99 protein-coding genes (1 of these 99 only partly in view) are annotated in these 114,235 nt (G+C 67.1%); 60 read left to right on the top strand and 39 right to left on the bottom strand.

Annotated elements, in window-relative coordinates; genetic code table 11:
- Positions 1-4 precede the first annotated feature (4 nt).
- From pyrH to lpxB, 13 genes are all read left to right on the top strand, one after another.
- Positions 5-727, top strand: coding sequence for a UMP kinase (gene pyrH, locus FBZ90_RS06025; RefSeq protein ID WP_276509086.1), 723 nt, complete (start codon positions 5-7; stop codon positions 725-727).
- Between the two features lie 17 nt (positions 728-744).
- Entirely contained in the window at positions 745-1,287 is a 543-nt protein-coding gene (frr, locus tag FBZ90_RS06030; RefSeq protein ID WP_145730452.1) for a ribosome recycling factor, read from the top strand.
- Between the two features lie 67 nt (positions 1,288-1,354).
- Entirely contained in the window at positions 1,355-2,092 is a 738-nt protein-coding gene (locus tag FBZ90_RS06035) for an isoprenyl transferase (RefSeq protein ID WP_145730121.1), read from the top strand.
- A complete protein-coding gene (locus tag FBZ90_RS06040) occupies positions 2,079-2,963 on the top strand; it encodes a phosphatidate cytidylyltransferase (protein WP_246130176.1) in 885 nt (294 codons plus the stop codon). Before FBZ90_RS06035 ends, FBZ90_RS06040 begins: the two co-directional genes overlap by 14 nt.
- Positions 2,954-4,183, top strand: coding sequence for a 1-deoxy-D-xylulose-5-phosphate reductoisomerase (locus FBZ90_RS06045; RefSeq protein ID WP_246130177.1), 1,230 nt, complete (start codon positions 2,954-2,956; stop codon positions 4,181-4,183). Before FBZ90_RS06040 ends, FBZ90_RS06045 begins: the two co-directional genes overlap by 10 nt.
- Positions 4,184-4,387: 204 nt before the next feature.
- Positions 4,388-5,530: an RIP metalloprotease RseP gene (gene rseP / locus FBZ90_RS06050; RefSeq protein WP_145730122.1), complete on the top strand. Its 1,143-nt coding sequence runs from the start codon at positions 4,388-4,390 to the stop codon at positions 5,528-5,530.
- A gap of 13 nt (positions 5,531-5,543) precedes the next feature.
- Positions 5,544-7,874, top strand: coding sequence for an outer membrane protein assembly factor BamA (bamA, locus tag FBZ90_RS06055; protein ID WP_145730123.1), 2,331 nt, complete (start codon positions 5,544-5,546; stop codon positions 7,872-7,874).
- Between the two features lie 17 nt (positions 7,875-7,891).
- The gene (locus FBZ90_RS06060) at positions 7,892-8,533 is read left to right on the top strand and encodes an OmpH/Skp family outer membrane protein (protein WP_145730124.1); all 642 of its coding nucleotides are present in this window, start codon (positions 7,892-7,894) and stop codon (positions 8,531-8,533) included.
- 73 nt (positions 8,534-8,606) lie between these two features.
- The gene (lpxD, locus tag FBZ90_RS06065) at positions 8,607-9,650 is read left to right on the top strand and encodes a UDP-3-O-(3-hydroxymyristoyl)glucosamine N-acyltransferase (RefSeq protein ID WP_145730125.1); all 1,044 of its coding nucleotides are present in this window, start codon (positions 8,607-8,609) and stop codon (positions 9,648-9,650) included.
- Positions 9,634-10,116, top strand: a complete 483-nt coding sequence (gene fabZ / locus FBZ90_RS06070; protein WP_145730126.1) for a 3-hydroxyacyl-ACP dehydratase FabZ — start codon at positions 9,634-9,636, stop codon at positions 10,114-10,116. The genes lpxD and fabZ overlap by 17 nt, the downstream gene beginning before the upstream one ends.
- A gap of 12 nt (positions 10,117-10,128) precedes the next feature.
- Positions 10,129-10,929 (top strand): acyl-ACP--UDP-N-acetylglucosamine O-acyltransferase, encoded by an 801-nt coding sequence (gene lpxA, locus FBZ90_RS06075; protein ID WP_145730127.1) that lies wholly within the window; start codon positions 10,129-10,131, stop codon positions 10,927-10,929.
- Positions 10,929-11,759 (top strand): LpxI family protein, encoded by an 831-nt coding sequence (locus FBZ90_RS06080; RefSeq protein ID WP_145730128.1) that lies wholly within the window; start codon positions 10,929-10,931, stop codon positions 11,757-11,759. Before lpxA ends, FBZ90_RS06080 begins: the two co-directional genes overlap by 1 nt.
- Positions 11,756-12,949 (top strand): lipid-A-disaccharide synthase, encoded by a 1,194-nt coding sequence (lpxB, locus tag FBZ90_RS06085; RefSeq protein ID WP_145730129.1) that lies wholly within the window; start codon positions 11,756-11,758, stop codon positions 12,947-12,949. The genes FBZ90_RS06080 and lpxB overlap by 4 nt, the downstream gene beginning before the upstream one ends.
- 38 nt (positions 12,950-12,987) lie before the next feature.
- On the opposite strand, the gene FBZ90_RS06090 is transcribed toward lpxB, so the two are convergent.
- Positions 12,988-13,914: a DMT family transporter gene (locus tag FBZ90_RS06090; protein ID WP_145730130.1), complete on the bottom strand. Its 927-nt coding sequence runs from the start codon at positions 13,912-13,914 to the stop codon at positions 12,988-12,990.
- A 101-nt stretch (positions 13,915-14,015) separates the two neighbouring features.
- Here FBZ90_RS06090 and FBZ90_RS06095 point away from each other — a divergent pair, with 101 nt between their 5' ends.
- On the top strand, positions 14,016-15,446 hold the full coding sequence (locus tag FBZ90_RS06095; protein ID WP_145730131.1) for an aminotransferase-like domain-containing protein: 1,431 nt from the start codon (positions 14,016-14,018) through the stop codon (positions 15,444-15,446).
- Here FBZ90_RS06095 and FBZ90_RS06100 read toward each other — a convergent pair.
- From FBZ90_RS06100 to gltX, 4 genes are all read right to left on the bottom strand, one after another.
- Entirely contained in the window at positions 15,434-16,141 is a 708-nt protein-coding gene (locus FBZ90_RS06100; protein WP_145730132.1) for a 2-phosphosulfolactate phosphatase, read from the bottom strand. The genes FBZ90_RS06095 and FBZ90_RS06100 overlap by 13 nt on opposite strands.
- 222 nt (positions 16,142-16,363) lie before the next feature.
- Entirely contained in the window at positions 16,364-16,588 is a 225-nt protein-coding gene (locus FBZ90_RS06105) for a hypothetical protein (protein WP_145730133.1), read from the bottom strand.
- Positions 16,589-16,607: 19 nt separating this feature from the next.
- Positions 16,608-17,927, bottom strand: coding sequence for a citrate synthase (gene gltA, locus FBZ90_RS06110; RefSeq protein ID WP_145730134.1), 1,320 nt, complete (start codon positions 17,925-17,927; stop codon positions 16,608-16,610).
- Between the two features lie 112 nt (positions 17,928-18,039).
- Positions 18,040-19,446: a glutamate--tRNA ligase gene (gene gltX / locus FBZ90_RS06115; RefSeq protein WP_145730135.1), complete on the bottom strand. Its 1,407-nt coding sequence runs from the start codon at positions 19,444-19,446 to the stop codon at positions 18,040-18,042.
- A 462-nt stretch (positions 19,447-19,908) separates the two neighbouring features.
- On the opposite strand from gltX, the gene FBZ90_RS06120 reads away from it, so the two are divergent.
- Positions 19,909-21,945 (top strand): ComEC/Rec2 family competence protein, encoded by a 2,037-nt coding sequence (locus tag FBZ90_RS06120; RefSeq protein ID WP_186455635.1) that lies wholly within the window; start codon positions 19,909-19,911, stop codon positions 21,943-21,945.
- Between the two features lie 150 nt (positions 21,946-22,095).
- Here the strand turns inward: FBZ90_RS06120 and lexA are convergent, their stop codons facing one another.
- The 6 genes from lexA to FBZ90_RS06150 all read right to left on the bottom strand — a co-directional run bounded on the left by lexA (position 22,096) and on the right by FBZ90_RS06150 (position 27,223).
- On the bottom strand, positions 22,096-22,809 hold the full coding sequence (gene lexA / locus FBZ90_RS06125; protein WP_145730137.1) for a transcriptional repressor LexA: 714 nt from the start codon (positions 22,807-22,809) through the stop codon (positions 22,096-22,098).
- A 152-nt stretch (positions 22,810-22,961) separates the two neighbouring features.
- Positions 22,962-24,161 (bottom strand): molybdopterin molybdotransferase MoeA, encoded by a 1,200-nt coding sequence (locus FBZ90_RS06130; protein WP_145730138.1) that lies wholly within the window; start codon positions 24,159-24,161, stop codon positions 22,962-22,964.
- A 30-nt stretch (positions 24,162-24,191) separates the two neighbouring features.
- Entirely contained in the window at positions 24,192-24,698 is a 507-nt protein-coding gene (gene moaC / locus FBZ90_RS06135) for a cyclic pyranopterin monophosphate synthase MoaC (protein ID WP_246130178.1), read from the bottom strand.
- A gap of 1 nt (position 24,699) precedes the next feature.
- A complete protein-coding gene (gene trpC / locus FBZ90_RS06140; RefSeq protein ID WP_145730139.1) occupies positions 24,700-25,506 on the bottom strand; it encodes an indole-3-glycerol phosphate synthase TrpC in 807 nt (268 codons plus the stop codon).
- Positions 25,506-26,591, bottom strand: coding sequence for an anthranilate phosphoribosyltransferase (gene trpD / locus FBZ90_RS06145; RefSeq protein ID WP_186455636.1), 1,086 nt, complete (start codon positions 26,589-26,591; stop codon positions 25,506-25,508). The genes trpC and trpD overlap by 1 nt, the downstream gene beginning before the upstream one ends.
- The gene (locus FBZ90_RS06150) at positions 26,588-27,223 is read right to left on the bottom strand and encodes an anthranilate synthase component II (protein ID WP_145730140.1); all 636 of its coding nucleotides are present in this window, start codon (positions 27,221-27,223) and stop codon (positions 26,588-26,590) included. Before FBZ90_RS06150 ends, trpD begins: the two co-directional genes overlap by 4 nt.
- Before the next feature lie 258 nt (positions 27,224-27,481).
- Here FBZ90_RS06150 and FBZ90_RS06155 point away from each other — a divergent pair, with 258 nt between their 5' ends.
- From FBZ90_RS06155 to FBZ90_RS06165, 3 genes are all read left to right on the top strand, one after another.
- Entirely contained in the window at positions 27,482-28,603 is a 1,122-nt protein-coding gene (locus FBZ90_RS06155) for a divergent polysaccharide deacetylase family protein (protein WP_145730141.1), read from the top strand.
- Between the two features lie 207 nt (positions 28,604-28,810).
- Entirely contained in the window at positions 28,811-29,995 is a 1,185-nt protein-coding gene (locus FBZ90_RS06160; RefSeq protein WP_145730142.1) for a hypothetical protein, read from the top strand.
- 175 nt (positions 29,996-30,170) lie between these two features.
- Entirely contained in the window at positions 30,171-30,374 is a 204-nt protein-coding gene (locus FBZ90_RS06165) for a heavy-metal-associated domain-containing protein (RefSeq protein ID WP_145730143.1), read from the top strand.
- A 121-nt stretch (positions 30,375-30,495) separates the two neighbouring features.
- Here FBZ90_RS06165 and trpE read toward each other — a convergent pair whose 3' ends face one another.
- Both trpE and FBZ90_RS06175 read right to left on the bottom strand, forming a co-directional pair.
- Positions 30,496-32,022: an anthranilate synthase component I gene (trpE, locus tag FBZ90_RS06170; RefSeq protein WP_145730144.1), complete on the bottom strand. Its 1,527-nt coding sequence runs from the start codon at positions 32,020-32,022 to the stop codon at positions 30,496-30,498.
- A 6-nt stretch (positions 32,023-32,028) separates the two neighbouring features.
- A complete protein-coding gene (locus FBZ90_RS06175; RefSeq protein WP_145730145.1) occupies positions 32,029-33,912 on the bottom strand; it encodes a peptidylprolyl isomerase in 1,884 nt (627 codons plus the stop codon).
- Positions 33,913-34,215: 303 nt separating this feature from the next.
- Between FBZ90_RS06175 and tpiA the strand changes: the two genes are divergently transcribed.
- The 4 genes from tpiA to kdsA all read left to right on the top strand — a co-directional run bounded on the left by tpiA (position 34,216) and on the right by kdsA (position 38,163).
- Complete coding sequence (gene tpiA / locus FBZ90_RS06180; RefSeq protein ID WP_145730146.1) at positions 34,216-34,965, top strand: triose-phosphate isomerase; 750 nt, start codon at positions 34,216-34,218, stop codon at positions 34,963-34,965.
- A 127-nt stretch (positions 34,966-35,092) separates the two neighbouring features.
- Positions 35,093-35,506: a preprotein translocase subunit SecG gene (gene secG / locus FBZ90_RS06185; protein WP_145730147.1), complete on the top strand. Its 414-nt coding sequence runs from the start codon at positions 35,093-35,095 to the stop codon at positions 35,504-35,506.
- Between the two features lie 108 nt (positions 35,507-35,614).
- Entirely contained in the window at positions 35,615-37,246 is a 1,632-nt protein-coding gene (locus FBZ90_RS06190) for a CTP synthase (RefSeq protein ID WP_145730148.1), read from the top strand.
- 77 nt (positions 37,247-37,323) lie between these two features.
- A complete protein-coding gene (kdsA, locus tag FBZ90_RS06195; RefSeq protein ID WP_145730149.1) occupies positions 37,324-38,163 on the top strand; it encodes a 3-deoxy-8-phosphooctulonate synthase in 840 nt (279 codons plus the stop codon).
- Between the two features lie 66 nt (positions 38,164-38,229).
- Here the strand turns inward: kdsA and FBZ90_RS06200 are convergent, their stop codons facing one another.
- Both FBZ90_RS06200 and FBZ90_RS06205 read right to left on the bottom strand, forming a co-directional pair.
- Positions 38,230-39,564 carry a DUF6438 domain-containing protein gene (locus FBZ90_RS06200; protein ID WP_145730150.1) on the bottom strand — a complete coding sequence of 445 codons (1,335 nt, stop codon included), beginning with the start codon at positions 39,562-39,564 and terminating at the stop codon, positions 38,230-38,232.
- Between the two features lie 23 nt (positions 39,565-39,587).
- Positions 39,588-41,246, bottom strand: a complete 1,659-nt coding sequence (locus FBZ90_RS06205) for a DUF6438 domain-containing protein (RefSeq protein ID WP_145730151.1) — start codon at positions 41,244-41,246, stop codon at positions 39,588-39,590.
- A gap of 249 nt (positions 41,247-41,495) precedes the next feature.
- Here FBZ90_RS06205 and eno point away from each other — a divergent pair, with 249 nt between their 5' ends.
- The 8 genes from eno (at position 41,496) to FBZ90_RS06245 (ending at position 50,670) form a co-directional block, all read left to right on the top strand.
- Positions 41,496-42,776: a phosphopyruvate hydratase gene (gene eno, locus FBZ90_RS06210; protein ID WP_145730152.1), complete on the top strand. Its 1,281-nt coding sequence runs from the start codon at positions 41,496-41,498 to the stop codon at positions 42,774-42,776.
- 196 nt (positions 42,777-42,972) lie between these two features.
- Positions 42,973-43,344 carry an FtsB family cell division protein gene (locus FBZ90_RS06215; RefSeq protein ID WP_145730153.1) on the top strand — a complete coding sequence of 124 codons (372 nt, stop codon included), beginning with the start codon at positions 42,973-42,975 and terminating at the stop codon, positions 43,342-43,344.
- 204 nt (positions 43,345-43,548) lie between these two features.
- Positions 43,549-44,562 carry a pyruvate dehydrogenase (acetyl-transferring) E1 component subunit alpha gene (pdhA, locus tag FBZ90_RS06220; RefSeq protein ID WP_145730154.1) on the top strand — a complete coding sequence of 338 codons (1,014 nt, stop codon included), beginning with the start codon at positions 43,549-43,551 and terminating at the stop codon, positions 44,560-44,562.
- A 22-nt stretch (positions 44,563-44,584) separates the two neighbouring features.
- Complete coding sequence (locus FBZ90_RS06225) at positions 44,585-45,970, top strand: pyruvate dehydrogenase complex E1 component subunit beta (RefSeq protein WP_145730155.1); 1,386 nt, start codon at positions 44,585-44,587, stop codon at positions 45,968-45,970.
- Between the two features lie 116 nt (positions 45,971-46,086).
- Positions 46,087-47,418: a pyruvate dehydrogenase complex dihydrolipoamide acetyltransferase gene (locus FBZ90_RS06230; protein WP_145730156.1), complete on the top strand. Its 1,332-nt coding sequence runs from the start codon at positions 46,087-46,089 to the stop codon at positions 47,416-47,418.
- Between the two features lie 133 nt (positions 47,419-47,551).
- Entirely contained in the window at positions 47,552-48,952 is a 1,401-nt protein-coding gene (gene lpdA / locus FBZ90_RS06235; RefSeq protein WP_145730157.1) for a dihydrolipoyl dehydrogenase, read from the top strand.
- Positions 48,953-49,219: 267 nt separating this feature from the next.
- On the top strand, positions 49,220-50,203 hold the full coding sequence (gene lipA / locus FBZ90_RS06240) for a lipoyl synthase (RefSeq protein WP_145730158.1): 984 nt from the start codon (positions 49,220-49,222) through the stop codon (positions 50,201-50,203).
- Between the two features lie 5 nt (positions 50,204-50,208).
- Positions 50,209-50,670: a type II toxin-antitoxin system RatA family toxin gene (locus tag FBZ90_RS06245; protein ID WP_145730159.1), complete on the top strand. Its 462-nt coding sequence runs from the start codon at positions 50,209-50,211 to the stop codon at positions 50,668-50,670.
- Here FBZ90_RS06245 and FBZ90_RS06250 read toward each other — a convergent pair.
- On the bottom strand, positions 50,667-51,431 hold the full coding sequence (locus FBZ90_RS06250; RefSeq protein ID WP_145730160.1) for a hypothetical protein: 765 nt from the start codon (positions 51,429-51,431) through the stop codon (positions 50,667-50,669). The genes FBZ90_RS06245 and FBZ90_RS06250 overlap by 4 nt on opposite strands.
- Positions 51,428-51,820 carry a hypothetical protein gene (locus FBZ90_RS06255; protein WP_145730161.1) on the bottom strand — a complete coding sequence of 131 codons (393 nt, stop codon included), beginning with the start codon at positions 51,818-51,820 and terminating at the stop codon, positions 51,428-51,430. Before FBZ90_RS06255 ends, FBZ90_RS06250 begins: the two co-directional genes overlap by 4 nt.
- Before the next feature lie 413 nt (positions 51,821-52,233).
- Here FBZ90_RS06255 and FBZ90_RS06260 point away from each other — a divergent pair, with 413 nt between their 5' ends.
- Positions 52,234-52,989, top strand: a complete 756-nt coding sequence (locus tag FBZ90_RS06260) for an SDR family NAD(P)-dependent oxidoreductase (protein ID WP_246130179.1) — start codon at positions 52,234-52,236, stop codon at positions 52,987-52,989.
- 12 nt (positions 52,990-53,001) lie between these two features.
- On the opposite strand, the gene FBZ90_RS06265 is transcribed toward FBZ90_RS06260, so the two are convergent.
- From FBZ90_RS06265 to FBZ90_RS06275, 3 genes are read right to left on the bottom strand one after another with little or no spacing between them, the layout of a single operon-like run.
- The gene (locus FBZ90_RS06265) at positions 53,002-53,679 is read right to left on the bottom strand and encodes a hypothetical protein (protein ID WP_145730162.1); all 678 of its coding nucleotides are present in this window, start codon (positions 53,677-53,679) and stop codon (positions 53,002-53,004) included.
- Positions 53,680-53,705: 26 nt separating this feature from the next.
- Positions 53,706-54,584, bottom strand: coding sequence for a restriction endonuclease (locus FBZ90_RS06270; RefSeq protein WP_211101919.1), 879 nt, complete (start codon positions 54,582-54,584; stop codon positions 53,706-53,708).
- A gap of 59 nt (positions 54,585-54,643) precedes the next feature.
- On the bottom strand, positions 54,644-55,645 hold the full coding sequence (locus tag FBZ90_RS06275) for an MBL fold metallo-hydrolase (RefSeq protein ID WP_145730163.1): 1,002 nt from the start codon (positions 55,643-55,645) through the stop codon (positions 54,644-54,646).
- Between the two features lie 179 nt (positions 55,646-55,824).
- On the opposite strand from FBZ90_RS06275, the gene FBZ90_RS06280 reads away from it, so the two are divergent.
- Positions 55,825-56,601 carry an alpha/beta hydrolase gene (locus FBZ90_RS06280; RefSeq protein WP_145730164.1) on the top strand — a complete coding sequence of 259 codons (777 nt, stop codon included), beginning with the start codon at positions 55,825-55,827 and terminating at the stop codon, positions 56,599-56,601.
- Between the two features lie 97 nt (positions 56,602-56,698).
- Positions 56,699-57,346, top strand: a complete 648-nt coding sequence (locus tag FBZ90_RS06285; protein ID WP_145730165.1) for an NMCC_0638 family (lipo)protein — start codon at positions 56,699-56,701, stop codon at positions 57,344-57,346.
- Between the two features lie 55 nt (positions 57,347-57,401).
- On the opposite strand, the gene FBZ90_RS06290 is transcribed toward FBZ90_RS06285, so the two are convergent.
- Both FBZ90_RS06290 and FBZ90_RS06295 read right to left on the bottom strand, forming a co-directional pair.
- A complete protein-coding gene (locus tag FBZ90_RS06290; protein WP_145730166.1) occupies positions 57,402-57,911 on the bottom strand; it encodes a CinA family protein in 510 nt (169 codons plus the stop codon).
- A 5-nt stretch (positions 57,912-57,916) separates the two neighbouring features.
- Positions 57,917-59,092, bottom strand: coding sequence for a bifunctional 2-C-methyl-D-erythritol 4-phosphate cytidylyltransferase/2-C-methyl-D-erythritol 2,4-cyclodiphosphate synthase (locus FBZ90_RS06295; protein WP_145730167.1), 1,176 nt, complete (start codon positions 59,090-59,092; stop codon positions 57,917-57,919).
- A 243-nt stretch (positions 59,093-59,335) separates the two neighbouring features.
- Between FBZ90_RS06295 and dusB the strand changes: the two genes are divergently transcribed.
- From dusB to FBZ90_RS06370, 15 genes are all read left to right on the top strand, one after another.
- Positions 59,336-60,436, top strand: a complete 1,101-nt coding sequence (dusB, locus tag FBZ90_RS06300; RefSeq protein ID WP_145730168.1) for a tRNA dihydrouridine synthase DusB — start codon at positions 59,336-59,338, stop codon at positions 60,434-60,436.
- Positions 60,436-61,560, top strand: coding sequence for a two-component system sensor histidine kinase NtrB (locus FBZ90_RS06305; RefSeq protein ID WP_145730169.1), 1,125 nt, complete (start codon positions 60,436-60,438; stop codon positions 61,558-61,560). The genes dusB and FBZ90_RS06305 overlap by 1 nt, the downstream gene beginning before the upstream one ends.
- A 3-nt stretch (positions 61,561-61,563) precedes the next feature.
- A complete protein-coding gene (gene ntrC, locus FBZ90_RS06310; RefSeq protein WP_145730170.1) occupies positions 61,564-63,018 on the top strand; it encodes a nitrogen regulation protein NR(I) in 1,455 nt (484 codons plus the stop codon).
- A gap of 296 nt (positions 63,019-63,314) precedes the next feature.
- Positions 63,315-65,645 carry a sensor histidine kinase NtrY-like gene (locus tag FBZ90_RS06315; protein ID WP_145730171.1) on the top strand — a complete coding sequence of 777 codons (2,331 nt, stop codon included), beginning with the start codon at positions 63,315-63,317 and terminating at the stop codon, positions 65,643-65,645.
- Between the two features lie 30 nt (positions 65,646-65,675).
- Entirely contained in the window at positions 65,676-67,079 is a 1,404-nt protein-coding gene (gene ntrX, locus FBZ90_RS06320) for a nitrogen assimilation response regulator NtrX (protein ID WP_145730172.1), read from the top strand.
- A 65-nt stretch (positions 67,080-67,144) separates the two neighbouring features.
- Entirely contained in the window at positions 67,145-68,017 is an 873-nt protein-coding gene (locus FBZ90_RS06325; RefSeq protein ID WP_145730173.1) for a D-amino-acid transaminase, read from the top strand.
- Positions 68,014-68,709 (top strand): HAD family hydrolase, encoded by a 696-nt coding sequence (locus FBZ90_RS06330; RefSeq protein ID WP_338121706.1) that lies wholly within the window; start codon positions 68,014-68,016, stop codon positions 68,707-68,709. Before FBZ90_RS06325 ends, FBZ90_RS06330 begins: the two co-directional genes overlap by 4 nt.
- Positions 68,710-68,857: 148 nt before the next feature.
- Complete coding sequence (hfq, locus tag FBZ90_RS06335) at positions 68,858-69,106, top strand: RNA chaperone Hfq (RefSeq protein ID WP_040843434.1); 249 nt, start codon at positions 68,858-68,860, stop codon at positions 69,104-69,106.
- A 70-nt stretch (positions 69,107-69,176) separates the two neighbouring features.
- On the top strand, positions 69,177-70,583 hold the full coding sequence (hflX, locus tag FBZ90_RS06340) for a GTPase HflX (protein ID WP_477529315.1): 1,407 nt from the start codon (positions 69,177-69,179) through the stop codon (positions 70,581-70,583).
- Between the two features lie 139 nt (positions 70,584-70,722).
- The gene (locus FBZ90_RS06345) at positions 70,723-71,010 is read left to right on the top strand and encodes a co-chaperone GroES (RefSeq protein WP_145616338.1); all 288 of its coding nucleotides are present in this window, start codon (positions 70,723-70,725) and stop codon (positions 71,008-71,010) included.
- 150 nt (positions 71,011-71,160) lie between these two features.
- Positions 71,161-72,819: a chaperonin GroEL gene (gene groL, locus FBZ90_RS06350; RefSeq protein WP_145730174.1), complete on the top strand. Its 1,659-nt coding sequence runs from the start codon at positions 71,161-71,163 to the stop codon at positions 72,817-72,819.
- A 163-nt stretch (positions 72,820-72,982) separates the two neighbouring features.
- Positions 72,983-73,837 (top strand): inositol monophosphatase family protein, encoded by an 855-nt coding sequence (locus FBZ90_RS06355; RefSeq protein ID WP_145730175.1) that lies wholly within the window; start codon positions 72,983-72,985, stop codon positions 73,835-73,837.
- A gap of 62 nt (positions 73,838-73,899) precedes the next feature.
- Positions 73,900-74,922, top strand: a complete 1,023-nt coding sequence (locus FBZ90_RS06360; protein WP_145730176.1) for a hypothetical protein — start codon at positions 73,900-73,902, stop codon at positions 74,920-74,922.
- A gap of 45 nt (positions 74,923-74,967) precedes the next feature.
- Positions 74,968-75,333, top strand: a complete 366-nt coding sequence (locus tag FBZ90_RS06365) for a cupin domain-containing protein (RefSeq protein ID WP_211101920.1) — start codon at positions 74,968-74,970, stop codon at positions 75,331-75,333.
- A gap of 101 nt (positions 75,334-75,434) precedes the next feature.
- Entirely contained in the window at positions 75,435-77,858 is a 2,424-nt protein-coding gene (locus FBZ90_RS06370) for a S9 family peptidase (protein WP_246130180.1), read from the top strand.
- Here the strand turns inward: FBZ90_RS06370 and FBZ90_RS06375 are convergent.
- The 5 genes from FBZ90_RS06375 to FBZ90_RS06395 form a co-directional block, all read right to left on the bottom strand.
- Positions 77,855-78,562 carry a glycosyltransferase family 32 protein gene (locus FBZ90_RS06375; protein ID WP_145730178.1) on the bottom strand — a complete coding sequence of 236 codons (708 nt, stop codon included), beginning with the start codon at positions 78,560-78,562 and terminating at the stop codon, positions 77,855-77,857. The genes FBZ90_RS06370 and FBZ90_RS06375 overlap by 4 nt on opposite strands.
- Positions 78,559-79,359, bottom strand: coding sequence for a glycosyltransferase family 2 protein (locus tag FBZ90_RS06380; protein ID WP_145730179.1), 801 nt, complete (start codon positions 79,357-79,359; stop codon positions 78,559-78,561). The genes FBZ90_RS06375 and FBZ90_RS06380 overlap by 4 nt, the downstream gene beginning before the upstream one ends.
- 113 nt (positions 79,360-79,472) lie before the next feature.
- Positions 79,473-80,252, bottom strand: a complete 780-nt coding sequence (locus FBZ90_RS06385; protein WP_145730180.1) for an SDR family NAD(P)-dependent oxidoreductase — start codon at positions 80,250-80,252, stop codon at positions 79,473-79,475.
- 21 nt (positions 80,253-80,273) lie between these two features.
- Positions 80,274-81,101: a nucleoside triphosphate pyrophosphohydrolase gene (gene mazG, locus FBZ90_RS06390; RefSeq protein ID WP_145730181.1), complete on the bottom strand. Its 828-nt coding sequence runs from the start codon at positions 81,099-81,101 to the stop codon at positions 80,274-80,276.
- Between the two features lie 93 nt (positions 81,102-81,194).
- Complete coding sequence (locus FBZ90_RS06395; RefSeq protein ID WP_145730182.1) at positions 81,195-82,034, bottom strand: isopenicillin N synthase family dioxygenase; 840 nt, start codon at positions 82,032-82,034, stop codon at positions 81,195-81,197.
- Positions 82,035-82,303: 269 nt separating this feature from the next.
- Between FBZ90_RS06395 and FBZ90_RS06400 the strand changes: the two genes are divergently transcribed.
- The gene (locus FBZ90_RS06400) at positions 82,304-82,741 is read left to right on the top strand and encodes an EamA family transporter (RefSeq protein ID WP_145730183.1); all 438 of its coding nucleotides are present in this window, start codon (positions 82,304-82,306) and stop codon (positions 82,739-82,741) included.
- A 94-nt stretch (positions 82,742-82,835) separates the two neighbouring features.
- Complete coding sequence (locus FBZ90_RS06405; protein WP_145730184.1) at positions 82,836-84,104, top strand: hypothetical protein; 1,269 nt, start codon at positions 82,836-82,838, stop codon at positions 84,102-84,104.
- Here FBZ90_RS06405 and FBZ90_RS06410 read toward each other — a convergent pair.
- The 6 genes from FBZ90_RS06410 to FBZ90_RS06435 all read right to left on the bottom strand — a co-directional run bounded on the left by FBZ90_RS06410 (position 84,101) and on the right by FBZ90_RS06435 (position 96,842).
- Entirely contained in the window at positions 84,101-84,694 is a 594-nt protein-coding gene (locus FBZ90_RS06410) for a YdeI/OmpD-associated family protein (protein WP_145730185.1), read from the bottom strand. The two genes, FBZ90_RS06405 and FBZ90_RS06410, sit on opposite strands and share 4 nt — an antisense overlap.
- A 78-nt stretch (positions 84,695-84,772) precedes the next feature.
- Entirely contained in the window at positions 84,773-85,819 is a 1,047-nt protein-coding gene (locus FBZ90_RS06415; protein ID WP_145730186.1) for a transglutaminase family protein, read from the bottom strand.
- Positions 85,797-88,343: a circularly permuted type 2 ATP-grasp protein gene (locus FBZ90_RS06420; protein WP_246130181.1), complete on the bottom strand. Its 2,547-nt coding sequence runs from the start codon at positions 88,341-88,343 to the stop codon at positions 85,797-85,799. Before FBZ90_RS06420 ends, FBZ90_RS06415 begins: the two co-directional genes overlap by 23 nt.
- Positions 88,344-88,350: 7 nt before the next feature.
- Positions 88,351-91,677 carry a transglutaminase family protein gene (locus FBZ90_RS06425; RefSeq protein WP_145730187.1) on the bottom strand — a complete coding sequence of 1,109 codons (3,327 nt, stop codon included), beginning with the start codon at positions 91,675-91,677 and terminating at the stop codon, positions 88,351-88,353.
- Positions 91,678-91,861: 184 nt separating this feature from the next.
- On the bottom strand, positions 91,862-93,766 hold the full coding sequence (locus FBZ90_RS06430) for a tetratricopeptide repeat protein (RefSeq protein WP_145730188.1): 1,905 nt from the start codon (positions 93,764-93,766) through the stop codon (positions 91,862-91,864).
- A 121-nt stretch (positions 93,767-93,887) separates the two neighbouring features.
- The gene (locus FBZ90_RS06435) at positions 93,888-96,842 is read right to left on the bottom strand and encodes a TonB-dependent receptor domain-containing protein (protein WP_246130182.1); all 2,955 of its coding nucleotides are present in this window, start codon (positions 96,840-96,842) and stop codon (positions 93,888-93,890) included.
- Between FBZ90_RS06435 and FBZ90_RS27785 the strand changes: the two genes are divergently transcribed.
- The gene (locus FBZ90_RS27785) at positions 96,841-97,038 is read left to right on the top strand and encodes a hypothetical protein (protein ID WP_186455656.1); all 198 of its coding nucleotides are present in this window, start codon (positions 96,841-96,843) and stop codon (positions 97,036-97,038) included. The two genes, FBZ90_RS06435 and FBZ90_RS27785, sit on opposite strands and share 2 nt — an antisense overlap.
- Positions 97,039-97,291: 253 nt before the next feature.
- Here the strand turns inward: FBZ90_RS27785 and FBZ90_RS06440 are convergent, their stop codons facing one another.
- Positions 97,292-97,744, bottom strand: a complete 453-nt coding sequence (locus FBZ90_RS06440; RefSeq protein ID WP_145730190.1) for an Lrp/AsnC family transcriptional regulator — start codon at positions 97,742-97,744, stop codon at positions 97,292-97,294.
- Positions 97,745-97,849: 105 nt separating this feature from the next.
- Here FBZ90_RS06440 and FBZ90_RS06445 point away from each other — a divergent pair, with 105 nt between their 5' ends.
- From FBZ90_RS06445 to FBZ90_RS06460, 4 genes are all read left to right on the top strand, one after another.
- The gene (locus tag FBZ90_RS06445; protein ID WP_145730191.1) at positions 97,850-98,962 is read left to right on the top strand and encodes a saccharopine dehydrogenase family protein; all 1,113 of its coding nucleotides are present in this window, start codon (positions 97,850-97,852) and stop codon (positions 98,960-98,962) included.
- Between the two features lie 42 nt (positions 98,963-99,004).
- Positions 99,005-100,528: an L-piperidine-6-carboxylate dehydrogenase gene (amaB, locus tag FBZ90_RS06450; RefSeq protein WP_211101921.1), complete on the top strand. Its 1,524-nt coding sequence runs from the start codon at positions 99,005-99,007 to the stop codon at positions 100,526-100,528.
- Between the two features lie 14 nt (positions 100,529-100,542).
- Complete coding sequence (locus tag FBZ90_RS06455) at positions 100,543-101,574, top strand: 2-oxoadipate dioxygenase/decarboxylase family protein (protein WP_145730193.1); 1,032 nt, start codon at positions 100,543-100,545, stop codon at positions 101,572-101,574.
- A 192-nt stretch (positions 101,575-101,766) separates the two neighbouring features.
- Positions 101,767-102,441: an invasion associated locus B family protein gene (locus FBZ90_RS06460; protein WP_145730194.1), complete on the top strand. Its 675-nt coding sequence runs from the start codon at positions 101,767-101,769 to the stop codon at positions 102,439-102,441.
- A gap of 66 nt (positions 102,442-102,507) precedes the next feature.
- On the opposite strand, the gene FBZ90_RS06465 is transcribed toward FBZ90_RS06460, so the two are convergent.
- Positions 102,508-103,845 (bottom strand): pectate lyase family protein, encoded by a 1,338-nt coding sequence (locus FBZ90_RS06465; RefSeq protein ID WP_145730195.1) that lies wholly within the window; start codon positions 103,843-103,845, stop codon positions 102,508-102,510.
- 290 nt (positions 103,846-104,135) lie between these two features.
- On the opposite strand from FBZ90_RS06465, the gene FBZ90_RS06470 reads away from it, so the two are divergent.
- From FBZ90_RS06470 to FBZ90_RS06490, 5 genes are all read left to right on the top strand, one after another.
- Positions 104,136-105,248 (top strand): LacI family DNA-binding transcriptional regulator, encoded by a 1,113-nt coding sequence (locus tag FBZ90_RS06470; protein ID WP_246130183.1) that lies wholly within the window; start codon positions 104,136-104,138, stop codon positions 105,246-105,248.
- Positions 105,249-105,412: 164 nt separating this feature from the next.
- Positions 105,413-106,831 (top strand): glucuronate isomerase, encoded by a 1,419-nt coding sequence (gene uxaC, locus FBZ90_RS06475; RefSeq protein ID WP_145730196.1) that lies wholly within the window; start codon positions 105,413-105,415, stop codon positions 106,829-106,831.
- An 84-nt stretch (positions 106,832-106,915) separates the two neighbouring features.
- Entirely contained in the window at positions 106,916-107,761 is an 846-nt protein-coding gene (gene kduI / locus FBZ90_RS06480) for a 5-dehydro-4-deoxy-D-glucuronate isomerase (RefSeq protein WP_145730197.1), read from the top strand.
- Positions 107,762-107,775: 14 nt separating this feature from the next.
- Complete coding sequence (gene kduD / locus FBZ90_RS06485; protein ID WP_145730198.1) at positions 107,776-108,549, top strand: 2-dehydro-3-deoxy-D-gluconate 5-dehydrogenase KduD; 774 nt, start codon at positions 107,776-107,778, stop codon at positions 108,547-108,549.
- A gap of 177 nt (positions 108,550-108,726) precedes the next feature.
- Positions 108,727-109,965 (top strand): hypothetical protein, encoded by a 1,239-nt coding sequence (locus FBZ90_RS06490; RefSeq protein WP_145730199.1) that lies wholly within the window; start codon positions 108,727-108,729, stop codon positions 109,963-109,965.
- Between the two features lie 23 nt (positions 109,966-109,988).
- On the opposite strand, the gene FBZ90_RS06495 is transcribed toward FBZ90_RS06490, so the two are convergent.
- The 4 genes from FBZ90_RS06495 to FBZ90_RS06510 form a co-directional block, all read right to left on the bottom strand.
- Entirely contained in the window at positions 109,989-111,320 is a 1,332-nt protein-coding gene (locus FBZ90_RS06495) for a carbohydrate porin (protein ID WP_145730200.1), read from the bottom strand.
- A gap of 196 nt (positions 111,321-111,516) precedes the next feature.
- Positions 111,517-112,797, bottom strand: coding sequence for a TRAP transporter large permease (locus tag FBZ90_RS06500; protein WP_145730201.1), 1,281 nt, complete (start codon positions 112,795-112,797; stop codon positions 111,517-111,519).
- Positions 112,798-112,801: 4 nt separating this feature from the next.
- Entirely contained in the window at positions 112,802-113,326 is a 525-nt protein-coding gene (locus FBZ90_RS06505) for a TRAP transporter small permease (protein ID WP_246130184.1), read from the bottom strand.
- A 3-nt stretch (positions 113,327-113,329) separates the two neighbouring features.
- Positions 113,330-114,235 carry the 3' portion of a TRAP transporter substrate-binding protein gene (locus tag FBZ90_RS06510; protein ID WP_186455639.1) on the bottom strand. Its footprint extends 90 nt past the window's final position, so 906 of the gene's 996 nt are visible here — the last part of the coding sequence; the start codon falls outside the window, past its right edge; its stop codon occupies positions 113,330-113,332.

Genomic DNA, 114,235 nt, shown 5'->3' on the forward strand with positions numbered 1-114,235 from the left:
CCCCGTGGCTGCCCGATACCAACGCGTACTTCTGAAAATCTCGGGCGAGGCGCTGATGGGGGACCGTGAATTCGGTCTCGACCAGAAGGTCGTCAATCGCGTCGCCGACGAGGTCAAGACCGTCATCGCGATGGGCGTCGAGGTTTGCCTGGTCATCGGCGGCGGCAACATCTTCCGCGGTGTTTCCGGCGCCGCGTCGGGCATGGAACGCGCCACGGCCGACAACATGGGCATGCTGGCCACCGTGATGAACGCGCTGGCCATGCAGAGCGCGCTGGAGCGCATCGGCGTTCCCACGCGCGTACAGTCCGCCATCCCCATGGCCAGCGTGTGCGAGCCCTTCATCCGCCGCCGCGCGGTGCGCCACATGGAAAAGGGCCGGGTGGTGATTTTCGCCGCCGGCACCGGCAACCCCTTCTTCACCACCGACACGGCCGCGGCGCTGCGCGCCTCGGAAATGGGCTGCGAGGCCCTGCTGAAGGGCACCAAGGTGGATGGCGTCTACACCGCCGATCCCAAGAAGGACCCCACGGCGGAGCGCCTGTCGTCGCTGAGCTATCTCCACGTCCTGTCGAACGACCTGCAGGTCATGGACGCGACGGCGATTTCGCTGGCGCGCGAGAACAACATTCCCATCCTCGTCTTTTCCATCCATGAGGAAGGCGCTTTCGCCGAGGTCATGGACGGACGGGGTCATTTCACGATCATTACGGAAGAAGAGGCTTGAACGTGGCCGCTCCCTCAATGGACGACATCACCCGGCGCATGGATGGCGCCGTCGAAAGCTTGCGCAAGGAATTCGCCGGCCTGCGCACCGGCCGCGCGTCGGCCAGCCTGCTGGAACCGGTGACGGTGGAGGCCTACGGGTCCCACATGCCTCTGACCCAGGTGGCCACCGTCAGCGTGCCGGAGCCGCGCCTGATCACCGTGCAGGTGTGGGACCGCACCATGGTCAAGGCGACCGAGAAGGCCATCCGCGAGGCCGGCCTGGGCCTGAACCCGCAGACGGATGGCCAGATCATCCGCGTGCCCATCCCCGACCTGAACCAGGAGCGCCGCCAGGAACTGGTGAAGGTGGCCAACAAGTACGCCGAGCAGGCCCGCGTGGCCGTGCGCAACGTGCGGCGCGACGGCATGGACATGCTGAAGAAGCTGCAGAAGGACGGCGACCTGTCCGAGGACGAGCACAAGACGTGGTCGGACAAGGTGCAGGCCCTGACCGACGCCCACATCAAAAAGATTGATGAGGCGTTCACCGCCAAGGAAAAGGACATCACGCAGATTTGATGTCCCGTTTCCCCGTCCGCGCCCCAGGCCGCGTCCCAGGCCGTCCCAGTTCCTGCCCGAGAGTCCCATGTCCGGTGCCGCAGTGCCCCTGAACGTCCGCCCCCCCGCCCATATCGCCATCATCATGGATGGCAATGGGCGCTGGGCGACGCGCCGCGGCCTGCCCCGTACCGCCGGCCACAAGAAGGGCGTGGAGGCGGTGCGCCGGGTGCTGGAGGCGGCGCGGGAAATGGGCGTCTCCTACCTCACGCTGTTCAGCTTCTCGTCCGAGAACTGGGGCCGGCCGGAGGGGGAGGTCAGCGAGCTGATGCACCTGCTGCGGTTCTATCTGCGGGGGGAGATCGCCACCCTGCACAAGAACGGCGTGCGGTTGCGCATCATCGGCGACCGGTCGCGCTTGGCGCCGGACATCATAACGCTGATCCAGAACGCCGAATCCCTCACGGCGAACAACACCGGCCTCACGCTGGTGATGGCGCTGAGCTACGGCTCGCGCCAGGAGATCGCCAACGCCGCCCGGCATCTGGCGGAAGAGGTGCGGGCCGGCCGCATGACGCCCGATCAGGTGACCGTGGAACGCCTGGGCGCATCCCTTTATACCCAGGACATCCCCGACCCGGATCTGTTGATCCGCACCAGCGGGGAAAAACGCATCAGCAACTTCCTGCTGTGGCAGATGGCCTATGCGGAGCTGGTGTTCGTGGAAACGCTGTGGCCGGACTTTGGTCGCCAGGAATTGGATGACGCCATCCAGGAATTCCATCGGCGCGATCGCCGGTATGGGGCAACGGTTGGAACGCGCTGAAGGGCTGTTGGCCAAGCTGCCGGGTGATCTGAAGACCCGTATCCTCTCCGCCTTGGTCCTGGGCCCGCCGGTATTGGCGGCCGTATGGCTGGGCGGCCTCGTCTTCCAGGCTGTCCTGGTGGCGGTGGCCGTCATCGCCGGTCTGGAATGGCTGCGCCTGGTGGTGCCAGGTCGCCAGCCCTGGGCCACGGCCATGGGCCTGATGACCATCCTGGTGACGCTCAGTGGCGAGTTCGTGGCCGGCCCGCTGTACGGCCTGGTCCTGCTGGCGGCGCAGACGGTGCTGCTGTGGTGGGCCGCCGCCGGCGGACGCCCCGGCGCGCCGCCCGTCGATGACACCCAGACGGGGCAGGGCGGACGCTTGCCGGCGCCGTTGTTTTTCGCGCTGATCGTCCCCTATGTGGGCGGTGGTTGCCTGGCGCTGGACTGGATACGCAACCGCGCCGGTCCCGAGGCCATCTGGCTGTTCCTGTTCCTGCTGCTGGCCATCTGGGCCACGGATATCGGCGCCTATGTCGCCGGCCGCGCCATCGGCGGCCCCAAGCTGGCGCCGCGCATCAGCCCGAAGAAGACCTGGGCGGGCCTTTTGGGCGGCATGGCGGCCGCGGCTTTGGTAGGGTTGGCGCTGTCGCCGCTGGCGACAGTATCGTCACCCGGTGCCGGCGCCCTGGTGGCGGCCGTGATCGCCGTGGTGGGACAGGCGGGCGACCTGTTCGAATCGTATATGAAGCGCCGCTGCGATGTGAAGGACAGCGGGTCGCTGATCCCCGGGCACGGCGGATTGTTGGATCGTATTGATGGGCTGGTCATGGCGGCGCCGGTGTTCGCGCTGTTCCACGCCCTCATTGGGGAGAATGGGTCATGGTGGTGAGTTCCCTGCAGGCCGTTGCGGCGGCCCAAGTGGCGGTACCCGAGGGGGCGGCCGTCCCCACGCCGGCCACGCGCACGGTGACCATCCTGGGCTCCACCGGCTCGGTGGGCTGCAACACGGTCGAACTGGTCGCCGCCGATCCGGAGCAGTACCAGGTCGAGGCGCTGGTGGCCCGCAAGAACGTGGACCTGCTGGCCCGCCAGGCCAAGGAATTGCGCGCCAAGGCCGCCGTGGTGGCCGATGAGGCCCACTACGCCGCCTTGAAGGACGCGCTGTCCGGCACCGGCATCGAGGTCGCGGCGGGCGCTCAGGCGGTGGTGGATGCCGCGGCGCGTCCGGCGGACTGGGTCATGGCCGCCATCGTGGGCGCCGCTGGCATGGAGCCGACGCTGGCCGCCGCCCGGCGGGGCGCCACCGTGGCCTTCGCCAACAAGGAGGTGCTGGTCTGCGCCGGCGCCCTGATGATGGCCGAGGTGAAGCGCCACGGCGCCACCCTGCTGCCCGTCGACAGCGAGCACAGCGCCATCTTCCAGGTCTTCGACTCCGAGCGGGTGGACGGTGTCAGCCGCCTGATCCTGACCGCCTCAGGCGGGCCGTTCCGCAACAAGAGCCGGGAAGACATGGCCCGCGCCACGGTCAAGGAAGCCGTTGCGCATCCCACCTGGGACATGGGCGCCAAGATCTCGGTCGACAGCGCCACCATGATGAACAAGGGCCTGGAGGTCATCGAGGCCCACCACCTGTTCGGCATGCCCGAGGACAAGATCGACGTCCTGGTCCATCCGCAGTCGGTGGTGCACAGCCTGGTGGAATATGTCGACGGCTCCGTCCTGGCGCAGTTGGGCACGCCGGACATGCGCACCCCCATCGCCGTGGCCCTGGGCTGGCCGCGCCGCATCGCCACCCCGGGTGAGCGGCTGAACCTGGTGACGTCCGGCCATCTGGAATTCTACGCCCCCGATCCGGAGAAGTTCCCGGCCTTGCGCCTGGCGCGCGAGGCCATGCGTGCCGGCGGCTGCGCCGCCTGTGTCATGAACGCCGCCAACGAGATCGCCGTGGCGGCCTTCCTCGACGGGCGCATCGGTTTCCTGGATATCGAGCGCATCGTCGAGCACACAATGACGACTGTGCCGCATTCGCGCCTTAATTCACTGGACGATGTGCGCGAAGTCGATACCGTGGCGCGGCGGATTGCGTCTGAAGCGATTCAGGCGCGATAGGAAACGGGGGTCCCGGCCGTTCAAGGATGACCGGGGCCTGCCAGTCAGGTTGCGATGCCTCCGTCGGTGACGTTTTGTTCACCAAGGGGGCGCACCATCGCGGCCAGGCGAATGGGCCCCTTCGTATGCGTGTCCCAGGTCCCCGGCCTTGCGGCGGGATGGCGGGAAGCCCGGAAGGAGGGGGTGTTATTGGAGTTTGGGACGATGCATCAGATCGTGAACTACGCCAGCACCTATGGTGGCACCTTCCTGGTGGTGTTGACCGTCCTCGTGTTCGTGCACGAGTTCGGCCACTACTACGTGGCCCGGCGCAACGGCGTGCGGGTGGAGGTGTTTTCCATCGGCTTCGGCCCGGAAATCTGGGGGTTCAACGACCGTGCGGGTACGCGCTGGAAGTTCAGCCTGATCCCGCTGGGCGGTTACGTGAAGATGTTCGGCGACGCCGACGCGGCCAGCCGGCCCGGCGCCGAAACCCGCGCCATGACGCCGGAAGAGCGTGCCGTGTCCTTTCACCATAAGCGGGTGGGCCAGCGCGCCGCCATCGTGGTGGCGGGCCCCATGGCCAACTTCCTGTTCGCCATCGTCGCCTTGTCCATGCTGTTCATGTTCTACGGCCAGCCCTTCACGCCGGCCGTCGTGCAGCAGGTGGAACCGGACAGCGCGGCCGCGGCCGCCGGCTTGCAGGCTGGTGACCGTGTGCTGGAACTGGGCGGCCACAAGATTGAGCGCTTCGAGGATCTGCAGCAGATCATCGCCGTCAATCCCGGCGTGACGCTGGATGTGACGGTGCAGCGCGGCGACGCGCAGCTGGGTCTGAAGGTCACGCCGCGCGCCGTGGAGTCGGAAGACCGCTTCGGCAACAAAAGCCGCATCGGACGCCTCGGCGTCGTTCGTGGCCAGGATGAATACCATCGCCGTGATCCGCTGAACGCGGTGTGGGCGGCGGCCAAGGCGACCTGGGCGCTGGTCGTCGGCACGCTGGACGCGGTGGGCCAAATGATCGCAGGCACCCATGGCACCGAAGATTTGGGCGGGCCGCTGCGTATCGTGCAAATGTCCGGTGAAATGGCGCAATTGGGCTTGGTCCAGGTCATCTGGTTCATGACCGTGCTGTCCGTCAACTTGGGCCTGATCAATCTCTTTCCCGTCCCCATGCTGGACGGCGGGCATCTTATGTACTATGGCCTGGAAGCTTTGCGGGGCCGTCCCCTGGGCGAGCGCGCTCAGGAATATGGTTTCCGGATCGGCCTGGCTTTGGTACTTAGTCTCATGATTTTCGCCACTTGGAACGATCTGATCCACTTCGGTGTGGGCAGCTTCGTTAAGTCTCTGATCTCCAAAGTTTGACCGGGGGAAATAATTGGGTTCGGTTTCGAGAGTAGCGGCGCTGTGCCTGGTTATCGCCGGCACCACCGCAACGTCAGCTGTCGCTCTTTCGTCCGGTGCCTGGGCTCAGGGGATCCTGTCCGGTGGCGTCATCAAGGACATTCGCGTCGAAGGCACGCAGCGTATCGAGCAGGCGACCGTCCGCTCCTACCTGGTGGTGTCGCAGGGCGACGCCTTCAATCCGGACAAGATCGATGAATCGCTGAAGGCCCTGTTCGCCACCCAGCTGTTCGCCGACGTGACCCTGCGTCGTGATGGTGACACCCTGGTGGTGTCCGTGGTCGAGAACCCGATCATCAACCGCGTGGTGTTCGAAGGAAACAAGCGCGTCAAGACAGAGGACCTGCAGTCCGAAGTCCAGCTCCGCTCGCGCCTGGTGTTCACCCGGTCCCGCGTGCAGCAGGACGTGCAGCGCATGCTGGACGTCTACCGCCGCAATGGCCGTTTCGCCGCCCGCATCGAGCCCAAGATCGTCCAGCTGGAACAGAACCGCGTCGATCTGGTGTTCGAGATTGATGAAGGCCCGCTGACCGGCGTGCAGCTGATCAGCTTCATCAACAACAATATCTATGACGACAGCGATCTGCGCGACGTCATGGTCACCAAGGAATCGCGTTGGTGGCGCTTCCTGTCCAGTGACGACACCTACGATCCCGACCGTCTGGCCTACGACAAGGAACAGATCCGCCGCTTCTACTTCCGCAACGGCTATCCCGATTTCCGGGTGATGTCGTCCGTCGCGGAACTGACGCCGGACCGTGAGAAGTTCTTCATCACCATGTCCCTGGACGAGGGCAAGCGTTACAAGTTCGGCAAGATCGAACTGACCAGCGCCATCAAGGACATCGATCTCGCGCCGCTGCGCGAGGTGATCGAGACCAAGGAAGGCGACTGGTTCAACGCAGACAAGATCGAAAGCACGATCAACAAGCTGCAGGACAAGCTGGGTGACCAGCAGTACGCCTTCGTGCAGGTGGATCCCAATGAGGAGCGCCACCCCGACACGCAGACCGTCGACCTGCACTTCGAGATCAACCCCAGCCCGCGCGTGTTCGTGGAGCGCATCGACATCAACGGTAACCTCATCACCCTGGACAAGGTGGTGCGGCGCGAGCTGCTGCTGGCCGAAGGCGACCCCTTCAACGCGTCCAAGGTCAAGCGTTCCGAGCAGCGCGTGAAGGACCTGGGCTTCTTCGACGACGTCAAGATCAAGCCGAGCGAGGGCAGCACGCCGGACCAGGCGGTCCTGACCGTCGATCTCAGCGAGCAGTCCACCGGTGAAATCCAGGTGGGGCTGGGTTACTCCACCACCGAAGGCGCGCTGATCGACTTCTCGATCCGGCAACGCAACTTCCTGGGTACGGGCCAAGACATCCGTTTCTCGACGATGTGGTCCTACTACTCCAAGGAATTCACCATTTCGTATACCGATCCCTACTTCATGAACCGGGATCTGGCGATGGGCGTGGACCTGTTCCGCACCGACCGCAACGCGAACACGACGGAAGAGTCCTACAGTTACGATATGTCCAGCACGGGCTTCGACATCCGTGCCGGCTTCCCCATCTCCGAACGCTTGCGCGAACTGGTGACCTATACGCTGTCCCATACCCGGATCAGCGACATCACCTATGAAACCACGCGCTTCGTGCAGGAGCAGGTGGGTGCGACGACGACGTCGTCCATCCAGTCAGCCCTGACCTTCGATGCCCGTGACAGCCGCCTGAAGCCCACCTCGGGCTACTACTTCACCGTCAGCAACCAGGTGGCCGGCCTGGGCGGCAGCGTGCACTTCCTGCGCAACCGCCTGACCTCCGGCATCTACTTCCCGCTGTTCAGCAACGTCGTGCTGAAGATCGAGGGCGAGGTCGGCTACATCCTGGGCCTGGGTGGCGAGTTCGTGCGTATTCAGGACCGCTTCTTCCTGGGCGGCGATACCCTGCGTGGCTTCCAGGTGGCTGGTGTCGGCCCCCGCGCCTTCAGCAGCAACGGCGGCAACGACGCCCTGGGCGGCAAGCGGCTGGTGCGCGGCACGTCGGAAGTCACCTTCCCGCTGGGCCTGCCGGAGGAATTGGGCGTGGACTTCCACGTCTTCACCGATATCGGCGCCCTGGACCAGAGCGGCGAGTCGCCTTTGCCGGGCGACGATTTCCATGACGAGTTCGCGTTCCGCGCCTCCTCCGGTGTCGGCGTGTCCTGGAAGTCGCCTTTCGGCCCCATCCGCATCGACTTGGCTTATCCGTGGATGAAGAAGAGCTACGACCGCATTCAGCAGTTCCGCTTCAGCTTCGGGTCGCAGTTCTAAGAACGAAGGGACGGGACATGATGGCGTTCGTACGCCGCACCACTTCCCCGGCCGTTTACGTTTCCGGTGCGAGGGCCGCCATGGCGGCCCTCGTTCTTGGTTTTGGGGCCATCGCCCATCCCGCGGTGGCGGCACCGCCGGCCAAGGCCCAGCCTAAGCCGGCCGCCAGCGAACCCCAGCAGAAGCCGGTCACCACCATCGCCGTTGTCGACGTGCAGTTCCTGCTGGAGAAATGCTCCGCCATGCAGAGCATGAAGCGCCAGGACAGCGAGCAGACCCAGAAATTCCAGGCGGAACAATCGCAGCAGGAACAGTTGCTGCGGCAGGCGGAAAAGGAACTGGCCAACCAGCGCACCGTGCTGGGCCAGGAGGCCTTCGACGCCAAGCGCAAGGATTTCGAGCAGCAGGTGGCGGAGGTGCAGCGGCGCCTGCAGGAGCGCAAGCGCCAGCTGGACAACGCCTTTTCCGCCGCCAGCGCCCAGTTGCGCGACACCATGGTGCATGTCGTGGGTGAGGTGGCGCGGGAAAACGGGGCCACCTTGGTCATCCCCCGGTCCAGCATCATCTATATGGCGGACGACGCGCAGGACATCACCAACACCGTGCTGTTGCGTTTGAACGCCACTTTGCCGCAGATAACGGTCAACATTCCGAACTGACCGGTTCCCGGGCGCCCCCGTTTCGCAGGATGGGGCGTGCGGGCCCCGCCACCGTCCTCGAAAGGTCCGCTTCATGGCCGATCCCCGTTTCTTCAACCGGGCCGGGCCCTTCACCCTTGCCGATTTGGCGCAACGGTCCGGCGCAGAGATCGCGCCCGGCTGCGACCCTGGCCTGGTGCTCAGCGACGTCGCCGCCTTGGATGCCGCCGACCAAGGGCAACTGAGCTTCCTGGACAACAAGAAGTACGTGGCCGCCTTCAGCGCCACCAAGGCCGGTGCCGTTGTCGTGCATCCCGCGCTGGCGTCCAAGGCGCCGGCGGGCGTCGCCCTGCTGCTGTCGCGCAACCCCTACAAGGCCTACGCCTTGTGCGCCCAGGCCTTCTACCCCGCGACGGCCCCCACCGGGACGATCAGCGCGGGGGCCCATGTCGACCCCACGGCCGAGGTGGGGCAGGGCACCGACATCGCCGCCGGCGCCGTGGTCGAGGCGGGGGCCGTCATCGGCGCCCGGTGCCGTATCGGCCCCAATGCCACCATCGGGATCAACGTCCGGCTGGGCGACGACACCGTCATCGGAGCCAACGCCTCCCTGACCCACTGCGTCGTTGGATCGCGCGTCACCATCTATCCCGGCGCCCGCATCGGCCAGGACGGTTTCGGTTTCGCCATGGATCTGGCCGGGCATGTGCGCGTGCCGCAGATGGGGCGCGTCCTGATCGAGGATGACGTGGAAATTGGGGCCAATGCCACCGTGGACCGGGGGGCGGGACCCGATACAATCATCGGCCGGGGCTGTATGATTGATAATTTAGTGCAAATCGGGCACAACGTGCACCTCGGTGCCGGCTGCGTCATCGTGGCCCAGGCGGGGATATCGGGCAGCACGCGGCTGGATCACCATGTCGTGCTGGCGGCGCAGGCCGGCGTGACGGGGCATTTGAAGATCGGTGCGGGCGCGCAGATCGCGGCACAAAGCGGTGTCATGCGGGATGTGGAGCCAGGGGAAAAGGTCGGCGGATCGCCGGCCGTGCCCATGCGCCAATGGCTGCGCCAGGTAGCGGCGCTGGGCCGTCTGGTGCGGGGTAGGAATGGACAAGGTGATGGACGTGACGACTGAAGAGCAGAAGGTTCCTGGCAAGGTTCCCGACCTGGACATCCTGCGGATCATGCAGATGATTCCGCACCGTTATCCCATGCTGTTGATCGACAAGGTCGTCGACATCGTGCCGGGTGAAAGCTGCACGGGCATCAAGAACGTCACCATCAACGAGCCGTTCTTCACCGGCCATTTCCCGCAGAAGCCCGTCATGCCGGGCGTCATGATCGTGGAAGCCATGGCGCAGACCTCCGCCGTGCTGGTCATGCACACGCTGGGAGAGTCGGCCGAAGGCAAGCTGGTCTACTTCATGTCCATCGAGGAGGCGAAGTTCCGCCGTCCGGTGGTGCCGGGCGACCGCGTGGAGATCAAGGTCCAGAAGATCCAGAACCGCCGCAACGTGTGGAAGTTCAAGGGCGAGGGCTGGGTCGAAGGCCAACTGTGCGCCGAGGCGACCTACGCCGCCATGATCGTGATGGACAGCTAGGCCCTATCGCAGATGAGCGCTTCCGCAGCCGAGACCGTGATCCATCCGACCGCCGTGGTCGACCCGGCCGCCCAGATTGGCGCCGGTGTCAAGATCGGCCCGTTCTGTGTGGTGGGCCCCCATGTCACGCTGGGCGATGGCGTGGACCTGAAGAGCCACGTGGTGGTCGAGGGGCGCACCCAGGTGGGCTCGGGCACCGTCATCTATCCCTTCGCCTCCATCGGCCATGCGCCGCAGGATCTGAAGTTCAAGGGCGAGCCGGCGGAACTGATCGTCGGGCGCAACAACCGTATCCGTGAGCATGTGACCATGCACATCGGGACGGAAGGCGGCGGCATGGTCACCCGCGTGGGCGACGGCTGCCTGTTCATGGCGTCCTCCCACGTGGCGCATGATTGTATCGTCGGCGACAATGTCATCCTGGCCAACAACGCCACCCTGGGTGGCCATGTCGAGGTGGGCGACAACGCCATCCTGGGCGGGCTGTCGGCGGTGCACCAGTGGGTGCGTATCGGCGCGCACGCCATGATCGGCGGCATGTCCGGCGTGGAGAGCGATGTCATCCCCTATGGCTTGGTGAAAGGGGACCGCGCGTTCCTGGCCGGGCTGAACCTGGTGGGGCTGACCCGCCGCGGCTTCACGCGTGATGATGTGAACGCCTTGCGCGCCGCGTTCGATGGCATCTTCGGACCCGAGGGCACGCTGGCGGACCGCATGGCGGCGGTGGAGACGGCCCACCCAGCCCCGGTGGTGGGGGAGGTCCTGACCTTCATCCGCGGCCGTGGCGGCCGCGCCTTGTGCCAGCCGCGCTGATGCCCGAGGCCCCTGTAAAGCTGGGGATCCTGGCGGGCGGGGGGGACCTGCCCGGCCGGCTGGTCGACACCTGTCGCGCCCTGGGCCGCCCGGTGTTCGTGGTGACGCTGGAGGGGCAGGGCGCCACCCTGCCGGCCGACGTTCCCCAGGCCAGCTTCCGCATTGGCGCCGCCGGCGCCATCCTGGATCGCCTGCGCGCCGAAGGCGTGGGGGAGATCGTGCTGGCCGGTCGCGTGCGCCGGCCCAGCCTCGCGGAGATGCGGCCCGACTGGTTCGCGGCCAAGTTCTTCGCCCGCATCGGTGCCAGGGCCCTGGGCGACGATGGCATCCTGCGCGCCCTGGTGGCGACGCTGGAGGAGGAGGGCTTTGGCGTCGTGGCCGTGCAGGCGCTGGTGCAGGGCTTGCTGAGCCCCGTGGGCCCCATGGGCGCTCTGGCGCCTGATGGGGATGCCGAGGTCGACATCCGCCATGGCGTGACCGTTGCCCGCGCCCTGGGCCTGCTGGATGTCGGGCAGGCCGTGGTGGTGCAGCAGGGCCTGATCCTGGGCGTCGAGGCCATTGAGGGCACCGACGCGCTGATCGAGCGTTGCGGCAGCCTACGCCGGGAGGGGCCCGGCCCCATCCTGGTGAAAATGCGCAAGCCCCAACAGGACATCCGCCTGGATTTGCCCACCATCGGCGTTACAACGGTGCAAAAGGCGGCGGCCCACGGCTTCCGGGGCATCGCGGTGGAAGCGGGCGGTACCCTGACCTTGGGTCGGGACCAAGTGGCCCAGGCGGCGGATGGCGCCGGCCTGTTTGTCACCGGAATTGTTACGGAGGCGGTATGAACGAGGATGTGCCCCTGGTCTTCCTCGTCGCGGGGGAGCCGTCGGGCGACGTGTTGGGCGGCCGGCTCATGCTGGCCCTGAAGCAGGAGACGTTTGGCGCCATCCGCTTCGCCGGTGTGGGCGGTGAACGCATGAAGGCGCAGGGCCTGAAAAGCCTTTTCCCCATGGAGGAATTGGCCCTGTTCGGCCTGGCGGAACTGTTGCCCAAGCTGCCCAGCCTGCTGCGCCGCATGAAGGAAACGGAACAGGCCATCCTGGAGATGAAGCCGGCGGCGGTGGTGACCATCGACGCGCCGGACTTTTGTTTCCGCGTGGCGCGCCGGGTCAAGAAGGCCAACCCGGCCATCCCCCTGATCCATTACGTGGCGCCCACCGTCTGGGCCTGGCGTCCCGGCCGGGCAGCCAAGATCGCCAAGTTCCTGGACCATCTGCTGGCCTTGCTGCCGTTTGAGCCGCCCTACTTCGAGAAGGTCGGCCTGGACGCCAGCTTCGTCGGCCATCCCATTGTGGAAAGCGGCGCCGACGCCGGTGATGCCGACCGTTTTCGCGCCAGGCACGACCTCGGGTCCGACACCCGCATCGTGACCATCCTGCCCGGCAGCCGGCGCAGCGAGGTGACCAAGCTGTTGCCTGATTTCAAGGGGGCGCTGGACATCCTGGCACCCCGCCTGCCGCGTGTGGTGGCCGCTGTTCCGACGGTGCCCGCCACCAAGGCCCTGGTGGAGGAGGCGGTGAAAAGCTGGCCCCTGCCGGCCGTGGTGGTGGAGGGCGACCAGGACAAGTACGACGCCTTCGCCGCCAGCGAGGCCGCCCTGGCGGCATCCGGCACGGTGGCGCTGGAGTTGGCGCTGGCCCGTCTGCCGGCCGTCATCGCCTATCGCATCCACCCGCTGACCTATCGGCTCTATCGTGGGCTGATCAAGGTGCGCTTCGTCAACCTGGTCAACATCATGCTGAACCGCATGCTGGTGCCGGAACTGTTGCAGGAGGAGTGCCGGCCGTCCCGCCTGGCCGAGGCCCTGGGCCGCCTGCTGGACGACCCCGCCGCCCGCCAGGAGCAGATCGAGGGTGTGGCCGAGGTGGCCGCCTGGTTGGGCCAGGGCGACACCCCGCCCAGCCGCCGCGCGGCCGAGGTGGTCATGCGCGTCATCCAGACCCGTCAGCGCGAGGCGGAGCAGGCGGGCCTGTAATACGTCGCGCCATAAGCTTTGCTCCGGCCGGAGGTGTCTTATCCCCGGTGGACGGCCCGCCGGGCGCCCGCGACGCATAGCACCACGACCAGGGCCGTGCCCAGAAGGGCCGGCCCCACCGGCTCGCCCAGCAGCAGCGCCGCCAGGCCGAAACTGCAGAAGGGTTGCAGCAGCTGCAACTGCCCCACCGCCGCGGTGCCGCCCAGGCTCAGGCCGTGGTACCAGAACAAAAACCCGATCAACATGCTGAACAGAGTGACGTAGCCCAGTGCCGCCCAGGCCGACAGGGGAACCGCCTGCCAGTTGACGGGGAAGGTCGCCCAGGCCAGCGACGCCGTCACCGGCAGGGACAGCACCAGCGCCCAGCAGATCACGGGCCACCCGCCCAGATGGCGCGACAGTCGCGTTCCCTCCGCATAGGCCAGGCCGCAGACGGCGACGGCCAGGATCATGAGCCCGTCGCCCGGTGCCAGCCAGACGCCGCCCTGTGATAGGGCCGGCGCCAAGGCGTAGGCGGCGATGGCGCTTGCACCGGCGCAGGAGTACAGGCAGAAGGGCGCCCGGGGCCGGTCGCCGCCCCGTAGCGCGCCGAAGACAGCGGTTGAGATGGGCAGCAGGCCGCTGAAGACGATGGCGTGCGTGCTGGGCATCCAGTGCAGGGCCAGGGCCGACAGCAGGGGGAAGCCCACCACGGCGCCGCCGGCGACGACCGTCAAACCCGGCAGGTCACGCACCCTGGGCCGGCGGGGGCGCAACAGGGCCAGCAGACCCACGGAGATGATCCCCGCCAGGGCCGCCCGTGCCAGGCTGAGGAAATTGGCGTCCAGCCCCGTCAGGCCGATCTTGGTCACCGGCAGGCTGCCGCTGAAGATGATGACGCCGATCAGGCCGTAGATGAGGCCGGCGGCGGGCTGGCGCGCCGGGGCCGTCGTGAGGGCGGTGGGGACGACGGTGGTGTCCGTCATGGCGGGGCATCCTGGGTTCGTGACGCCGCCGATGCTGCCTTCCGCTGGGGAGGGTCACAAGGTATGGTGCAGTACGGTTTGACTAAACTGTACTGGTCCAAATGGCGATACAGTCAACAGAAGCATCCGCTGGCCTGACCCTGGTGGAAACGGTGATGGCCGATATCCAGGCCCGTGTGGACGGCCGGCTGCTGGCGGCCGGCGCCCGAGCGCCGTCCATCCGCGTGCTGGCGGAGCGGCTGGGCGTGTCCAAATCCACGGTGGTGGAGGCCTACGACCGGCTGGTGGCGGAGGGGGTGCTGACCGCTCGTCCCGGCTCCGGGTTCTATGTCGCCAAGCGGGCGCCTCCCCTGGTGCTCATGGGGGCGTCGTTGGCGGGGGCCGAGCCGCCGCCGGACCGGGCGGTGGACCCGCTGTGGCTGATGCGGCAGGCGCTGGAACCGGGCGAGGGCGTGCTGAAGCCCGGTTGCGGCTGGCTGCCCGCCGATTGGATGCCGGAAGCAGCCGTCAGGCGCGCCTTCCGGGCCCTGGCGCGAGCACCATCCAGCGCCCTGTTGGATTATGACAATCCCCTCGGCTATCCGGCCCTGCGCCGTCATCTCTCCGACCGCTTCGCCGGGCGGGGCATCCCGGCGGCTGTCGACCAGATCCTGCTGGCCGACAGCGGCAGCCAGGCCATAGATCTGGTCTGTCGCTACCTTTTGGAGCCGGGCGACGTCGTGCTGCTGGACGACCCCTGCTACTACAACTTCAAGACCGTGGTGGCCGCCCACCGCGCCCGCGCGGTGCCGGTGCCCTATACGCCCTTGGGGCCGGACCTGGCCGCTTTCGCCCAGGCGGCCGCCACCCATCGGCCGCGCCTCTACATCACCAACGCCGCCCTGCACAATCCCACGGGTGCCAGCCTGACGGCGCCGGTGGCGCACAAGCTGCTGACCCTGGCGACCGCCCATGACATCCTGATCGTCGAGGATGACATCTTCAGTGATTTCGAGACGGAGCCGTCACCCCGGCTGGCCGCCTTCGACGGCTTGGACCGGGTGATCCATATCGGCAGCTTTTCCAAGACGCTGTCGGCGGCAGTGCGCTGCGGCTATATCGTGGCCCGCGCGGACTGGGTCCAGGGCATCGCCGACGTGAAGCTGGCCACCGCCTTCGGCAACGCCACCACCAATCCCCGGATTGTCCATCAGTTGCTGACCGATGGCAGCTACCGGCGGCATATGGAGGGTGTACGCGGGCGCTTGGCCGGTGCCATGGGGCGTACGGTGCGGCGGCTCGAGGCCCTGGGGCTCAAGCCCTGGGTGGAGCCACGGGGCGGCATGTTCCTCTGGGTGGCGTTGCCGCGGGGGGCATCGTCCGTGGCTCTCGCCCGGGCCGCGCTGGACCAGGGCGTGGTGCTGGCGCCGGGTGACGTGTTCAGCCTGACCAATAGCGCGGACGGCTTTCTACGCTTCAATGTCGCCCAATGCGACCATCCCCGAACCTTCGAGGTGCTGGCGCAGGCGCTGGAGACGGCTCACAGCGCCTGATAGGCCCCATCCCGAAGGATGGGGGTCGTGGTGCTGGTGTTGACGGCCAGGGCAATCTCCACATCCCCGGCGTAGCCCCATTCTGTCAACTCTCGGCCGGATCGGCTGTCCCGTATGATGTCGACCAAATCGCCGCGTGCGGCCGTGTACGCGTCCCGTGCCACTCGCGCCTCTGCCGACGGGGGCAGGTCCAGCGCTGCGATGATGGCGCCGGCCCCCAGCAGGTCTTCCACCGCCGGGCGCAAACCGCCATCGGGCCAGCGCTCGCCCGCCGGGATGACGGCGATATCCCCGCTGTTGGCCAGCATGCGGGCCTTGCGGGCGACAGCGGCGGCGTTGCGCAGGCAACCGGCCAGCACCGTTGTGGCACCGCCCGCCAGCGACAGGCGGGAGCCATTGGGCGACGGCAGCATCAGGCGCGTCCCCGCCGGAATGGTCATGAGAGACTGGGGGGACAAGCTCAATTGGCCGCCGGCGTTGCGCGGGGCGGCCAACCTCGCGCCCGCGCTCTCCGACGCGGTCCGCGCTATGCCGGGATCGCCGTAGGGAAATGGCAGGATGGCCGCTCCTCTGCTGACGGCGATGTCTACGGCGGTGCAGAAAGACAGCACGTCGACGATCACGACCACCGCCACGGTCTCGCGCAGCGTCTCCAAGCCGGTCAGGCCCCATTCGCACTGTACGATCTGTGTCATGGGCGTACGGACCTCATTGTGCACGTCATCCTGCCGGTACGGCCCGCCTGGGCAGTCGCTTTTCCCGCCGCCGCCGCAATCAGCGCCAGCAATGCCATCACTGATGGCGGCATTAAGCCCATGAGGCCTCATGCTGGAGAGAAGCGGGATGAAAAGGAAAAGGCCGCCCGGTTGCCCGGACGGCCTTTCCAAAACCAGGGGAAGGTTTGCGCCATCCCCCCCTCAGTGCAGCAGGGACACCACGGTCGCCGCGATGCCCAGGACCACGCCCAGGGTGGTGACGATCATCCAGGCCAGCCGCTTCAACCGCCGGCCCGGGGGCACGGGGTTGTCATTGGCCGGCAGGTGGCCTTCCAAGGAACGGGCGGGCAGGATGCGTGCGCGGGGCTGGGAACGGCCGCCGCCGCGCCCATTATCGCCATCACTGGGATGAACCCGCTCGCCCATCGTTTCGCCCGCCTATGCCTCAGCGCTGTTCGACCGGGACATAATCCCGCGTCGTGGCGCCGGTGTACAGCTGGCGCGGACGGCCGATCTTCTGCGACGTGTCCGCGATCATCTCCTGCCACTGGGCGATCCAGCCCACGGTACGGGCCAGGGCGAACAGCACGGTGAACATGCTGGTCGGGAAGCCGATGGCCTTCAGGATGATGCCCGAGTAGAAGTCGACGTTGGGGTACAGCTTCTTCTCGATGAAGTACGGGTCTTCCAGAGCGATGCGCTCCAGCTCCACCGCGATGTCCAGCAACGGGTCGTCCTTGATGCCCAGTTCGGACAGGACTTCCTTACAGGTCTGCTGCATGACCTTGGCGCGTGGGTCGTAGTTCTTGTAGACCCGGTGGCCGAAGCCCATGAGGCGGAAGCTGTCGTTCTTGTCCTTGGCGCGGGCGATGAACTCGGGGATCCGGTCCTTGTGGCCGATCTCCGCCAGCATCTTCAGCACGGCCTCATTGGCGCCGCCGTGGGCGGGACCCCACAGGCAGGCGATGCCGGCGGCGATGCAGGCGAAGGGGTTGGCGCCGGAGGAGCCCGCCAGACGCACTGTGGAGGTGGAGGCGTTCTGCTCGTGATCAGCGTGCAGGATGAAGATCTTGTCCATCGCCTTGGCGATGACCGGGTTGATCTTGTACGGCTCGCACGGGACGCTGAACGTCATGTTGAGGAAGTTCTCAGCATAGCTCAGGTCGTTGCGCGGATACACGAAGGGCTGGCCGATGGAGTACTTGTAGGCCATGGCGGCCAGGGTCGGCATCTTCGCGATCAGGCGGTGGGAGGCCACCATGCGCTGGCGCGGATCCTCGATGTCGGTGCTGTCGTGGTAGAAGGCGGACAGGGCGCCGACCACGCCGCACATGACGGCCATCGGGTGGGCGTCGCGGCGGAAGCCGCGGAAGAACTGCGACAGCTGCTCATGCACCATGGTGTGATAGGTGATGGAGCGCTCGAAATCGCCCTTCTGCTTGGCGTTCGGCAGCTCACCGTGCAGCATCAGGTAGCAGACTTCCATGAAGTCGCTCTTCTCGGCCAGCTGCTCGATGGGGTAGCCGCGGTGCAGCAAAACGCCCTTGTCGCCGTCGATGAAGGTGATCTTGGACTCGCAGCTGCCGGTCGAGGTGAAGCCCGGGTCGTAGGTGAAGTAGCCGGTCTCGCCGTAGAGCTTGCGGATATCGACCACGTCAGGGCCGGTCGTGCCGTGCATGACCGGGAATTCGTAAGACTTACCGGTTTGGTTGTCGGTGAGGGTGACCGTTTTCTTTCCGGCCGCCGGTGTCGTCGTATCGCTCATTTCGGCACGTCCTTGTTTATACGAAGTGGGGCCCTCTGCCCCTTATTGGTCTTTATGACGCGGTGCGGAGTGTAGTGTTCCGCACCGCCGAAGGCAATGACGCCAGGAGGGTTCACGCACCCCCTGCGACATCGCTGATACGGGCCAGGGTTTCAACCCGGCCCAGGACTTCCGCCACCTCGAAAATCGGTGGCGACACGGTGGAACCGGAGAGTGCGGCGCGCAATGGCTGGGCCAATTTGCCCAGCTTCAGGCCCGTCTCCTCGGCGTACGCGCGTACGACCCCCTCAAGGGTGGCCGCGGTCCAGTCGGGGACCTCCGCGAAGCGGGTGGCGATCACCGCCAGTTGGGCGCGCGCGTCTTCCGTCAGCAGTTGGGAAGCCTTGTCATCCAGCGGAAGGGGGCGCGTCGTGACATAAAACTGTGCGCCGGCCGCAAGTTCCACCAGGGTCTTGGCCCGCGCCTTCAGGCCCGGCATGGCGCGGCGCAGCAGATCGCGGTCGGCGTCGGTCAGGTCCCGCCCCAGCGCCGTGGCCAGGCGGGGGGCGATCAGGCCCACCAGCCGGTCATCATCGGCCTGCCGGATGTAATGGCCGTTCAGGTTGTCGAGCTTGGCGTAATCCATGCGCGAGGGGGAACGGCCAATGCCTTCCAGGTTGAACCAGGCGACGGCGTCCTCGGTGCTGATGATCTCATCATCGCCATGGCCCCAGCCCAGGCGCAGCAGGTAGTTGCGCAGCGCTTCCGGCAGGTAGCCCAGGTCGCGGTAGGCCTCGGCCCCCAGGGCGCCATGGCGCTTGCTCAGCTTGGCGCCATCGGGGCCATGGATCAGCGGGATATGGGCGAAGTCCGGCGGCGTCCAGCCCATGGCCTGGTAAATCTGCAGCTGGCGGAAGGTGTTGGTCAGGTGGTCGTCACCGCGGATGACCTGGGTGACGCCCATGTCCTGGTCGTCCACCACCACCGAGAGCATGTACGTGGGCGTACCGTCGGCGCGCAGCAGCACCATATCGTCCAACTGGCTGTTCTGCACCCGCACCTCGCCCTGCACCTTGTCCTGCAGGACCGTCTCGCCCTCACGCGGAGCCTTCAGGCGGATGACCGGGGCGACGCCGGCCGGTGCCTCCGACGGGTCGCGGTCGCGCCAGCGGCCATCGTAGCGAACCGGCAGGCCGGCGGCCTTCTGCTGCTCCCGCATCGCTTCCAGCTCTTCCGGGGAGCAATAGCAGTAATAGGCATGGCCCTGGGCCAGCATGGTGCGCGCCACCTCGGCATGGCGCTCGCGCCGCTCGAACTGGCTGACGGCGTCGCCGTCCCAGGTCAGGCCCAGCCAGCTCAGGCCGTCGATGATGGCGTCAACCGCCGCCTGGGTGGAGCGCGCCCGGTCCGTATCCTCGATGCGCAGCAGGAAGGTGCCGCCGTGATGGCGGGCGTACAGCCAGTTGAACAGGGCGGTACGGGCGCCGCCGATGTGCAGGTAGCCGGTGGGGGATGGGGCGAAGCGGGTGACGACACTCATGGGAAACGCACTCTCCGGCATGCGGGCGGGCGGCGCTTCGCCAGGCGCTTCGGGGACGGTCTCCCTGGGGGACGTCATCCAAAGGTTGACGACGCGACGCGACTATCGAGATAGCTGGTGATAAGGTCCGGCGGCAGGATAGCCGCCAAGGGCGCATCACCAGGATGCGGAAGCCGCTCAGATAGCACACCCGGAACGAAGATGCACCCTGAGGCGGGCCCCGCTGGACAGACTGGCAGTCCTCCGAATCTTGCGCCCGCAGGCCGGTCGCCCGGCAGCGTGGAACAGGATTGGAACGCGGGCGTCCCGTCCTATTTAGCTACTGGGCGGAGCGAATTTGGAACTGAGCCACCCCCTTCAGATGTGATGCACGTCACACATCGTGTGCTCGCCGCGTTAGTCAGCATTGTCGCATCTGCGTATGTCAATTTGGTGGAAGAGCGCGAACGCTGGGTGCTTTGGGTGCCGGTCTTCCTCGGGGCCGGCATCGCCCTCTATTTCGCGCTGCCGGGGGAACCGCCGCCGTGGAGCGGCCTGCTGTTCACCCTGGGCGTCCTGGGCCTGTACCTGCTGGCGGGCAACCGGCTGCCACTCCGCCTGACGTTGGGCGCCTTGCTGGCCCTTGGGGTGGGATTCACGGCGGTGCAGGCGCGCACCACCTGGCTGAAGACCCCCATTCTCCAACGCCCCTTGGGGCCCGTTCCCGTGGAGGGGCGCGTCGCCAATGTCGAGCGCCTGGACAAGGGCGTACGGGTCACCCTGGCCGACCCCCACATTCCCCGCCTGGCGGCGGAAGCGACGCCCCCGGCCGTACGCATCCGCTTGCGGCCGACCGACGTGGCCCCGCCGGCAGGCACGCGCGTCCGTATCCTGGCCGCCCTGCGCCCGCCACCCGACAGCCCCGAGCCCGGCGCCTATGATTTCCGCCGTTCCGCCTTCTACCAGGGCATCGGCGCCGTGGGGTTCGCCTTCAAGACGCCGGAGGTGGTGGCGCCGGCACCGGTGGGCCTGCTCGGCTGGGTGAATGACCGGGTGGTGGCGTTGCGCGAACTGATCGCCGCCCGCGTGGCCGAGCGGCTGACGGGCGCGCCGGCCATGATCGCCATCGCCCTGCTCAATGGTGAGCAGACGGGCATTCCGCCCGATGACCTGCAGGCCATGCGCGTTTCCGGGCTACAGCACATCCTGTCCATCTCCGGCCTGCACATCAGCCTGGTGGCGGCCATCTTCTATTTCGCCGCCCGTGCCGCGCTGGCGCTCTGGGAGGGGGTGGCGCTGCGGTACTCCATCAAGAAATGGGCGGCCGCCTTCGCCATCCTGGCGACCCTGGCTTACATGATGCTGGTGGGCGCGCAGGTGCCGACCTTGCGCTCCGTCCTCATGACGGCGCTGGCCATGGTGGCCATCCTGGCCGACCGCTCGGTATTGAGCCCTCGGGCCATTGCCGTGGCCGGCATCCTGTGCCTGCTGTATCAGCCGGAGCAGTTGCCCGGTCCCAGCTTCCAGATGAGCTTCGGCGCCGTGCTGGCGCTCATCAGCGCCTATGAGGTGCTGCGAGCGCCGCTGAGCCGGTGGCGCAAGGAGGGCGGCTGGCCGCGGCGTGTCCTGCTGTTCGTGGGGGGCCTGTGCCTGACCTCCATCATCTCCACCATCGCCACCATGCCGTTCTGCCTCTACCACTTCCAGCAGGTGGCCAATTACGGCGTGCTGGCCAACCTCATCGGCATCCCCATCACCGAGCTGTGGATCATGCCGCTGTGCCTGGTGGCCTATGTCGCCATGCCGTTCCACCTGGAGGGATGGATCATCGACATGATCGGCTGGGGCTGCCAGGGCATCCTTTGGACGGCCCGTGTCACCGCCGCCTTGCCAGGGGCGGCCCTGCACGGCGCCGCCCTGTCCGACATGGCCTTCGGCCTCATGGTGGTGGGGGGGCTGTGGCTGATGCTGTGGCGCCGCCGCTGGCGCCTGATCGGCCTGGCGCCCGTCGCCCTGGGCTGCGTGTTGGCGCCGCTGACGCCCCGGCCGGACATGGTGGTGTCGGGCGGCGGCACCATGGTGGCGGTGCGCGATGGGGGCGGCAAGCTGTGGCTGTCGTCGTCGCGCGGCGGCGGTTTCGAGGTGGAAACCTGGGGCAAGCGCGATGGTGGGGAGGGGCGGCCGCCCGCCTGGCCCACTGTGGGCACGGATGATGGAAGCCTGCGTTGCGACAGCCTGGGCTGCCTCTACCACCCCGACCTCTATCGACAGGACCGGCGCGCCCCGGCGGCACCGGACGGGCGCCTGGTCGCCATCGCCTGGACGCGCGATGCCTTGGCGGAGGATTGCGACAACGCCGATTTGGTGATCTCCCGCGTGCCGGCCGCCGGCTGTGACGCCCCTCAGGTCATCGGCCCCGACGTGCTGGCCGCGCGCGGCGCCCACGCCCTGTATTTCGAGCGGGGCGGCATCCGCATCGAGACGGTGCATGATCCGCAAAGCAAACGGCCCTGGGACTGATGTCACCAGGGCCGTTCTTCCCTTTGTTTCTTCCCCTCAGGCGCCGGGCGCCGCCATCCGGCGGTTTGGCTATCCTCGCGTTCCAGTCCGCTTACGCTCCCCGAAACGCTCCGGCTGCCGCAAGTCCCGGCCTAGGTTGGCAGGGAATGATCAATACCGGCGGAACAGCCCGACCAGGCGACCCTGCACCCGCACCCGGTCGGCACCGAACACCCGCGTCTCGTAAGATGGGTTGGCCGGTTCCAGGGCGATGGAGTTGTTCTTGCGGCGCAGGCGCTTCAGCGTCACCTCGGCGGCATCCACCAGGGCGACGACGATGGCGCCGTTCTCCGCCGTCTCGCAGCGCTGGATGATGACCGTGTCGCCGTCATGGATGCCGGCCTCGACCATACTGTCGCCGGCCACCTCCAGGGCGTAATGCTCCCCGATGCCCAGCATGGAGACGGGGATGTCGATGCTGCTGCCGCTGTCGCGCAGCGCCTCGATGGGCAGGCCGGCGGCGATGCGGCCATACAGCGGCAGGCTCACGGAGCCGACGGCGTCGCCCGGGTCCTTGCCCGGCAGCCCGGCCTGGAAGTCGGCCTTGATGACATTGGGTTTGAACCGGGGTTCCACCTCGGCAGGAGCGGCCTTCTTGGGCGCCGGCGTCGTCTCCGGCAGGCGCAGCACCTCCAGCGCGCGGGCGCGGTGCGGCAGCCGGCGGATGAAGCCGCGCTCCTCCAGCCCGGTGATCAGGCGGTGGATGCCGGACTTGGACTTGAGGCCCAAGGCGTCCTTCATCTCATCGAATGAGGGGGAGACGCCGCCTTCACCCAGGTGCTGGTGAATGTACAGCAGAAGCTCCTGTTGCTTACGCGTCAGCATATCGCCCCCTTTGCTGTGTCGAACCGCTATATATGGAACAAACCCGAAACGTACTTGCCATGTTCTATTTTGGTTCACGGCCGGCGTCAAGCGTTAGCGATCAAAAACCACCAGACGATGACAGATTTAGGGCGGGTTCCGGGGATAGCGGCTCAAATCCCGTCCAGCGGCACGATGTCCACGGGCTCACCGGCCTCGGCGGCGGTGGCATGGGGCGGCCGGACGATCAGGCAATCCGCTGCCGCCAGGCGACTCAGCATGGAACTGTCCTGCTGGCCGAAGGTGGTCGCGATGGGCAAGGAGCCATCGCTGGGCCGCAGCGTGGCGCGCAGGTAATCCTGGCGGCGGTCGTTGGCGGGCAGGGGGGCACCCAGAACCGCGCGCGCCCGGGGCGGCTCCGCCGGGTCCAGGCCCTGCAGGCGCCGCAGCGCCGGAACCAGGAACAGGGCGGCGCACACCAGGCTGGAGACGGGGTTGCCCGGCAGCCCCAGCAGGGGCGTGGCGCCCAGGCGCCCGAACATCAGCGGTTTGCCCGGCCGCATGGCGATCTTCCAGAAGTCCAGTTCCAGGCCCTGGGCGCCCAACACGGTGCGGATCAGGTCGTGTTCCCCGACGGAGGCGCCGCCGGTGGTGACCAGCAGGTCGCAGCCCGCGGCCCCGCGCGCCAGGATGCCAAGGGTGTCGGCGTCGTCGGGTGCGATGCCCAGGTTGACGGGGATGCCCCCTTGGCGTCGCACCAGGGCCGCCAGGGCCAGGCCGTTACTGCTGACGATCTGGCCCGGGCCCAGCGGCTCGCCCGGCATCACCACCTCGTCGCCGGTGGCGAGGATGGCGACGCGGGGGCGGCGGCGCACCGTCAGGAAGGGGTGGTTCATGGCGGCGGCCAGGGCCACGTCGCGCACGGTCAGGCGACGGCCGGCCGTCAGGCCCACGGTGCCGGCGGTGAAGTCCAGGCCTGCGGCGCGCACCCAGCGGCCGGGCGTGCCCTCGCGCACCCGCACGCCGTCGCCCAGATCGTCGCAATCCTCCTGCAGCACCACGGTGTCGGCGCCATCCGGGATGACGCTGCCGGTGAACAGGCGCAGGGCTTGGCCGGGGGCGACGGTGCCGGTGTAGGGCCGACCGGCCGGCGCCTCGCCGATACGGGCCAGGGTGATGGGCAGCGTGGTCAGGTCCGATCCCCGCACGGCCCAGCCGTCCATGGCGGAAACGGCGGTCGGCGGCTGGGTCACGCGGGCCGCGACATCGGCGGCCAGGACGCGGTCCTCCGCCTCGCCCACCCCCACCAATTCCCCGGCCACGGGCTGGAAGTGCGACAGGATGCGCGCCAGCGCTTCATCAACGGGGATCATGGGCGGGCCTTGGCAAAGCTGGGGGCGGGGTCAGGGGGTGTCCGCGCGGTAGGGGCCGCTCTTGCCGCCGTCCTTGGCGATCAGGCGGATATCGGCGATGACCATGCCCTTATCCACCGCCTTGCACATGTCATAAAGGGTCAAGGCCGCGACGCTGACGGCTGTCAACGCCTCCATCTCCACGCCGGTGCGGCCCTTCAGCTTGGCCGTGGCCTCGATCTCCACCGCGTTCTGGTCGGGCAGGCAGGTCAGGTCCACCGTCACCTTGGTCAGGGCCAGCGGGTGGCAGAGGGGAATCAGGTCGGGCGTGCGCTTGGCCGCCATGATGCCGGCCAGCCGCGCCACGCCCAGCACGTCGCCCTTGCCCATCTGTCCCGCCTGGATCAGGGCCAGCGTTTCCGCCTTCATGACCACGCGGCCGCGGGCGGTGGCCAAGCGCTCCGTCTCCGCCTTGTCGGAGACGTCGACCATCACCGCCTGCCCGGCGGCGTCGAAATGGGTGAAGCCGCTGGTCTCCGCCATGTCAGTCTTCGCCATGTCAGGCGACCTTCTGGTCCAGGCCCAGCAGGGCGCGGGTGGCGGCCGCCACGTCGGCCTGGCGCATGAGCGACTCGCCCACCAGGAAGCGGCGGGCGCCCACGATCTCCATGCGCAGCAGGTCCTGCGGGCTGTACAGGCCGCTTTCCGCCACCAGATGGCGGCCGGGCGGCACCATGCCGGCCAGCATCTCCGTGGTGGCGAGGTCGATGGACAGGGTCTTCAGATTGCGGTTGTTGACGCCCAGCAGGCCGCCGGGCAGGGCCAGCGCCCGGCGCATCTCGTCGGCGTCGTGCACTTCGACCAGCACATCCATGCCCCAGCCGGTGGCGGCGTCGTACAGTTCCGCAGCCTGGGCGTCGTCCAGCGCCGCCATGATCAGCAGGATGCAGTCGGCGCCCAGGGCGCGGGCCTCGGCCACCTGATAGGTGTCGAGCATGAAGTCCTTGCGCAGCACCGGCAGGTCACAGGCCGCGCGGGCCGCCACCAGATACTCATCCGCCCCCTGGAAATAGGGCACGTCGGTCAGCACCGACAGGCAGGCGGCGCCGCCCTCCTGATACGCCCTGGCCAGGGCCGGCGGATCGAAATCCGCGCGGATCAGGCCCTTGCTCGGGCTGGCTTTCTTGATCTCGGCGATCAGGGCGTAAAGCCCCGCATCCACCTTGGCCTGCAGGGCGCGGGCGAAACCGCGGGTGGGGCCGGCGTCGCGCGCCGCCCGTTCCACCTCCGCCAGGGGGCGGGCGGCCTTGGCCGTGGCGATATGGTCGCGCTTGTCGGCGCAAATCCGGGCCAGGACATCGCTCATCAGCGGGCTCCTTCATTCTTCGCCGCGGCCGCCGGGGCGGCTTCTTCCGGCACCGGGGGCGGCAGGGGGCAATGGTGGACCAGGGCCGCCAGCTTGGCGGCGGCGCGGCCGTCGTCCAGGGCCTGGGCCGCCTGGGCCACGCCGTCACGCAAAGTGGTGGCCTTGTCTGCGACGATCAAGGCGGCGGCGGCATTGATCAGAACAATGTCACGGTAGGCGCCCCGTTCCCCCGCCAGCAGGGCGCGCAGCGCGCGGGCGTTCTCCACCGCGTCGCCGCCCTTGATGTCCTGCGGCCGGGCGCGCGGCAGGCCGGCATCCTCCGGCGTCACCTGGAAGCGGCGGATGGCGCCGTGGCGCAATTCCGCCACATGGGTGGCGCCGGTAGTGGTGATCTCGTCCAGGCCGTCCTCGCCGCTGACCACCCAGGCGGCCTCGGTGCCCAGGCGGTTCAGCACCTGGGCCAGGGGTTCCACCCAGCGCTCGGCGAACACGCCCATCAACTGGCGCCGCGCCCCCGCCGGGTTGGACAGGGGGCCGGTCAGGTTGAAGATGGTGCGCGTACCCAGTTCCACCCGCGTCGGGCCGACATTGCGCATGGCGCCGTGGTGGCGGGTGGCCATGAGGAAGGTGATGCCGTCCTGCCACAAGGCGGCGCGCACGGCCTCCAGCTCCGCCTCCACGTTCACGCCCAGTTGGCCCAGCACATCGGCGGCGCCGGACTTGGAGGACAGGGCGCGGTTGCCGTGCTTGGCCACCGGCACGCCGCAGGCGGCCAGGACGAAGGCCACGGCGGTGGAGATGTTGTAGGTGCCGCTGGCGTCGCCGCCGGTGCCGCAGGTGTCGATGGTGCCGGGGGGGCAGTCGACACGCGCCGCGCGGCCGCGCAGGGCGCGCACCGCGCCCGTGATCTCATCCACCGTTTCGCCGCGCACGCGCAGCGCCATGAGGAAGCCCCCCATCTGCGATGGGGTTGCGTTGCCGGACATGATGATGTCGAAGGCGGCCAGGGCCTGATCCTCCGACAAGCGCTTGCCCTCGGCCACCCGGCCGAGCAGCGCCTTCATGTCGCCGATGTCACCGCTCATGCCGCCAGGCCGGTCTTCTTCACGGCCTTGCGCGCCACGCCGGCGAAGTCCAGAAAGTTCGCCAGGATCTGGTGGCCATGGTCGGAGGCGATGCTCTCGGGATGGAATTGCACCCCGTGGATGGGCAGGGTGCGGTGGCGCAGGGCCATGATCATCTGGTCTTCCACATCCCCCTGGGGCCCACCAGCGATCCAGGCGACCGACTCCAGCTCCGCCGGCAGGGTCTCCCGCTCCACGATCAGGGAGTGGTAGCGCGTGGCGGCGAAGGGCGAGGGCAGGCCCTTCATGACGCCGCCGCCCTCATGCGTGACCTGGCTGACCTTGCCGTGCATGGGCACCGGGGCGCGGATGACGCGGCCGCCGAAGGCCTGGCCGATGGCCTGGTGGCCCAGGCAGACGCCGAACAGGGGGATGCGCTTGTCGGCGGCGGCGGCGATCAGGGGCAGGCAGATGCCGGCCTTGTCGGGATCGCAGGGGCCGGGGGAGAGGACGATGGCCTCTGGCTTCAGGGCCAGCGCGTCGTCCACACTCAGCGCGTTGTTGCGCCAGACGGCCACGTCGGCGCCCAGCTCGCCGATGTAATGCACGAGGTTGTACGTGAAGCTATCGTAATTATCGATGAGCAGCAGCATGATCTGGGACCCGTTCGGGGAATTGGACATGGCCAAAGGCGGCTTACAGTAGTCCGGCCGATGTTGGCAGGGCAACCGGATTGGGCGCGGATCCGATAAGCGGCATAAGCCGCCTAGGAGATTGCCAGTGTCCCGGCGCTGTAGCACTAGTGGGGAGCCGGCCGGCGAAACGCGGCCGGTGCTTCTTCAAGGGACAGGCATGACCGTTTCCACCGCGTCCGTTCCCGCCACGTCCGTTCCCACCATGGTGGCCCGCTGATGCCCCGCCGCGTCACTCCCCCGCCGCCGCTGGGAAGACCTGGCTCCCGCCCCAAGCGAGCACCCGCGCGTCGGCGCAAGGGTGCCCGGATCAGCCTGACCCGGGCGCAGTTGGCCGGTATCGTCGGCCTCACGGCCATCGTCGTCCTGCTGGGCGCCTATGCGCTGGGCAACCGCCATCCGCACAAGCCCGCAGTGGCGACCGCGCCCGCCCCGTCGGCACCGGCCAAGACCGGCCCCCGCCCGCCCGGCACCCCGCCGATCCCGCCGGCGACCCCGCCGGAGCAGCATGCGGAGGCGCTGACGCCCCCGCCTCCAGCCACGTTACCTAAGGCCGAGGCGCCCAAGGCTGAGCCGAGCAAGCCGGAAACGGGGAAGCCTGGCGCCGCCTGGCGGCGCAACGCCGTGCCGGCGCCCCAGATGGCGGCGCCCGCGCCCGGGGCCGCGCATGCCCGCATCGTGCTGGTGATCGACGACCTGGGCCTGGACCGGCCCCGTTCCACCCGCGCCGTGGCGTTGCCGGGGCCGGTCACCACCGCCTGGCTGCCCTATGCCCACGATCTGGCCGAGCAGACGCGGGCCGCGAGGGCGGCGGGGCATGAGTTGATCGTCCATGTGCCCATGGAGCCGATGGGCAAGGCCGACCCGGGGCCGGGCGCCCTGACCGTGAACCTCAGCGATGAGGAAATACAGCGGCGGCTGGAAACGGACCTCGCCTCCTTCGACGGCTATGTCGGCATCAACAACCACATGGGCAGCCGCTTCACCGCCAACGAGGGCAAGCTGGCCGTCGTGCTGGCCGAACTGTCACGGCGCGGCCTGATGTTCCTGGACAGCCGCACCACGCCGGACACCAAGGGGCCGGAACTGGCCGCGCGCTACCACCTGCCCCTGGTCAGCCGCGACGTGTTCCTGGACGACGACCAGTCGCCCAAGGCGGTGCAGGCCATGTTGGCCAAGGTGGAGGAGGTGGCCCGCCGCCATGGCACCGCCGTCGCCATCGGCCATCCGCACGACGTGACCTTGAGCGCCCTGGAGCATTGGCTGCCCACCCTGGCCGCCAAGGGTTTCACCCTGGTGCCGTTGACGGCGGCGGTCCCGCCCACTCCTGGGGGAAGCTGAGGCAGGGTGTCCGACATGTCCGACGTGTCCCGAACGGCGGCTGGATGCGCCGTGGGCGCGTAATTACGTTGAAATAAGAGATAATAATTTTGGCACGGCATGTGCTTACCCCATTTGGGGGAGCTTGTGCCCGTTGGTCAGGTCAAATACCTGCCGCACCTGCTGCCCATGCTATTTTCCGATCTATAAAAACATGGAGAGCTCTTTATGTCGAATTGCTGGAAAGATATCTGTCAAAAAATACAATCGAACAATTCAAAGTCAATCTACTCTATACCTGTTAAGGTCGTAAAAAACGAATCTTCTTACAAGGTCGGAATAAGCGCGAGTTTATCTGTCAAAGTTTACAAAAATTCGCATCATCATAATGATGATGATAATGCAATAGAGGCCGTTACTATTAGTGGGCTCTATGAATTCGATACCGGCGGGCCTGGCGCCTACATTGCTTTTAACCCCGAGGGTGGATCGAAGCTCTGGGCGTCTGACAGAATTGTTAACCCAATCGCCTGCGTTACCCAGGGCTACTACAGCGGTATTCAGTATAAGGCCACCGTCGCGTCCACGGTTGTCACGCTCCAGGGGTTGGGACCGGCTGGCGACCTCGTGGTGCATGCCAACGTCGCCCTCGTGACCTCCATTACCAACACAAAGGGTGGCAAAGAGGGGGCCAAGGGTTTCCCCATCTATGAAGGGTTCTATGGTGACTTCGGCGCCGCCTTGGGGGTGGTGCCGCTGACGATCAAAGACGCCTCCAGCACGTCGCCGATACCAGCCAGTCCGCCTTACATGATCGGTGTGTTGTCGCAGGTTATCGCCAACGGAGCGCAGCAGTCGTTCATGGTCCTGCTGCCGCCGGCGTCTGAGGTCGACAATGACCCCACAGGGTATGTCTGTGTTGGTGAAACGGCGTCGCTTCTATCCTTCTTGAGCAACTGTGGGCAGTTCTCCATGGCCGGGGGGCAATCCGTGGAGGTTGCCGTAACTGGAAACAATAAGTCTTTGGACGTGAACAGCTATGCGGAATGCTTGATTCAAGATGCGGTTCTGACCGCTGACGTTCCCCAAAGCAAGCCGCAGCAGAACAGCTTCACCCCCATCGGCGTGTGTTTCGACACGGGCGCGACGACCACCGTGCATCCCGGGTCCAACCTTGAGGTCACCTCCGACACCGTCTCGAATATCGCCCTGGGGGCGTCGACCGTTGGTGGCCAGCCTTGGGACCTCATCAATGATCAAGGCGCCACCACGCCGGTTGCGCCCAAGCCTTCCAAGAATGATCTCCAGGGCTACGTCAATACGGGCGTGGAGTTCTTCATGAAAAACGCGGTGCTGTATGACCTGGCGGGGGGCAATCTTTACGTCATGCCCTATTCGTCCACGAACGGCTGAAAGGACCGTCGGCGGCGCCCTGGCTGCCCGGGCGAACTGACCCCCGCGCCACCGCCTGGACGTTGAGCGGGGGTAAGGACCGGGTTGGCTTTTCCCGCCGAATGGGTTCCATTGATCGCGGCACCGCCCCCGTTAAGGGTTCCTGGTGCCGCGATCAAACCGTTTGGAGAGGGATATGAACGCCTCATATCGGATCGACGGCATGACCTGCCAGGGCTGCGCCCGCTCGGTGACCAAGGCCATCCAGGCCGTCAGTCCCACGACCGAGGTGGCCGTGGACCTTGAGGCCGGCGTGGTGGCCATCACCGGCCCCGCCGATGGCGATCAGGTGAAACGCGCTGTTGAGGACGCGGGCTTCGACTTCGTCGGACCGGCTTGAGCGCGTTCATGCGATTTGGATTGGAACAGGTTTCTCGCTCTTCCCGAAGCGATGCGATGGACCACAAAGGAAAAGCCGCCGGCAGGGGCTTCCTCCGGCGGCTTTTCTTTTGAAGCGAGCCTCAGATGTTCCGCGTCGACCGCTTTTCCTGGGCGTAGCGCACGGCTTCCTCGGCGGCCTTGAACAGGGCCTTGGCCTTGTTCACGGTCTCCTGGTACTCGGCTTCGGGATCGCTGTCGGCCACCACGCCGCCGCCCGCCTGGACATGCATGACGCCGTCCTTGATGACGGCGGTGCGCAGCGCGATGCAGGTGTCCATGGTGCCGTTGGCGGCGAAATAGCCGATGCAGCCGCCATAAATGCCGCGGCGCGTTCCCTCTAGCTCCTCGATGATCTCCATGGCGCGCACCTTGGGCGCGCCCGAGACGGTGCCGGCGGGGAAGCCGCCCACCAGGGCGTTGATGGCGTTGAAGCGGGACTTGTCCAGCTTGCCCTCAACGTTGGAGACGATGTGCATCACATGGGAATAATGCTCGATGGTGAAGCGCTCGGTCACCGTGACCGTGCCCACCTCGGCCACCCGGCCCACGTCATTGCGGCCCAGATCCAGCAGCATCAGGTGCTCTGACAGCTCCTTGGGATCGGACAGCAGATCCGCCTCCAGCTCTTTGTCCTCCGCCGGGGTTTTGCCGCGGCGACGGGTGCCGGCGATGGGGCGGATGGTGACGGTGTCGTCCCGCAGCCGCACCAGGATTTCCGGGCTGGAGCCGACCACGGCCAAGTCGCCGAAATCCAGGAAGAACAGGAAGGGCGAGGGGTTGATACGCCGCAGCGCGCGATAGAGCGAGAAGGGCGGCAGGGCGAAGGGGACGGAGAAGCGCTGGCTGGGCACCACCTGGAAGATGTCGCCGGCGCGGATGTACTCCTTCGCCTTCTCCACCATGGCGTGATAGTCGGCGCGGCTGACGTTGGAGGACGGGTCGGGCAGGGCCTCGACCTCGCCCACCGCGTCGTGGCCCACCGGCAGTGGCCGGTCCAGGTCGGCCACGGCCTCGGCCAGGCGCTCTTTCGCGGCGATGTAGGCGGCCTCCGCCGACACCCCCGCCTGCGGCCGCACCGGGGTCACCAGTGTGACCACGTTTTCGATGCTGTCGAAGATGGCCATGATGGTCGGGCGGATGAGGACGGCATCCTCAACCCCGAGCGCGTCCCGGTTCTTCTCCGGCAGTTTCTCCATGAGCCGGACCATGTCATAGCCGAGATAGCCGAACAGGCCGGCCGACATGGGCGGCAGGTGCGCCGGCAGCTCGATGCGGCTTTCTTCCAGCACGTCGGCCAGGGCGTCCAGGGGCGGGGCCGACAGCGGCTCGAACGCCGCCGGGTCGGTAGCGGCCCGCTGGTTGATCCAGGCCTGGGTCCCCTTGCTCTTCCAGATCAGGTCGGGCTTCAGCCCGATCAGGGAATAACGGCCGCGGACGGAGCCGCCGGTGACCGATTCCAGCAGGAAGGAGAATGGGCGCCCGTGCGCCAGCTTCAGCATGGCGGCGACGGGTGTCTCCAGGTCGCTGACCAGCCGCGTCCAGACGACCTGCGCCTGGCCCGCCGCGTATGCCGTGCCGAAGGCCGTCTCATCGGGGAAGGAGGTCACGACGCCTTACTCCTGGTGTTCCAGGCGCTGCAGCAGCGTCCGGTTCTCGGTGATGCGGTAGCGCTGGCGCAGCGCGTCCAGGAACTGGACGTAGAGGTCGCCGGCCACACCGTCCCGCAACTGCTTGGCGGCGACGGTGGCGCGGTCGGCCAGCAGCGGTTCCGGCATGGGCACCAGCGCCGCCAGGCGCACGACCATCTGGCCATCGGCGACGGGGCCGGTGGTCACCTCGCCCGGCTTCAGGGTGAACAGGGCGTCCACCAGCTCGGGCGTCAGGGGGCTGTCCTTGGGCGGGGTGCGGCCGACGGGCGCCTGGCGGGTGTAGACGGCACCCGTCTCCTTGGCCACCTGCTCGGGCGAAGCGCCGGCCTTCAGCTTGTCGGCGATCTCCTTGGCCTTGGCCTTCGCGGCCTCGTCACGCTTGCTGGATTTCCAGTCGGCGACGACCTGGTCCTTCACCTGGTCCAGCGGCTTCAGGGCCGGGGCCTGCACGCTGTCGACGCGCACGGCGAAATAGCTCTTGTTGCGCTCGCCTTCCGTGGTGCTGCTGGTGTCGCCGGAGGCCAGGCCGAAGGCGGTCTGAACCACCTTGGCGATGGGGGCAGCCAGGCCGGTCACCGGCTTGCCGGCGGCATCCTTGCCATCGCGATCCACGGCGGCGATCTTGGTCACCGTCGCGTCCACCTTCTTGGCGGCCTCTTCCAGCGACGCGCCGCCGGAAATGGCGTCGTCCAGCTTGTTTGACAGGTCATACAGCTGGTCGGTGGCGCGCTCGGCCTTCACCTGCTCCACCAACTGGGCCTTCACCTGGTCCAGGGTCTGGGTGCTGCCGGGGACGATCTTGGTGACGGCCACGACGTGCCAGCCGAACCCGCTCTTCACCGGTTCCGACACCTTGCCCTGGGGCAGGGAGAAGGCGATCTCCTGCAACTCCGCCGGCAGGTCGGCCTTGGTGATACCGGCCAGCGGCAGCATGGTCACGCCGGCGGCCTTGGCGGCGTCGGCCAGCGACTTGCCGCCCGCGGCGGCCTGCGCCACTTTGTCGGCCTGCTCCTTGGTGTCGACCAGAACCTGGTCCAGGTCACGGCGTTCCGGCTTCACGAAGTCCTTGGCGCGGGCGTCGTAGGCCTTCTTCAGGTCCTCATCGCTGACCTCCTCGGTCTTGGCGATGGCGTCGGTCGACAGCGTGACCACGGTCAGGGCGCGGTATTCCGGGGCGGTGTAGCGCGCGGCCTGGGCCTTGTGGAAAGCCTCCAGCGCCGCCTGGTCGGGCGTGCCCGGGTCCGGCATGGCCTTGTCGGCCACGAACAGGGTTTCCGCCCCGCGCTGCTCGCCGCGATAGCGCACCAGGTCGCGGGCCAGCGTCTGCGGCACGCGCACGCCGGCGGCCAGGGCCTCCGTCACCTCGGTGCGGGCCATGTCCTCGCGCACCTCGCCGACGATCTCTTCCTCGGTCAGCTGGTTCTGGCGCAGCAGGGCGCGCATCAGCATCGGATCGAACTGGCCGGACTTGTCCTTGAACACCGGCATGTCGGCGATCTTCTGCGCCGCCGCCTGTTCCGACACGCGCAGGCCGAAATCGTGGGTGGCCTGCTTGATCAGGGCGCGCTGGATCTCATCCTGCAGCGCCGCGCGCATCAGGCCCATCTGCTTGGCCTGCTCGGCGGTGAACTCGGGCCCCATGGTCTGGCGCAGCCGGTTCACCTGCTGGCGGAAAGCGCGGTCCACGTCTTGCGGGGTGATCTCCGTGTCGCCGACCCGGGCCACAGCTTGGTCACTGACGGTGGTGCCCACCCGGCCCACGCCCCAGATCCCGAAGCTGATGATCAGGAACACGAACAGGATCTTGGAGAACCACGAGCCCGAGAATTTGCGGATGAACTGAAGCATGTGCCTGCTGCGTCTTGCGAATTGGCTTGCGGATGGGGAAAGGGGCCAAGGCCCATACCCACCCTCCCGTCAGGGCGCGGCATCATAGAAGCAGGCACCATGGCCGGCAATAGATGGTTGGGCGGGTGACGCGCATGGGGCGGACGTGCCGACTCACGGCCTTGTCACGGCCTGAATCATGGAAATGCCGGCGCATGACTGTTACAGCATGACGACAGGGACAGGCGTGACAAGGCGGGCCACCCTATAAAGGCCCCCGCGCGTTTGTTCCTTTGAGTGCGTTAAACTCGGGGAGATAACAAAATGCGCCGCAAGTTCATTGTCGGTAATTGGAAAATGCATGGGCTCAGGGAAGGGGGCGCGGCATTGGCCTCCGACCTCGCCGGCCGCATGCTGGGGGCGGGTGACGTCGCTTTCGACATGCTGCTGTGTCCGCCCGCCACCCTCATCCACACCGTGGTCCAAGCCGTGTCCGACGCGCCGGTCAGCGTCGGCGGCCAGGATTGCCATGGCAAGGATTCGGGGGCCCACACCGGGGACATCGGGGCCCCCATGCTGGCGGATGCCGGCTGCCGCTACGTCATCGTCGGCCATTCCGAGCGCCGGCAGGGCCACGGCGAATTGAGCGGGGAGGTCAAGGCCAAGGCCGCGGCCGCCCACCGCGCTGGCCTCATCGCCATCGTCTGCGTCGGCGAGACGGAGGCGGAGCGCGATGCCGGCCGCGCCTTGGACGTCATCGCCCGCATGGTGGACGAGTCTATGCCCGACGGGGCCACGGCGGCCAACACCGTGGTGGCCTATGAGCCCGTCTGGGCCATCGGCACCGGCCGCACGCCGACGCCCACGGATGTGGGAGCCATGCATTCCATGATCAGGCGCCGTCTCGCAACGCTGGTTGATCAGCCGGACGCCGTGCGCATCTTATATGGCGGTTCCGTCAAGCCGGACAACGCGGCCAGCCTGCTCCACATCAACGATGTGGACGGGGCCCTGGTGGGCGGCGCCAGCTTGAAGGCGGACGAATTCTGGGCCATTGCGGAAACTTGCCGCTAGCGCCCCGGGTTCGGACTGGGTAAAGAGATGCGCTTGAACGTCGGCCGCCCCCGCATGGGGGCGGGCGGCTATTTTATGTTTTGCCAACACCCTCTGTTTTGGCCTGCTGGATAGGATTGCTGCTTCGATGTCCACCGTCGTCCTGGTTTTGCACATTCTGATCGGCATCGCGCTGGTCGGCGTCGTCCTGGTCCAGCGTTCCGAAGGCGGCGGGCTAGGGATGGGCGGCGGCACCATGGGCGGCTTCATGACGGCCCGGGGCAGCGCCAACCTGCTGACCCGCACCACCTCCATCCTGTTCGGCGCCTTCCTGGTGACCAGCCTGGTGCTGGCCCTGCTGAACCGCGCCGCCACGCACCAGGGTTCGGTGTTCGACAAGCTGCCGGCGGCTCCCGTCACGGCTCCGGCACCGGCCACGCCCGCGCCCGGCGCCGTGCCCACCGGCGATCAGCCCGCCGCGCCAGCGGCGCAGCAGCCGGCCCCGGCGACCACCACCCCGGCTCCCTCCTCGGGCGAGCCCAAAGTTCCGACCGGCCAGTAAAAGGCGGGCGACACACTAAAGGAGGCGGCGAAAGCCGCCTCTTTCAATTCGGGGGGCCGGCGCATTCGCGTTGGCCCGACATGCGGCCTTTAGCTAAACTAGGCTTCCATGACGCGCTTCATTTTCATCACCGGCGGCGTGGTCTCTTCCTTGGGTAAGGGACTGGCGTCGGCCGCTCTGGGTGCTTTGCTCCAGGCCCGTGGCTACAAGGTCCGCCTGCGCAAGCTCGACCCCTATCTGAACGTCGACCCCGGCACCATGAGCCCCTACCAGCATGGTGAGGTGTTCGTGACCGACGACGGTGCGGAGACCGACCTGGACCTGGGCCATTACGAGCGCTTCACCGGCGTCTCGGCCCGGCAGTCGGACAACATCACCACCGGCCGCATCTACTCCAACGTCATCGCCAAGGAGCGCCGCGGCGACTACCTGGGCGCCACCGTGCAGGTGATTCCGCACGTCACCGACGCCATCAAGGAATTCATCCTGGGCGACGTGAAGGATGAGGACTTCATCCTGTGCGAGATCGGCGGCACCGTCGGCGACATCGAAAGCACCCCGTTCCTGGAGGCGATCCGCCAGCTGGGCAACGATCTGGGGCCAGAGCGGGCGCTGTTCATCCACCTGACCCTGCTGCCCTACATCCCGTCGGCGGGTGAGCTGAAGACCAAGCCCACCCAGCATTCGGTGAAGGAGCTGCTGTCGGTCGGCATCCAGCCGTCCATCCTGCTGTGCCGCTCCGACCGTCCGATCCCGGAGAACGAGCGCCGCAAGATCGCCCTGTTCTGCAACATCCGGCAGGAGCGGGTGATCGCCGCCCTGGACGTGGACACCATCTACCACGTGCCGGTCAGCTATCATGAGCAGGGCTTCGACGAGCAGGTGCTGCGCTACTTCGGACTGCCGGCTGATGAGGCGCCGGACCTGACCCGCTGGAAGGAGATCGCCGCCCGCGTCCGCCAGCCGGAGGGCGAGGTCACCATCGCCGTGGTCGGCAAGTACACCAGCCTGCTGGACAGCTACAAGTCGCTGGCCGAGGCCCTGACGCATGGCGGCATCGCCAACAACGTCAAGGTCAAGCTGGATTGGATCGATAGCGAAATCTTCGAGGGCGGCGGCGCCGTGCAGCGGCTGGAAGGGGTGCACGGCATCCTGGTTCCCGGCGGCTTCGGCGAGCGTGGCTCCGAAGGCAAGATCCGCGCGGCCCAGTTCGCGCGGGAGCGCAACGTGCCCTATTTCGGCATCTGCTTCGGCATGCAGATGGCGGTGATCGAGGCCAGCCGCCACCTGGCGGGCCTGGAGGACGCCGGTTCCTCCGAATTCGGCCATAAGTACAAGCATCCCGTGGTCGGCCTGATGACCGAGTGGGTGCGCGGCAACGAGATGGAGAAGCGCGGCGCCGAGGGCGACCTGGGCGGCACCATGCGGCTGGGCGCCTATCCCTGCCAGCTGCTGCCGGGCTCCAAGGTTGCGGAGGTCTATGGCGCCAACCATATCGAGGAGCGTCATCGCCATCGGTATGAGGTGAACATCACCTACAAGGACCAGTTGGAGAAGGTGGGCCTGAAGTTCTCCGGCCTGTCGCCCGATGGCGAGCTGCCGGAGATCGTCGAGATCCCGTCGCACCCCTGGTTCATCGGTGTGCAGTTCCATCCGGAACTGAAGTCCAAGCCGTTCCAGCCGCATCCGCTGTTCACCAGCTTCATCAGCGCCGCCATCGCGCAGAGCCGGCTGGTTTAAGCAGCAACGCCCGTATCAGTCCCCAGGGGCCGCCGCATCGTCAGCGGCGGCCCTTTGGCTTTTGGGAGCATCTTTAGATGAGCGATATCCGCACCGTCCGCATCCGCGACCTGGACGTGGCCAACGACAAGCCCTTCATGCTGATCGCCGGCCCCTGCCAGCTGGAAAGCCGCGAGCACGCGCTGGAGATGAGCCACGCCCTGGTGGAGATCACCGCCAAGCTGGGCATCGGCCTCGTCTACAAGACCAGCTTCGACAAGGCCAACCGCACGTCGGTCAGCACCGCGCGCGGCCTGGGCATGGAAAAGAGCCTGCCCATCCTGGCCGAGGTGCGGGAGAAGTTCGGCTGCCCCGTCCTGACCGACGTCCACACGGCGGAGCAGTGCGCCCCGGTCGCCGAGGTGGTGGACGTGCTGCAGATCCCGGCCTTCCTCTGCCGCCAGACCGACCTGCTGCTGGCCGCCGGGGAGACCGGCAAGGTCATCAACGTGAAGAAGGGCCAGTTCCTGGCGCCGTGGGACATGAAGAACGTGGCGGCCAAGATCGCCTCCACCGGCAATGAGAACATCCTGCTGTGCGAGCGCGGCGCCAGCTTTGGCTACAACACCCTGGTCAGCGACATGCGCAGCCTGCCCATCATGGCGCAGACGGGCTATCCGGTGGTGATGGACGCCACCCATTCCGTGCAGCAGCCGGGCGGGCAGGGCACCACCAGCGGCGGCCAGCGTGAGTTCGTGCCGGTCCTGGCCCGCGCCGCCCTGGCCGTGGGGGTGGCCGCCGTCTTCATGGAAACCCATGAGAACCCCGACTGCGCCCCCAGCGACGGCCCCAACATGGTCAAGCTGAAGGACCTGCCGGCCCTGCTGGAGACCATGGTCGCCATCGACCGCATCGCCAAGGCCAACCCGATCTTCTGATCGGCGGCTTCGGCCATCGCGTTTGAAGGATAGACACCGGCGGCGGGGCGACCTGCCGCCGGTGTTTCATTTGGAGGAATGCGCCGCCAGCCAGCGGGCGGTGGCGGGCATGTCATAGATTTTGGCGCGCTGGGCCAGCGTATGCCCCTCCTCGTCGCGCCCCTGCGGGCTGGCGCCCGCCTGCAGCAGGCGTACAACGATAGTGTCGTTCCAAGTTGCGAAGGCGGGCCCCAGGCCGTTCTCGTCCCGGATCGTGACATCGGCACCGTTGGCCAGCAGTGTCTCCACCATGTCCAAATCGTCTGCCTCGAACAGTGGGGTGCGGCCCCGCCTGTCACGATGGTTGGGGTCGGCCCCCAAGGTAAGGAGCCGTTTGGCGGTGGCCAAGCGGGCGTCACGAGGTTTCCATCGGAAGCTTTGGAGGGAGGCCAGCGCCGTCTGTCCACCGCCTTTCTGCGGGCTTGGCTCTGCCACAGTGACGGCATCGACGGGGATCCCTGCCGCCACTGCGGCTTCAGCCAACGCTGGGTCACACGCGGCGCCCCAGCGCGCGAATAGGTGATTGGCCTCACCGGGGCGCAAACGTGGCAGCCAACCGGCGGCGGCCAGCCGTTGGAAAACTGGGGCGCGCCCCTCCTTTATTGCATCGCGCAGCAAATCGAGGCCCAACAAGCTGTCGGACTGGCCGTCACGTCCCTTGGTGACCGTCTCCAGCGGCAGGCCGCGGTCGATCATGCCCAAGAGTGTTTCAGTGGGCGGCACATCGGGACCGTGCAGGGCGATGGCGGCGGCGGATACGGACGTGAAGTCGAACCCGATGGCGGCCAGCCAATCAACCAGCCCCGGCGCACCGTTAACCCATCGGCCGGTATTGGCGACGCGGTCGACCTCATCTTCCAGCGCTTTGACCACGGCGGGCATTCCCATCCCGCTTCCGGCATAATCCTCGACGTGCTTGGTACCCCTGCCGGTTTCCAGGATCAGGCTGAAGTGCGGCGCATCGGTGACCATGGCGAGGTCGCTGTCGGCCAACTCGAGGAAATGCGCCTCCTCGAAGCGGCGCGCCAGCGCCGCCACCGCTTCTGGCGGCACATGGTCCTCCTGCCGGCCGGGCACGACCACATCTGAGGAGAAGAAGGGCGGACGGCGATAGACGGCGGTGGGGAAACGCTGGCCTGCCGGCAGATCGCCGCCGCCGTCGAAGATGATACGGCCCGATCCCTCGATCGCCACACTGTATTGTGGGCAGCGCCCTATGCCGCATCCCAGGCGAGTCAAGGTTATCCGCAGCTTGCTGGCGTCCTCGGCGGGAAACGGCTGCGGCTCTGGCGCCGCCCGCGCTGGGAAGCCCGCCAAGGCCAGGAGCAACAGCCCGGCGGCGCCGACACGGCGGAACAGCAAGGCGAGGACCTTTGGCAGCAATCTCATTTTTTACCGCCTGGGGCCGTCGTTTGTCCGTGCGCCGCCAGCCAGCGCGCGGTGGCCGGCATGGTGTAGAGCGCCGCCCGTTCGGGCAGGGTGTGACCGTCCTCGTCGCGCCCTTCCGGGCTGGCGCCTGCCTCCAGCAGCCGCAGGGTTATGGCGTCTTCCTGGCTGTACAGGGCCGCGCTGTTGCCGGCCGGGTCCCGCAGCGTCGCGTCGGCGCCGTGGGACAGCAGCAGTTCCAGGAGGTCCAGAGTGTGGACATGGAACAGGATGGTGCGGCCGTCTTCATCCCGCCGGTTGGGATCGGCGCCCAGTTTCAGCAACTGGGCGGTGGTGTCCAGCCGGGCCTGCTCCGACGCGCAGGAATAGCGGGTGGCAAGGGTGATGAGCGCCGTGCCATTGGGGCCGTTCTCCAATCCGGCGGCGGGGCCGTCCACCGCCAAGCCCGCCGCCACGGCCGCCCGCGCGAAGCCGGCATCGCAGTTGGCTCCTGCCAAGGCGAACATGCGGTCCGCGTCCCCCGGCTGCAGCCGCGCCAACCAGCCGCCCGCCATCAGGCGGGCAAAGACGGTGGTCTGCCCTTTGGACAGGGCTTGGCGCATCAGCATGATGCCGACCGGCCCTATCCGGGGCCGATCAGCGGTCGAGGTCTTCTCCAAATCCAGGCCGCGGTTCATGAACTCCAGCACAGTGGCCTGGGCATTCCAGCCATAGTCACTGACGGCGAGGACAGCGGCCATGTCGGATTTGAAATCGAAGCCGGTCGCGGCCAGCCAGCCAATGACGCCCGGCGTGCCCCTCGTCCAGCGCGCTGTGCCGGCGATGCGGTCCACCTCGTCTTCCAGATCCTTCACCGACTGCGGCAAGCCCACGTCGCGGCCAATATAATCTACGACCCGGCGGCTGCCGTTGCTGGTATCCAGGGTGAGGGTAACGAACGGAGATTCACGACTTCGCGCCTTGTACTCCGGTGCCACGCCGAAGAAGCGTGCCGCCTGGAATTTGGCTACCAGGGCGCGCACCAAGGCCGGATCGATGCTGTCCTCATGTCGGCCAGGCAGGAACAGGCCGCGCGGCAATAGGGCGCGGTTGGTGAAGGTGGCCATGTCGGGCTGGGCGGGACTGTCGAAGACGACATGGCCATCTCCTACCACGGTGACCGTATACTGGCCGCCAAAGGGCACATCGCGGCTCAGGCTGATCCTCAGCTTGGACCAATCCACCTCGGGGAAGGGGGCGTCGGGCTGGGCCCAGCGTTCGGCCGGCAGCACCCGCACCGCTACCGTGGCCTGCGTTGGCACGGGGTGACCCCGATAGAGAAGGGGGCGGAGGCGCCAGCGCCGGGCCGCATCCACGGCCGTCTTTACCGCTGGGTCATCGGCCTTCTGCGGCCAATCAACCCCATAGGCGTGGGCCTGGGGCGGTGCAGTCACGGCGGTGACGCGGCCGTCCTCGTTGGCCCGCACCTTTAGTTCGACGGTGGTCGCCTCCGCTAGTGAGGGTTCACGGATGTCCGCCTGGTTGGTCAGGTGGCCGAAGAATGTCGTGGAACTGAGGCCGATGGTGTCATCGGTGTCCCGGTGCAGGGCGCAAGCGCTGAGGAGGGGAAGCAGGGCGGTGACCAGTAGAGGCGTGACGCGGCGTGGCGCTTGCGGCAAGGCGGGCTCCCCAACGGCTCAGTCGGGCCAACTCTGCCATAACGGGAACAAAGTGGCCAATCTTCCCGTGAGAAAGGCACTGCTCCGGTCAAGTCAGGCGGGCGCTGGGTCAGTCCACAACCGCCGCCTTCAAAACGTCATAGGCGATACCGCGCCTGCTGGTCTTGCCTGGGGCCGGCCCTAAAGGCTATGACGGGCACCGTCCCGCCACGACGCATTCGCCGTCACGACGCATAAAGGGAAGAACCCATGTCCGCGATCATCGATATTCAGGGCCGCCAGATTCTCGACAGCCGGGGCAACCCGACCGTTGAGGTCGACGTTCGGCTGGAGTCCGGCGCCTTCGGCCGCGCCGCCGTGCCCTCCGGCGCCTCCACCGGCGCGCACGAGGCCGTTGAGCTGCGCGATGGCGACAAGAGCAAGTACCTGGGCAAGGGCGTGCTGAAGGCGGTCGAATCGATCAACAGCGAGATCTTCGACACCATCGGCGGCCTGGAATCCACCGACCAGGTGGCCATCGATACCGCGATGATCGAGCTGGACGGCACCCCCAACAAGGCCCGCCTGGGCGCCAACGCCATCCTGGGCGTGTCGCTGGCCGTGGCCAAGGCGTCGGCGGCCGAGCGGGACCTGCCGCTGTACCGCTACGTCGGCGGCACCAACGCCCGCATCCTGCCGGTGCCGATGATGAACATCATCAACGGCGGCGCCCATGCCGACAACCCCATCGACATCCAGGAATTCATGGTGATGCCGGTGGGTGCCGAGAGCTGCGCCGACGCCATCCGCATCGGCGCCGAGATCTTCCACGCCCTGAAGAAGAAGCTGAAGGACGCCGGCCACAACACCGCCGTGGGTGACGAGGGCGGCTTCGCCCCCAACCTCGCCTCCACCGACGAAGCCCTGTCCTTCATCATGAAGGCGGTCGAGGCCGCCGGCTACACGCCGGGTGACGACGTGGTGCTGGCGCTGGACGCCGCCTCCACCGAGTTCTTCAAGGACGGCAAGTACGTGCTGGCCGGCGAGAACAAGACCCTCGATCCCGACGCCATGGTGCGCTACTGGACCGACCTGGTGGGCCGCTACCCCATCGTCAGCATCGAAGACGGCATGGCCGAGGACGACTGGGCCGGCTGGAAGGCCCTGACCGACGCCATCGGGTCCAAGGTGCAGCTGGTGGGCGACGACCTGTTCGTCACCAACCCGGCCCGCCTGACCGACGGTATCAAGAAGGGGGTCGCCAACTCCATCCTGGTGAAGGTCAACCAGATCGGCAGCCTGACCGAGACGCTGGAGGCCGTGCGCATCGCCCAGGCCGCCGGCTACACCGCCGTGATGTCGCACCGCTCGGGCGAGACCGAGGACGCCACCATCGCCGACCTGGCCGTCGCCACCAACTGCGGCCAGATCAAGACCGGCTCGCTGTCGCGTTCCGACCGGATCGCCAAGTACAACCAGCTGATTCGTATCGAAGAGGCGCTGGACCTGGCGGCGGTGTTCCCGGGGCGCGGCGCGCTGAAGCGCGGCTGAAACCGGGCATCGTTCCGGTATCGTCCGGAATAGCCGGAAAGTGGGGGTGGGGGCCTGGCTTCCACCCCTTTTTCTTTGCCCTATAGTCGGTTGAAGTCGCGCGCCGGTTGGTATTTCAGATGAATTAAATGCGGCAGCCAGACTAGGCGCTGCTTTCCATTTGACGGTTGCGGAACCCTTGTGGAACCATGGGCCCATGATTGGCGCCCGTTCTTTCCGTACCGCACTGAACCGCGCCCTGCGCCAGGTGGTTGCACCTGTGGTGGGGGCGTCCGTCGTCGCCTATTTCGCGTACCACACGGTGCAGGGCGAACGCGGGCTGGTGGCGCTGACCCAGTTGCAGACCCAGGTCAGTCAGGCCAAGGCGCAACTGGACCAGGTGCGCGCGGAGCGTGAGGCGATGGAGCGTCGCGCCCGCCTGCTGCGCCCCGACAATCTGGACCCCGATATGCTGGAGGAAGAGTCCCGCAAGGTGCTCGATTTCTCCCGTCCGGATGACCTCGTGATCCTTCTTCCGGGCAAGCCTGCCCCGCATGAAGACAAGGATGCGCCGGCCAAAACGCCGTAAACCGCTGATAATCCACCGATTAGCCTGAATCAGGTTAATCGTAAATAATCCTTTTGAAGCAAGGTATTGCAGTGCACACTCCTTGCATTGCACCGCACTTGTGGTTAGCAGTGATGCCGTGCCGGCCGACCCGGCCCGGAGTGCACCTGGGGCCGACCCCCGGGGACCGCGACGCAATGCCCACGCTTGAGAAGGGAGACGCCAGTGGCCACGACCACGAGACGCCGTGCCAAGCCCGCTGAGAACGCAGCGCCGGAGCCGACCCAGGAGGAACTCCTCCGCTACTACAAGGAAATGTTGCTGATCCGCCGCTTCGAGGAGAAGGCCGGTCAGCTTTACGGCATGGGCCTCATCGGCGGCTTCTGCCACCTGTACATCGGCCAGGAGGCCGTGGTGGTGGGCATGCAGGCGGCGCAGCTGCCGGGCGACAGCGTCATCACCAGCTACCGTGACCACGGCCACATGCTGGCCTGCGGCATGGAGGCCAAGGGCGTGATGGCGGAACTGACGGGGCGCGCGGGCGGCTATTCCAAGGGGAAGGGCGGCTCGATGCACATGTTCTCGCGTGAGAAGAACTTCTACGGCGGCCACGGCATCGTTGGCGCCCAGACGCCCATCGGCACGGGCCTGGCCTTCGCCCACAAGTACAAGAAGGACGGTTGCATCGACGTCTGCTACCTGGGTGACGGCGCCGTCAACCAGGGCCAGGTCTATGAGTCCTTCAACATGGCGGCCCTGTGGAAGCTCCCGGTGATCTACGTCATCGAGAACAACAAGTACGCCATGGGCACCTCGCAGCAGCGCGCCTCGGCGGGTGAGCTGTACCTGCGCGGCAGCGCCTACGGCATCCCGGGCAAGCAGGTGAACGGCATGGACGTGCTGGAGGTCAAGAAGGCCGCCGACGAGGCCGTGGCCTACGTCCGTGGCGGCAACGGCCCCATGATCCTGGAGATGAAGACCTACCGCTACCGCGGCCACTCCATGTCCGACCCGGCCAAGTACCGCACGAAGGAAGAGGTCAACAAGATGCGGTCGGAATATGACTGCATCGACCATCTGAAGGCGATGCTGTTCGAGAAGGGCTATGCCGACGAGGAAAGCCTGAAGGTCATCGACCGCGACGTGAAGGCCGTCGTCACCGAGGCCGCCGACTTCGCGACCACCAGCCCCGAGCCCGACGCCTCGGAGCTGTGGACCGACATCCTCGTGGAAGCCTGATCGCTGGCCGGAGAATAAGAAAATGCCCATCGATATCCTGATGCCGGCCCTGTCCCCCACCATGACCGAAGGCAAGTTGGCCAAGTGGGTGAAGAAGGAAGGCGACACCATCAAGGCGGGTGACGTCATCGCCGAGATCGAGACCGACAAGGCCACCATGGAAGTGGAAGCGGTCGACGAAGGCACCCTGGCCAAGATCCTGGTGCCGGAAGGCACCGAGAACGTGGCCGTGAACACCGCCATCGCCCTGTTGGCCGGCGAAGGCGAGAGCGCCAGCGACGTGACCGCCGCCCAGGCCCCCGCCGCGCCTGCCCCCAAGGCCGAGGCGCCCCGGGAAGAGGCCAAGCCGGCCGCCGTTCCCGCCGCCCCGGTGGTTTCGGCCCTGGTGGCCCCGCCGCCGTCGGACGAGGACCGCTTCTTCAAGAACACCCAGACCATGACGGTGCGCGAGGCCCTGCGCGACGCCATGGCCGAGGAGATGCGCAAGGACGCCAACGTCTTCGTCATGGGCGAGGAAGTGGCCGAATACCAGGGCGCCTACAAGGTGACCCAGGGCCTGCTGCAGGAATTCGGTCCCGACCGCGTGATCGACACCCCCATCACCGAGCACGGCTTCGCCGGCCTGGCGGTGGGTGCGGCCTTCGGCGGCCTGCGCCCGGTCGTGGAGTTCATGACCTTTAACTTCTCGATGCAGGCCATCGACCACATCATCAATTCCGCCGCCAAGACGCTGTACATGTCCGGCGGCCAGATGGGCTGCCCCATCGTGTTCCGTGGCCCCAACGGCGCCGCCGCCCGCGTGGCCGCCCAGCACAGCCAGGAATACAGCAGCTGGTACGCCCACATCCCGGGCCTGAAGGTGGTGGCTCCCTACAGCGCCGCCGATGCCAAGGGCCTGCTGAAGGCCGCCATCCGTGATCCGAACCCCGTGGTCTTCCTGGAAAACGAAATCCTGTACGGCCAGCACTTCGAAGTGCCGACCGATCCGGACTTCATCATCCCGATCGGCCGGGCCAAGATCGAGCGCGCCGGCACGGATGTGACCATCACCGCCTTCTCGCTGCAGGTCGGCATGGCCCTGGCCGCCGCCGAAAAGCTGGCGGAGCAGGGGATCAGCGCCGAGGTCATCAACCTGCGCAGCATCCGTCCCCTGGATGTCCACACCATCGTGGAAAGCGTGAAGAAGACCAACCGCCTGGTCTCGGTGGAAGAGGGCTGGCCCTTCGCCGGCATCGGCGCGGAAATGTCCGCGGTGATGATGGAACACGCCTTCGATTACCTGGATGCGCCCGTGGTCCGCGTGCACGGCAAGGACGTGCCCATGCCCTACGCCGCCAACCTGGAAAAGCTGGCCCTGCCGCAGGTGGATGACGTCGTCACCGCCGCCAAGGCCGTGCTGTACCGCTGAACCGGCCGGGAAGGCGCCTCCCGCCCCGATGGGGGCCGGGGGCGCCTTCTGCCGCATCCGTCAGAGATTTGGGGCGCCTGGCCTGACGCCACGGCCCCCTGGGGGAGAGCAAACCCATGCCGATCGATATCCTGATGCCGGCCCTGTCGCCCACGATGACCGAGGGTAAGCTGGCGAAGTGGGTGAAGAAGGAAGGCGACACGATCAAGGCGGGCGACGTCATCGCCGAGATCGAAACCGACAAGGCCACCATGGAAGTGGAGGCCGTGGACGAGGGCACGCTGGGCAAGATCCTGGTGCCGGAGGGGACCGATGGCGTGGCGGTGAACGCCAAGATCGCCATCCTGCTGGAGGAAGGCGAGAGCGCCGACGCCCTGAGCGCCGCGCCCAAGGCCGCCGCCCCTGCGCCGGCCCCCACGGCGGCTAAGGCGGAAGCCGCCGCCACGGCCCCCGCCAAGGCCGAGGCCGCCCCGGCCGCCGCTGCGGCGCCGGCCCCGGCGCATGACGGCAAGCGCGTGTTCGCCAGTCCGTTGGCCCGCCGCATGGCCGCCCAGGCCGGCCTGGATCTGGCCAAGGTGTCCGGCACCGGCCCGTCCGGCCGCATCGTGAAGGCCGACGTCGAGGCCGCGCTGAAGGGCGGGGCCGCCAAGGCCGCGCCGGCCGCCGCCGCCGCCGCCCCCGCCGCTGCTGCTCCGGCCGCCGCCGCGCCGGCTCCGGTCGCTGCTCCGAAGGGCATCGACGCCAAGGCTTTGGCCGACAAGCTGGGCATGAAGTACAAGGTCCTGCCCAACAGCGGCATGCGCAAGACCATCGCCAAGCGCCTGACCGAGGCCTGGCAGACCATCCCGCACTTCGGCCTGTCGGTCGATTGCGAGATCGACGCCCTGCTGGCGCTGCGCGCCCAGCTGAACGAGAAGTCGGGCGAGAAGGTGTCGGTCAACGACTTCGTCGTGAAGGCCGTGGCCGTGGCCCTGCGCAAGGTGCCGGAGGCCAACGTCTCCTGGCATGAGGACGGCATCCTGCAGTACGAGGGCGTGGATGTCTCCGTGGCCGTGGCCACCGATGGCGGCCTGATCACCCCCATCGTGAAGAACGCCGACCAGAAGGGCCTGGCCACCATCTCCGCCGAGGTGAAGTCCCTGGCCGCCAAGGCCAAGGAAGGCAAGCTGAAGCCCGAGGAGTTCCAGGGCGGCACCTTCAGCGTGTCCAACCTGGGCATGTTCGGGATCAAGAGCTTCACCTCCATCATTAACCCGCCGCAGAGCTGCATCCTGTCCGTGGGTGCCGGTGAGAAGCGGCCGGTGGTGAAGGGCGACGCCCTGGCCGTGGCCACGGTCATGAGCCTGACGCTGACGGTGGACCATCGCTCGGTCGACGGCGCCGTGGGCGCCCGTTACCTGCAGGTCCTGAAGAAGCTGATCGAGGACCCCATCACGCTGATGCTGTGATGCCCATCCCCGGAAGCGCCCGACGCTTCCGGGGATTTCTCTTGTCGTTGACCAAAAGCGCGGGGCGGGCGCCCCCCGAGGGTTGTACCCAGCTATGGGCGGGCCCTGCGCCTTTTGAAGGGAACAGACCGAAATGGCCGATACCGAATTCGACGTGCTGGTCCTGGGCGCCGGCCCCGGTGGCTATGTCGCCGCCATCCGCGCCGCCCAGCTGGGCCTGAAGGCCGCGGTGGTGGAACGTGAGCATCTGGGCGGCATCTGCCTGAACTGGGGCTGCATCCCGACCAAGGCCCTGCTGCGCTCCGCCGAGATCTACGGCTACATGAAGCATGCCGACGCCTATGGCCTGTCGGCCGGCGCCATCGGCTTCGACCTGCCCAAGGTGGTGAAGCGGTCCCGCCAGGTGGCGGGCCAGCTGTCGGCGGGCGTGAAGGGCCTGCTGAAGAAGAACAAGGTGCCGGTGTTCGACGGCAGCGCCAAGCTGGCCGGCGGGGGGAAGGTCACCGTCACCGCCAAGGACGGCGGCACCCAGACCCTGGCGGCCAAGCACATCATCATCGCCACCGGCGCCCGCGCCCGCTCCCTGCCGGGGCTGGAGCCGGACGGCAAGTTCGTCTGGTCGTACAAGGAGGCCCTGGTCCCCGACACCATGCCGAAGTCGCTGCTGGTCGTGGGCTCCGGCGCCATCGGCATCGAATTCGCCAGCTTCTTCCGCACCCTGGGTGCCGAGGTGACGGTGGTGGAGGTCATGGACCGCGTCCTGCCGGTGGAGGATGAGGAAATCTCCGCCTTCGCCCGTAAGCAGTTCGAAAAGCAGGGCATGAAGATCATCACCGGCGGCAAGGTGACCAAGCTGGACAAGGGCGCCACCACCGTCACCGCCCATATCGAGGTGGGCGGCAAGGTGGAGACCCTGACGGTGGAGCGTGTCATCACCGCCGTCGGCATCCAGGCCAACACCGAGAACATCGGTCTGGAGAACACCAAGGTGAAGCTGGACCGTGGTCACATCGTGACCGACGGTTACCTGCGCACGGACGAGCCGGGCGTCTACGCCATCGGCGACGTGGCTGGCGCGCCATGGCTGGCCCACAAGGCCAGCCATGAGGGCGTGATCTGCGTGGAGAAGATCGCCGGCGTGAAGGACGTCCACCCGATGGACAAGCTGAACATCCCGGGCTGCACCTACTGCAACCCGCAGGTGGCCAGCGTCGGCCTGACCGAAGCCAAGGCCAAGGCCGCCGGCTATGAGGTCAAGGTCGGCCGCTTCCCCTTCATCGGCAATGGCAAGGCCATCGCCCTGGGTGAGCCGGAAGGCATGGTCAAGACGGTGTTCGACGCCAAGACCGGCGAGCTGCTGGGCGCCCACATGGTGGGGGCCGAGGTGACGGAGCTGATCCAGGGCTATGTCGTCGGCAAGACCCTGGAGACCACCGAGGCCGAGCTGATGCATACCATCTTCCCGCACCCGACCCTGTCGGAGATGATGCATGAGTCCGTTCTGGCCGCCTATGGCCGGGCGATTCATTATTAAGCGGTCCCTCAGGCGCCGGGCGCCGGCATCCGCCGGCTTGGCTTCCTCAGTTTTCAGTCCACTGCGTTCCCCGAAAACTTCCGGCGGATACAGTCGCATCCTACAACGGCATGAGGTGGAGCCTCATGCCGTTGGTGTGGGGGGCGGGGCTTAGGGGTTTTGATATTGGGGCCGGGGCGGGTGGTGCATGCGTGGGGTTCGCCCAGCGCGCTTGGCCTTCCGTCCCGGCCCCCTTATGTTTCAGGAAACATTCGTTTCAAAGGCTGCATGCCCATGACCGCCGACAAGATCCGCCATCCGGAAAAGCAGAACCGCCCGGACAACCCCATCCAGCGCAAGCCGGAATGGTTGCGGGTGAAGGCCCCGGCCGGTGGCGTGTTCAACGAGACGCGCAACCTGATGCGCGGCCTGAAGCTGAACACGGTGTGCGAGGAGGCGGCCTGCCCCAATATTGGGGAGTGCTGGAAGCAGCGCCACGCCACCTTCATGATCCTGGGGGCGGTCTGCACCCGCGCCTGCGCCTTCTGCAACGTGGCGACCGGTCGACCCGATCAGTTGGACCCGCACGAGCCCGATAACGTGGCCGAGGCCGTGGCCCGCATGAAGCTGCAGCATGTGGTGGTCACCTCCGTCGACCGCGATGACCTGGCCGATGGCGGCGCCGAGCATTTCGCCCGCACCATCCGCGCCATCCGGCGCGAGGCCCCCGGCGTGACCATCGAGGTGCTAACGCCCGACTTCATGAAGAAGCAGGGCGCCATCGAGACGGTGGTGGAGGCCCGCCCCGACGTCTTCAACCATAATCTGGAGACGGTGCCGCGCCTGTACCCCGGCATCCGCCCCGGCGCCCGCTACTTCACCTCCCTGTCCCTGCTGTCGCGGGTGCGGGAGCTGGACCCCAGCATCTTCACCAAGTCCGGCATCATGGTCGGTCTGGGCGAAACCAAGGAGGAGGTGGGCCAGGTCATGGACGATCTGCGCGCCGCCGACGTGGATTTCATCACCATCGGCCAGTACCTGGCGCCCACGCCCAAGCATGCGCCGGTGGACCGCTTCGTTACCCCCGATGAGTTCGCCAGCTATGCAACCGTGGCCCGGGGCAAGGGGTTCCTGATGGTGTCCAGCTCCCCGCTGACCCGCAGCAGCCACCATGCCGGCGATGATTTCGTGAAGCTGCGGGAAGCCCGCGAGGCCAAGCTGGCCGGTCGTTCCCCGTTGGCCGCCCCTGCCGCTGACGCCGCCGCCGAGTAAGCCTGATGCCCACGCATGCCGAGAAGCGCGTCCTGCCCTACACGCCGGAACAGCTGTTCCAGCTGGTGGCGGACGTGGAGAAATATCCCGAGTTCCTGCCCTGGGCCGTGGCGGCCCGCATCCGCCGCCGCGAGGGCAACACCTTCTGGGCCGACCTGGTGATCGGCTTCAAGATGGTGCGGGAGCGTTTCACCTCCAAGGTGGTGCTGAGCGAACCCGGCCGCCGCATCGACGTGGCCTATACCGAGGGCCCGTTCCACTACCTGAACAACCACTGGATCTTCGAGCCGCACCCCGACGGCTGCCTGCTCGATTTCTACGTTGATTTCGAGTTCCGCAACGTCATCCTGCAAAAGATCATCGGCGCCCTGTTTGGCGAAGCCGTGCGCCGCATGGTCGCCGCCTTCGAGACCCGGGCCCACCAGCTCTACGGCGCGCCCGGCGGCCGGCCCGTTGGTGCGGTTTAAGGATTGCGGCCTGTCAAAGTGGAGCGGTTTCGATCAGCTTCGCGCTTTGCTCTCTTCTCCGCGTGAGCTTTTTCCCGTGCCTGTTGTTTAGGTGTTGGTGCGGGGGCCTTCTCTTGCGCTGCTTGAGCGCGCGCCATATGAAATCGTTTCTGATCTTCGGTCAACCACGGAGGTATATGAGCCGCTGCAGGATTATGCAATGGCGGTGGCAATGGCGGTGGAGGTTCCGGCCAAACACGAAGAGCTAGATTTTGGACCCTTCTATATCTTTCACGGCCTAAATATTGAAGCCACTCGAGTGTTAATGCAAAATAGGCTTCTTGTGCTTTGAGGAGTGGCACATCCACATGTCGCCACTGGTAATCAAAAATCTCGAGTGTTTCGGCTGCAGTTTGCGGATCAGTAAAAAACAGACCAGACGTAAGGCCTTCCGAGCCCCACATACAATGAGCGAACTGGTTTCTGATTTTCAGACTCAGTCGGACCATGCATAGCGTCTGTGTATACTCCCGTTGAAGCCCAACTTCGGAGAAGCGTGGCGCCGCTAACGCGTCAGCGGCGTCAATTCGGCTACTTGTGCTACGTAGCCGGTACAGGGCCTTCAAGACTTCATAGGTTAGACTGCAAGCATGTGCGGCATTTAGGCAAACTAAGTGTTCTATCTCGCCGAAACTCGCTAGAATTTTCCCGACGTGCGCTGCTTCTGCTGGAAAGTCATCGAATGCTGGGTTGATTCGATAGGGGCCGTAGGCGTCACTCATGGGTGGCTTCCAACTGCAGTCAAATAGGGGATGGCAATGCTAACGACCGCAGTGGCGATGGAGAGCGCTGCGATGACCAACGCAATCGTCGCTCTTCTGTTTGCGCCCTCAGCCGCTATCGCTTGCCGCTCCGCTGCCATAGCTGCACGTTCAGCCGCCACCGAGGCTGCAACGGCTGCGTCTTTTGCCTCACGCGCGATCGATATCTGTTCTGCTTGGGAAAGTTCACTGATACGCTGTGTTTCAATATCCTTCTCCCTCAGCCATTTCACAGCAATCGCGTTGAGGTGCGGGGACCATGCTCCGCTCTGCATCAGAAGGCGCACTTGGGCGGAGCCCTTCTCCTCCATTTCGGCGATGATGGAAGGATCATCTGGAGCAACGTGCATTCCGTTCGCTCTCTCCGTTTGGTTGACCTACTGCCAAGGATAGCGAAGAGCCGAGTGAGTGTCTCTCATGTCCGGACTTGCATATGGATGGAATGAACGCATGGTGAAGCAATTCAAGATAGCTGGCGCCGGAGCGGAAAAGTGTCCAGCAGGATGGTCTCTGCCTTCAAGGCCCGCGCAGCGCCGGACGTTGGTCGCGGTCTGAGGAGCGTTCCAATGGAGCAAGGCGCGAAAGTAAAACGTCCGCCGGCCACTGGGGATGGTCTGATGTTTTTCCCTGCCTTGTGCCTGAAGCGGTAAGTTCGCCCTCGGGTTACCCCATGCGGGTTGCCTCTTAAGCCTAGGCCCTGATCTTTTCCGCCGTCCGACACGTACCATCAGGCCAAGGCCTGCTCCGAAGCGGAGCCTTGGTCTTGAGCGGGCTGCGTGAGGGTGGTGGCATGGGTGGCTTCAACGGGCAAGCGCCGGAAGGATGCGCCGTGGTGGTGGGGGCTGGCGGGTTGGGCCGGGCGCTTGCCGCGGCTCTAACGGAACGCGCGGCGCATGTCCACGTCATGCTGTCGGGCCGGCGGGAGGCCCCCCCCTGTGACATCACCAACGAACGGTCCGTCGCCGCCCTGGCGGAGCGGGTGTGGGACACGGGCGCGCCTCTGCGCACCGTGATCGTGGCGACGGGCTTTCTGCATGGGCCGGGGCCGGAGCCGTATCAGGCCTTCGCGCCGGAAAAGACCTGGCGCCAGCTTGATCCCGCCCACCTGGCCAATGCCTTCGCCGTCAACGCCATCGGGCCGGCGCTGCTGGCCAAGCATCTGCTTCCCCTGTTCCCGGCCAGCCGGCGCTGCGTCTTCGCCGCCCTCTCGGCCAAGGTCGGGTCCATCGGCGACAACGCCACCGGCGGGTGGTACGGCTATCGCGCCAGCAAGGCGGCGCTGAACCAGATCATCCGGACGGCGGCCATCGAGCTGGCCCGCACCCGCCCCTTGTCGCTGTGCGTCGCCGTCCATCCCGGCACCGTGGACACCGCCTTGTCGGCCCCCTTCGCCAAGACCGGCCTGGACGTCCGCCCGCCGGACCGCGCCGCGGCCCAGATCCTGGACATGCTGGACCGCCTGCACCCCGATGACACCGGCCGCTTCTTCGCCTACGACGGCCGCGAACTGCCGTGGTGAGGGTCAGGGCGCCTACTTCGCCAGCGGCGTTACCTTGACCGCGTTCTGCGGGCCGGCGGTGATGGTGGTGCCGGTGGCGTCGGGGATGAAGCGGATGGGGACCTCGATCCGCTTGGTGCAGGTCTGCAAGGTCCACACCTCGCGCCAGGGCGGCGATTTGCCGCCGGGGGTGGGAAGTGCCTCGCGGTCCACGAAACGGGTGTCGGCCACATACTCGCGGGCGCAGCCTTCCTCGGTGGCGCCGGGGGTGATCTTCACCAGCTGATCCACCTGCTGGATGGCGTCGCGCTGCAGCAGAACGTCGGTATGCGTGCCGCCGGGCAGCAGGGCGCCCATGGCGATGGCCTGGCCCGCCTGCTTCCAGCCCAGGACGTTCAGGGTGCGGGTGACGCCGCAGCCGGCCAGCGTCACCTGCTGGCGCCAGATGCCGGTCTGCAACTGGCCGGCGGCATCGAACACCAGCGGCTGGAACACCGCCACGTCGGCCGAGGCGGTGGCCTGGGCGCCGGGGCAGGGGTTGTTCATGACCACGGCCGACTGCTGGGCCGTGGCCAAGGTCATCTGCCGCACGCCGGGATCGGCGAACAGCCGGGCCGTGTTGGCCTGATCGTCGGCGAAGGCTGGGCTGGCGGTTAGAACGATCGCCGCGGCGAAGAGATTCAAGGCATGGGCGCGGATTTTGTAGGCCATGGGAGTACCTTGAGTTGAAAAACAATTTAAAATTGTTCGAAGAACTCATTGTTTATAGTGATTTCTTCGACGATGACCTCACGGACTGATACCCCAAGCCTGAGGTCCTTGAGCAGGCCACAAAGGGTTTCGCCATCAATCAAATCAATGGCCGGGGCGCCATCCCGTGTCGCCTCGCGGCGCCCCTCGGCGGTGAAGGTGCCCGTCGTTATGATCAATCCCTTATCGGCGCGCCCTTGCATGGCGCCTCGGAAATTTCGAACAACCTCTGAGCCCACCGCATTCTTCCAGCGCTTACACTGAAAAAGAACATGGAACGAGACGAGATTGATACGCAGGACGCCCACGCCATCGATGCCGCCGTCATTTGTCTTCCCGGTCACCTCCACCCTGGTGAAGCCGCTCTCCCTCAAGATGCGCTTGCATAGTTGCTCGAACGCGGATGGGGAGATGGTCATGAGACGCTGAAGAAGGCGACTGGACCAGTCGTCTACTTCCTCGCCTCTATCGACGAGGGCCATGTCATTTTCAGACTCAACGGCCTTTTTGGTAGCCAAGGACGCATTGTAGGCATCAGCGACAATGCGTCGAAGATCGGCGCTGGGCCTTTCCGCCGCAGCACGACCTTCTTCTGTGAGAATCCAAACACCCCGTTGGGGGTTTGTGATGAACCCCGGGATCTTCAGGAAGCTACGCGCCCATGACATCCGGTCCGGCAGAATTGGGGCGCCGCTCTTGGAATAAGTGACGTTGAGCAACTCCGCTGGAATCTTCATTGAAGACACCAGCGCATCTTCGATCTCCTCCACCGACCCGGAACCACCGAGGTCACGGAGGGCGTCAAGCGTGGGTTTGAAGAAATCCGTGTACTTAGGCAGGTCCATATTTTTGGGGGATGTGGTCATGCGCGGATCTCTATAGCGGCCTAGGCTTAGTCTTATCCGTGAGGATAGTTGGTGTTTTTTTACTCTCCCAGGCTGTATTGCGCCGGTTCCCACACATAGCTCCTGGGATCGGCCTTGCCGTCGGTGGCGTCCTTGGGGCGGATGTGGCCGATGCCGGGGAAGGAGATGTGGGCGGCGGCCACCCAATAGCCGTCCTTGGCGGCCTCGGCGAAGATGCGGGCCCGTTCCTTGGCGGCGGCGGGGCTGTCGCTGTCGAACTGAACGGTGGTGGCCGGGGTGTCGAACTGCACGGCGGCCACATGCATCAGGTCGCCCCAGAACAGGATCTTCTGGCCCTTGCTTTCGGCGGCATAGACGGTGTGGCCGGGGGTATGGCCATGGGCCGGAAGGGCGGTGATGCCGGGGAACAGAGAGGTTACGCCATCAAAGGTCTTCAGCTTGCCGGCGGCGGCATAAGCGTCCAGCAGCTTATGCGCGGTGGTGAAGCCGCCCCGTTTATCGGCGGGCGCCTTGGCCTCGGCTTCGGGATTCAGCCAATAGCCCTTCTCCGCCGCGTCGACATAGATGGTGGCGTTGGGGAAGGTCGGGTGGCCGTCCGTCATCAGGCCGCCGATATGGTCGCCGTGCATATGGGTGATCAGCACGGCGTCCACCTGATCCGGCGTGTAGCCGGCGGCCTTGAGGTTGGCCAGCAGGTGGCTGGGCGCCTGGGGGCCTGCCAGGCCGTTCAGGCCGGTGTCGACCAGGATCAATTGCGCGCCGGTGTTGACCAGGAAGGCGTTGACCGAGGTGGGCGTGGGGCTGGGCTGATGGTTGCGCGCCAACGCCGCCGCCACCTTGGCCGGCGTGGTGTTGGTCATCAGCTTGTCCATGGGCAGCGTCAGGATCGTGTCATTCAGCGCCGTGACCTCGAAATCCCCCAGCATCAGGCGGTAGTAGCCCGGCGCCTGGGTCTTCACCTGCGGGGCGGCGGCACGGGCCGTCAGGGGCAGGGCGACCAGGGACAGCGACAGGGGGGCGGCGGCGAGCGCCAGGGCCAGGCCAAGGGAACGCGGCGACATGGGGAAACTCCGGCAGGCGGGACCCGTGAAGGCGAGGGTCCGAACAGGGGACGGGGCGCCAGACTATGCCCCAGCCTCCCCGGCATGCAACCGGGTGGAGTCCTGGCGCCATCGGTTGACGCGCGGGCGACCCGTCCCCCAAGCTGGCGGCGTGGGGAAGCGGGCCGGGGGGAGGCGGGATGCGCGGACGTGTCGTTTGGGTGTTGGCCTGCCTGCCGCTGCTCCTGACGGTGCTGGCGCGGGCGGATGACGTGGTTCATCTCACGGCCCGCCCGCAGGTTACGCCCGTGGCGGCGGAGGAAGCGGTGGGTCCGGTGCGCCTGGACGATGGCATGGTCCTCATCCCCCGATCCTACCGGCCAGGCCAGCCCCTGCCATTGCTGGTGATGCTGCACGGTGCCAGCCAGCGGGGCGCCGACATGGTGGCCCGCTTGGCGCCGCTGGCGGAGACCCGTGGGGTGATCATCGCGGCCCCCGACTCCAGGGACTACACCTGGGACATGCTCGCCGCGCGCAAGCATGAGACGGACGAGCGCTGGGGGCCACGCTATGGCAGCGATCCGGCGCGCATCGATACCTTCCTCGCCCGGGTCTTCGCCCGCTATGCCGTGGACCCGGCCCGGGTGGCGTTGGCTGGCTTCTCCGATGGGGCAACCTACGCCCTGTCGCTGGGACCGGAAAACCTGGGCCTGTTTCCCACGCTGATCGCCTTTTCCCCCGGGCACATCGCCCCGTTGCACACCCAGGGGACATTGTCCGACGGCGGCCAGAGGCGGGTGTTCATCAGCCACGGCACGGCTGACCGGGTCTTGCCCCTGGAGGAGACGGCGCGCGCCACCGTGCCGGCGTTCAAGCGGCGGGGGTTCCTGGTGGATCTGCGGGTGTTCGAGGGCGGGCATGCGATGCCGCCGGAGGTGGTCGAGAGCGCGTTGGACTGGTGGCTGGGGCGCGGTTGAGCGTTGGGGATAAAGTATGATTGCATGGATGCAATCCATATGTGCTCAATTTTTCAGCCGTCCGGGTGGGGAATGGGCTTGGCAGGAGGGGGATGCTTTGAAGGGGGCATGGAAGGCGGTCGCTGGGGCGGTGATGATCGTGGGGGCGCTGAACCACGGGGCGGCGGCGCAGGAGGCTACGCCACAGCCGCCACCCGTTCAATTGCCCGAGCCATCGCCGGAAGATGTTGCCGCCGCAACGGAACTGGCCGCGGTCTTCGAGGATTTCTGCCTCAAGCGCTTTCCGGATGACGAGGCGGTCAAGGCGGGGGCACAGGACTTGACCGCCATGACGCCGGATCAAGTGAAGGGCATCTTGAAGGATGACCCGGGCATGGGCTGGTACAAAAGGACCCCCCTGGCCCTGTACAAGATTACCTTGGAACTGCCGCCTTATCATGCCTGCGCCGTTCGTCGCATGACCGCGAACGGCATCCCGACGGTCAAGCCCTATCTGGCGGCGGTTACGGCATTCGCCGCCGCGCAGGGGCGGCCCTTGCAAGGCGGGCAGGCCCAGAAGATGAACCTGCCCAGCGGGCCCACGGTCACCCTCTTTCCCCAAGCCATCGCGGACGCGACAGGGCAACGCGTCCAAACCCAGTTCATGGTGCTGCTGACCAACTACCACCATCAATACGGGGGGGAGGATTATGTCGGCGGCGTGGGACTGGAAGTCCGATACGTCCGGCAGGAAAAGCAGCCTTGATTGAATGCGTCGCCCCGGTGTTGGGCGCCAGAGGGCTGGGCGCCAGAGGGCTGGGTTAGCCTTCCCCCGTTCCGTCCTGCACCGCGGCGGCCAAGCCCATGGCCAGCGCCCGCGCCACCGCCGCCAGGCGCACCGCGTCACGGTTGCCGGGAAAGACGTGCCGCTCCACCACCACGGGGTGGTCGCGGCGGGCGCAGCCCAGATAGACCAGGCCCACCGGCTTTTCCAGGCTGCCCCCGCCGGGCCCGGCGATGCCGGTCACCGACAGGGCGATGTCGGCGCGGGAGCGGGCCAGCAGCCCCTCCGCCATGGCGTGCGCCACCTCGCGGCTGACGGCCCCGTGCAGGGTGATCAGGCCGTCGGGCACGCCCAGCAGGTCGATCTTGGCCTGGTTGCTGTAGGTGACCACCCCCCGGTCGACCACGGCGGAGGAGCCAGCGACCGCCGTGAGGCTAGCGGAGATCAGGCCGCCGGTGCAGGACTCGGCCGTGGCCAGCCACAAGCCTTCTTTTTGGCAGGTGGCCAGCAGGCGTTCAGCCGCGTCCGTGATCTCCGCCGGGAACATGGGCGTCAGGCTCCCGTGGCCGGCCAGGGGAGGCGAACCGTGCAGGTCGCCATGGCGGCGATGCCCTCGCGCCGGCCGGTGAAGCCCAGGCCCTCGGTGGTGGTGGCCTTCACCGACACGCGGTCGGGCGCGATCTCCAGCAACTCGGCCACGCGGGCCACCATGGCTTCGCGGTGCGGGCCCACCTTGGGCCGCTCGCAAATGACGGTGATGTCGCAATGGGCGATGACGCCGCCCTTGGCCGTCACCAGGCTGGCGGCGTGCCGCAGGAACTTGCCGCTGTCGGCGCCGCGCCAGCGCTCATCCGTGGGCGGGAAGTGGCTGCCGATGTCGCCGGCGCTGATGGCGCCCAGGATGGCGTCGGTCAGGGCGTGCAGGCCCACGTCGGCGTCGGAATGGCCTTCCAGCTTGTGGGTGTGCGGCACCTTCAGGCCGCAGAGGACGATGTGGTCGCCCTCCGTGAACTTGTGCACGTCATAGCCGTGGCCCACGCGGACGTCGCCCAACTGGTTCATGATGATCTTCTCCGCCCGCGCCAGATCCTCGGCGTGGGTCACTTTCAGGTTGTCGGGGTTGGTGGGCACGAGGCGGACCGGCAGGCCGGACTTCTCCGCAACCGCGGCGTCGTCGGTCAGTTCCTGCCCCGCCAGATCGCGGTGCGCCTTCAGGATGTCGGCGAAGCGGAAGCCCTGCGGCGTCAACGCCCGCCACAGCGCCGTGCGGTCCACCGTGGCGGCCACGGCGCCGTCCGTGTCGGCCCGCTTCAGCGTGTCGCTGACGCTGGCCGCCGCCAGGGCGGCCGGCACCTCCGCCAGGGCGCCGATGATGGCGGAGATGCTGGCGGCGTCGACCAGCGGACGGGCGGCGTCGTGGATCAGCACCAGATCATAGCCGCCCTCGGCCGCGGCGGCCTCAAGCCCGTTGCGCACGCTGTCCTGGCGGGCGGCGCCCCCGGCGATGGGTGGGGGCAGGTCCAGGCCGTCCACCGCCGCCTCATACAGGTCGCGGTGGGCGGGGTTGATCACCACGCGCACCGCCGTCACCTCCGGATGGTTCTGGAAGGCGGCCACAGTGCGGGCCAGGACCGGGCGGCCGGCCAGGGACAAATACTGCTTGGGCATGTCCCCGCCGAAGCGGGAGCCACTGCCGGCGGCGACGATCAGGGCAAGGCAGGACGGCATGATGGGTCGAGACACCGGAAAACGATGAGATGAAAAGAAGCTCGGGACCAGAGACGGCCCCTTTGCCCCGAGAGAGATATCGCGTGTTAGAAGGCCGCCGCCAGGGGTGTTTGGTCGCTGGCCCCCACGACCTGCCATACCATAGTCGCATCTGCCACCTTCGGCGGCATCGCTTCCCTTTGCCGGGGCCTCATGATAGCTTGAACGCCTAATTTTGAAGCAGTCACGGAAAGCGCCTAGGAAATGGGCAGTAAGTTAGCGCCGATCCAGGTCGGTCCCATCACCATCGAGGATCCGGTGATCCTGGCGCCCATGTCGGGCGTCACCGACACGCCCTTCCGTCGCCTGGTGAAGCGCGCCGGCGCGGGCCTGGTCGTTTCCGAGATGATCGCCAGCCAGGCGATGATCCGCGCCACCCGCGAATCCGAGAAGAAGATCGACCCGGATGCGCAGGAGGGCGTGCTGTCCGTCCAGCTGGCGGGCTGCGAGCCCGAGGTGATGGCGGAGGCGGCCAAGCTGTGCGTGGACCGGGGCGCCTCCATCATCGACATCAACTTCGGCTGCCCGGTGAAGAAGGTGGTGAACGGCTACGCCGGGTCCGCGCTGATGAAGGATGAGCCGCTGGCCGGCCGTATCCTGGACGCGGTGGTCAAGGCCGTGCCCGTGCCCGTGACCCTGAAGATGCGCAAGGGCTGGGATGAGCGGAACCTGAATGCGCCGCGCCTGGCCAAGATCGCGGAGGAGTGCGGCATCCGCCTGATCACCGTGCACGGCCGCACCCGCAACCAGATGTACAATGGCACCGCCGACTGGGCCTTCATCCGCCAGGTGAAGGATGCCGTGTCGCTGCCCGTCATCGCCAACGGCGACATCGTGGATTTCCCGGACGTCACCCGCTGCCTGGAAGAGAGCGGCGCCGACGGGGTCATGATCGGCCGCGGCACCTACGGCCGCCCCTGGTTCATCAACCAGGTCATCCAGATGCTGCGCACCGGCGCGGCCCCGGCGGAGCCGACGCTGGTGGAACAGCGCGATCTGGTGCTGGAGCATTACGACGCCATTCTGGAGCATTACGGCACCGAGGCCGGCCTGAAGATCGGGCGCAAGCACATCGCCTGGTATTCCAAGGGCCTGCCCGGCTCCGCCGAGTACCGCGCGAAGGTGAACACCATCGAGAAGGCGGACCTGGTTCAGGACTTCGTGCGCGGCTGGTACCAGGATCTGCTGGACCGGGGCATCGTCGGGCGCGATCTGTCCGGCCGGGGCCTGACGGCGGAGGCCGGCTGCGACGTCGAAGACGGTGGGGACGACGTTACCGCCGGCGACAAGAAGGCGGCCGCCTGATGGGGCGGACGGCGGCCCTGCCGGCCCCGGCGAACGGCGTGGTCGATCCAACGGCCATCCTGTCCGCCCTGCCGGAACCCATCCTGGTCATCGACCGGCAGCGCCGTGTCCACTTCGCCAACCTGCAGGCGGAGGAGTTTTTCGACGCCAGCGCCACCTTGCTGGTGGGCAGCCTGCTCGACACCTTGATTCCGGGCGACAGCCCCGTCCATTCCTTGATAGACCAGGCGCGAATGACGGGCGGCAGCGTGTCGGACTACAGCATCATGCTGGAAACGCCGCGCATCGGCCTGCATTTCCTGACGGCCAAGGCCGCCCCCCTGTCCGATCCGCCGGACCTGGTGGTGCTGTCGCTGCATGAGCGGTCCATCGCCCGCAAGATCGATAATCAGCTGACCCACCGGGGTGCCGCCCGCTCCGTCGTCGCCATGGCGGCCATGTTGGCGCATGAGGTGAAGAACCCGCTGTCCGGCATCCGCGGGGCCGCCCAGTTGCTGGAGGAGAACGCCTCGGAAGGCGACCGCATGCTGACCCGCCTCATCTGTGACGAGGCTGACCGCATCGTGGCCCTGGTGGACCGCATGGAAGTGTTCACCGATGGCCGGCCGCTGGAAAAGACGGCGGTGAACATCCATGGCGTGCTGGAGCATGTGCGCCGCGTGGCGCAGAGCGGCTTCGGCCGCGCCATTCGCTTCATCGAGCGCTACGATCCGTCCCTGCCGCCGGTGCTGGGCAACCGCGACCAGCTGATCCAGGTCTTCCTGAACCTGGTCAAGAACGCGGCCGAGGCCTGCCCCGACAAGGGCGGGGAGATCGTCCTGTCCACCGCCTATCAGCATGGGGTGCGCCTGGCGGTGCCGGGATCGGACAGCCGGGTGCATCTGCCGCTGCTGATCAGCGTGCAGGACAATGGCGACGGCATTCCGGAAGACCTGCGGGCCAACCTGTTCGACCCCTTCGTCACCACGAAGATGAACGGGACCGGCCTGGGCCTGGCCTTGGTGGCCAAGATCATCGGCGACCATGGCGGGGTCATCGATTTCGACAGCGTGCCGCGTCGCACGATCTTCAAGGTTTCGCTGCCGGTCGCCCCTGGGCGGACGGCGTCAGAGGGGGGCGTTTAATCCATGGGTCCATCCACCATCCTTGTCGCTGACGACGACAGGGCGATCCGCACCGTCCTGAACCAGGCCCTGCTGCGCCTGGGCCATGACGTGCGGGTCACCGGCAATGCCGCGACCTTGTGGCGCTGGGTCCAGGATGGGGAGGGCGATCTGGTCATCACCGACGTGGTGATGCCGGATGAGAACGGCCTGGATCTGCTGCCGCGCATCAAGAAGCTGCGCCCCGAACTGCGCGTCATCGTCATGAGCGCGCAGAACACCCTGCTGACCGCCGTGAAGGCGGCGGAGCGGGGGGCCTTCGACTACCTGCCCAAGCCCTTCGACCTGAAGGACCTCATGGGCATGGTGGAGCGCGCGCTGTCCACGCCGCAGCCGGCCCCGCCGGCGGCGGCCGGCGCCGCGGCCGCGCAAGCCGAGGAGGAGGCGCTGCCCCTCATCGGCCGGTCGGCGGCGATGCAGGAAATCTACCGTGTCCTGGCCCGCCTGATGGGGACGGACCTGACGGTCATGATCACCGGCGAGTCGGGTACCGGCAAGGAACTGGTGGCCCGCGCCCTGCACGATTACGGCAAGCGGCGCAACGGCCCCTTCCTGGCGGTCAACATGGCCGCCATCCCGCGTGAGCTGATCGAGTCCGAGCTGTTCGGTCACGAGAAGGGCGCCTTTACCGGCGCCACCGTGCGCTCCACCGGCCGGTTCGAGCAGGCGCAGGGCGGCACCCTGTTCCTGGATGAGATCGGCGACATGCCGCTGGACGCCCAGACCCGCCTCCTGCGCGTCCTGCAGGAGGGGGAGTACACCACCGTCGGCGGGCGTACGCCCATCAAGACCGACGTACGTATCGTCGCCGCCACCCACCGCGACCTGCGCACCTTGATCCGGCAGGGGCAGTTCCGTGAGGATCTGTTCTACCGCCTGAACGTGGTGCCCATCCGCCTGCCGCCGCTGCGTGAGCGGACCGAGGACATCCCGGCGCTGGCGCGCCACTTCTTCGGTCTGGTCCATCAGCAGGGCCTGCCGTTGAAGAGCATGGACAACGCGGCGCTGGAACGGCTGCGGCGCCACCGTTGGCCCGGCAACGTGCGCGAGCTGGAGAACATGGTGCGGCGCCTTGCCGCGCTATACACCCAGGAAGTCATCAGCATCGACGTCATCGAGCAGGAGCTGGCCGATTTCGCCCCCGCCGCCGCCCCGGCGGAGGAGCCGCAGAACGAAGGCCTGGGGGCTGCGGTGGAGCGTCACCTGAAGGATTATTTCGCCGCCCATAAGGACGGCGTGCCGGCCGCCGGCCTGTATGACCGCGTGCTGCGCGAGGTGGAACGGCCGCTGTTGTCCCTGTCGCTGATCGCCACGCGGGGCAACCAGATCAAGGCCGCGCACATGCTGGGCCTGAACCGCAACACCCTGCGCAAGAAGATCAGGGATCTGGATATCCAGGTGGTCCGCGGCCTTAAGTAGCAGCGGCTCGTTCTACCAACGGGCGTAAGACGGACGGCTGGAAACGCGCGTTGCATTCTGGTAACAGAGGTGGGCGCCTGGGCCACAGCGGCATTTCCGGGCGGCACCCATCCGGTGGATGTTGGATCGGTGCCGTTTGGTGGCTTCGCCCGCCCACTTCCCATGTCGGGGGTGGCATCGCGCCCGTGTAATCCCCTTGGGGCCACCGACTTGGCAGCAACCGTGCTTCGTTTCGCCTTTCACGCGGTCTCATATCCAAAAGCCCCGGCTACGGCGCCGGCCCTGGTTCTCGCGCCATGACGGCCAACCCGCCGGCGCTGATCACGCCGCCCCCCGGCCCGGAAGTTCCGCACGCCGCCAAGGCTGACGGCTGGTGGCGCCGTCTGTCCGTCAGGGCCACGCGCTTCGGGTTGGGCAACAAGCTGGCGGTGGCCTTGGCCTTCGCCGCCGTGCTGTCGGGTTTCGCCACCTACGCGGCGCTGACGCAGCAGCCGCCCTTCGGCAACAACGCCAACACCGTCAGCCTGCTGCTGACCCTGGACGGCGCCCTGCTGCTCATGCTGCTGGCGCTTATGGCCCGGCGCATCGTCGGCCTGTGGATCGAGCGGCGGCGCGGCCTCGCCGGATCCCGCCTGCATGTGCGGCTGGTGGCGGTGTTCAGCCTGCTGGCCGTGTTGCCGGCCATCGTCATGGCGGCCTTCTCCGCCTTTTTCTTCTATCTGGGTGTCCAGTCCTGGTTCAGCGACCGGGTGCGGACGGCGGTGAACGAAAGCCTGGTGGTGGCGCGCGCCTATCTGGACGAACACCAGATCGCCATCAGCAACGACGCCCGCTGGGTGGCCAACGACCTGTTCCGCCTGGGCCCGCTGATCACCCTGGACCCGCTGTACCTCTACTCCTTCCTGCGCAACGAGTCGTTCCAGCGCTCCTTCACCGAGGCGGTGATCTTCGACGGGCAGGGACGGCAATACGGCAGCTACACCCTGGGCTCGGTCTTCCAGGCGGAGGCCTTCCCCAAGGAGCGCATGGAAAAGGCTCGCAAGGGCGATGTGGATGTGGAGTTCAACGAGGCCGACAAGCGCATCACCGCGCTGATCCGCCTCGATCCGGACTTCGACATCTTCCTGCTGCTGGGGCGGCCGGTGGAGGCCAAGGTCATGGAACACATGACCGCCGCCCAGACCGCCGTGCATGAATATACCGAGCTGGAGGGGCAGCGCTTCGGCCTTCAGACGAAGATGATGCTGATCTTCATCGTCGTCTCGCTGCTGCTGCTGCTGGTGGCCATCTGGGCCGGCCTGAACTTCGCCAACGCGCTGATCACCCCCATCAGCGCGCTGATCATCGCGGCGGAGCGCATCCGCACCGGCGACCTGAACGCCCGCGTGCCCGAGACGCTCCCCGGACCGGAGGATGAGCTGACCTCCCTCAGCCGCGCCTTCAACCGCATGACCAGCCAGTTGTCGTCCCAGCGCAGCGACCTGGTGGAAGCCAACCGCCAGCTGGACTTGCGCCGCCGCTTCACCGAGGCGGTGCTGGCGGGCGTGTCGGCCGGCGTCATCGGTCTGGATGAGCAGGGCTTCATCAACCTGCCCAACCAGTCCGCCGCCCAGTTGCTGGACATCCCCGACCTGCATGAGATGGTGGGCCGCGACATCCTGGCGGTGGTGCCGGAGCTGGAGGAGTTGATGTCCGCCATCCGCCGGCGCCCGTCGCGCCTGGTGGAGGCGCAGGTGCAGATCCGCCGAGGCAACACCCAGCGCACGCTGTTGGTGCGGGTGGCCGCCGACACCAGCGCCAACGGTATCCGCGGCTTTGTCATCACCTTCGACGACGTGTCGGAACTGCTGTCGGCGCAGCGCAAGGCGGCCTGGGCGGACGTGGCCCGCCGCATCGCCCATGAAATCAAGAATCCGCTGACCCCCATCCAGCTGTCGGCGGAGCGCCTGCGGCGCAAGTACCTCAAGGAAATCCAGAGCGATCCGGAAACCTTCAAGGCGATGACGGACACCATCGTCCGCCATGTCGACGATATCGGCCGCATGGTGGATGAGTTCTCCGCCTTCGCCCGCATGCCGACGCCGGTGATGAAGCCGCAGAACATCCAGGAGCTGTGCCGCCAGGCCGTGTTCCTGCAGGCGGCGGCCCAGACCGCCATCAAGTTCGAAAGCATCCTGCCGCCCCAGCGGATCGAGGTGGAATGCGACGGGCGGCAGATATCCCAGGCCCTGACCAACCTGCTGAAGAACGCGATGGAGGCTATCGAGGGCCGGATGGAGGAGGATGCCGTCATCGGCCGCGAGGGCCCGCCCGGCCACATCACCCTGAAGGTGGAGGGCATGGACGACCATATCGTCCTGACCATTGCCGACAATGGCAAGGGATTGCCGCACGAGGGCCGCGACCGCCTGACCGAACCCTACGTCACCACCCGGGCCAAGGGCACGGGGCTGGGTCTGGCCATCGTGAAGAAGATCCTGGAGGACCACGGCGGCACCCTGGGGCTGGATGACAACCCCGGGGGCGGCGCCCGCGTCACCCTCATGCTACCGCTCATTCAGGCGGCCGCCCCGCAAGACGCGGACGCGACCGCCAGCCCGGTCCCGGCTACCGGCACCAGTGCCTAAAAAGGCGTTTGACTCCAAAGGCGTTGACCCATGGCGCATGATATTCTGATCGTCGATGACGAGGCTGACATCCGGATGCTGATCGCTGGCATCCTGGAGGATGAGGGCATGAAGACCCGGGAGGCGGCGGACGCCGACCAGGCCCTGGCCGCCGTCGCCGCCCGCCGCCCCAGCCTGATCATCCTGGACATCTGGTTGCAGGGCAGCCGCCTGGACGGCCTGCAGATCCTGGATGAGATGAAGCGGGACCACCCTGACGTGCCGGTGGTGATGATCAGCGGCCACGGCACCATCGAAACGGCGGTGGCGGCCCTGAAGAAGGGTGCCTACGACTTCATCGAAAAGCCGTTCAAGTCCGACCGCCTGCTGCTGCTGGTGGAGCGCGCCATCGAGGCGGCCCGCCTGCGGCGCGAGAACCGGGAACTGCGTCTGCGCGCCGGTGGCGAGGTGGAACTGATCGGCCGGTCGCTGCTGATCAACCAGTTGCGCCAGTCGCTGGACAAGGTGGCGCCCACCGGCAGCCGCGTCCTGGTCAGCGGCCCGCCGGGCAGCGGCAAGGAGATCGTGGCCCGCATCATCCACGAACACTCCCGTCGGGCCGATGGCCCCTTCGTGGCGCTGAACTGTGCCACCATGCGGCCCGACCGGCTGGAGGTGGAGCTGTTCGGGACGGAGCATGCCATCGACGGCGCCGGCCGCAAGGTCGGCACCTTCGAGCAGGCGCACGGCGGCACCCTGTTCCTGGACGAGGTGGCGGACATGCCGCTGGAAACCCAGGGCAAGATCGTGCGCGTGCTCCAGGAACAGACGTTCGAGCGTGTGGGCGGCAGTACCCGGGTGGAGGTGGATGTCCGCGTCATCGCCAGCACCAACCGCGACCTGGCGGCGGAAATCGAGGCCGGGCAGTTCCGCCAGGACCTGTATTACCGCCTGGCGGTGGTGCCGCTGAAGGTGCCGGCCCTGCGCGAGCGGCGGGAGGACATCCCGCTGCTGGCGCGCTATTTCCTGCAGCGCTCCGCCACCGCGTCGGGCTTGCCACAGCGCATCCTGGGTGAGGACGCCATGGCGGCGTTGCAGGCCTATGAATGGCCGGGCAACGTGCGCCAGCTGCGCAACGTCATGGATTGGCTGCTGATCATGGTGCCGGGCGACCCGGATGAGCCCATCCGCGCCGACATGCTGCCGCCGGAAATCGGTTCCATCACGCCGACGGTGCTGCGCTGGGAAAAGGGCGGGGAGATCATGTCCCTGCCGCTGCGCGACGCCCGCGAGGTGTTCGAGCGTGAATACCTGCTGGCCCAGGTCACCCGCTTCGGCGGCAACATCTCCCGTACCGCCTCCTTCGTGGGGATGGAACGGTCGGCCCTGCACCGCAAGCTGAAGTCGCTGGGGGTTCATGGCAATGACCGGGGTGATGGAAAGGGTGAGGAATAACGCGCAATTGACTGACGTAGTGTCAGTTTTTGCCTGCGCTTAAGATTTTAGATGAGGTTCATCCCATGCCGCGGACAGCCTATGTCAACGGTCGCTACGTTCCGCACGGCGACGCCCATGTCCATATCGAGGATCGGGGTTTCCAGTTCGCCGACGGCGTTTACGAGGTGGTGTCGGTGGTCGATGGCGTCTTCGCCGACGAGGATGGCCACCTGGCCCGCTTGTCCCGCTCGCTGAACGAGTTGGACCTGCCCTGGCCCATGCACCCCATGAGCCTGCGCTTCGTCATGCGCGAGGTGGCGCGCCGCAACCGGGTGCGCAACGGCCTGCTCTATGTCCAGATCACCCGGGGTGAGGCGCCGCGTGATTTCCGCTTCCCGGTCGATCCGGCGCCCACGCTGGTGGTCACCTGCCGCGCCACGAAGTTCAACGCGCCGCAGCACCTGGAGAAGGGTGTTTCCGTCATCACCATCCCCGACATCCGCTGGGCCCGGCGCGACATCAAGTCGGTGGCGCTGCTGCCCCAGGTGCTGGGCAAGCAGCAGGCGGCGGAGGCGGGCGCCTTCGAGGCATGGCAGGTGGACCCCGACGGCACGGTCACGGAAGGCTGCTCCAGCAACGCCTGGATCGTCACCCAGGCGGGCGTGCTGGTCACCCGGGCGGCCAGCAACCGCATCCTGAACGGCATCACCCGCCTGTCGCTGCTGGCGGAGGCAGAGGCGGCGGGCATCCCGTTCGAGGAGCGGGCGTTCACGGTGGAGGAGGCCTACGCCGCGCGCGAGGCCCTGATCTCCAGCGCCAGCACCTTCTGCATCCCCGTCACCCGCATCGATGGCCGGCCGGTGGGCGATGGCATGCCGGGGCCGTTGGGCCGGCGCTTGCGCCAGGCCTATCTGGCGCATGTCGGCGTGGCCGACCCGGTGGCGGCCAGGTCGTGAGCGTGCGCGACACCGTGTCCACCTCGGCCGTGGCCGTGCCGCCCCTGGCACTCCCCAGGGCGGTGCTGTTCGACTGGGACAACACCTTGGTGACCAACTGGCGCTGCGTCCATGCCGCCACCAACGCGGCGCTGGACGCCTTCGGCCTGCCCACCTGGACACTGGAGGAAAGCTACACCCGCGTGCGCCAGAGCTTGCGCGACGCCTTTCCCGCCCTGTTCGGTGACGGGTGGGAACGGGCGCGGGACATCTTCTACGCCCACTTCGAGGCCCACCACCTGGAATACCTCGACCCGCTGAGCGGGGCGGGCAGGCTGCTGGAAAGGCTGGCCGCCCGTGGCGTCTATGTCGGCGTGGTCAGCAACAAGACCGGCCGTTTCCTGCGCACCGAGGCTGGGGCCCTGGGCTGGGACCGCTGGTGCGGCGCTTTGGTCGGGGCGGGCGATGCCGAAGCCGACAAGCCGCACCCGGCACCCGTCCACCTGGCGCTGAAGCCGTCGGGGATGACGCCCGGGCCGGATGTCTGGTTCGTGGGCGATGCCGACATTGACATGGAATGCGCCCATCGTACCGGCTGTGTGCCGGTGATGGTCGGGGCTACCCCGCATGGCGAGGGCGCCTTGGGCGCTTTCCCCCCCTTGCGCCACTTCCCTGGCTGCGACGAACTTTGCACCTTGGTGGATGCGCTCTAGCACCCCATATCAGTTCCTGTGCTAGGATGGCGGACGCTCCGGGATGTGCCCGGGGTCGCCGGCATTTTGACGCACGGCTCCATAACCGCCGAAAAGGCACCCCCCCGGGCTCTCCCTAGGGAGCCCGCAATAAAGAGCGAGGCATGCAATGTCCGAAAAGTCGCAAAACGTTCAGGACGTGTTTCTGAACCATGTGCGGAAGAACAAGACCCCTGTGACGGTCTTCCTCGTCAACGGCGTGAAGCTGCAAGGCATCATCACCTGGTTCGACAATTTCTCGGTGCTTCTGCGCCGGGACGCCCATTCGCAGCTGGTCTACAAGCATGCGATCTCGACCGTGATGCCGGCGCACCCCATCCAGTTGTTCGAGTCGGCCAAGGAAGGCGACCACGATTGATACGCGTGACCAGTCGGCCCCGTCCCGCATTGGGACGGCCAGGCCGGTTGACGGAAAGGACGGCGGCGCTGTGACGGATCGTCCGGCGGATGTGTCCGCCCCCCTTTCCGATAGGCCAGAGGCGCCGCCGGTGGAGCAATCCGCCCGGCGCGCCCTGGTGATCCATCCCATTTTACGTGAAGACCTCGACGATAAACGCAGCCCCGAATCCCGGCTTGAGGAAGCGGTCGGCCTGACCGCCGCCATTGAGCTTGACGTGGTGGCGGCCGAGTGCGTGCGCGTCACGCGGCCCAAGCCCGCCACCCTGCTGGGCGGTGGTTATCTGGAGGAGGCCGCCCAGCGCATCGCCGAGCAGGGTATTGGCCTGGTCGTGGTGGACCACGCGCTATCGCCCGTGCAGCAGCGCAACCTGGAGCGCGACCTCAAGGCCAAGGTCATCGATCGCACCGGCCTGATCCTGGAGATTTTCGGGGCGCGGGCGCGCACCCGGGAAGGCCAGCTTCAGGTGGAATTGGCGGCGCTGACCTACCAGCGTTCCCGCCTGGTGCGGTCCTGGACCCACTTGGAGCGGCAGCGCGGTGGTTTCGGCTTCCTCGGCGGCCCTGGCGAAAGCCAGCTGGAAATGGACCGCCGCCTCATCGGCGACCGCATCATCAAGCTGAAGGCGGAACTGGAGGAGGTGCGGCGCACCCGCGGCCTGCATCGCAAGGCGCGCGAGCGCGTGCCTTATCCGGTGGTGGCCCTGGTCGGCTACACCAACGCCGGCAAGTCCACGCTGTTCAATCGCATGGCGCGGGCCGACGTGTTCGCCAAGGATCTGCTGTTCGCCACGCTGGACCCCACCATGCGGTCCATCGTCCTGCCGTCCGGCCGCAAGATCATCCTGTCGGACACGGTGGGCTTCATCTCCGACCTGCCCCACCATCTGGTGGAAGCATTCCGCGCCACCCTGGAGGAGGTGCTGGCCGCCGACATCATCCTGCACGTGCGTGACGCCGCCCATCCGGACAGCGAGGCGCAGCGCGCCGACGTGGAGTCGGTGCTGGGCGAACTGGGGATCGATGTCGAGACCGATCCGCGGGTGGTGGAGGTCCTGAACAAGATCGACAAGCTGCCGCCGCTGGACCGCGACGCCCTGGTGCGCCAGAGCCGCCGGCCCGATGGCCTGGTGGCGGTGTCGGCCCTGACCGGGGAGGGGCTGGAGAGCCTGTTCAACGTCCTGGACCGCCGCATGGTGGCGGGCCGCGACGTGGTGAAGGTCCGTGTTCCGGTCAGCGATGGCGCCGCCATGGCCTGGCTCTATGCCAAGGGCGAGGTGACGGAGCGCGAGGACGACGACGACAACGCCCACCTGACGGTGGCGCTGGAGCCGGCGGACGTGGCCCGTTTCCGTGACCGCTTTCCCGCCTGTTCCGTGACGGAGACCCCGCCGCTCACCGAACGGGTTGCCCCGGACAGACAGGTCCAGGTGTCCTAACCCGCCATCCCGTCGGCATTCCGCCCTCAGCCGCGCATCCCTTGCTTCCCGCCGCCTTGGCGGTTGGGCTAAGGTGCCGGCCACCCGACGCCGGCCCGCTTCATGAGAAGGGGCCGGCGCCCATCCCTGGAGGTTCCAAATGAGTTTCAGGCCCCTGCACGACCGTGTGGTGATCCGGCCCATCGAGCAGGATCAGAAGACCGCTGGCGGCATCATCATCCCCGACACCGTCAAGGAAAAGCCCCAGCAGGGCGAAGTCCTGGCTGTGGGCAGCGGCGCCCGCAACGAGAAGGGCGAGATCGTCGCCCTGAGCGTGAAGGCCGGCGACAAGGTGCTGTACGGCAAGTGGTCCGGCACCGAGGCCAAGATCGACGGCAAGGACGTGCTGATCATGCGCGAGTCCGACCTGCTCGGCGTTTTGGAATAAGAACAGCGGCATGAGGCAACCTCATGCCGTAGCCCACGACCGTGGGCGCCGGAGATTTCTGGGGAGCCGCAGGCGGACTGGAAATCGAGGATAGCCAAGGCCACGAATGTGGCCGCCGGCGCCTGAGGGAAAACGAAAAAGGAATTAAAAATGGCTGCCAAGGACGTGAAGTTCAACACGGATGCCCGTGACCGCATGCTGCGCGGCGTGGACATCCTGGCCGACGCCGTGAAGGTGACCCTGGGCCCCAAGGGCCGCAACGTGGTCCTGGACAAGAGCTACGGGGCCCCGCGCATCACCAAGGACGGCGTCAGCGTCGCCAAGGAGATCGAGCTGGCCGACAAGTTCGAGAACATGGGCGCCCAGATGGTGCGCGAAGTGGCCTCGAAGACCAACGACGTCGCCGGTGACGGCACCACCACCGCCACCGTGCTGGCCCAGGCCATCGTGCGCGAGGGCGTGAAGGCCGTGGCCGCCGGCATGAACCCGATGGACGTGAAGCGCGGCATCGACCTGGCGGTGACCGCCATCGTCGACGACCTGAAAGGCCAGTCGCGCAAGGTTTCCACCTCCGGCGAGATCGCCCAGGTCGGCACCATCTCCGCCAACGGCGAAGCCGAGATCGGCGAGATGATCGCCAAGGCCATGGACAAGGTCGGCAACGAGGGCGTCATCACGGTGGAAGAGGCCAAGAGCTTCGACACCGAGCTGGAAGTCGTCGAGGGCATGCAGTTCGACCGCGGCTACCTGTCGCCGTACTTCGTGACCAACGCGGAGAAGATGACGGCCGAGCTGGAAAGCCCGTACATCCTGCTGCACGAGAAGAAGCTGGGCAGCCTGCAGCCCCTGCTGCCGGTCCTGGAGGCCGTCGTGCAGAGCAGCCGTCCGCTGCTGATCGTGTCGGAAGACGTGGAAGGCGAGGCGCTGGCCACCCTGGTGGTGAACAAGCTGCGCGGCGGCCTGAAGATCGCCGCCGTGAAGGCCCCGGGCTTCGGCGACCGCCGCAAGGCGATGCTGGAAGACATGGCCATCCTGACCGGCGGCCAGGTCATCTCCGAAGACCTGGGCATCAAGCTCGAGAACGTGTCGCTGGACATGCTGGGCACCGCCAAGAAGGTGGTGATCACGAAGGACGCGACCACGATCGTGGACGGCGTCGGCGCCAAGGCTGACATCGAGGCCCGCATCGGCCAGATCAAGGCGCAGATCGAGGAGACTACCTCGGACTACGACCGTGAGAAGCTGCAGGAGCGTCTGGCGAAGCTGGCGGGCGGCGTTGCCGTCATCCGCGTCGGCGGCGCCACCGAGGTCGAGGTGAAGGAGCGCAAGGACCGCGTTGACGACGCCATGCACGCCACCCGCGCCGCGGTGGAAGAGGGCGTGGTGGCCGGCGGCGGCACCGCCCTGCTGCGCGCCACCCGGTCGCTGGCCAATGTGAAGCCGGCCAACGACGACCAGCGCGTGGGCGTGGACATCATCCGCAAGGCCCTGCAGTCGCCGGTCCGTCAGATCGCCTTCAACGCCGGCACCGACGGTTCCATCGTTGTCGGCAAGCTGCTGGACAACAACGACGCGGCCTTCGGCTATAACGCCCAGACCGGTGAGTTCGGTGACATGTTCGCCTTCGGCGTCATCGACCCGACGAAGGTGGTCCGCACCGCCCTGCAGCATGCCGCGTCCGTGTCCGGCCTGCTGATCACCACCGAAGCCATGGTGGCCGAGAAGCCCGAGCCCAAGTCGGCCCTGCCGGAAGGTGGCATGGGCGGCGGGATGGGTGGCATGGGCGGCATGGGTGGCATGGGCTTCTAAGCCTTGCCATTCCCAGGGCCCGGCTTTCCGGCCTTGTTTGTGGAGGGGGTCGCCTCCTGGTTCATCCAGGGGGCGGCCCTTTTCCTTTTTGGGGCTTTATGGTTTGGCCTATCGATTCTATTGCTAGGGGGCACGCTGCCGCCGCCAACCATAGATGTGTCCCATGACCGCGCCCCTGCCTGTGCCCGATCTGCCCCCCGTCGACCTGGCTGCCGTCGATGCCCTGATCCGTTCCGTCGCCGAAACGGAAATCCTGCCCCGCTTCCAGCATCTGGCGGGCGATGACGTGCGGGAAAAGGGACCGGGCGATCTGGTGACCGTGGCCGATGAGGCGTCGGAACGCGCCCTGACCGCCCGCCTGACGGCCTTTCTGCCCGGCAGCACCGTGGTGGGGGAGGAGGCGGTGTCGGCCGACGCCGCCGTCCTGGACCGCTTGCTGGGCGCCGATCCCGTCTGGATCGTGGACCCCATCGACGGCACCGCCAACTTCGTGGCCGGCAAGCCCCGCTTCGGCGTCATCGTGGCGCTGTCGGCCCACGGTCGCACGGTGGCCGGCTGGATCCATGACCCGGTGGGCCGGCGCACCGTGCGCGGACGGTTGGGGCAGGGTGCCTGGCTGGTCGGGGTGGATGCGGCCGATCCCGGCACCCGCTGCGTCGCGCTGCCGCCCGTGGCGGTGGCGCAGATGCGCGGCATCGCCAACATCCGCTTCTTCGACAGCGACATGCGCCGCCAGCTGACCCAGCGGCGGGAACGCGTGGCCGAGGCCTATACCCAGCGCTGCTCCGCCCACGATTACCTGGACCTGCTGACCGGCCAGGCGCATTTCAGCCTGAACAACATGATCAAGCCCTGGGATCACGCCGCCGGCGCCTTCCTGTATGCCGAGGCCGGCGGTTATGCCGCCAAGCTGGACGACAGCCCCTATGGCCCCACCGACCGCGTCGGCGGCCTGCTGATGGCCCCCGACGCCGAAAGTTGGCGCGCGCTGCATTCCACGTTGTTCAACGTGGAGTGAGGGGAGCCGAAGACGCCGGTACTGGCGGCAGGGTGGGGTTTCTTGGATAGGGGAGTCAGGAAATGGCGGTGAAAGCGTTTCATTCCGGCCTCATCCCGCTCGTGCGCCTGGCGCCTTTTCCGCTCATCGCCTTGGCGTCCCTGGTCATCCGTACGCCCTGGGCGGCGGCGCATGCCGGTTTGGCCGCGTTGCTGTTCCTGTGGATCACCGCCGACAGCCTGGCCACCAGCTTCGCCGTGGCGGAGCGGCTGCGGCAGGGTCGACCGCCTGGCGCGCGCGCGATGATGTCCGCCATCGCTTTCGGCCTCGTCAGCGGCGTGCTCGGTCTCACCCCGCCCTTGCGCACGGCCCTGGGGGCCATGCCCTGGGCCGTGGCGGGTGTGGCCGGGTTGGTCGGCGGCCATGTGCTGTTAGGGACCGTGGGCGCCTGGCGCATCTGGCGCGGGACGGGTGACGGGCGGGCCGATGGAATGTCGCGCTTGGAGGCCGGCCTTGCCTGCCTGGTTCCGCAACCCTTGGCCGGGCTTATGGCCAAGGAGCTGGCGCTGCTCCACCTGGCTCTGTTTCGCTGGGGGGCCAAACCCGATGTGCCGGCGGACAGTCAGCCCTTCAGCTATCACCGGGACCTGACGCCCTTGATGGGCGGACTGCTGGCGGCCCAGGTCATGGAGATCGCCGTGGTGGATGTGGCCCTGGGGATCCACCATCGCACGGCCGCGCTGGCCCTGTTCGCCGTGGGCGATATCGGGTTCATTTACCTGCTGGGACTGACCAAGTCTTTTCGACTGCGTCCCGTGCTGCTGACACCCCAGGGGGTGCGCGTGCGCTTCGGTCTCATGGCCGACCAGTTGGTTCCCTATGGCGGCATCGGCCATGTCGGCCCGGCCGCCGGCCTGACGCGCCAGGGACCGGAAAACGTGAGCCGGCTGGTGGCGCCCAATGTCGCCCTGGCCTTGACGGTTCCGCAGGTACGCCGCCGCTTCCTGCGGCCCGCCCGGACCGTAAGCACGGTGGCCTTTGCCGTTGATGACCCGCAAGGCTTTATCCGGGCGCTGCGGGCCAGGATGGAGCCCGATGCCGAGTGATGGCGAGGGCCAAGTTTCACCCATATTCCGATGCAGGAGGGCCTGATGCTGTCCCCGACCACGCTTGCCGCCGCGTTTGAGCGCGTGACCGATTACTGGTCGCCCAAGGTGATCGGTCGCGTGAATAACCAGTTGCTCAAGGCCGCGAAGCTCAAGGGCGAGCTTGTCTGGCACGCGCATGATGGGGAGGACGAGCTTTTCTATATCGTGAAAGGCTCCCTGCGCATCGAGTTCGAGGACGGGCCGGTCGATCTCGCCCAGGGGGATTTTCTGACCGTGCCCAGCGGTGTCCGCCACAATCCCGTGGCGCGGGAGGAGTGCTGGGTGCTGTTGATCGAGCCAGCGTCCACCAAGCACACCGGCGATGAGATGACACCGCGCACGCGCAGCCTGGAAGAACAGCTCAGCTAGGCTCGCGGTTCGCCCGCCCATCATGGACGGCGCTTAAAAATCCCCTTGTTCGGATATTGTATACATTCTTAAATGACGGTTCCGATAATGGGGAGCCGTTCATGCACCGTCGTTCGTTCATCGCCGCCCTGCCTGCCGCCGCGGCGGCGGCCCATGCCGTCGGCGCCCGGGCGGCCGGGCAGGCGGCGGGACCCGCCGGATCGCTGCCCACCGGCGGCGCCTCCGCACCGGCCGCCGGGCCGGTGCCGGGAGCGGCGGATTACGAGCGTGCGCTGTCCTTGCGCGACCGCTGGATGGGCCTGACGGAGAATGTCGCCTGGCCCGCCCATTGGGTGGGCAAGAGCGGCGGCTTCCTGTACCGCAAGACGTTGCCGGGCGGCGTCCAGTTCGTCATCGTCGATGCGGCGACATTGCGGAAAACCCCCGCCTTCGATCATGACCGGCTGGCGGCCGAACTGGGCAAGGCCACGGGGCGGAGCTTCACCGGCCTGGGGCTGCCCTTCGACCGGGCCGAGCTTAGTGACGATGGCCAGACCCTGACCTTCGAGTGGGACGAGGCGGACTGGTCCTGTCGCCTGTCGGACTACGCCTGCAAGCAGGAGGCGGAGGAGGGCGGGCGCCGCCCGCGGGGGTTCGGCGTGGTGCGCGACCTGACCCAGCCCGGCGACACGGCGCCCAAACGCTCCCCCGACGGGCGGTGGGAAGCCCTTATCCAGAACCAGAACCTGGCGCTGCGCGACGTCGCCACCGGGACGGTGACGCTGCTCAGCACCGACGGCAGCGAGGGCGATTTCTATGATGGCGAGACCATCGCCTGGTCGCCGGACTCGCAGAAGCTGATCCTTTACCGGGTGCGGCCTGGGTACCGGCGCGAGGTCCACAAGGTGGAATCCTCACCCAAGGACCAGATCGAACCCAAGCTGCACACCCAGCTGTCCCCCAAGCCGGGTGACGCCGTGGACCAGGAGCAGCCCGTGCTGTTCCATGTTCCGCGCGCCGGGGCGTCTGGACGCCAGTTGGCCATCGATGCCGCCCTGTTCCCCAACCCCTACCTGATGACGGATTTCGAGTGGCGGGCCGACAGCGCCACGGTGGTCTTCGAGTACACCCGGCGGGGCCACCAGATGGTAAGGGTCATCGAGGTCGATGCCGCCACCGGCACCCCCCGCGCCGTGGTGACGGAGACGGCCACCACCTTCGTGAACAACGAACGCCGCTTCCGCCACGATGTGAAAAAGGGCGCCGCTGAGGTCATCTGGCTGTCGGAGCGGGATGGCTGGAGCCACCTGTACCTGATCGACGGGCGCACCGGGAAGGTGAAGACCCAGATCACCAAGGGGGAATGGGTGGTGCGCCATGTGGCCCGGGTGGATGACGACCGGCGCCAGATCTACTTCGCCGCCGGTGGCATGCGGCCAGGCGAGGACCCATACTTCCAGCACTATTACCGCGTGGATTTCGACGGTCTCAACCTGGTGCCGCTGACCAGCGCCGACGCCTATCACGACGTCAGCCTGTCCGACGACCTGGCCTATTACGTCGATACCTATTCCCGCATCGATCAGCCGCCGGTCATGGAGTTGCGCCGCACGGCCGACCGGTCGCTGGTGGCGGAGATCGAGCGGGGCGACATCACCCGCCTGCTGGCTGCCGGCTTCCGCCCGCCGGAGGTGTTCAAGGCCAAGGGCCGCGATGGCAAGACGGACATCTGGGGCGTCATCGTCCGCCCCCTGGGCTTCGATCCCGGCCGGCGCTATCCGGTGATCGAGAACATCTACGCCGGGCCGCACGACAGCTTCGTGCCCAAGACCTTCTGGCCTTTCGGTTTCCACGCCGGGGGCGACAAGGTCATCGGCATGCAGGCCCAGGCGGAAATGGGTTTTGTTGTCGCCCAGATCGACGGCATGGGCACCATGAACCGGTCCAAGGCCTTCCACGACGTCTGCTGGAAGAACCTGAAGGACTCCGGATTCCCGGACCGCATCAAGTGGTGGCAGGCCGCCGCCGCGCAGTATCCGCAATTGGACATCAGCCGGGTGGGCATCTACGGCGGTTCCGCCGGCGGGCAGAGTTCGCTGGCCGCCCTGCTGTTCTTCGGCGACTTCTACAAGGCCGCCTTCTGCTATGCCGGCTGCCATGACAACCGCATGGACAAGATCAGCTGGAACGAGCAGTGGATGGGCTGGCCGGTGGATGAAAGCTATGCCCGGTCATCCAACGTCGACAACGCCCACCGGCTGACGGGCCAAGTGGCCCTGGTGGTGGGTGAGCTGGACGACAATGTCGATCCGTCGTCCACGATGCAGGTGGTGAACGCCCTCATCAAGGCGGACAAGACCTTCGATCTGCTGGTGGTGCCGGGCGAGGGGCACTCCGCCGGCCGCTCCACCGGGCCCATCCGCTACGCCCTGCGCAAGCAGTATGGCTTTTTCCTGAAGCACCTGGGCGGAGCCGACGCCCCCGATTGGAACGCCCGCACCAGCACGGCGGCCGCCGTGCCGCCAGCTAACGGTAACGCCAGCTAACGGTAACGGGTGAAGGCGGGCTGGATGGGCGCCTGGATGATTTGGTCCCGGAACTCATAGATCAGGGGATGGAAGATGTCGCCCAGCAGCTCCGTCCATTTCAGCGGATAGGGCGAGGGCGTGCCGTCCGGCAGCAGGATGCCCTGGCGGTCCAGCGGGTGGATGGCGGGGTGGCGCCGCAACTCCGGCAGCTTGCGGTCCAGCAGCGCCTCCGTCCGCTGCAGCCAGGCGGCGGTCAGCGGCGTGCCCTTGCGGAAGATGAAGGCGCACAGACCGATCAGGTCGGCATAGTCGCGGCGCAACTCGTCACCCAGGGGACCCTCGATGGGGGCGACACCGTTGGGCAGTTCCTGGTAGCCCAGCGCCAGCTTGTCGGACTGGGCCAGTTGGTCGAAGAACGTCCCCCAGGTCTTGGACGTGGTCTTGATGTCGGTGTAGCCGCCGCCGTAATGGTGCATGAGGTAGCAGCGCAGGTAATCCGCCTTGTGCGTGGCGCTGAGATGGGGCCAGGCGGGGTGCAGCGGATGCTCCGGCTTCACCCAGTCGCCCAGCGTTTCGCGGTTCAGGAAGGCCACGGCGCAGCCGGTGTTGCGGAAGATGGTCCACAGCGCCCGCAGGCGGTCGTCCGACATCGCCTCATGCCCCGTCCACAGGCAGAACAGGGTGCGGCTTTGCAGCGCGTCCAGATCGTGCGCCACGGTCACACCATCTCCGCCGTGACGGGGATGTTGAAGCTGTTCAGCAGGCTGGCGCGCCGCTGCCCCAGATCGGCGTTGGGGGCGGGATGGCGGCGATAGACGTAGAGGTAGTCGAACACGGCGTTGTAGTCGTGCGACTGCTGGCTGACGCCGCGCCGCTCCGATTCCGCGCCGCTGTCCTTGAAGATGCGCGCCCCGATCAAGGGCACATGCACCGCCTTCTGTCGGGCGTAGACGGCCAGCATGAACTCCCAATCCTCATACGCCCGCATGTGCGCGTCGAACTTCAGGCCGGCCAGCAGGGCGCGGGGGAAGGCGAAGCAACAGACCGGGATCTGGTTCTTCAGATAGATCTCATCGGTCAGGCGGCCCGCCAGATCGGCCCCGCCTTCCGACAGGATGGCGGCGTCGGCCCCCCGGCGCTCATTCACGATGGAGCAGTTGAAATAGACCGGCAGGCCCTGCTGCACCGCCGGCTGGGCCCGCAGCGCCGGCAGGAAGCCGTCGTGCCAGGAGTCGTCGTCGTCCAGGAACAGGATGTAGGCGCCCTTGGCCAGCGCCAGCCCCATGTTGCGGCTGGCCGACGGGCCGGAGGGGCCGTTGCGGCGGACATACATGTCGGCGGGGGTCAGCAGTTCGGCGCAGGCGGCGTCGGTGTCACCATCGGTGGCGTCGGAGATCACCAGGATCTCCACCCCGCCCACCCCATCCCGCTGGGCGTTGATGGATGCAAGCGTCCGGCGCAGCAGGACCGCCCGCTTATGGGTGGGCACGATGACGGTGAAAAACGGCAACTCGGCCATCAGGTCCCCATGGATCATAAGAAAAAGGCCCGCCTGGACCCCATCGCCGTCATCTTCTCAGACAAACGACGGCGTGCCAAGGCGGGCCGGTCTTTCACGCCGGGCGCGTCACGTCAGCTTTTCTTAAACCGATGCACGGCCAGGCCGGCCGGCGCCTGGACCGTCGGCATGATCTCCACGCGGTTGACGTTGAAGTGCGGGGGCAGGGTGGCGGCCCAGGTCACCGACTCCGCCACATCCTCCGCCGTCAGCGGCGTGGTGTCGGCATAGACCTTGGCGGCCTTCTCGGCGTCGCCCTTGAAGCGCACCAGGCTGAAGCTGGTCTCCACCATGCCCGGCTCCACCGAGGTCACGCGCACGCCGGTGCCCAGCAGGTCCGCCCGCAGGCTGAGGCTGAACTGGGTGACGAAGGCCTTGGAGGCGCAATAGACATGGCCGCCGGGGTAGGGGTAGCTGCCCGCGGTGGAGCTGAGGTTGATGATGTGGCCGCGTCCCCGCTCCACCATGCCGGGCAGGATCAGGCCGGTCATGATCGCCAACGCCTTGTCGTTGGTGTCGACCATGATCTCCCAGTCGTCTAGGTTGGCCTTCTGGGCGGGTTCCATGCCCAGGGCCAGGCCGGCGTTGTTGATCAGCAGGTCGATCTCGGCGAACTCCGCCGGGATGCTGGCCACCGCCGCCTCCATGGCCTTGCGGTCGCGCACGTCGAAGGCCAGGGTGTGGGTGGGCACGTCCAGGCTGTCGGCCAGGGCCTTCAGCTTCTCCGTATTGCGGCCGGTCAGGATGAGGCGGCTGCCCAGGGCCGCGAAGCGGCGGGCGAAGGCGGTGCCGAAGTCACCGGTGGCCCCGGAGATCAGGACGATGCCGGGGATGTGGGGCGGGGCGTAACTCATCAGACTGCCTCCTTATTTGATTCAGCGTTCCAGGCCCTTGGCCTTCTGCCACAGGGCTTCCATTTCATCCAAGGTCGCATCGGCGGGCCCCCGGCCACCCTCGGCCAGCCAGGCCTCGATCTGGCGGAAGCGCCGCTCGAACTTGGCGTTGGTGCCGCGCAGGGCGGTTTCGGGATCCACGTCGATGTGGCGGGCCAGGTTGGCCAGGGCGAACACTAGGTCGCCCAGTTCATCCTGCATGCGGGCCTTCTCCGGCACCGCGTGCTCCATCTCCGCCCGCAACTCGCCAATCTCCTCCTCGATCTTGTCCAGGATCTCCTTGGCCTGGGTCCAGTCGAAGCCCACGCGGGCGGCGCGCTTCTGCAGCTTCACCGCCCGGGTCAGGGCCGGCAGGCCGCTGATGACGCCGTCGAGGGCGGAGGCCTTGGCGCCGCTGGCGGCGGCCTTGGCCGCGCGCTCCCCCGCCTTCTGGGCTTCCCAGTTCTTCACCTGGTCGGTGGCGTCGGCCACGGCGCCGACCTCCTCACCGAACACATGGGGATGGCGGCGCACCATCTTGTCGCTGAGCGCCGTGGTGATGTCGTTGAAGTTCCACAGGCCGCGCTCGCTGGCCATCTGGGCGTAGAACACCACCTGGAACAACAGGTCGCCCAGTTCCTCCTTCAATGCCGGCATGTCGCCCTGCTCGATGGCGTCTGCCACCTCATACGCCTCCTCGATGGTGTGCGGCGCGATGGTGGGGAAGTCCTGTTCCAGATCCCAGGGGCAACCGCCGTCGGGGTCACGCAGCTTGGCCATGATGGCCAGCAGGCGGTCGATGGGGGCGGTCGCGGACGGGCGGTCGGTCATGGGCTGGTCCCGGAAAAGCGAAAGGGGGCCGGATGGCCCCCCTTCCTACACCGAACCATGCGCCCCAGGCCACCGGCCCGGCGGCATGGGGCATCACTTCTTCAGGCCGATCTCGTGCAGCCGCTGGTCCAGGTACTCACCCGCTGTGTAAGCGTCGCTGAGGCGCACGTCCGGCCGGGGGTGCAGGAACATGGGCATGGAATAGCGGGAGACGTTGTGCTCCGGCGGCGGGTTCACCACGCGGTGGGTGGTCGCCGGGAAGTAGCCGCCCGACGCCTCCTTCAGCATGTCGCCGCCGTTGACGGCGATCATGCCGGCGTCGCAGGGCACGTCGTGCCAGTTGCCGGCGGTGTCCTTGGCCTGCAGGCCGGGCTCGCTGCCCGTGACCAGCAGGGTGATGAGGTTGATGTCCTCATGTGCCGCCGCGCGCACGGCACCGGGCTCGAAGCCGTCGGCCAGGGGCGGGTAGTGCAGCACGCGGAACAGGCTCTGCGTGCTGCCGACCATCATGTCCGGCAGGGCGACGGAGAACTTCGCCTTCACCCCATCCGGCGTGTGCTGCTGCAGCCAGCCCAGCAGGTCGGCGCCCAGCTGGGTCAGGGCGGCGTACATGGCCTCCGTCGCCTCCTTCACGCCCGCCGGCAGGGGGCGGTTGGGGTAGACGTGATAGAATTCCTTCAGGTCCTTGATGGGGCTGTCCTTGGCGTTTTCCGACCGGAAGGGGAAATAGCCGTCCTGAGTCTCGGGCGAGAACAGGTGGTCCATCTTGGACTCGGACGCGAAGAACGCCGCCCATTCCTTGTACACGCGGTCGATCAGCGCGGGATCGATGGGGTGGTTGCGCAGCACGGCGAAGCCGGTCTCGTGCATGGAACGCACGAACTCGGCCGGGGCCGTGGACACGGTGCAATCAACACTGGCGATATCGAACATGGGTGTTCCCTGAAAGCGCCCGTCCGCCCCGCCTCTGCGGAAAACGGGGACATGCGGACGCCGTTACATCCGCCCCCGGGCCGCGGGCCAGGGACTGTTTTTAAGGATCAAGGCCGGCCGCGGGCAGCCATGTCGAATTTCCGCGACTATCAGCATGCGGGCGGCCCGCCGTCAACCATGCAGATGTTGGAGAGTGTTTCCGTTTTTTGCGGGGGTATGATGCACTCACATGATCCATCGGAAACGAACCCGCAAGCCCAAGGACGCCGATGACCTCAGCTCCTCTCAGCTGGCAATTCTGGGCCCTGCTGTCGGCCGTCTTCGCGGCCCTGACCGCCATCCTGGCCAAGGTGGGGGTGGAGGGGGTGAATTCCGATTTCGCCACCCTGGTTCGGACGGCGGTGATCCTGCTGGTCATCGCCGCCCTATTGCCCATTACCGGGCAGTGGCAGGCGCCCGGCACCGTGTCCGCCCGCAGTTATCTGTTCCTGGTGCTGTCAGGCTTGGCCACCGGCGGATCCTGGCTTTGCTATTTCCGGGCGCTGAAGCTGGGAGAGGCGGCGCGGGTGGCGCCCATCGACAAGATGAGCGTGGTGCTGGTCGCCCTGTTCGGGACGCTGTTCCTGGGGGAGCGGCTGAGTGGGCCCAACTGGCTGGGCGTGGCCCTGATCGCGGCGGGGGCGGTGCTGGTGGCGTATCGCGGATAATAACCAAAAGTAGTGGGCCGTCCTTTGGCAAGTTTTTTTTAAGGTCTTTGCGCCACCCTTATCCTGAAATAACGGTTAGGTCAGGCGGTGGGTCATGGACGGAACTGCACCACAAGAGCCGGGTGGCGGGCATTTCACCGAAGCCGCGCCCAAGCTGCGCGCCATCTTTCAGGCACAGACCCAGGCCTGTGCCGGCAGCCTGCACATGGTGGGCCTGGAAAGTCTACATGCCCGGCTGGGCGAGCGCTGGCCCCTGGTGTCGGATCGCGTCCATATGTTGGCCGAGCGCCTGCTGGGCCAGATGTTGAACCCCAAGGACGCATGGTTCCGGTTCGGTGAGGAGGCTTACATCGTCGTCTTCGCCCAACTGGGCCGGACGGAGGCGGGCCTGATCTGCGCCAAGCTGGTGGAGCAGTTGCAGCGCCTGCTGCTGGGCGATGTCGACACCGCGACCGTGCGCGTTCATTCCGCCGTGCAGGAGGTCGGGGGCGAACTGCTGTTTCACAGCAATAGTCTGCGGGACATGCTGATGGGGGCGGCGTTGCAAGCCCCCCCGTCGCAGGGGCCGGGGGCTGGCGCCGACAAGGCGAACAATCCATGGCAAGGGTTTGATGCCCCGGCAGAGGAGCCGGTGGAGATCGTCTACCGCCCCATCTGGGATGTGCGCAAAGAGGTGCTGTCCATCTACCAGGTGCGCGCCAAGCGCCCGCGGCGGGGTCGCCAGCCGCTCTGGGGCTATGACTGCGCCGCCGACCCGCATGAGCCGCAGCAGATATTGACCCTGGATCTGACGGTCCTGCGCCAGACCATGGAGGTCTATGGCGAGTTGTACCGCAACCAGTTCCGCTGCTTCCTGTCGGTGCCCGTGCATTTCGAGACGCTGGCCGGTCCCACCCGCCGGCGGGAGTATCTGGCGGCCCTGCAGGCGATCCCCAAGGAGCTGGCGGCTTTCCTGACCTTCCAGGTCTACGGCCTTCCCCATGGCGTGCCGGTCGGCCGCGCCACGGAGATCGTCACCCTGCTCCGGCAGTTCAGCCGCGTGGTCATCGCCACTGTGGACGATCTCCATGATCTGGCGGCCCTGGCGGCGGCGGGCGTCTATATCGCCTCGATCCAACTACCACCCGGCGCCGCCCCCAAACGCTGGGGGCCGGAGCTGTCGCACTTCGCCCATGAGGCCTTGCGCCTGCGCTTGCGGCCGGGGGTGGAGGGCGTGGACACCAGTCACATGGCCTCTTACGCCGATGGCGCCGGGTTCCATTACATCGCCGGCGACATCATCGGCACCTGGTGCGAAGTGCCGGAGAACGCCTTGCGTCTGACCCATGCCGACCTGCGGGCCCGCATCATGGCGGACAACTAATCGGTCAGCCCCTTGCCCGCCAGGATCAGGGGCGCGCATTTCGCGATGCGCGCTACCCGGGTCTTGGCCTGCTTGGCGGCGGCGAAGTGCAGGAGATAGCCGCGCTGCCGGCCGGGTGTCAGCGCCTCAAACGCCGCCTTCAGCACCGCGTCGTCGCGCAGCCTTTCCTGGAATTCCTCGACCATGGTGAAATCCGCCGTCGGCTTGAACGCCACCTTAAGCCCGGCCCGCTCCACGGCGATGGCCTCCAGGATGTAGGCCTTCAGCGTGGGGGCCAGTTGGGCGATCTCCCCGCCGCTGGTGAAGCGAATCTGGCGACTGGCCTGCACATTCTCCGTCTGCTGGACCAGAATGCCGTTGGGGTCGCTCATGAGCGAGCCCTTGAAGAACAACAAGGCGCAATAGTCCTTGAAGCCATGGATCAGCACGATGTTGGCGCCATCGGCGGTGTAGCAGGGGTGGCCCCACTTGAAGTCTTCCACGACCGGGCAGTCCCGCGCGATGGCGCGCAGCCGGGTCAGTTCATCCCGCCACTGTCCGGCCCTGTCCAGATAGGCGTCCACCTTGGGGTTGGGGCCGTCCATGGTCATGGGGTGATCCTCCCAGCCGGCCCTCGTTCGCCGGCCCTCATTTATGCGCCGGCCCCCTGTATACAGGGTGTGTTCGTATCAGTCAGTTACCCCTGTTGGGCAGCATGACTGTGTTTGGGTCTGCATCATCGCCCCATTCCAGTCTTGGCCCATGCCTTGGCTTTGCGCCTGGATGAGGGCGGGCGGGTCATCCGTCACCTCCTCCACATCGACGCTGACATGAAGGGCATGCGCGTCACCGCCCAGGATGACGCCGCGCAAGGGGCAAACATCGTCATAGTCGCGGCCATAGGCCAGGGTGATGTGGTTGCGGTCGACCAGCGTGTCGTTGGTCGGGTCCATGTCGACCCAGCCGGCATCGGGCCCACACCACACCTGAACCCAGGCGTGGCTTGCGTCCGCCCCCTGAAGGCGCGGCTGGCCCGGCGGCGGCAGGGTGCGCAGATAGCCGCTGACGTAGCGGGCGGGCAGGCCCAGGGCGCGCAAGGCGCCAATCATGACATGGGCGAAATCCTGGCAAACCCCGCGCCTGAGGGCCAGCGCCTCCGCCACCGGGGTGCCCACGCTGGTGGCGGTGGCGTCGAAGGTGAAGCTGTCGTGGATGCGGCGCGTCAGGTCGCGGGCACCGGCACCGACGGGCCGGCGGGCCGGGAAGCTCGCGGCGGCGAAGGCCGCCAGTTCCGGGCTGGGCTGCGGCAGGCGCGGCGACGCCTCGATGAATTCCGCCACCACCAGGTTGGCCGGCGCCTGGGCCGCGATTTCCTCCCATGCCGGCGTGGCCGTCAGGTCGGGGGCTGGCCGCGGCGTCAGGGTGACGTCCAGATCCACGGTCATCGACAATTCCAGGTGCGGCGTGTCTATGGCGACATACCGGGTGGGGTTGCCCAGCCAGTCCAGCCGGTCCGCCACGACAGCGGGCGTGGGCGTGACCGTCAGCGCGACGACCCGCGCCCGCTGGCCCGGCACCTCGCGCGGCCCCAGATGGGTGATGAGCTGGGAGGAGACGACCTGCACCGTGTAGCTGTAGCGCGTGGTATGGCGGCAGCGGTAACGGATGGGCGCCCCCGGGGAAGCGGTGGCGGAGGCCAAGGCGGGGGGCTGGTCAGGCGGCACGGGCGTGGACATGGCTGAAATAGGCTTGCGACAGCAGGTTCGACATGTCCGGCAGCGCCCACCCCAACTGGAACAGGGTGGCGCTCAGCAGCGCCATGTCCCGGGTCAGGGCCAGATCCTGCAGGCGGTAGCTGGCCTGGGCCACCAGCTCGCCCAGGCGGGTCAGCGGGTCTTCACCGCCGCCCATGCCGAAGGCGGGCAGGGAGGGCAGGCGCGACACCTGGCGGCGGAAGGTTTCCAACTGGAAAAGCAGGGAATGCGGATGCTCCGGGTCCGTCAGCAGCAGGCTCAAGGCCGCCTCACGCTGCACGCCCACGGGGAAGCGCTCGCGGTAGGCCGGGCCGGCCTCCGCCAATTCCAGCAGAACCTCCTGCGTGGCGGCGTCGGAACGGTCGTTGGTGATGCCGCTGGCTTGCAGCCGCTCCACGGCGTCGATGGCGCGTTCCAGCCGGCGGCCCAGGACCAGGAAGCGCCAGCCGGCGCCGCGCGGCATGCTGTCCAGTTCCAGCCCCGTCTGCGCCGCCAGCACCTGGCTGAAATCGCCCAGCAGCACGGCCAGGGCGGCGCGGTCGGCCTTGGCCAGTCCGGCCCCCAGCACGTCCAGGCGGCCCAGGATCTGGCGGCTGTCCAGGGGCAGCCGGTCGCGCACGCTGCCCATGGCGCGGCGCAGGCGGCCGGTGGTGGCCACCAGGCTGCCCGGGTTGGCGGGGTCGACAGCGATCTCCAGCGCCTGGCGCATGCCGCGCACGGCGTCGCTGTCAGGCAACTGGGCGATCTCCTGCGGAATCAGGGTGGCGCGGCCCATCAGGCGCAACAGGGGGGCCAACTCCTCGCGCGCAGCCGGGCGGCTGTCGTCGGACAGGCGCACGGCGGCGCTGCGCAGCAGGCGCACGGCGGCGGCGGCCCGCTCGGCGTAGCGGCCCACCCAGAACAGGTGGTCGGCCGCGCGGCTGGGCAGGTTGCCCGGGACGGGGCTGGGCTCGCGCGCGCCATCCGGCGGCCCGGCCGCCAGGCGACGGACGGGGCCGGTCGGCTGCGCCCCGACGATCCACAGATCTTTGGAGCCCGCCCCCTCCTGCAGGGAAACGGCGGCGTGGCGGGCATCGGCGCTGATGCGCACCAGGCCACCGGGCATGACCGTCCAGCCGCCGTCGCTGGCGGCGCACAGGAAGGCGCGGACCACCAGGGGCCGGGGCTCCACCCGGCCATCACGCCACAGCGGGGCGGTGGAGGGCGCCACCGGCAGTTGCCCCGCCCAGTCCTGCGGCCGTGCCCGGATGCGGGCGGCGAGCGCCGCGCGGGCGTCCTCGTCCAGGTCGGGGCCATTGGCGACATGGCCGGGCAGGCTGGAGAAGGCGGGCCGGATCACCATGCGGTCCAACTGCGCCAACATCGCCTCGCGCTGGTCGGCGTCGCCGCCCCAATAGGTGGGCACGTCGGGCAGCAGCAAGTCCTCGCCCAGCAGGCGACGGCTGAGCGCCGGCATGTGGGACAGCAGCGCCATGCTCTCGGCCATGCCCGAGCCCAGGGCGTTGACCACGGCGACGGCGCCGGCGCGCACCGCCTGCAACAGGCCGGGCACGCCCAGCGCGCTGTCCACGCGCAGTTCCAGCGGATCGCAGAAGGCGTCGTCCACGCGATGCAGGATGACGTCCACCCGCTCCAGCCCCGCCAGCGTCTTGAGATAGACGGCCTGGTCCCGCACCACCATGTCGGCCCCCTCCGCCAAGGTCATGCGCAGGTGGCGGGCGAGGTAGGCGTGCTCGAAATAGGCCTCGTTGAAGGGGCCGGGCGTCAGCAGCACGGCCCGGGGATGGCCGTCCACGCCCGAGCATTGCGGGGCCGCGCGGGCCACGGCGGCGCGCAGGGCCTCGAAGAACGGGGACAGGCGTTCGACATTGCAGGCGCGGAAGGGGTCCGCCAGGGTTTGGCTCAGCACCGCGCGGTTTTCCAGGGCGTAGCCGACGCCGGTCGGCGCCTCTGTCCTGCAGGTAAGGACTCGCCATCGGCCGTCGCCATCGCGCACCAGGTCGGCGGCGAACAGGGCCAGGCGCCGCCCGCCGGGTACGGCCAGGCCCTGGCAGGCGCGCAGGTACCCCGGGTCGGCATACAGCAGCGACGGCGGCACGGTGCCGTCGCTCAGCAGCGTCTGGGGGCCGTAGAAATCCTCCAGCACCTTTTCGATCAGGCGGGCGCGCTGCACCAGGCCGGCGCTGAGGACCTGCCATTCCCGGGCGGACAGCAGCAGCGGCACCGGGTCCAGCGGCCAGGGCCGTTCCGTCCCCTGGGGATCGCGGTAGGAGTTGAAGGTGACGCCGTTCAGGAACAGGCGCTGGCGGGCCGCCGCCCACCGCTCCGCCATCTCATCCGGCGAAAAGGGGCCGTGGGCGGCGAAGAACTGCTGCCAATGCGGACGCAGGTGCCCCGTACCCGTCACCATCTCATCAAAGACGGGACCGATGCCGTAGCCGAGATCGCCGGCATCGTGGAACAGCGAGGGCTGTTCCGGCGGCGGTTGGGGCGCGCGGTCAGGCAAATCCTACTCAGCCAAGTCTCAGGTCCAGGGTCATGGGATAGTCCGGGTTCCGTGTTTCGGGCGGGATGGTCATGGGCCCCGGTGTATGCCCGAAGGGGTGGAAGCGCGCCAGGCGGCGGCCTTCCGCTTCGTTGGCATTGACCGGGAAGGTGGTGAAGTTGCGCCCTCCTGGGTGGGCGACATGATAGGTGCAGCCGCCGACGGACCGTTCGGTCCACAGATCCAAAATATCGAAGACCAAAGGCGTATGCACGGGGATAGTCGGATGCAGGCATCCCGGCGGCTGCCAGGCGCGATAGCGCACGGCCGCCACATATTCCCCTTCGGTGCCCGTGGGGTGCAGGGGCAGGCGCCGGCCGTTGCAGGTGACCGCGTAGCGGTCGCCCACCATGCCGGTCATCCGTACCTGGATGCGCTCCAGGCTGCTGTCGACATAGCGCACGGTGCCGCCGCCGCCCGGCTCTTCGCCCAGGACGTGCCAGGGTTCCAGGGCGGTGCGCAGTTCCAGGGTCAGGCTGCGCTGGCTGACGCTGCCGATCTTGGGGAAGCGGAAGTTGAGGTGCGGGGCGAACCACGACTCCTCGAAGGCGTATCCGGCCTCGCGCAGTTCCGCCACCACGTCCTGGATGTCCTGGGTCACGAACTGCGGCAGCAGGAAGCGGTCGTGCAGCTTGGTGCCCCAGCGCACCAGGCCGGCGCGGTAGGGCTCCCGCCAGAACCAGGCGATCAGGGTGCGCAACAGCAACTGTTGCACCAGGCTCATCTGCGCGTGCGGCGGCATCTCAAAGCTGCGCAGTTCCACCAGGCCCAGCCGGCCGGTGGAACTGTCGGGGCTGTACAGCTTGTCGATGCAGAATTCGGAGCGATGGGTGTTGCCTTGCACGTCCACCAGCAGGTGGCGCAACGCCCGGTCCACCAGCCAGGGCGGCGGGTTGGGGCCGGCGCGGTCCAGTTCCTTGAAGGCGATCTCCAGCTCATACAGGCTTTCGTGCCGCGCCTCGTCCACCCGGGGATGCTGGCTGGTCGGCCCGATGAACATGGTGCTGAACAGGTAGGACAGGCTGGGGTGGTTCTGGAAATAGGTGAGCAGCGACCGCAGCACGTCCGGCCGGCGCAGAAAGGGGCTGTCCGCCGGGGTGGGGCCGCCCACCACCACATGGTTGCCGCCGCCCGTGCCGACATGCCGGCCGTCTAGCGCGAACTTTTCCGTGCCCAGGCGGGTCTGGCGCGCGTCCTCGTACAGGGTGGTGGTGGTGTAGACCAGGTCCGTCCAGTTGGAGGCGGGATGGATGTTCACCTCGATCACGCCGGGGTCCGGCGTCACCGCGATGCTATTTAGGCGCGGGTCGCGGGGCGGGGGGTAGCCTTCCAGGACGACGGCCAGGTCCAAGTCCACGCAGGTGGCCTCGATCTGGGTGACCAGTTCGATCCAATCCTCCAGGTAGCTGGTCGGCGGCAGGAAGATATAGAGGCGGCCATCGCGCGGCTGCACGCAGAGGGCGGTGCGCACCAGCCACCAGGCGCTGGCGCCCTTTTCCGGCGTTTGGTCCTGCCGGTCCCGCACATCGGCCATCAGGCGCTGGCGCAAGGGTTCCGTCTGGCCCTTGCGCAAGGCCATCTGCTTTTCCAGTTCCTCGCGCGCCGGCAGGTCCGGCCGGCTGTCGAACGGGTCCTGTTCGTAGGAATAGACACGGTCGATGGCGTCAACCCAGGGGAGGGAGCCCAGGGGCAGGCGATAGCCGATGGGGCTGTCGCCGGGGGCCAGCAGCAGCCTGTCGCTGCGCGTGGCCCAGGCGCTGGACAGCCAGACGGGGCCAGAGGCCTCATGCCGGCGCTGGACGGGCAGGGCATAGCCGACGGCGGTGGCCAGGCCGGTCTCGAACACCTTGGCCAGGCGCGCCCGCTCCTCCGCGTCCTCCAGCTTGCTGTCGAAGGGATCGACATTCACCGGCAACTCGCGTTCCTTGCGGATGTAGTGCCACGGATCCTCGAAGGCGCCGCGGGCGTAGTCGGGGTCGATGCCCAGCCGCTCCGCCAGGCGGCGGATGAAGGCCTCCGATTCCGCCAGCCCATAGCCGTAATGGCGCCGTTCGTCCGCCAGGTATTCGCCGTGGGTCCACAGCGCGTCGCCATCGCGGCGCCAATACAGCTGCAAGGCCCAACGCGGCAGGCTTTCACCGGGATACCATTTGCCCTGGCCGAAATGCAGCAGGCCGCCCTGGGCGTAGCGGGCTTGCAGGCGGCGGATCAGGTCACCGGACAGCAGCCGCTTGGTCGGACCCAGCGCCGCCGTGTTCCACTCCGAACCCTCCATGTCGTCGATGGAGATGAAGGTGGGCTCGCCGCCCATGGTCAGGCGGATGTCGCCGTCCACGATCTCCCGGTCCACCTGATGCCCCAGGCGGTCGATCGCCCCCCACTGGTCGGGGGTATAGGGCTTGGTGGTGCGCGGCTGCTCCCGGATGCGGGTGACCGACATCGCGTGCTCGAACGTCACCTCGCACATATCCAGCCCGCCCGTGACCGGGGCGGCGGAGAAGGGGTCGGGCGTGCAGGCCAGCGGGATGTGCCCCTCACCCGCGAACAGGCCGGAGGTGGGGTCCAGGCCGATCCAGCCGGCGCCGGGCAGGTAGACCTCCGTCCAGGCGTGCAGGTCGGTGAAGTCGGCGGTGGGGCCGTCCGGCCCCTCCAGCGGCTTCTGGTCGGCCACCAACTGCACCAGGTAGCCCGACGCGAACCGCGCCGCCAGGCCCAGGTTGCGCAGCACTTGCACCAGCAGCCAGGCGGTGTCGCGGCAGGACCCGGTGCCCAGCGCCAGCGTTTCCTCCGGCGTCTGCACGCCCGGCTCCAGGCGGATGACGTAGCCGATACGCTGCTGCAGCTTCAGGTTCAGATCCGCCAGGAAGGCGACGGTGCCCGTGGGCGTGAGATCGACATCGGCCAGCAGCGCCTTCACCAGGGGCCCAGGCTCGTCAGCTTCCAGGAAGGGCTTGAGGTCCTTGGCCAGCCACGGCTCATAGGTGAAGGGGAATTTCTCGGCCGCCGGCTCCAGGAAGAAATCGAAGGGGTTGATGACCGCCATATCGGCCACCAGGTCCACCTCCAGCGTGAACTCTTCGGTCTTTTCGGGGAAGACCAGGCGCGCCAGCCAGTTGGATTGGGGATCCTGCTGCCAATTCAGGAAATGCTGCTTGGGCGTGACCTTCAGCGAATAGGACAGGATGGGCGTGCGGCAATGCGGCGCCGGCCGCAGGCGCACCAGTTGGGCCCCCAGATTGATCAGCCGGTCGTAGCGGTAGATCGTCTTATGGTTGATGGCGACGTGGATGCTCATGACTTCCCCTGTTCGCGGAAGCGATGGCAACCCATAGCCCCCGGTGCCCTGACACCGGCCACGGTACCATCATTGGCCGTGATGGTTAAAGTGCGTTGCAGCATGTTTTTTGGGCAGCGCAAAAAATGGGCAATCCCGACTCCCGGGGGCGGGGCGTAGCCCCGTCACCCCCGTGTTCCGTCATTCAGCCGCGCCCGCCGATATCGAAGGCGACGGTCGTGCGCGTCTGGCCGCCGTGGAAGGGAATGGTCCCGTGCCACATGTAGCTGGGGAACAGCACCAGCAGGCCGGGCCGCGGCTGAATGGCCCGTTCCCAGGGCAGGGTGGCGCCGTTGCCCTGGGCGAAGGCGCCGAAGGTGATCCAGCCCTGCTTGCCTTCCGCGTCCGCGACCGCGTCGGGCATGTCCACGTAATAGCAACCGCTGATCCACCCCTCGGGGTGGATGTGGTTGGTGTGATAGCCCTGGCTGCGCAGCCGGGCGGACCACGACCCGGCCCAGTGCAGTTCCTGGCCCTTGCGGCGCAGGAAGGGATGCGTGCCATCCTCCGGCAGGCCGGCGATATAGCGCCGGGCGGCGGCCAGGACGTTCTCGCGCAGGGCCAGGATGGCTGGGGCGGCGCCGGCGCGGGTGAACAGGTTTTCGCGCGTCTGGGTGCCGTTGCGCAGGGTCTGCTCGATCGGTTCGTGCCGCGCCACGTGCTGCAGGTCCAGCGCCGCCATCAGGTCGGCATGGAAGGCGCCCAGGTCGGCATAGCCGGCGGGTGCGCCCAGGTCGACGGCGTGGATGAAGCGGTCGTAATCATAGAGGCCGCGCGGATCCTGCTGGCCCATCAGGCGATACGCCGTCGCCTCGAACGCCACGGCGAACTGGCTGTCCGGCACCAGGGTGCCCAGGCGGCGGGCGGCGTCCAGCGCGTCGGCCGGGCGGTTCAGGCGCAGGGCGGCCTCGGCCGTGCGATACAGCAGCCGCGGGTCGTCCGGCGCCGTTTTCAAGCCGTCAAGGGCGACCTCCAGCGCCTCCGGCACCCGTTCCTGGGCCAGCAGCAGGGTGGCGCGCAGGCGGGGCAGCGAGGGGGACTCCGGACGCAGGGCGGCGGCGGCGGCGATGTTGGCCCCCGCCTCGTCGTGGCGGCCGAACAGGATGTAGGCCTCCGCCGCCATCTCCAGCAAATCGGGGTCGTTGGGCTTGCGTTCCTTGGCCCATTCGTAGGAGTTCAGCAGTTGCGCGTGCTGTCCCGTTTCCCACAGCGCCTGGTTCAGGGCGGCTTGGGCCGCGTAGTTGCCGGGGTCCAGCACCACCACCTTCTTCAGGCAGGTGATGGCCTCATCCAACTGGCCCAAGGCCAGCAGGGTGTTGCCCAGGTTCAGCCAGATCTGCCAGCGATCCGGCGCGCGCTCGGCCGCGCGTCTCAGGTAGGGGGCGGCATCCTCGAAACGCTGCTGGCGGCGCAGGGCCGTGCCTAAGCTGTTGTTCAGGTAGAAGTCGTTGGGCAGCCGGGTCAGCCCGGCGCGTAGCGCTTCCTCCGCCCGCTCCGGCTCGTCCAATTGCAGATAGGCTTCGGCGATACCCACGCGGGCCGCCACGTAATCGGGCTGCAACTGCAAGGCCCGGCGATACAGGGGCAGGGCGGCCTCCAGCAGCGGCCGCGCGTTGGCCGGTTCCTGTCCCGCCAACGCCACCAGGCATTCGGCGCGGTTGCTGTACGCCTCGACATAGTCGGACTTGTGCAGGATGGCCTTTTCATAGAACGGCAGGGCCTGGGACGGGCGGCCGGTGTCCTTCAGCAGGTTGCCGAGGTTGTAGTTCACGTGGGGCTGCCGGCTGTTCACGGCCAGCGACCGGCGCAGCAACTGCTCCGCCTGGTCCAAATCCCCGTGACGCTTGGCGATCAGCCCCAGGAGTTGCAGCGCGTCCGGCTCAGTGGCGTCCAACGCCAGCACTTGGCGCAGGATCTGCTCCGCCTCATGCAATTGACCCCGCGTCTGGAACGTCAGCGCCTGCTGGATCAGCGATTGGATGCGCTGATTCTGGGCGGCGGAGGCGGCTCGCGGGACGGGGATGGAAAAGGGGGACTGGCCATTGGTCATGAGGCGGCGCCGGTGTGGTGAGCGGAAGGGGGTGGTGAGCGGAAGCGAGAGCGGCGGGCCCCTGGGCAGGGACCCGCCGCGTATCGATATTATACGATAGGCCGTCTAGGAAGTCGGCGGTTTAGAAATCGGCGGTGATGCCCAGGAAGAACACGCGGCCCAGGGTGTCGTAGATGCCGGGATAGGTGTTGCCGTTGCCGTAGCTGCCCAGCACGCTGACATAGTCGTCGTTGGCGGACTGGATGGGCGGGTCCTTGTCGAACAGGTTGTTGACGCCGAACCGCAGCGTGTAGTGGTCCATCAGGTTGATGGTCCCCGCCAGGTCGAAGTAATTGTAGGCCCCGATTTTGCCGTCGATGTTGTCGTAGATGCCTGAATTGGCGTTCAGGCTGGGGTCGGTGCTGTTGTTGTCCAGGCTGCTGCCGCCGATATAGCGCCAGTTGACCGACAGGTCGGCGTTCCACGGCGTGTTCCAGGTGACGCGGAACTGATGGCGCCAGTGCGGCGTGGGCTGGCCGCAGGTGCTGCCGTACAGGCCGGCGCAGTCGTACTTGGCCTCATGCAGCAACGGCTGGTAGCGGTTGAACTGCGTCCAGGAGCCGATGAACTTCAGGGTCACGGCGCCCAGGTCCTTGACCCCGAAATCCTCCAGGTCCTGGCGATAGGTGCCGGAGACGTCCACGCCCGCCTGCTGGCGATAGCCGGCGTTGATGTCGGTGGTGATGTAATAGCCGTCGCTGGAGTTCAGGCTGCCGGCCGCCCCACGGTGGATCAGGTCGCAGTAGTATGAATTGCCGGTGTTCAGGCACTGCGACATGATCTGCGAGGTCGGCACCGTGCCGATCAGGTTCTCGATCTTGATGTTGTAGTAGTCGACCGTGGCCGCGAAGTTGGGCACGAAGGTCGGCGTGAAGACGAAGCCGGCGGTGTAGGTGTCCGCCGTTTCCGGCTTCAGCGCCTTGTTGCCGCCGCTCAGCGTGTTGCAGCCGTCGACGGCGGTGCAGTCGGAGATGTTGCCGTATTGGGCCGCCGAGACACCGGTGCGGCCGCACTGGGCCAGCGACGCCGACGGGTTGGAACCGGAGCAGGGGTCCAGCGCGCCGCCGATGCCCGAGGTGCTGGTCTGGAACAGCTCGATGATGTTGGGCGCGCGGACGGCGTGGTTGTAGCCGCCGCGGAAGGCCACGTCGGTGACGGGGGCGTAGTTCAGGCTGGCCTTGTAGGTGTTGGCCTTGCCCGCCAGGTTGTAGTCCGACCAGCGATAGCCGGCGTCGACGGACAGGTCCTTGATGAACGGCTTGTCGCTGACCAGGGGCAGGCGCAATTCGCCGAAGATGTCCTTCACCTCGGTGGCGCCCACCGCCGGCTGCGTGGTGCCGGCGCCAGAACCGGACAGGTCGCCGGACAGGACGTTCTCGCTGTATTTCAGGTCGATGGCGTCGCGCCGCCATTCGCTGCCGAAGGCCACGGCCACCGGGTCCTTGGCGAAGGGGCTTTTCACGCCCCAGGCTCCGAAGTCGCCGGAGACGGAGCCGCTGACGATGTCCTGGGTGGTGGAGCCTTCCTTGAAGCTGGTGGTGTAAACGTAGTTGTAGGCGGCGCTGCTGATCTTGCCCAATTGGAAGATGTTGATGGGCACGCAGCTCGAGTCCGTGCCGTTGATGACGGACTCGCAGGTGGCGACGCCATTGACGTTCTTCACCTGCAAGGCGTTCTGCAGCTTGGTGATGGAAACGTCGTTCTGATAGGTCTCGTTGTAGATCACCGCCGAATGCTGGGCGTAAACGTCGTAGGACCAGCCGCCGCCCAGGTCACCCTTGGTGCCGATGACATAGCGGTAATCGGTGTGCCGCAGGTCGTCGTAACGCGGGGCGTTGTTGTCGGTGAAGCGGTAGCCGATATAGCCCTTCCAATCGGCGCTGCTGCTGCCGGCGTTGGCGCCGCACAGCGTCGTCGCCTCGGACGCCGACATCAGCGGGTTGTCGCAGTTGATGGAATAGGTCGTTCCGCTGAAGAAGCCGGACGGGGCGATCTGCGCCTTGGTGTGGTCCGACATGAACATGAAGTCGGTGTAGACATCGAACGCCGGATTGATCTCGTAATGGGCGAAGGCGCCGCCGGTGTAACGCTCGTCCTGGCGCTGGATGTAGTTGTAGGGGCCGTAGTTGAAGGCCAGGCCGCCGTTGTATTTGACAAAGGACGCCGATCCGTCGGGGTTCAGCGAATAGCCGGTGCCCGAGCCATTGGTGCGTAGTCGGCCGTAGGCGCTGTTGGACGAGCCGGAGCAGTAACGCTGGTTATCCTGGGTGGCCAGGGCGCTCTCGTCGCTGCTGGTGGTCGCCATGGTGCAGGCCGACCAGTCGCGCGTCGCCTGGGTGACGGGCTCGGTCCAGCGGTAGGTGGCGTAGGCGGTGACGTTGCCCTTGTTGTTGGGGGCGTTGGCGCCGATCACGAAGGAGCTGTCGCGGACGAAGCCATCGAAGCGGTCGCCCGGGATGGTGACGGGATAGCTGGAATTTTTAAGGACCTTCTGGGCGTCGCCGTTCTCGTTGCCGTGCTGGGCGGCGGAGAATTGGTAGTCGACCTTCACGCCCTCGAAGTCGCGCTTCATCTTGAAGTTCACGACGCCGGCCACGGCATCGGAACCATAGACGGCCGAGGCGCCGCCCGTGACCACGTCCACGCTTTCCACCAAGGCGCCGGGGATGAAGTTCACGTCGGCGTAGGGGTAGGTCGGATCGCCCAACGGCATGCGGCGTCCGTCGATCAGCACCAGGGTGCGGGCTTCGCCCAGATTGCGCAGGTTGATGGTGGCGGTGCCGGTGGCGCCGTTGGACTGCGCGTTGGTCTGGGCCGCCGTGATGCCGGGCAGGTTGTTCAGCATCGTTTCGACGTTGGTCGTGCCCTGCAGCTTCATCTCCACGCTGTCCACCGTGGTCAGCGGGCTGTCGCTGGTCAGGTTCGCCGCCTGTTTGATGCGCGATCCGGTGACGACGATTTCCTGCATGTCGGTGCTGGCGTTGGCCGCTTGTTGCGCCGCAGCATTATTTGCCGCCGCCAAGGCGCCGACAAGCATGGTCGATGACAGCAGCAATGCGCGCCGCCCATATTTTGGCATGCCCATGGATTTCCCCGCTGTTCTGGAGATTGTTGATATTGCTGGCCCCAACCAGACAAATCTCTTTTTGAGTCGTGTCCCCCTTGTGCCAGGACCAACGGGAAAAGGTTATTTTGGATATTTTATGGGCGTCAATGGTGCGTCGCAAAATTGATGGCTTCGGGAACCGGTTTCATGGCGACGTGTAACTGCCTTGTAACAGTCGTGCGCACATCTGAAACGATTCGGAAACATAATTACCGGCACAATTGCCTAGATCGAACGGAATAGATAAAAGTCCTACGACTCGCGCCATTTTTGCACGCGATTGAGGGCCTTCAGGCAATCTTCGGAAAAGGGGGCATCGCGCCGGCGTGGGAACCGGACCGACTCAGCCAGTCAGCCTCAGGCCACTCAACCTCGACGGTTCAGCGGGCCAGGCGCTGCGACAGGATGATGGAGGAGTTGGTGCGTTCCACCCCGTCCACGGCGCCGATGTCGTCGATCACCATGTTCATTTCCGCGATGGATTCGGTGGAGACGACGGCGATCATGTCGAAGGGGCCGCTGACGGCGTAAAGCTGGCGCACCTGGGGCATGGCCTTCAGCCGCGTTTCAACCTGCCGCGCCGCCTTGGGCAGGAGGGTGATGGCGACATGGCCCTGGATGCGGCGGGCGAGGTAGTCCGCATCCAGCCGGATGGTGAAGGCGGTGATCACCCCGCGCGCCACCAGACGCTCCAACCGCGCCTGCACCGTGGTGCGGGATACGCCCAGACGCTTGGCCAAGGTGACGGTGGGCAGGCGGCTGTCCGCCTCCAGCAGGCGCAGCAGCGCGATGTCCAGGTCGTCCGGTTGAAAATTGTCGGTCTGACTGTTCATTTTGCCCACCAATTTGCATCAGATTGGTCGCATTGGCTGTTCATTCCGTCAAGGGTTTGCCGGACAGTCGTTTTCACAGGGAACTTTGAAAACGGGAGAGCGCACATGCGTCGCATCGTGGTCGTCGGGGCGGGCAAGATCGGGTCCATCATCGCGGAGAACCTGGCGGGATCGGGTGATTACCTGGTGACGATCCTGGACCGCTCGGCCAAGGCGCTGGAAGGCGTCTCCAAGCGCCTGCCCATCGAACGGCGCGAGGTCGACATCAGCGACGTGGCCGCCCTGACCGAGGCGCTGACCGGCGCCTACGCCGTGCTGAGCGCCGCCCCCTATCACCTGACCATCAAGGTGGCGGAGGCGGCGGCCCTCGCCCGTTGCCATTACCTGGACCTGACGGAGGACGTGGCCACCACCCGGCGGGTGAAGGAACTGGCGGCCAACGCCCCCAACGCCTTCATCCCCCAGTGCGGGCTGGCGCCCGGCTTCATCTCCGTCGTCGCCGGCAGCCTGGCCAAGAAGTTCGACACGCTGGAAGCCGTGCGCCTGCGCGTCGGCGCCCTGCCGCGCTACGCCAGCAACTCGCTGGGCTACAACCTGACCTGGAGCACCGACGGCGTCATCAATGAGTATTGCGAGCCCTGCGAGGCCATCGTCGAAGGAACGCTGCGCGAGGTGCCGGCGCTGGAGGAGCGGGAGGAGTTCTGGCTGGACGGCGTGCCGTATGAAGCGTTCAACACCTCCGGTGGCCTGGGCAGCCTGGCGGAGGTGCTGAAGGGCCGGGTGCGCACCCTGAACTACAAGACCATCCGCTATCCCGGCCACTGCCAGTTGATGAAGACCCTGCTGAACGACCTGCGCCTGCGCGACCGGCGCGACCTGTTCAAGACGGTGCTGGAAGGGGCCTTGCCCGCCACCCTGCAGGATGTGGTGGTCATCTTCGTCACCGTCAGCGGCATGCTGGACGGCCAGTTGACCCAGGAAAGCTATTCCAGCCGCGTGTTCGGCGACTATGCCCATGGCCGCCAGCGCACCGCCATCCAGACGACCACCGCCGCCGGCATCTGCGCCGTGCTGGACATGCTGGCCGATGGCCGCCTGCCGTCGCACGGCTTCATCCGCCAGGAGGACATCGCCCTGGACGATTTCCTGGCCAACCGCTTCGGCCGCGCCTATCAGGGGGCGAACCCGGTGGACCAGGTGGTGGCGCGCGTCGCCTGATTGGTCCAGCCGTTTACCAAAAGCAACATGAGGGAAGAAGCGATGACGGCAGTGGGCGAAACCCAGGGTGACATTCTGGCGGTGCTGGACCGGCTGGGCGTGGACCGGGCCGTGCTTGCGGGTGGCGATATCGTGGCGCGCAGCCCCATCGATGGCGCCGAGGCTGGCCGGGTGAAGGCCCTGACCGCCGCCGACGTTGACGCGCTGGTTCGCAAGGCGCATGCCGCCCACCTGGAGTGGCGGCTGGTGCCAGCCCCCCGCCGCGGCGAATTGGTACGCCTGCTGGGTGAGGAGTTGCGTGCGGTGCGCGGCGACCTGGGCCTGCTGGTCACCTTGGAGGCCGGCAAGATCCTGTCCGAGGGACTGGGTGAAGTGCAGGAGATGATCGACATCTGCGACTTCGCCGTCGGCCTGTCCCGCCAGCTTTACGGCCTGACCATCGCGACGGAGCGGCCGGGCCACCGCCTCATGGAAACCTGGCACCCGCTGGGTGTCTGCGGAGTCATCAGCGCCTTCAACTTCCCCGTGGCGGTGTGGTCGTGGAACGCCGCCCTGGCCCTGGTCTGCGGCAACAGCGTCGTCTGGAAGCCGTCGGAAAAGACGCCGCTGACCGCCATCGCCGTGCAGGCGGCCTTTGATCGCGCCGCCGCCAAGTTCGGTTCCGCGCCCGATGGTTTGTCCATCCTGGCCCAGGGGCACGCCGATGTGGGGCAGGCGCTGGTGGACCATCCGCTGGTGCCGCTGGTGTCGGCCACCGGCTCCACCCGCATGGGCCGGGCGGTGGCGCCGCGCTTGGCGGCACGCTTCGCCCGCGCCATCCTGGAGTTGGGCGGCAACAACGCCGCCATCGTGGCCCCCTCGGCCGACCTGGAACTGGCGGTGCGCGGCATCGCCTTTGCCGCCATGGGCACGGCCGGCCAGCGCTGCACCACCCTGCGCCGCCTGATCGTGCACGAGGCCGTGGCCGACCGCCTGCTGGACCGGCTGGCCGCCGCCTACCGCAGTGTCAAGGTGGGCGACCCACGGGAGGCCGGCACCCTGGTGGGCCCGCTGATCGACAAAACCTCCTACGAGGCCATGGTCACGGCGCTGGCCGCCGCCAAGGCCGCCGGCGGCACCGTGATCGGCGGCGAGCGGGTGGATGTGGGCTCAGGCGACGCCTATTATGTCCGCCCGGCGTTGGTGACCATGCCGGACCAGGCGGGGCCCATGCTGGAGGAAACCTTCGCCCCCATCCTCTATGTCGTGCGCTACCGTGATCTGGACCAGGCCATCGCCCTGCAGAACGGCGTGCCCCAGGGGCTGGCGTCCAGCATCTTCACCACCGACATGCGCGAGGCGGAAACCTTCATCAGCGCCGCCGGCTCCGACTGCGGTATCGCCAACGTCAATTTGGGCCCCTCGGGTGCCGAGATCGGCGGTGCCTTCGGCGGCGAAAAGGACACCGGCGGCGGGCGCGAGGCCGGTTCCGACAGTTGGAAGGCCTATATGCGGCGGGCCACCAACACCATCAACTATTCAAGATCGCTGCCGCTCGCTCAGGGCGTGCAGTTCGATATCGGTTGAAGAGGGACGGTCCCATGAAGACGCCCACCGTTCAGAAGATCGCCCAGGCCCTGGTCGGCAATGACGAAGCCGGCCGGCTCATGGAGATGCTGGCGCTGCATCCCGCCTTCCTGGCCGACCATGGCGACGCCGTGCCGCGCGCGGTGGTGGCCCAGGCCCTGACCATGCAGCTGTTCCGTGGCCTGTTGCGCGAGGTGCCGGAAGGCGCCCGCTATGTGCGGGAGCAGGGCGGTCGCATGGTGTTCGACCACGGCGCCCTGCGCACGGTGAACGCCCCTGGTCTGGGGGCGCTGCCGCCGGGCCACGCCGCCTTCGCCCGGGTGCTGGAGCCGCTGGGCTATCATGTCGGCGGGACCTATCCGCTGGAGCGGCTGCGCATGATGGGCTACGCCTACACCCACCGCGACTATCCGGAGGATATCGCCCAGTTCTTCGTCAGCGAAATCTTCCCCGACCGCTTTTCGCCCGAGGTGCAGGCGGCGGCGCTGGAGGTGTTCCAGGTGAAGGACGATCCCTTGGCCGCCGACGCCAAGGGCCTGCTGGACCGGCTGGGCGGTGGCGGCACGCTGACGCTGGACGAGGCGACGGCCCTGGTGGGCGAGTTGCTGCGCCTGTTCGACCGCCATCATCCCGTGCCGACCCTGGCGCAGTATGAGACTCTGTTGGCGGAATCGGCGGAATTGGCCTGGATCGCCACCGAGGGCAACCGCTTCAACCACGCCACTGACCGGGTGCCCGATGTCGAGGCGCTGGCCGATGACCTCAAGGCCCGGGGCTATGAGATGAAGCCCAAGGTGGAGGTGTCGCGCGACGGCACGGTGCGCCAGACGGCCTTGCGCGCCGCGATGGTGGAACGCCCCTTCATCGACGCCCGGGGTAATCTGACCAGCCGCGTCGTGCCGGGGTCGTTCTACGAGTTCATTTCCCGCGATCCCCTGAAATCGGAAACCGGCGGGATCGAAGCGGCGCGCGGGCTGGATTTGCGATTCGACAGCGGCAATGCCCAGGGCATCTTCAAGATGACGGCGGCGGCATCCGGTTGCTGATCAATTCTGACGGTGTGATGGCCTGGTGCGGGGGCTGCCCAGGCGCGCGGCCGCCGTGCCGCCGTCCAGGGGGCCCCGCGTCCCGGGGGCGAGGCGGGAGAGGTTGACCGCGCCGCCGGGATGTCCCAACAATTCCCGCCTTATCGCGGCCTTACCCGGCGGCGTCGCGCCCATAACAGAAAAAGCATACCCATGACCCATAAAGAGGACCCCGCGTCGGCCCGCCCCACCGTCGTCGTCGGCGGTTCGCGCACCCCCCTGATCGTGATCGGCCTGCTGTTCCTGCTCGGGCTGCTGACGGTGGGCGGCATCATGCTGTACCAGCACCACAAGGCCAGCGGCGCCAAATCGGCTAGCGCGGGGGCGCAGAAGCCGGCGGGACCGCCGTGGGCCAAGAATTGCGCCAAGGGGGCCGGCGGCGACGACGTCTGCTTTGTCGAGCAGTTCGCCATCGCCAACCCCGCCAACGCCATCGTCCTGCATGTCCAGATCGGTTACATGTCGACGGATGGCAAGCCTGTGCTGGCCATCACCGTGCCCCTGGGCACGCCGGTGCAGCCGGGTCTGCAACTGACCCTGGATGGCGCCAAGCCCATCGCTCTGCCGCTGACGCTGTGCCAGGCCGGCGGCTGCATCGCTTCGGCCAACCTGGACCAGGAGGTGCTGAAGCAGTTCACCAGCGGCAAGGTGCTGATGGTGCGCTATGCCAAGCCGGACAAGAGCCCCATGGACGTGCCGGTGCAACTTGATGGCTTGGCGGCCGCCCTGCAAAGCCTGGGCCCCCCGCCGGCGCCGAAGCCCGCCGCGGCGCCCGCCGACGGGGCCAAGCCCGATGAGGCCAAGCCGGCGGAACAGCCGAAGAAGTGAGCCGGTTTCCGGTCAAAGAAAAAGGGCGGCCTCGCGAGGCCGCCCTTTGTCGTAGGGGTGGCCGCCTCAGGTGCCCCTGGCCTTGGACTTGGCGTCCAGCGCTGTGGCCGTGCGCGGCGTCATGTCGTCCAGGTTCCAGTCGGCCGGGTTGAAGGGCCGGGTGTTGGGCTTCTCGGTGGGATAGCCGTGGATGTCGTCCTGGCTGTTGATGATTTCGCCCCGGCCTTCCGCCACGTCAGCCAGCAGGCGGACGTCGTCGTAATCCCGGTCCCAGGGGCGGGCGCCAGCGTTGTGCAGCACGGACTTCTGCACGTCCACCGCCGGCAGCGGCGTCAGGCCCTCCGGCCACAGCGGCGCCTTGTCCATCTCGATGACCTTGGCGGCAGAGGTGGTGTAGCGGCCCATCAGGGGCAGGGGCCCGCCCGCCCGGTCCACGGCGATGTTGTCCTTGCCGTAGTATTCCAGGTCGCCATAGCCGCCGATTTCCAGGAAGGCTAGCGGCGTGGGGGTGGAGGGGCCGGCGCGCAGCACGTTGCCCACCGCCGCCATCTGGCCGACCTGGTAGGGATGGTCGCCCCATTCCTCGGCCTGCAGGTTGTAGTGGACCGCCCGCTGGCCGGGGTCATAGATCAGGTTGTTGACGATGACGCCATGGACGCCGCCCTTGAACAGGGGGCTGCGCTCCACATTGTGGGCGTAGAGGTTGCCGACGATCAGGATGTCGGTGACGTTGTCGTGGATGAGCGAGCCCTTGGAATGCTCGATCTTCATATGGGTGGCGCGAGCCAACCCCTCCGCGATGATGTTGTTGGAATAGGTGATGCGGTGGGAGGTGTTCTGCCGCCATTCGTCCGGCGTGTCGCCCTTGAAGCGGGGGCCGGAGGCTGACAGGTTCTCGTCCGTCGCCCAGGTCAGGCTGCAATGGTCCACGATGACGTTGTAGGCCGCCCCCACGGTGCTGACGGCGTCCTCCTCCCACCCGCTTTTCTTGGGTGCGCCCGCGTCACCCACGCGGATGCGGATATGCTGCATGACCACATCATGGGCGCCGATGTCCATACCGCCCCGGATCAGCGTGATGCCGGGGGAGGGGGCCGTCTGCCCGGCGATGGTCACGAACGGCTCCATCACCTTGATGGTCTTCTGGTTCAGGTCGATGACGCCGCCGACCTCGAACACGATGATGCGCGGGCCCTTGGCCTCGATGGCCTCGCGGAAGGAGCCGGGCCCCTCGCTGTTCAGGTTGGTGACCTTGATGATCTTGCCGCCGCGTCCGCCGGGCGTGTGCGCCGCCCAGCCCTGGGCACCGGGAAAGGCCAGCGCGTCCGCCTTGTCGGCGGCGGTGGCCGTGCCGGCGGCCAGCACAGCCGCGAGCGCGGTCGTCGCCAGGATACGTTTGATCACGGGTCTATCCTCCCACATGTTTGTTATGGCGATGGTGGGGCAGGGCGCGTCAAGCGCGCTAGACCCCAGTCCGTCGGTCCAATAAATGACACCGGTTTCCTAATGGGGCAAGGGGGCAGTTTCGGGGGTGCGGCGGAATGACGCCCGGGGGCGGCCGGGGTGGGTAGAGGGAGTTCCGGTCCCGTCACCCGCAAATCCCTTTTGTGACGGCGGCCGGGACGCGGCATGCTAGGAAGAGGAACGGACCTTCGACGGAAGTCCTGACAAGAAGAACGAGAAGCAGCCAAGACATGACACAGGACACGCCGCCAAAATCACGGGCCCGGCGCGGTCGCGCCGCCAGCATCCAGACCCTGGCCGTCGAAACCGTGACATGGACCCTGGATCGGCCGCCCACCATCAATGACGTGGCCCGGCTGGCGCATGTGTCCAAGAAGACGGTGTCGCGGGTCATCAACCAGTCGCCCTTCGTCAACGAAGAGACGCGCACCATCATCAATGGCATCATCGAGCAGATCGGTTACGTGCCCAGCCCCCAGGCGCGGGGCCTGGCGTTCCAGCGGTCCTTCCTGCTGGGGCTGGTCTATGACAACCCCAACGCCCAGTTCATCGTCAACATCCAGGAAGGGGTTCTGGCCGCCTGCCGCCTGGCGGGGTTCGAGTTGGTGGTGCATCCCTGCGACCAGAAAAGCCCGCATTTCCTGAACGACGCCAAGCAGTTCGTGCAGCGGCAGAACCTGGATGGCGTGATCGTCGTGCCGCCGGCATCGGAAAACCCGCAGTTGGTCGAGGTGCTGCGCGACCTGGGCTGTCGCTATGTGCGCCTCTCGGCCGTCTCCCTGGACGAGGCGGCCAACATGGTGGTCTACAATGACCGCCAGGGGGCGGCGGAGGTGGCGGAGCATCTGGCGGCCTTGGGGCATCGCGACATCGGTTTCATTGCCGGTCCATCGCGCCACCGCTCCGCCCATGAACGCCGGGAAAGCTTCGTCGGTACCCTGAAGAAGCATGGCATCGCCCTGCGCTCCGAGATGGTGGAGGAGGGGTCCTATACCTTCGAGTCGGGTGAAGTCTGCGCCACCCGCCTGCTGACGCGGGAGCCTCGGCCCACCGCCATTTTCGCCAGCAACGACGAGATGGCGGCCGGCGTCTACAAGACGGCGCAGCGCCTGGGCATCAGCATTCCCCGTGACCTGACCATCGTGGGGTTCGACGACAGCCCCATCGCCACCCGCTTGTGGCCCTCGCTGACCACCGTGCGCCTGCCGGCCAAGGATCTGGGGCGCCTGGCGGCGGAAAAGCTGATCATCCGCATTTCCAGCGATGAGCAGGAGGGGCACACCGCCACCGGCGTCGTCAGCCGCATGGTGGTGCGCGAATCCTCCGTTCCGCCCCGGGGCTGATCCCCCCAAGGTGGATTTCACCCCGCGACGTGCGATGCGAAATTGACACCGGTTACCAAGATCGCTACCAAATGGGGCGGGAGGAGAGCGGCCCACCGGACATCCGGACGCCGTTCCTGCAACAACGGTTGCCGCGTTTTGGCGGATAGTGAAGGAAGGCCCCAATGGCCCAGCACCTGACCCTGCATGACGATCGCCTGTTTCCCGCCGATCCGGCGGTCCGCACCATCGCCCGGCGCCTGTACGCCCTGGTGAAGGGGCTGCCCATCATCAGCCCGCATGGCCACACCGACCCGTCATGGTTCGCCGGTAACGAGGCGTTTCCCAACGCCACCGCCCTGCTGCTGCAACCCGACCACTATCTTTACCGTATGCTCTACAGCCAGGGCGTGACGTTGGAGCAGCTGGGCATCCCGGCGGCTGGCCAACCGGCCCCGGATGTCGACCCGCGCGAGGCTTGGCGCCTGCTGGCCAATAATTTCCACCTGTTCCGGGGCACGCCGTCCTCCACCTGGCTGAACCATGTCTTCACCCAGGTCTTCGGGCTGGATGTGAAGCTCAGCGCCGAGACCGCCGACCTGTACTTCGACACCATCACCGCCAAGCTGGCGACGGAGGAATTCCGCCCCCGCGCCCTGTTCGAGCGCTTCAACATCGAGGTCATCGCCACTACGGAAAGCCCGGTGGACACGCTGGCCCACCATGAGGCTATCCGCGACAGCGGCTGGAAGGGCAAGGTCATCACCGCCTATCGCCCGGACGCGGTCATCGATCCCGAGCATGAGAACTTCCGCCCGGCCATGGAGCGGTTCGCCGCCATTACCGGGGAGGACGTGTACAACTGGCGGGGCTATCTCGATGCGCACCGCAAACGTCGCATCGACTTCAAGGCCGTGGGCGCCACCAGCAGCGACCATGGCCATGTCACCGCCGCCACCGCCGACCTGTCGCCGGCCGAGGCCGAGGCCCTGTTCGCCCGCGTGGTGAAGGGTACCTTCACCGCCGCGGATGCCGAGCTGTTCCGCGCCCAGATGCTGACCGAGATGGCGGGCATGAGCCTGGAAGACGGACTGGTCATGCAGATCCACCCCGGTTCCTTCCGCAACCATAACCACCAGATCTTCCAGCGCTATGGCCGCGACAAGGGCGCCGACATCCCGCTGCGCACCGAATACGTTAACGCGCTGAAGCCGCTGCTGGACCGCTACGGCAACGACCCCCGCCTGTCCGTCATCCTGTTCACCCTGGATGAGACGGTCTACGCGCGCGAACTGGCGCCGCTGGCTGGGCATTACCCGGTGCTGAAGCTGGGCCCCGCCTGGTGGTTCCACGACAGCCCGGAGGGGATGATGCGGTTCCGCGAGCAGACGACGGAAACGGCGGGCTTCTACAACACCGTGGGCTTCAACGACGATACCCGCGCCTTCCTGTCCATTCCCGCCCGCCACGACGTGGCCCGCCGGGTGGACTGCGCCTTCCTGGCGCGCCTGGTGGCGGAACACCGCATCGACGAGGACGACGCGGCGGAGGTGGTGGTGGACCTGGCCTACCGCCTGCCCAAGCGCGCCTACAAGCTGGATTGATGACAGGGTGCGGCGAGGGCAACGCCGTCCACGCCGCACTCCTTCCCCAAATGGGGAAACCACAAACAAACGGGGAGAATGGCCATGTTCAAGAAGGTCTATCAGGCGACCCATCCCGATATGATGGATGGCGCCCGTAACCAGCAGCTGCGCGACCGCTACCTCATCACCGACCTGTTCGTGGCCGGTGAGGTCAGCCTGAACTATTCCCACAACGAACGCTTCATCATCGGTGGTGCCGCCCCGGTGGAGGCGCCCCTCGATCTGCCCCTGCAGACGGAGCCGGCCTCGGCCGCCGGCAAGCCCTTCCTGGAGCGGCGGGAACTGGGCATCGTCAATGTCGGCGGCCCCGGCACGGTCACGGTGGACGGCGCGGTCTATGAGCTGGCGTCACGCGACGGCCTGTATGTCCCCATGGGGACGGAGACGGTGGTGTTCGCCTCGGCCGATGCCGCCCATCCGGCCAAGTTCTACCTGGCCAGCACCCCGGCCCATGCCCGTTTCAAGACGGTGAAGATCTCCATCGACCAGGCCGTGCCGCTGGAGCGCGGGGCGCTGGAGACCAGCAACGAGCGTACGATCTATCAGTACATCGTGCCCCAGACCTGCCAGTCGGCGCAGCTGCTGCTGGGCCTGACCATGCTGAAGCCGGGCAGCGTGTGGAACACCATGCCGCCCCATCTGCACGACCGCCGGTCCGAGGTCTATTTCTACTTCGACATCAAGGACGACCAGCGCGTCTTTCATTTCATGGGTGAGCCGGAGCTGGCCCGTCACATCGTGGTCGCCAATAACGAGGCCGTGGTGTCGCCGCCCTGGTCCATCCACATGGGCTCCGGCACCGCCAACTATTCCTTCATCTGGGCCATGGGCGGGGAGAACCTCGACTACACCGACATGAAGGTCCTGGACATCTGCCAGTTGCGCTGAGGAAGGGCGATCCCATGGCTTACAACCCGTTCGACCTGACGGGCCGCGTGGCGTTGGTCACCGGCGCCAACACCGGCCTGGGGCAGGGCCTGGCCGTTGCCCTGGCGCGCGCCGGTGCCGATATCGTGGCCGCGGGGCGCAGCACGCCCACGGAAACCGAGGAGGCGGTGACGGAGGTGGGCGCCCGCTTCCACTTCGTGCATGCCGATCTCGACAGCGTCGGTGTGGTGCAGTCGGTGGTGGACCAAGCCGTCGCCGCCTTCGGCCGCGTTGACATCCTGGTCAACAACGCCGGCACCATCCGCCGGGCCGACGCCCTGGAATTTTCCGAGGACGATTGGGACCTGGTGATGAACGTCAACCTGAAGACGCCCTTCTTCCTGGCCCAGGCCGTGGCGCGTCAAATGGTGGAGCAGGGGGCGGGCGGCCAAGGGGGGGGCAAGATCATCAACATCGCCTCCATGCTGTCCTTCCAGGGCGGTATCCGCGTCGCCTCCTACACCGCCAGCAAGAGCGGCATCGCCGGGTTGACCAAGCTGTTGGCCAACGAGTGGGCGGCCAAGGGCATCAACGTCAACGCCATCGCGCCCGGCTATTTCGCCACCAACAACACCGAGGCGCTACGCAACGACGAGACGCGCAATCGCGATATCCTGGCCCGCATTCCCGCCGGACGCTGGGGCCGCCCGGAGGATCTGGGCGGTGCCGCGGTATTCCTGGCGTCATCCGCCGCGGATTATGTCCACGGCACCGTCTTGGCCGTCGATGGCGGCTGGCTGGGCCGGTAATAGCGGCCCTGATAACCTGGGGGGCTTGTCAAAAGGATACCGCCGCCGGCGCTGGATGCGGTACACATCGCCGATTGCAGATCGCGATGGCGATACCGTGAGATGAGCCCCACTGTGACTGATGCGCGTCTTCCGCAGAGCCTCCGACCTGGCGTGGCCGGCCATTTGACCAGCCCCATGCTCGGCAAAATCCTGGCCGTTGTTGTCTTCTCCGCCTTGCTGATCAGCCGTGACGCCGATTGGGTGTTGCATCCCACCTTGTGGGCGGAAGACGGCGTCATCTGGTTCCAGAACGCCTATGCCAAGGGCTTGAGGGTCCTCCTCATGCCCAGCGCCGGATACCTGAACGTTTTCCCCTATGCCATGGCGCTGGTCGCCCGGGACCTGCCGCTGGGATGGCTGCCGGGCTGGATGATGGCGGGTGGGTTCATGGCTCAATTGGCGCCGGCCCTGTACCTGCTGTGGCGCGGGGCGCCGTTGGTCCCATCGGTCTGGGCTCGCTTGGCTATTGCTATCTTTTATTTGGGCGTCCCGAACTCTTTCGAAATCCATTTGAATCTGACCAACGCCCAGTGGCACCTGATGCTGCTGTCCTTCCTGATGCTGGTGCTGCCGGCACCTAAGGGGCGAGGCCGGCGGGTGCTTCAGTATGGCGTGCTGTTGGTCAATGGGCTGAGCGGGCCGTTCTGCCTGTTCCTGGCACCTGTCGCGCTGTGGCAGTGGCGGAGTTCCGGCCCCGATCAACGGCGCCACGCCCTCATTCAGGCCGCGATTGTCGGCGCGGCAGCGCTGATCCAGGCTTTGTGCCTGCTCACCATCGGTGCAGGGGAACGGCAGAGCATGGTGCTTGGCCCCAGTGCGACGCGGCTGGCCCGCATATTGACGGACCAGCTGTTCTTGAGCAGCCTGCTGGGCACCACCAACGTCAATCTCCTGCAGCAGGACGCGTTCTGGCATCACCCTCTTATGGCTTGGTGTATCGCGTTGGCGGGCTTGTCCATCATCGCCCTGGCGCTGGTCAAGGGACCATCGAGCTTTCGGAAATTCTTCCTGGCCGGCCTTATCTTGCTGGCTTGCGGGTTGATCAGCCCGGCCAGCGGGGCGTTCGGCGATCAATGGGTCCTATTTGACATACCGGGCTATGGCGGTCGCTACTTCGTCATCCCCATCCTGATCTTTTTCGTCGCGTGCCTGATTCTGGCGGGCAAGGCGCCGGGCAAGTTCCGCGTTCCCGCCTGCGCCCTGCTGGGCGTTTTCGTCGTGGGAATGCAGGCGGACTGGCTGTACCCCCCGCGCGGCGGCACGTTCACCGCCTATCATCAAGCGGTGGAGGCTTTTGAGAAGGCGCCGCCGGGAACCCAGGTCTCCTTCCCCGAGGCCAGCCCCGGCTGGGCCATGGTGTTGACCAAGCGCTGACGCCGGCGGGGGTGACTTAACCCTTAAATCTCGGCATGGAACCGGACGCCCAGCACGTTGGCGGGGCCCCGGTCGCGGTTGTAGGCGGGGTTGGCCACGAACTGGTAGTCCAGCGTCAGGTTGATGCCGGTCCACAGGGCGGCGCTGTAATAGGCTTCCAGGATGCGCTCGCTGCTGTAGCTGAGGCGGCCGTCGCCCACCAGAATGCCCAGGCCGCCGGCGGCCAAGTAGTCGCGGGCGTCGGCGTTCAGCATGTTCACGACACCGGCCAGGCCGGCGGCGTCCTTGTCGCGGCCCCAGGAGGCGCCCGTGACCGAGGCGCCGATGGACACCGACTTGTTCACGTCGGTGAACTCATAGGCCTCCTTGGAACCGTCATTGGCGCTGGCGCGCAGGAACAGGCCCCAATCGTCGCCCATCTGCTGTTCCGCGTTCAGCGCGAAGCCGGCGCGGGTGGCATAGCGGCGAACGTCGCCCGTGTCCGGCGTGCCGCCGGTCAAGGCGGCCACCCGCAGGGCGTCGCCATAGCTGCCCATGTTGGCGTGGTTCTGGAAGACCAGCACCTTCACCTTGCCGTCGCGGCCCATCAGCTGGTGCCGCTCCTCCGCCTCCACCACCAGCTCATACTGGCCGAAGCCGCGCACCAGGGCCTTGTCGTTGGGCTTGCGCGACAGGTCGAACAGGCCGGCGCGCAGGGTCCACCAGGACTGCGTCCATTCCGCCGCCGCGCCATAGCTGTATCCCCAGGCGTCGGCGGCATAGTCGAAGGCGCCGCTGTCCACCACGGTCCAGTTCAGGAAGTCCTTGCGCGGATCGTGGGCGTAGGTGTTGGCATCGAAGATGTCGGTGACGGAGAATTTGCCAGCGGTGATGACGATGGTGTCGGCGGTGCGGCTGCCGCCCAGCTGGTTGGCGGCGGCCTCCAGCGGCTGGACCTCACCGCCCAGGTTGAAGGTCTGGCGGAAAAAGGCCCGGTCCAGGCGGATGTAGGGCTCGCTCTCACCCACCTTGTAGGCTTCGGCGCTGGGGAAGCCCGCCACGCCCAGCGTGTTGCTGAGGCCGAAGCCCTGGTCGATCTCCGGATTGGCGTAGAACTCCATGCCCGGCCACAGGCGCACGCCGGCGTACAGCGTGGCGTCCATCGTCTCATTGCCCCGAGCGCCGGGATCCAGGCTGTTGGCGCCCCGGTAGGGGGAAGTGAAGCTGGGATGGTACTGCTCCACCAGGGTGAACTGGCCATGCAGGCTCCAGCTTTCCGCCTCCGGCAGGTCGGCGTCGGCGGCACTGGCGGGCCCGCAGAACGCCACGCCACAGGAGAAAGCCAGGATAGGGGTGATGGTGAGAAGCGTTTTCATTTAAATAACTCGCCCGCCGGAGCTTGGATGCGACAACGATGCTTCTCTGGCAAAGTTCCGTTACGGATTTGCGATGGGAGACAAAGTCGTTCTGTGGGTCCGGCGGGCGATATGCGCCCCAAAACAGAATATGGCAAGCTGGGCGTTTTGTCGCAGTCGGATTCAAATGTTCTGTTATTTCATAACGTTAGTGACGTTATTTCATAGCATTGGGCAGCCATAGCGACAGGAAAGGTATGTAGGACACAAGCATCAGGACCACGCCCGCCGCCAAGTAAAACGGCCAGATGGAGCGCATGAGCTGGCCCACCGGCACCTTGCCGATGGCGCTGCCCACGAACAGGACGGAACCGATGGGCGGAGTGATCAGCCCGATGCCGCCGTTCAGCATCATGATGACGCCGAATTGCACCGGATCGATGCCGAAGGCCTTGGCCACCGGCAGGAAGATGGGGGTGCAGATGATGATCTTGGGGCCCATGTCCATGAAGGTGCTGAGCGCCAGCAGGATGAGGTTCATGATCAGCAGCACCATGACCTTGGTCCCTGCCATGGCCTTCAGCGCCGCCACCGCCGCCGCCGGCACCTGCAGGTAGGACATGAGCCAGCCGAAGGCGCTGGCCGCCCCGATCATGAACAGGATGATGCCGGTGGTGTGGGCGGATCCGGCGCAGCACTCCTTGAAGTCCTTCCAGTCCAGGCGGCGGTAGACCGCGACCGTGACGATGACGGCGTAGACCACGGCGATGGCGGCACTCTCCACCGCCGTGAAGATGCCGGCGCGCACGCCGCCGAACACCAGCACCACCAGCAGCAGGCCGGGACTGGCGGAAATGAAGCGTCGCACCACCGCCGCCAGGCCGGGGAAGGGTTCCACGGCATAGCCGCGCTTGCGGGCGATGAGATAGGCCGTGACCATCAGGGCGGCGGCCATCACCACGGCGGGCAGGATGCCGGCGGCGAACAGGTCGGCGATGGAAATGCCGCCGCCCCCTGCCGCGGAGTAGAGGATCATGTTGTGCGATGGCGGCACCATCAGCGCCACCAGGGCGGAGGTGATGGTGACGTTGACGGCGTAGTCGCGGTCGAAGCCCCGCGCCACCATCTGCGGGATCATGGTGCCGCCGATGGCCGAGGCGTCGGCGATGGCGGAGCCGGAGACGCCGCCGAAGAAGGCGGAAGCCAGCACGTTCACCTGGCCCAACCCGCCGCGCAGATGCCCCACCAGGGCGGAGGCCAGGCCGATGAGCCGTTCGGAGATGCCACCGCGCATCATCAGCTCACCCGCGAAGATGAACAGCGGGATGGCGATCATGGCGGTGGAACTGATGCCGGAGGTCATCTGCTGCACCAGCACCATGGGCGGCAGGCCCATGGCGACGATGGCGGCCACGGACGCCGCGGCGAGGGAAAAGCCCACGGGCACGCCCAGCAGCAACAGGACGGCGAAGGCGCCGAAGAGGATGGCGATATCCATGGGCTCAATCCTCCACAACCATGTGATCGGGGGTGGGCAACGGCACCACCAGCCGTTCCGCCGCGAACAGGGCGATCAGCGCCCCACCCAGCGACAGGGGCAGGTAGTTCAGGCCCTCCGGCAACGCGGTGCCGGGCATGGCGATGGACCAGTTATCGGCCATCAGGTCCCATCCCCAGATGGCCAGCGCCGCCCCGATGGCCAGCACGACCAGGCGGGCGAAGGCGTTCAGGAGGGCCTGCACCCGGGGCGGCGCCACCTGGGCCAGGGCGATGAAGCGGAAGTGCATTTCCCGCCGCACCGCCACGGCGGCCCCCATCAGGGCGGTGGTGGTCATGAACAGCAGGGTCAGGGGCTCGGTCCAGCCGGGGCTGTCGTTCAGGACATAGCGGGCGAAGACCTGCCAGCCCTCGGCCAGGCTCATCCCCACCATGCCGATGGCGGCCAGCACGGTGGCGGCATGGGACAGGCCGGTGAGAAGGGTGCCGGCCAGGCCCGTGGGGGCCGGTACGGTTTGGGTCGCGTGCATGGGTCAGGCCTCCTGCCGGATGCGGCGGTAGAACTGATTGCGGTCGGGGTCGGCCAAATAGGTCTTGAGCACAGGTTCCGTGGCGCGACGGAAAGCGTCCTTGTCCACCTCCGTCACCTGGACGCCATTGGCGATGCAGTGGGCGCGGGCGGCGGCCTCATCCTTGTCCCACAGCGCCCGCATCATGGTGACGGAGCGGGTGGCCAGATCCAGCACCAGGTCGCGGTCGGCCTTCGTCAGGGCCTGCAGGCTGCGCTCGGAGATGAACAGCAGTTCCGGCGACATGGAATGGTGGGTTTCCGCCCAGTAGTGCGCCACCTCGAACTGGCGGGTGGAATCCAGGCTGGGCCAGTTGTTCTCGGCCCCATCGATCAGGTGGGTTTGCAGGGCGGTGAACACCTCGCCGAAGGACAGCGGCGTCGGGTTGGCGCCCATGGCCTGCGCCATGGACATGAAGATATCCGAGAGCGGGACGCGGATTTTCATGCCGTGCAGGTCGCGCGGCTCATGCACCGGCCGGCGGCCGTTGTAGATGCAGCGCGCGCCGCTGTCGTAGAAGCAGGCCGCCACCAGGCCCCGCCGGCTCAGGGCCGCCAGCAGGTCGCGCCCCACGGCGCCGTCCAGGGCCCGGCGCATATGGGCGACGTCGTCGAACACATAGGGCAGCGTCAGCACGCCGGAGACGGGGAAGATGTTGGTCAGCGCCGCGAAGTTCACGCGGGTGAAGTCCAGCGCGCCATAGCGCGTCAGGTCTATGGTGTCATTCTCCCGACCGATCTGGCCGGAATGATAGACCCGCATGGACAGGCGCCCGTCCGTCTCCTTGGCCAGTCGCTCCCCGATCCACTGGATGGCCTGGACGGTGGGGTAATCCTGCACGTGCACGTCGGAGGCGGTGAAGGTGCCGGG

Origin of the sequence: Nitrospirillum pindoramense, from assembly GCF_007827955.1 — a bacterium.
GTDB classification, from domain to species: domain Bacteria; phylum Pseudomonadota; class Alphaproteobacteria; order Azospirillales; family Azospirillaceae; genus Nitrospirillum; species Nitrospirillum amazonense_B.

What these genes read in the sequence shown, in the direction of transcription:
- frr (WP_145730452.1), top strand. Translation starts at nt 745, where the DNA reads ATGGACGACATCACCCGGCGCATGGATGGCGCCGTCGAAAGCTTGCGC.
- FBZ90_RS06035 (WP_145730121.1), top strand. Translation starts at nt 1,355, where the DNA reads ATGTCCGGTGCCGCAGTGCCCCTGAACGTCCGCCCCCCCGCCCATATC.
- FBZ90_RS06045 (WP_246130177.1), top strand. Translation starts at nt 2,954, where the DNA reads ATGGTGGTGAGTTCCCTGCAGGCCGTTGCGGCGGCCCAAGTGGCGGTA.
- rseP (WP_145730122.1), top strand. Translation starts at nt 4,388, where the DNA reads ATGCATCAGATCGTGAACTACGCCAGCACCTATGGTGGCACCTTCCTG.
- FBZ90_RS06060 (WP_145730124.1), top strand. Translation starts at nt 7,892, where the DNA reads ATGATGGCGTTCGTACGCCGCACCACTTCCCCGGCCGTTTACGTTTCC.
- lpxD (WP_145730125.1), top strand. Translation starts at nt 8,607, where the DNA reads ATGGCCGATCCCCGTTTCTTCAACCGGGCCGGGCCCTTCACCCTTGCC.
- fabZ (WP_145730126.1), top strand. Translation starts at nt 9,634, where the DNA reads ATGGACGTGACGACTGAAGAGCAGAAGGTTCCTGGCAAGGTTCCCGAC.
- lpxA (WP_145730127.1), top strand. Translation starts at nt 10,129, where the DNA reads ATGAGCGCTTCCGCAGCCGAGACCGTGATCCATCCGACCGCCGTGGTC.
- FBZ90_RS06080 (WP_145730128.1), top strand. Translation starts at nt 10,929, where the DNA reads ATGCCCGAGGCCCCTGTAAAGCTGGGGATCCTGGCGGGCGGGGGGGAC.
- lpxB (WP_145730129.1), top strand. Translation starts at nt 11,756, where the DNA reads ATGAACGAGGATGTGCCCCTGGTCTTCCTCGTCGCGGGGGAGCCGTCG.
- FBZ90_RS06090 (WP_145730130.1), bottom strand. Translation starts at nt 13,914, where the DNA reads ATGACGGACACCACCGTCGTCCCCACCGCCCTCACGACGGCCCCGGCG.
- FBZ90_RS06095 (WP_145730131.1), top strand. Translation starts at nt 14,016, where the DNA reads ATGGCGATACAGTCAACAGAAGCATCCGCTGGCCTGACCCTGGTGGAA.
- FBZ90_RS06100 (WP_145730132.1), bottom strand. Translation starts at nt 16,141, where the DNA reads ATGACACAGATCGTACAGTGCGAATGGGGCCTGACCGGCTTGGAGACG.
- FBZ90_RS06105 (WP_145730133.1), bottom strand. Translation starts at nt 16,588, where the DNA reads ATGGGCGAGCGGGTTCATCCCAGTGATGGCGATAATGGGCGCGGCGGC.
- gltA (WP_145730134.1), bottom strand. Translation starts at nt 17,927, where the DNA reads ATGAGCGATACGACGACACCGGCGGCCGGAAAGAAAACGGTCACCCTC.
- gltX (WP_145730135.1), bottom strand. Translation starts at nt 19,446, where the DNA reads ATGAGTGTCGTCACCCGCTTCGCCCCATCCCCCACCGGCTACCTGCAC.
- lexA (WP_145730137.1), bottom strand. Translation starts at nt 22,809, where the DNA reads ATGCTGACGCGTAAGCAACAGGAGCTTCTGCTGTACATTCACCAGCAC.
- FBZ90_RS06130 (WP_145730138.1), bottom strand. Translation starts at nt 24,161, where the DNA reads ATGATCCCCGTTGATGAAGCGCTGGCGCGCATCCTGTCGCACTTCCAG.
- moaC (WP_246130178.1), bottom strand. Translation starts at nt 24,698, where the DNA reads ATGGCGAAGACTGACATGGCGGAGACCAGCGGCTTCACCCATTTCGAC.
- trpC (WP_145730139.1), bottom strand. Translation starts at nt 25,506, where the DNA reads ATGAGCGATGTCCTGGCCCGGATTTGCGCCGACAAGCGCGACCATATC.
- trpD (WP_186455636.1), bottom strand. Translation starts at nt 26,591, where the DNA reads ATGAGCGGTGACATCGGCGACATGAAGGCGCTGCTCGGCCGGGTGGCC.
- FBZ90_RS06150 (WP_145730140.1), bottom strand. Translation starts at nt 27,223, where the DNA reads ATGCTGCTGCTCATCGATAATTACGATAGCTTCACGTACAACCTCGTG.
- FBZ90_RS06155 (WP_145730141.1), top strand. Translation starts at nt 27,482, where the DNA reads ATGCCCCGCCGCGTCACTCCCCCGCCGCCGCTGGGAAGACCTGGCTCC.
- FBZ90_RS06160 (WP_145730142.1), top strand. Translation starts at nt 28,811, where the DNA reads ATGTCGAATTGCTGGAAAGATATCTGTCAAAAAATACAATCGAACAAT.
- FBZ90_RS06165 (WP_145730143.1), top strand. Translation starts at nt 30,171, where the DNA reads ATGAACGCCTCATATCGGATCGACGGCATGACCTGCCAGGGCTGCGCC.
- FBZ90_RS06175 (WP_145730145.1), bottom strand. Translation starts at nt 33,912, where the DNA reads ATGCTTCAGTTCATCCGCAAATTCTCGGGCTCGTGGTTCTCCAAGATC.
- tpiA (WP_145730146.1), top strand. Translation starts at nt 34,216, where the DNA reads ATGCGCCGCAAGTTCATTGTCGGTAATTGGAAAATGCATGGGCTCAGG.
- secG (WP_145730147.1), top strand. Translation starts at nt 35,093, where the DNA reads ATGTCCACCGTCGTCCTGGTTTTGCACATTCTGATCGGCATCGCGCTG.
- FBZ90_RS06190 (WP_145730148.1), top strand. Translation starts at nt 35,615, where the DNA reads ATGACGCGCTTCATTTTCATCACCGGCGGCGTGGTCTCTTCCTTGGGT.
- kdsA (WP_145730149.1), top strand. Translation starts at nt 37,324, where the DNA reads ATGAGCGATATCCGCACCGTCCGCATCCGCGACCTGGACGTGGCCAAC.
- eno (WP_145730152.1), top strand. Translation starts at nt 41,496, where the DNA reads ATGTCCGCGATCATCGATATTCAGGGCCGCCAGATTCTCGACAGCCGG.
- FBZ90_RS06215 (WP_145730153.1), top strand. Translation starts at nt 42,973, where the DNA reads ATGATTGGCGCCCGTTCTTTCCGTACCGCACTGAACCGCGCCCTGCGC.
- FBZ90_RS06225 (WP_145730155.1), top strand. Translation starts at nt 44,585, where the DNA reads ATGCCCATCGATATCCTGATGCCGGCCCTGTCCCCCACCATGACCGAA.
- FBZ90_RS06230 (WP_145730156.1), top strand. Translation starts at nt 46,087, where the DNA reads ATGCCGATCGATATCCTGATGCCGGCCCTGTCGCCCACGATGACCGAG.
- lpdA (WP_145730157.1), top strand. Translation starts at nt 47,552, where the DNA reads ATGGCCGATACCGAATTCGACGTGCTGGTCCTGGGCGCCGGCCCCGGT.
- lipA (WP_145730158.1), top strand. Translation starts at nt 49,220, where the DNA reads ATGCCCATGACCGCCGACAAGATCCGCCATCCGGAAAAGCAGAACCGC.
- FBZ90_RS06245 (WP_145730159.1), top strand. Translation starts at nt 50,209, where the DNA reads ATGCCCACGCATGCCGAGAAGCGCGTCCTGCCCTACACGCCGGAACAG.
- FBZ90_RS06250 (WP_145730160.1), bottom strand. Translation starts at nt 51,431, where the DNA reads ATGAGTGACGCCTACGGCCCCTATCGAATCAACCCAGCATTCGATGAC.
- FBZ90_RS06255 (WP_145730161.1), bottom strand. Translation starts at nt 51,820, where the DNA reads ATGCACGTTGCTCCAGATGATCCTTCCATCATCGCCGAAATGGAGGAG.
- FBZ90_RS06265 (WP_145730162.1), bottom strand. Translation starts at nt 53,679, where the DNA reads ATGGCCTACAAAATCCGCGCCCATGCCTTGAATCTCTTCGCCGCGGCG.
- FBZ90_RS06270 (WP_211101919.1), bottom strand. Translation starts at nt 54,584, where the DNA reads ATGACCACATCCCCCAAAAATATGGACCTGCCTAAGTACACGGATTTC.
- FBZ90_RS06275 (WP_145730163.1), bottom strand. Translation starts at nt 55,645, where the DNA reads ATGTCGCCGCGTTCCCTTGGCCTGGCCCTGGCGCTCGCCGCCGCCCCC.
- FBZ90_RS06280 (WP_145730164.1), top strand. Translation starts at nt 55,825, where the DNA reads ATGCGCGGACGTGTCGTTTGGGTGTTGGCCTGCCTGCCGCTGCTCCTG.
- FBZ90_RS06290 (WP_145730166.1), bottom strand. Translation starts at nt 57,911, where the DNA reads ATGTTCCCGGCGGAGATCACGGACGCGGCTGAACGCCTGCTGGCCACC.
- FBZ90_RS06295 (WP_145730167.1), bottom strand. Translation starts at nt 59,092, where the DNA reads ATGCCGTCCTGCCTTGCCCTGATCGTCGCCGCCGGCAGTGGCTCCCGC.
- dusB (WP_145730168.1), top strand. Translation starts at nt 59,336, where the DNA reads ATGGGCAGTAAGTTAGCGCCGATCCAGGTCGGTCCCATCACCATCGAG.
- FBZ90_RS06305 (WP_145730169.1), top strand. Translation starts at nt 60,436, where the DNA reads ATGGGGCGGACGGCGGCCCTGCCGGCCCCGGCGAACGGCGTGGTCGAT.
- ntrC (WP_145730170.1), top strand. Translation starts at nt 61,564, where the DNA reads ATGGGTCCATCCACCATCCTTGTCGCTGACGACGACAGGGCGATCCGC.
- FBZ90_RS06315 (WP_145730171.1), top strand. Translation starts at nt 63,315, where the DNA reads ATGACGGCCAACCCGCCGGCGCTGATCACGCCGCCCCCCGGCCCGGAA.
- ntrX (WP_145730172.1), top strand. Translation starts at nt 65,676, where the DNA reads ATGGCGCATGATATTCTGATCGTCGATGACGAGGCTGACATCCGGATG.
- FBZ90_RS06325 (WP_145730173.1), top strand. Translation starts at nt 67,145, where the DNA reads ATGCCGCGGACAGCCTATGTCAACGGTCGCTACGTTCCGCACGGCGAC.
- hfq (WP_040843434.1), top strand. Translation starts at nt 68,858, where the DNA reads ATGTCCGAAAAGTCGCAAAACGTTCAGGACGTGTTTCTGAACCATGTG.
- FBZ90_RS06345 (WP_145616338.1), top strand. Translation starts at nt 70,723, where the DNA reads ATGAGTTTCAGGCCCCTGCACGACCGTGTGGTGATCCGGCCCATCGAG.
- groL (WP_145730174.1), top strand. Translation starts at nt 71,161, where the DNA reads ATGGCTGCCAAGGACGTGAAGTTCAACACGGATGCCCGTGACCGCATG.
- FBZ90_RS06355 (WP_145730175.1), top strand. Translation starts at nt 72,983, where the DNA reads ATGACCGCGCCCCTGCCTGTGCCCGATCTGCCCCCCGTCGACCTGGCT.
- FBZ90_RS06360 (WP_145730176.1), top strand. Translation starts at nt 73,900, where the DNA reads ATGGCGGTGAAAGCGTTTCATTCCGGCCTCATCCCGCTCGTGCGCCTG.
- FBZ90_RS06365 (WP_211101920.1), top strand. Translation starts at nt 74,968, where the DNA reads ATGCTGTCCCCGACCACGCTTGCCGCCGCGTTTGAGCGCGTGACCGAT.
- FBZ90_RS06370 (WP_246130180.1), top strand. Translation starts at nt 75,435, where the DNA reads ATGCACCGTCGTTCGTTCATCGCCGCCCTGCCTGCCGCCGCGGCGGCG.
- FBZ90_RS06380 (WP_145730179.1), bottom strand. Translation starts at nt 79,359, where the DNA reads ATGGCCGAGTTGCCGTTTTTCACCGTCATCGTGCCCACCCATAAGCGG.
- FBZ90_RS06385 (WP_145730180.1), bottom strand. Translation starts at nt 80,252, where the DNA reads ATGAGTTACGCCCCGCCCCACATCCCCGGCATCGTCCTGATCTCCGGG.
- mazG (WP_145730181.1), bottom strand. Translation starts at nt 81,101, where the DNA reads ATGACCGACCGCCCGTCCGCGACCGCCCCCATCGACCGCCTGCTGGCC.
- FBZ90_RS06395 (WP_145730182.1), bottom strand. Translation starts at nt 82,034, where the DNA reads ATGTTCGATATCGCCAGTGTTGATTGCACCGTGTCCACGGCCCCGGCC.
- FBZ90_RS06400 (WP_145730183.1), top strand. Translation starts at nt 82,304, where the DNA reads ATGACCTCAGCTCCTCTCAGCTGGCAATTCTGGGCCCTGCTGTCGGCC.
- FBZ90_RS06405 (WP_145730184.1), top strand. Translation starts at nt 82,836, where the DNA reads ATGGACGGAACTGCACCACAAGAGCCGGGTGGCGGGCATTTCACCGAA.
- FBZ90_RS06410 (WP_145730185.1), bottom strand. Translation starts at nt 84,694, where the DNA reads ATGACCATGGACGGCCCCAACCCCAAGGTGGACGCCTATCTGGACAGG.
- FBZ90_RS06415 (WP_145730186.1), bottom strand. Translation starts at nt 85,819, where the DNA reads ATGTCCACGCCCGTGCCGCCTGACCAGCCCCCCGCCTTGGCCTCCGCC.
- FBZ90_RS06425 (WP_145730187.1), bottom strand. Translation starts at nt 91,677, where the DNA reads ATGAGCATCCACGTCGCCATCAACCATAAGACGATCTACCGCTACGAC.
- FBZ90_RS06430 (WP_145730188.1), bottom strand. Translation starts at nt 93,766, where the DNA reads ATGACCAATGGCCAGTCCCCCTTTTCCATCCCCGTCCCGCGAGCCGCC.
- FBZ90_RS27785 (WP_186455656.1), top strand. Translation starts at nt 96,841, where the DNA reads ATGGTCGATGACAGCAGCAATGCGCGCCGCCCATATTTTGGCATGCCC.
- FBZ90_RS06435 (WP_246130182.1), bottom strand. Translation starts at nt 96,842, where the DNA reads ATGCTTGTCGGCGCCTTGGCGGCGGCAAATAATGCTGCGGCGCAACAA.
- FBZ90_RS06440 (WP_145730190.1), bottom strand. Translation starts at nt 97,744, where the DNA reads ATGAACAGTCAGACCGACAATTTTCAACCGGACGACCTGGACATCGCG.
- FBZ90_RS06445 (WP_145730191.1), top strand. Translation starts at nt 97,850, where the DNA reads ATGCGTCGCATCGTGGTCGTCGGGGCGGGCAAGATCGGGTCCATCATC.
- amaB (WP_211101921.1), top strand. Translation starts at nt 99,005, where the DNA reads ATGACGGCAGTGGGCGAAACCCAGGGTGACATTCTGGCGGTGCTGGAC.
- FBZ90_RS06455 (WP_145730193.1), top strand. Translation starts at nt 100,543, where the DNA reads ATGAAGACGCCCACCGTTCAGAAGATCGCCCAGGCCCTGGTCGGCAAT.
- FBZ90_RS06460 (WP_145730194.1), top strand. Translation starts at nt 101,767, where the DNA reads ATGACCCATAAAGAGGACCCCGCGTCGGCCCGCCCCACCGTCGTCGTC.
- FBZ90_RS06470 (WP_246130183.1), top strand. Translation starts at nt 104,136, where the DNA reads ATGACACAGGACACGCCGCCAAAATCACGGGCCCGGCGCGGTCGCGCC.
- uxaC (WP_145730196.1), top strand. Translation starts at nt 105,413, where the DNA reads ATGGCCCAGCACCTGACCCTGCATGACGATCGCCTGTTTCCCGCCGAT.
- kduI (WP_145730197.1), top strand. Translation starts at nt 106,916, where the DNA reads ATGTTCAAGAAGGTCTATCAGGCGACCCATCCCGATATGATGGATGGC.
- kduD (WP_145730198.1), top strand. Translation starts at nt 107,776, where the DNA reads ATGGCTTACAACCCGTTCGACCTGACGGGCCGCGTGGCGTTGGTCACC.
- FBZ90_RS06490 (WP_145730199.1), top strand. Translation starts at nt 108,727, where the DNA reads ATGCTCGGCAAAATCCTGGCCGTTGTTGTCTTCTCCGCCTTGCTGATC.
- FBZ90_RS06495 (WP_145730200.1), bottom strand. Translation starts at nt 111,320, where the DNA reads ATGAAAACGCTTCTCACCATCACCCCTATCCTGGCTTTCTCCTGTGGC.
- FBZ90_RS06500 (WP_145730201.1), bottom strand. Translation starts at nt 112,797, where the DNA reads ATGGATATCGCCATCCTCTTCGGCGCCTTCGCCGTCCTGTTGCTGCTG.
- FBZ90_RS06505 (WP_246130184.1), bottom strand. Translation starts at nt 113,326, where the DNA reads ATGCACGCGACCCAAACCGTACCGGCCCCCACGGGCCTGGCCGGCACC.